Source organism: Lentzea sp. NPDC058436 (genome assembly GCF_042721515.1).
Lineage (GTDB): Bacteria > Actinomycetota > Actinomycetes > Mycobacteriales > Pseudonocardiaceae > Lentzea.
In genome coordinates, this window is record NZ_JBHXLF010000001.1 from 534,235 (window position 1) to 649,577 (window position 115,343).

A 115,343-nucleotide genomic window follows, 5' to 3' on the forward strand; every position below is an offset into this window, starting at 1 on the left:
GTTTTGTGGCGTGGGTTTTTTTTGTGGGGGGGGTTGGGGGCGGGGGTGGCGGGGGGGCATTGGGGGGGGGCGCCCGTGGGCGCTCGGGCGGGCCCCCCCCGCGCTGTTCGTGCTGCCGCGTGAACGCGATCCCGCCGGGTCGCCCAGATCACATCGCGTAACCCTCCAGGACCCCCATCGGGTGAGACCCGGATCGCTCCCCGTAAAGATCCCGTCAAGGAACCCACCACGGGTGTCAAGGTGCTGTCAGAGCGCGCTGACCAGCAGGTTTCCGTGATGCACGCTGTCGCCCGTAAGGGTCACATCGTGTCGTCGGAAGGGAGCGCGTCATGGCCGACCTGGCCTACGCGTTGCTGCTGATCGTGAGCTTCCTCGTGCTGGGGCTCACCGTGCGCGGACTGGAGAAGCTGTGAGCGGCACCGGTCTGATCGCGAACGTCGTCGCGGGCGTCCTCGCCCTGGCGTTGATCGTCTACCTGTTCATCGCACTCGTCCGGCCGGAGAAGTTCTGATGTCACCCCTCGTGGCCGGCCTTCTGCAGGTCGGCATCCTCGTCGCGGCCCTGGCGGTCGTGTACCGGCCTCTCGGCGACTACATGGCGCGCGTCTTCCGCGTCCGGGAAGCCGAGAAGCAGAAGCACTCGAAGGTCGAGCTGGCGATCTACCGCTTCGCCCGCATCGACCCCGACGCCGAGCAGAAGTGGAGCACCTACGCGTACGGCGTGCTGGGCTTCTCGTTCGTCGGCATCGTGTTCCTCTACGTGATCCAGCGGATCCAGAGCGTCTTACCGTTCGGCTTCGACCGCGGCAACGTGCCGGAGGGCATGTCGTTCAACACGGCGATCAGCTTCGTGACCAACACGAACTGGCAGTCGTACGTGCCGGAAGCCGTCATGGGCCACACGGTCCAGATGATCGGCCTGTCCGTGCAGAACTTCGTGTCGGCCGCGGTGGGCCTGTCCGTCGCCGTCGCATTGATCCGCGGATTCGTGCGGCACCAGACGGACCGGCTCGGCAACTTCTGGGTCGACCTCACCCGCGGCACGCTCCGGATCCTGCTGCCGCTGGCGTTCGTCTTCGCGATCGTGCTGATCGCACTGGGTGTCACGATGAGCCTCAAGTCCGGTGTGGACGTGGACGGCCAGACCGTCGCGAACGCGCCCGTCGCATCGCAGGAGGCCATCAAGGAGCTCGGCACCAACGGTGGTGGCGTGCTGAACGCGAACTCGGCGCACCCGTTCGAGAACCCGAACGAGTGGTCGAACCTCGTCGAGATCTTCCTGCTGCTGGTGATCCCCGTGGCGCTGACCCGCACGTTCGGCCGGATGGTCGGCCAGACGAAGCAGGGTTACGTGCTGCTGGGCGTCATGGGCACCATCTGGACGGCGATGCTCGCGGTCATCTGGGGTGCGGAGGCGAGCGGCCTGAGGCCGTTGGAGGGCAAGGAACTCCGGTTCGGCGTCGCCGGCAGCGCCCTGTTCGCGAACTCGACGACCGGTACGTCGACCGGCGCGGTCAACTCGTGGCACGACAGCTTCACCGGTCTCGGTGGCGGCGGCACGTTGCTGAACATGCTGTTCGGCGAGATGACGCCGGGCGGGGTCGGCACGGGGCTGTACAGCATCCTGGTGATGGCGATCATCGCGATGTTCCTGGCAGGCCTGATGGTCGGCCGCACGCCCGAGTACCTGGGCAAGAAGCTCGGCCGCAGGGAGGTCACGGCGGCGGCGGTGTCGATTCTCGCCATGCCGACCGTGGTGCTGATCGGCGCGGGCATCGCCGCGATCCTGCCGAGCACGCAAGGGGTTCTGAACAACCCCGGCGAGCACGGGCTGTCGGAGATCCTCTACGCCTACGCGTCGGCGTCGAACAACAACGGCAGCGCGTTCGGCGGCATCACGGTCACCAGCGACTGGTTCCAGTCCTCGCTCGGCCTGTGCATGCTGTTCGGCCGGTTCGTCCCGATCATCGCGGTGCTCGCGCTCGCCGGATCCCTTGCGGCGCAGAAGAAGGTGCCGGTCACGGCGGGCACGCTGCCCACCACCGGCCCGCTGTTCGCCACCCTGCTCGGGGCCAGCATCGTGCTGGTCGCCGCGCTGACGTTCGTTCCCGCCCTTGCACTCGGTCCCATCGCGGAGGCACTGCTGTGACCAGCACTCTTCAGCGGACTCCGGAAGAGCTCCGCGACCGGCACGCCGAGAACCCCGGCCACCAGGTCGGTGCCGGCGTCTTCGACCCCAAGCAGCTGCTCAAGTCGTTCCCGGACGCGCTGCGCAAGTTCGACCCGCGCCACCAGCTGCGCAACCCGGTCATGTTCGTCGTCTGGGTCGGCTCGCTGCTGGTCACGTTCTTCGCGGTCGTCGAGCCCAGCGTCTTCAGCATCGCGGTCACGCTGTGGCTGTGGTTCACGGTCCTGTTCGCGAACCTCGCCGAGGCCGTCGCGGAAGGTCGCGGCAAGGCTCAGGCCGAGTCGTTGCGCAGGACCAAGAAGGACGCCGTCGCGCGGCTCGTGAACGGTGACGTCGTCGCCGGAACCGAGCTCAAGATCGGTGACCTGGTCGTGGTCGAGGCCGGCGAGGTGATCCCCGGCGACGGCGACGTGGTCGAGGGCATCGCGACCGTCGACGAGTCGGCGATCACAGGGGAGTCCGCGCCGGTCATCCGCGAGTCCGGCGGTGACCGTTGCGCGGTCACGGGTGGCACGACCGTGTTGTCGGACCGGATCGTCGTGCGGATCACGACCAAGCCCGGCGAGTCCTTCGTGGACCGGATGATCGCCCTGGTCGAAGGCGCGGAACGGCAGAAGACGCCGAACGAGATCGCGCTGACGATCCTGCTGTCCACGCTGACGATCATCTTCCTGCTCGCGGTCGTGGCGCTGCAGCCGTTCGCGATCTACTCCGGCGGCGAGCAGTCGGTGATCGTGCTGACCGCGCTGCTGGTCTGCCTGATCCCGACGACGATCGGCGCGCTGCTGTCCGCCATCGGCATCGCGGGCATGGACCGGCTGGTGCAGCGCAACGTGCTGGCGACGTCGGGCAAGGCCGTGGAGGCGGCCGGCGACATCGACACGTTGCTGCTGGACAAGACCGGCACGATCACCTGGGGCAACCGGCGCGCGACGGAGTTCATCCCCGTCGGACCGACGTCCGAGGAGGAACTGGTCGCGGCCGCACGGCTGGCGAGCCTCGCCGACGACACCCCGGAAGGCCGCAGCATCCTCGAACTGGCGGGCGGTGAACCCGCCACCGACCACGAGAAGACCGGCGAGTTCGTGCCGTTCACGGCGCAGACCCGCATGTCCGGCATCGACCTCGGCGACCGCAGCATCCGCAAGGGAGCCGCGTCCGCGTTCGAGCTGACCGACACCGCCCGCGAGATCGTGGACGAGATCAGCGCCGACGGCGGCACGCCGCTCGTCGTGGCCGAGAACGACGTGGTGCTGGGCATCATCCGGCTCTCGGACGTCGTGAAGCCCGGCATGAAGGAACGGTTCGCCGAGCTGCGCGCCATGGGCATCCGGACGGTCATGGTCACGGGCGACAACCCGTTGACCGCCAGGGCCATCGCGGGCGAGGCCGGCGTGGACGACTTCCTGGCCGAGGCCAAGCCCGAGGACAAGATGGCCCTCATCCGCAAGGAGCAGGAGGGCGGGCGACTCGTCGCGATGACCGGTGACGGCACGAACGACGCGCCCGCGCTGGCCCAGGCGGACGTCGGCGTCGCGATGAACACGGGCACGTCGGCCGCGAAGGAGGCCGGCAACATGGTCGACCTCGACTCGGACCCGACCAAGCTCATCGAGATCGTGGAGATCGGCAAGCAGCTGCTGATCACGCGCGGTGCGCTGACGACGTTCTCCGTGGCGAACGACCTGGCGAAGTACTTCGCGATCCTGCCGGCCATGTTCGCGGCGATCTACCCGGCGCTGGACAAGCTCAACGTCATGCGCCTGGCCACGCCGCAGTCCGCGATCCTGTCCGCGGTGATCTTCAACGCCCTGGTGATCGTGGCGCTGATCCCGCTGGCGCTCAAGGGAGTCCGGTACCGGCCGTCCAGCGCCAGCGCGCTGCTGCGGCGCAACCTGCTGATCTACGGCCTCGGCGGTGTGGTCACACCGTTCGCCGGGATCTGGCTGATCGACCTGCTCGTGCGACTCATCCCCGGGATCGGCTGAACCAATGGACAACTTCTTCAAACAGGCGTGGGCAGGGCTCCGCATCCTGCTGGCGCTGACCGTGATCCTCGGCGTGGCCTACCCGGCCGTGGTGTGGGGCGTCTCCCGCGTCCCCGGCCTGCACGCCAACGCCGAGGCCACCGACACGACCCTGGTCGCGGTGGCACGAGAGGGCGACAAGTACTTCGTGCCGCGCCCGTCCGCCGCGACGCTGCCCGCGTCCGGTGGCTCGAACAAGAGCGAGATCAACGAGGACTACACCAAGGTCGTCGACGAACGCCGCACGGAGATCGCGCAGCGCGAAGGCGTGCCGGAGGACCAGGTGCCGCAGGACGCGGTCACCGCATCTGCCTCGGGCCTGGACCCGCACATCAGCCCGGCCTACGCGGAGATCCAGATCCCGCGCGTGGCCAAGGCTTCCGGTCTGCCGGTGGAGAAGGTGAAGGAACTGGTGGCCGCCGCGACCGAAGGCACGTTCACCACGACCGTCAACGTGACGGCGCTCAACCGTGCCCTCGACGCCGCCTGAGCGTCGCCGCGGCGAGCTGAGGATCTACCTCGGTGCCGCTCCCGGTGTCGGCAAGACCTTCGCCATGCTCGGCGAGGCTCACCGGCGCCGGGAGCGCGGCACCGACGTGGTCGTGGGCCTCGTCGAGACGCACGGCAGGGAGAAGACGCGGAACCTGCTGGACGGACTGGAGATCGTGCCGCGCAGGGAGTCCCGGCACCGCGGCGTCGACTTCTCCGAGATGGACGTCGACGCCCTGCTCGCTCGTGCGCCCGAGGTCGCGGTCGTGGACGAGCTGGCGCACACCAACGTGCCCGGCTCGCGCAACGCCAAGCGCTGGCAGGACGTCGAGGAACTGCTCGACGCGGGCATCGACGTCCTGTCCACGGTCAACGTCCAGCACCTGGAGTCGCTCAACGACGTCGTCCAGCGCATCACCGGTGTCCAGCAACGCGAAACGGTGCCGGACGAGGTGGTGCGCAGGGCAGACCAGCTCGAACTGGTCGACATCACGCCTGAGGCTCTGCGGCGCAGGCTCGCGCACGGCAACGTCTACGCCGCGCACAAGATCGATGCCGCGCTGGGCAACTACTTCCGGGTCGGCAACCTGACGGCGTTGCGGGAACTGGCGTTGCTGTGGGTGGCCGACCAGGTCGACGTCGCCCTGCAGCGCTACCGGAGCGAACAGCGGATCACCGACACGTGGGAGACGCGCGAACGAGTCGTCGTGTCGGTGACCGGCGGGCCGGAGAGCGAGACGCTCATCCGCCGCGCCAGGCGGATCGCGTTGCGGGCCGGCGCCGAACTGCTCGTGGTGCACGTGATGCGCGGTGACGGGCTCACCGGCGCGACGCCCGAGCTGATCGCGAAGTGCCGCAGGATCGCCGAGGACCTCGGAGCGACGTTCCACCAGGTCGTCGGGGACGACGTGCCGACGGCGCTGCTGGAGTTCGCACGGGGGGTCAACGCCACCCAGCTCGTGCTGGGCACCTCGCGCAGGTCGCGGCTCGCGCGGGCGTTCGACGAGGGCATCGGCGCCTCGGTCGTGCAGGAGTCCGGCGCGATCGACGTCCACATGGTCACGCACGACGAGTCGCACCGCGGCCTGCGCTGGAAGATCGGCCGCAACGCGCTGAGCCCCTCGCGGCAGGCCGCGGGCTGGGCGGCGTCGGTGCTGCTGCCGGGGCTGACCACCGTGCTGGGCCTGTTCTGGCGCGACGACGTCACCTACTCCACCGAGCTGTCCGGGTTCCTGCTCGCCACCTGCGCGGTCGCGTTGGTCGGTGGACTGGGACCGGCGCTGGTCAGCGCGTTCCTGGGCGCCGGACTGCTCAACTACTTCTTCACCGAGCCCTACTACAGCCTCGCGGTCAACTCGCCCGAGAACGTGATCACGCTGGTGGCCATGGTGATCGTGGCGACGATCGTCGCCCTCGTGGTCGACCGGGCGGCACGGCTGGGGGAGCAGGGTGCTCGCGCCCGCACGGAGGCGGCGTTGCTCGCCTCGTACTCCCGCACGGTGCTCACCAGCCCGTACCCGCTGGCACGGCTGCTGGAGAAGATCAGGGAGAACTTCGGCCTGGAGTCGGTGGCCCTGCTGGAGAAGCGGGGCGCGGACTGGGAACGCGTCGCGTGCGTCGGCGCGCGCCCGTGCGACGACCCGGACGAGGCCGACGCCGACATCGCCGTCACCTCCGACATCCACCTGGCCTTGAGGGGCAGAACCCTGCCCGCGAGCGACCAGCGCGTGCTGGAGGCGGCCGCAGGCCAGGCCCTGATGGCGTTGCGGCAGCAGCGCATGGCGGAGGAGACCAGGGACGCCCAGCGCAAGGTCGAGACGACCGAGCTGCGCACCGCCCTGCTCTCGGGCGTCGGGCACGACCTGCGGACCCCGCTGACGTCGATCAAGGCCGCGATCGGCAGCCTGCGCGACCGCGACCTGAGACTGTCCGAGGAGGACACTTCCGAGCTCATGGAGACCGTGGAGGAGTCCGCCGACCGCCTCAACGGACTGGTGGACAACCTGCTCGACTCCTCACGCCTCGCCACCGGTTCCGTCGCGCCGATCATGCGCCCGGTCGGCTACTACGAGGTCGTCGCCAGAGCGTTGTCCGCTGTGGACGAACGGCGCGCGGTTACGGTCGACGTGGACGAGGACCTGCCTCCCGTGGACGCGGACATCGGCCTGCTCGAACGGGTCGTGGCCAACGTCATCGACAACGCGCTGCGCCACGGCCGGATGTCGCCGCGCCGCAGCGTCGACGTGGACGGCGACGGCCGGATCACCCAGGACGAACCGGAGGTCGCCATCCGCGCCAGCACCCACGGCGAGCACGTGGAGCTGCGGGTCGTCGACCACGGCCCCGGCCTGCACAAGAAGGCGCTCGCCGGTGTCTTCACCCCGTTCCAGCGCCTCGGCGACCGCGACGCCACGCCCGGCGTCGGCCTGGGGCTGAGCGTGGCCAAGGGGTTCACCGGCGCGATGGGCGGCGAGATCACCGCCGAGGACACCCCTGGCGGCGGGCTGACGGTCGTCATCTCGTTGCCGGTGCACAAGGAGAACAGCCGATGACCTCAGTGCTGGTGGTCGACGACGAACCGCAGATCGTCCGGGCGCTCAGGATCAACCTCAGCGCCCGCGGCTACGACGTCATGACCGCGTACGACGGCAGGACCGCGCTGAGCATCGCGGTCGAGGGCAAACCCGACGTGGTCGTGCTCGACCTCGGCCTGCCCGACATCGACGGCGTGGACGTGATCGCGGGCCTGCGCGGCTGGTCCACGACGCCGATCATCGTGCTGTCCGCGCGCGGCGACTCCACCGCCAAGGTCGAGGCGCTCGACGCGGGAGCCGACGACTACGTCACCAAACCGTTCGGCATGGACGAGCTCCTGGCCCGGCTGCGCGCCGCCGTGCGCAGGAAGGCCACCGCCGTGCACGCCCCGGACGAACCGGTCGTGCGGACGTCGACCTTCACCGTGGACTTCACGGTCAAACGCGTGCACCGCGGCGACCGGGAGGTGCACCTGACGCCGACCGAGTGGGGAATCCTGGAGATCCTCGCCCGCAACCCGGACCGGCTGGTGTCGCAGAAGCAGCTCCTGCAGGAGGTGTGGGGTCCCAAGCACCTCAACGAGACCCAGTACCTGCGGGTGTACATGGCGCAGTTGCGGCGGAAACTGGAGAAGAACCCCTCACAACCCAGGCACCTGATCACCGAACCCGGGATGGGCTACCGCTTCCAGCCCTGAGCCGACCGGTGGGCAACTGCGCCGTGCGGACGGACGCGGTGCGGTTACCGTGCCGATCATGTCCGGGGGAAACGAGCGGTATGTCGTGGTCGGGTGTCAGCGGCGTGGAGGCTTCACGGGCGACGTCGCCTGCGGGAGTCCGGAGATCAGGTCCTCCAGCCGCGCGACCTTCGCGGCGCGGTGGCCGGTCCGCGCCAGGTCCAGGGCGCGCAGCCACGTCCGGCGCGCCTCGTCGGCCTCACCGAGGTCGAGCAGGACCTCGCCGAGCGCGCGCAACGACTCCGCCTCGTGGCCGCGGTCGCCGAGCCCGTTCCACACGGCGGCGCTCGCGCGGTAGTGCTCGGCGGCGTCCGCGGGCCGGTCGGTGTGCCGGTAGATGAACGCGAGGTCCTCCAGGGTCGAGGCCTCGGCGGCGCTCTGGTGGCGCAGTCCGCGGCACATCTCCAACGCGCGCAGGCACAGCGGGAGCGCCTCGGCGAAGCGGCCGAGGCGGGCGGTGTGCCAGCCGACCGCGTTCAACGCCTCGGCCTCGCGGGCGGTGAACCCCGACGCCCGGAAGAGCTCCAGGGCCTTGGTCGCGTGCTCCAGGGCGCGTTCGTGGTCGCCCAGCTCCGCCCACGCCACCGTGATCGAACGGTGGGTGTGCGCGCGTTCGTCGAGGTCGTCACCCTGCTCGACGATCGCCAGCGCCGCGTGGAGGTGGTCGAACGCCTCGGGCAGGCGCAGTCGCGCGCACGCGTCGCCGAGCAGGCGGTGCGCCTTGCCCAGCAGCAGCGGGTCGCCGAGCCGTCGCGCTGCCGCGAGTCCGCGTTGCCACGTCCGGCGCTGGCCGTCCATCCGGTCGGCGCGGTAGTGGTAGGTGTTCAGCACCCACGCCAGCTGCCAGACGCGGGCGTGCCAGCCCTGCCGTTCGGCAGCCCGCTGCGCGTGCACCAGCGCGGTGTGTTCGGCGTCGAACCAGGTCAGCGCGTCGGCCCCGGTCAGCGGGCGGACGCCGGGCGCGGGCGGATCCAGGTCGATCGGCGGGATGTGCGGGGCGAGTGACGTCGCCAGGGGCAACGCCGTGTGCAGGTAGAAGTCGACCAACCGGCTCAGCGCGTCACGGCGTGCCTGCTCGGGGATGAGCTCCAACGCCCGTTCGCGCGCGTAGAGCCGCACGAGGTCGTGCATCCGGTACCGGCCTCCGGCGGAGCGTCCCACCAGGCTCGCGGTCTCCAGCTCGGCCAGCCGCCGCCGGGCGGGCACCGGGCCGAGGGCCTCCACCGCCGGCGCGCCGAGGTCCGCGGCGGGGGCGAGCGCCAGCAGGCCCGCCAGCTCGGCGGCCTCAGGGCTCAGCGCGTCGAACGACCAGGACAGCACGGCCCGCAGGCTGATCCCCGCCTCGTCGGTGTCGAGGGCGTCCAACCGCGCCGAGTGGTCGCGCAGCTCGTCGGCGATCCACCCCAGCGGTACGTCGGGGCGCACACTGGCGCGGGCGGCGGTGATCGCCAGGGCCAGCGGCAGTCCGGCGCAGTGCTCGACCACCGCGGTCACCGCGTCCGGCTCGGCGGCCACGCGGGCCTCGCCCAGCCGGGCGGTGAGCAGGGCGCGAGCCTCGTCGCCGGACAGCACGCCGAGGGGCAGCGAGACGGCCGCGTGCGTCGCGACCAGCGCGGTCAGCGCCCGGCGGCTGGTCACCACCACGGCGCAGGACGAGCCGCCCGGCAGCAACGGCACCACCTGGTCCGAGTCGGCCGCGTTGTCGAGCACCAGCAGCAACCGCCGGTCCGCGGTGACGCTGCGGTAGAGCGCGGACCGCTCCTGCTCGCCCGCGGGGATCGCGTCGGCGCCGACACCCAGCGCGGTCAGGAACGCGTGCTGGACGTCCGCGGGCAGCACCGGGTTCGCGTCGGGGCCGAAACCGCGGAGGTCCACGTGGAGCTGGCCGTCGGGGAACCGGCCGGTCTGCTCGTGGGCCCAGCGCAGCACCAGCGCGGTCTTCCCGGTGCCGCCGAGCGCCCACACCACGACGGGCACCTCACGCGACGCCGCGTCCAGCAGCGCCAGTTCCGGTGCGCGGCCGGTGAACCCGGCGGGAGCGGCGGGCAGCTGGCGGGGCACCGGCCGGTCCGCCGGGGGAGTGCCGCCGGCCGCGACCAGCAGTTCCTCCTCCTCAGCCGGTGCCAGCCCGAGCGCCCGCGCCAGCTGTCTGATCGAGCTGACCTGGGGGTTGGTGCGCCTGCCCGTCTCGACGCCGCGGATCGTGCTGACCGAGATCCCCGACCGCGCGGCGAGCGACTCCTGGGTCAGCCCGGCGCGCCTGCGGTGGTGGCGGACCAAGGCGGCGAACTGATCTGCCACAGAGCCAACCTAGCCGCCCGACCGGTCACAGAAGAACGGTTCGTGACCTGGTCGGGGTGATCACCCCGACCTCAGGATGGGGATGTCCGTCTGGGGAAGGGGAATCTGTCATGAAGGACTTCACCGCTGAGCTCGAGCAGGTCTTCGGCGTCGTGCCGAGCGCGGAGACCGGGCTGATGGTCGACACGTTCGACGGTGCCGACGTGGACGGCAACGCGGCCGTCGGCTGGAGCACCACCACCGGGCGTCCCGCCGTCGGGTGGAGCACCATCACCGGGCGTCCGGCGGTCGGGTGGAGCACCACGACCGGGCGTCCTGCCGTCGCCTGGACCAGCTGTCGCGTCGCGGCGACCGGCACCTGCCGCGTCGCTGTCCCGGCGTGACGTCGCACCACATCGGGTTCAAGCGGCACCTGCGTGCCGAGGTGGTACCGGGCGACGCGGTGTACGTGTTCTCCGAGGAGGACACCACCGCGTTGCGCGGCCCCCACGTCGAAGCTCTCGCCCCGCTGCTGGACGGCAGCCGGGACCTCGCCGCCGTGCGTCGTGACTTCGACGCGGCACCCGAACACGCCGCCGGTCTGCTGTCCGCGCTCGCGCGCGGTGGCCTCGTCGGACTGCGCACGTCCGGCTCGCCGTACTGGGACGCGCTGGGCGTCGACCCCGCGGGCACACCCGACGTCGACGTGATCACCCTCGGCGTCGACGCCGAGCTGCCCCCGATCACCGAGGGCGACGGCGCGCTGACCGTGGTGCTGGTGTCCGACGTCCTGGCCGACGGACTGTCCGAAGTGGACGCGAAGCTGCGTGCGGCAGACCGCCCGTGGCTGCTGGCCAAGCCGGTCGGCGCCAAGGTGTCCATCGGCCCGTTCTTCACGCCGGGCTCCGGTCCCTGCTACCACTGCCTCGCCCACCGGCTGTGGGCGAACCGGGCCGCCGAGGCCCACGTGCGCGACGCCCTGGGCCTGCCGGGTGCGGTTCCCCGCGCACAGGTCGGCTTTGAGCCGCTGCGGGCGATCGCGCTGAACCTGGTTGCCCTGGAGGCGGCCAAGTGGGTCGCCGGGCACCGGTACGACGGTCAGCGGGCCCTGTGGACGTTCGACAGCCGCGACCTCACGGGCCGCAGGCACTCCGTCTCCGCTCGCCCGCAGTGCCGGTCGTGCGGCGACCCCTCCCTGATGAGGGAACGGGCCTGGCGGCCGGTGGAGCTGGTCTCGCGCCCGAAGGCACACACCACGGGCGGAGGACACCGCTCCGCGTCGCCCGAGGAGGTGCTGTCGGCCTACCGCCACCTGGTCAGCCCCGTGACCGGGGTGGTGAAGGACCTCGTTCGCGACGACCGCGGCCCCGCGTTCTTCAACGCCTTCCGCTCCGGCCCCAACCTCGCCGTCGGCAACCGCGGCGCGGCCGACCTGCGCGCGGCCCTGCGCTCGCACAACGGCGGCAAGGGCGTCACCCCGCTGGACGCCGAGGTCGGCGCGCTGTGCGAGGCGCTCGAACGGCACAGCGGATACGCCGACGGCGACGAGGCGCGCGTGCGCGGCAGCTACCGCTCGCTCGGCACCCAGGCGATCCACCCGGACACCGTGCTGCTGTTCGACGCGCGCCAGTACGACGACCGCGACGCCTGGAACGCCGCCCACGCGGACTTCCAGCACGTCTGCGCGCCGTTCGACGACGACGTGGAGATGGACTGGACCCCGGTGTGGTCTCTGACCCGCAACGAGCACCGCCTGCTGCCCACGGGCCTGCTCTACTTCAGCGGCCACGTGGACGAGCGGCTCATGGCCGACTCGAACGGCAACGCGGCCGGCTCGTCGCTCGAAGACGCCGTCCTGCAGGGGATGCTGGAGCTCGTCGAACGCGACGCCGCCGCACTGTGGTGGTACAACAGGACTTCGCAGCCGCCGGTGGAACTGGCCGGCGACCCGTGGATCGACTCGCTGCGGGCCGTGCACGCGGGCCTCGGCCGCGAGGTGTGGGCGCTCGACCTGACCTCCGACATGGGCGTGCCGGTCGTGGTGGCGTTGTCCCGCAAGGTCTCCGGCGACCGCGACGACATCATGATGGGCTTCGGCGCGCACCTCGACCCGGCGCTGGCACTGCGCCGCGCGCTGACCGAGATGAACCAGATGATGCCCGACGTGCTGGCGGACGGAGGCGGGGACGACCCCGACTTCCGGCGCTGGCTCACCACCGCCACCGTGGCGAACCAGCCCTACCTGCTGCCGTCCGGTGCGCCGGTGGACCACCCGAGCACCGCGTCCGGCGACCTGCTGTCCGACGTGCTGGCCGTGCGGGCGCGGGTGGAGGAGGCGGGGCTGGAGGTGTTCGTGCTCGACCAGACCCGGCCGGACATCGGACTGCCCGTCGTGAAGGTGGTCGTGCCCGGCCTGCGCGGGTTCTGGTCCCGGTTCGCGCCGGGACGGTTGTTCGACGTGCCGGTGCGGCTCGGCAGGCTCGCCACCCCGACCCCGTACGAGGAGCTGAACCCGTTGCCGCTCTTCATGTGACGTCAGCTGATCAGCAGGGCGCCCGTTCGTCGGCACCGACCAGCAGGTCGGCGACCGGGCGTCGTGGCGTGGCGGGAACGGGTGTGCTGAAACCCAGGCGCAGCACGGTCTGCGGCACGAGCATGCCGCCGAGCGCGCGGCGCAGGTGCTCGCGGACGCGGCGCACCTCGATGGGCTGGGACAGGAACGACGCCGACAGGCCGTGCGTGGTCGCGGTGAGCAGGACGCGCTGCATCGCCTGGCCCGCCTGCACGTCGCCGAGCGGACCGTCGTAGTACGAGCAGAGCACCACGACGAGCGGGTCGGACTCGTAGTCCTTGCCCGGCAGGCGTTCGGGGCCCTGGAAGTCGCGGAACACCCACTCGTCCTGCGTCTCCGGACGCACACCCGCCGACGCGGGCGGGACTCCGTCGGCGGCGCCGGGCCGGTGTCCCGTGAGGGCCGCGAGCTCGGCCTGCACCGCCGCGTCGCCGAGCTGGATCTCGTGCGCCTGCTGGACGAACTTCTTGAGCCGCGCCCGCTCTTCCGGCGTCGTCACGACGTGCAGCCACGAGCGTTCCAGTTCGGCCGCGCGGACGAGCGCGTGCCGCTGGCGTGGGTCGACGGCCGCGTCGAGGAACGGACGGCGGTTCGTGCGCCTGCGCGGCACCGCGTCGAGCAGGGCCCGGTGCTCGGCGTCGATCCGCACGGCGCCTCCCCGCCGCACCACGGCGAGAGCACCGGGCGCGTCGTGGCCGGGCAGCACCGACACCAGTGGCCGCACACCCATGCTCTGCAGGGCGATCCGCAGGTTGAACAGGGCCGCGCCGCAGGACAGCCGCAGTTCGCGGTCCTCGGGGTCGGTCGCGGCCAGCCTGCGCGTCTCGTCGGGGTGCAGCTCGATCCGGTCGTGCCTCACCAGGAACCGCCAGGGCTGCGTGTTGTGCACCGAGGGTGCGAGCGAAGCGGTCGTGAGCGCTCTCTCGACCTGTTCGGGTTCCAGTCCCAGAGCCGCCGTCACCTCGGCCATTGCTGCTCACCCCATCGTCCTGCCCGTTGGAAGGTGTTGTCCCACCACTGTCCGCGCACCCGCGCACCGGTCCCACGGACCAAGGTCCCGACCTGACCGGGACCGCTTGGCGGCGCCCAGGCCGCGTGGAAGGCTTCATCCGTGGTGGAACCCGACGAGGGACCGTCCCGCAGCCTGCTCGCCGGCCTGCGGCTCGACGACCTGCTCGACGAGATGCGCGACCGCCTCGCGGAGATCGGTTCGACGCGGGACAAGATGCAGAGCCTGCTCGACGCCGTGCTCGCGGTCGGCGCCGGCCTGGAGCTGGACTCCACCCTGCAGCGCATCGTGCAGGCCGCGGTGGAGCTCGTGGGTGCCCGGTACGGAGCGCTGGGCGTGCTCGGCTCCCGGCACAACCTCTCGCGGTTCGTCTACGTCGGCATCGACCCCGAGACGCGTGCGCACATGGGCCACCTGCCCGAGGGCAAGGGCCTGCTCGGCCTGCTGATCAAGGACCCGCGGGCGATCCGCCTGCACGACCTGTCCGGCCACGCCGCGTCCGTCGGCTTTCCCCCGAACCACCCGCCGATGCACAGCTTCCTCGGCGTTCCGGTGCGGGTGCGCGACGAGGTGTTCGGCAACCTCTACATGACGGAGAAGAAGGGCGGCGGCGACTTCACCGCCGACGACGAGGTCGTGCTGGAGGCCCTCGCGGCCGCGGCGGGCGTGGCCGTGGAGAACGCCCGGCTGTTCGAACGGTCGCGGATGCGCGAGCGGTGGCTCGAAGCGACCGCGGAGATCAACGCGCAGCTCCTCACCGGAGCGACGGGGGAGGACGCGCTGCGGCTGATCGCCCAGCGCGCGGTCGAACTGGCCTCCGCCTCGTGGGCCGTCGTGCTGCTGCGGGACGGAGACCGGCTTCGCACGGCCGCGCGGGCGGGAACCGGCGCCGTGCCGGACGAGTTCACCGCGGACGCGCCCGTCCTCGCCCAGGTGCTGGAGACCGCCGCGCCGGCGCTGATCGAGCGGGTGGACGGGCAGTTGGGCGACCTGTCGGCGTTGATGGAGCGCGTGGACGGGCAGCAGGGCGACGTGCCGGCGCTGGTCGAGCGCGTGGACGGGCAATTGGGCGACCCGCCAGCCCCGGTCGAGCGGGTGGACAGGCAGCAGAGCGACCTGGCGCCCTCGACCGAGCGCGTGGACGGGCAGCAGGGTGACCTGCCCGCCCTGACCGGTGCCGCGGCCGTGTTGCCCCTGCGTGCCGGTGCCACCGTCACCGGCGTCCTGCTCGCGGTGCGGGACGAGGACGCACCGGCGTTCGGCGCGGATCTGATGCCGCTGCTGGCGTCGTTCGCCGACCAGGCCGTGGTCGCGATCGAGTTCGCCGAGAACCAGAAGGCCCGGCGGCTGGTCGACGTCCTGGAGGACCGCGACCGCATCGCCAGGGACCTGCACGACCACGTGATCCAGCGTCTGTTCGCGACGGGCATGAGCCTGCAGGGCTCGCTGACCTGGGTGACGCACCCGGAGGCCCGCAGGCGGGTCGCGAAGGCGGTCGGCCAGCTCGACCAGACCGTGCTGGAGATCCGCACCTCGATCTTCGACCTGCAGGCGGACGCGGGCGACACCGGGCTGCGGCGCAGGCTGCTCGACGTCGTCGCGGAGGCCACCGAGGGCGCGGAGGTGAGTCCCGCGATCCGGATGTCGGGCACCATCGACAGCCTGGTGCCCGACCGCATCGGCGACCACGCCGAGGCCGTGGTCCGCGAGACGGTCTGCAACGCGCTGCGCCACGCGCGGGCGACGGAGCTGACGCTCACCGTCGAGGCGGGCGACGCGCTGATCATCACGATGGTCGACAACGGCGTCGGCATGCCGCCCGAGGTCGCCAGGAGTGGTCTGCGCAACCTCGAACAGCGCGCCGCCGCGCTGAACGGCGCGCTCACCGTCGCGGGCGAGCCGGGCGGAGGCACGCGGGTGACGTGGCGCGTTCCGCTGGACTGAGCGTTCTCAGCCGGTCTCGTTGTCGTGCAACGGCCTGCGCAGCTGCGAGGACAGCACGGCGGCCTGCGTGCGGCGTTCGAGACCGAGCTTGGCGAGCAGGTGCGAGACGTAGTTCTTGACCGTCTTCTCGGCGAGGAACATCCTGTCGGCGATCTGCTTGTTCGTCAGACCGTCACCGATGTGGTCGAAGACGGTGCGCTCCTGCTCGGTGAGCGCCCGCACCGGGTCGCCCTGCTCGCGTTCCCTGCGGATGCGGTTGAGCAGCGCCGCCGTCGAACGTGCGTCCAAAAGGGACTGTCCTGCCGCGACGGTCCGCACGGCGGTGGTCAGGTCGGTGCCGAGGATGCGCTTGAGGACGAACCCGGACGCTCCGGCCATGATGGCGTCGAACAGCGCCTCGTCGTCGGTGAACGACGTGAGCATCAGGACGTTCAACGCGGGCAACCGGGAGCGCAGCTCGCGGCACAGCTCGATGCCGTTGCCGTCGGGCAGCCGCACGTCGAGCACCGCCACGTCGGGGTTCGCCGCGGGGACCATCGTGAGCGCCTCGGTCACCGAGGAGGCCTCGCCGACGACCTCCAGTTCGGGAGAGGCGCTGAGCAACTCCCTGATCCCGACGCGGACGACCTCGTGGTCGTCCACCAGGAAGACTCGCGACACCACCGCGACCACCTCTTCTCGCTCGTTCCGCGATCACGATCTCCCAGCCGGCCGGGCCGCTACAGGGACCAAAGACCCTGTCCGGGGCAACGGGAGTCCTCCTCTCCGGACCCGGTCGTGGTGAGCGCCGGGGACGAAGGTCCCGGACGGCCAGGGACCCCGGGCACTCACCGGCCACCACGGCGGCCGGAAGGCTGAAGCGCATGAGCGAGAACGAATCCCGGCCCGTCGTGGTCGGCGTGGACGGATCAGCCGCCGCGCAGGCGGCACTGCGGTGGGCCGTGGACGACGCGAGGCGCAGGGGGTGCCCGGTCGACGTCATCTCGGCGTGGCACCTGGACTACGGCGCGATGATCGGGCCGGTGCCCGCCGAGGTGCTGCTGGCGATGTCACCGCAGGCCGTCGAGGAGACCGCGCGCAGGGGACTGGACGCCGCGGTGGCGGAGTTCGAGGGGGTCGAGATCCGCCGGGTCCTGGTCGAGGGCGACCCACGGGAGGTGCTCGCGAAGGCGTCGGCGGACGCGGAGCTGCTCGTGGTCGGCAGCCGCGGGCACAGCGTGCTCGTCGAGGCGATCCTCGGCTCGGTCAGCTCGTACTGCGTGCACCACGCCTCGTGCCCGGTCGTCGTGGTCCGCGCTCCGAAGATCGAGAACTGAGGGAGGAAGCCATGGGCCGCGAACCGGTCGTGGTGGGCGTCGACGGGACGCCCGCGTCGGAACGGGCACTGCGATGGGCGCTGGACGAGGCGTTCGTGCGCGACTGCCCGCTGCACGTAGTGCACGCGTGGACCTTCGAAGCACTCACCGGCTGGAGCGAGACCACCGAGCAGCGCGTGCGTTCCGCGTCGGAGACCCTGATCGAGAAGGCGATCCGGAACGCGTCGCGGCAGCGCACCGAGCTGCCGGAGATCGTGCGCAGGAGCCTGCGCGGCCACGCGGCGGACGTGCTGGAGCGCGCCTCGGAGGGCGCCGCGATGGTGGTCGTCGCCTCGCGCACGGACCACCGGATCCGGCAGATCGTCCTGGGCTCGACGAGCATGCACGTGGTGCGGCACGCGCACGCGCCGATCGTCGTCATCCCGATGAACGACCGTTCACTGGCGGAGACCACGCGATGAACGCCGGCGACGCCCTGGTCCGTCCATTCGTGACGGTGGCGCCCGGTGACTTCGCCCGGCACGCGGCCGGTCTCATGGACGACTTCGGCCTGTCCGTGGTGCCGGTGGCCGACCAGCACGTGTTCCTGGGCGTGGTCACGAGGGAGGACGCGCTGGGGGGCGGGGACGGCGTGCCGTTTCCCCTTGTGCGGCAGGTGATGTCGCAGCCGGTGCTGGTGGCGGCGCGCGACACGCCCGCGGACGCGTTGTTCGACGCGATGAGCCGTCACGAGGTTCTGACCGTGCCCGTGCTCGACGAGGGGCAGGTCGTCGGCGTGGTCACCAGACTGTCCCTTCTCAGGGCGATCACGCGGAACGACGACCTGACCGCCGGTTCCGCCGTCCACGACTGACCCGCGCCGCTCAGGTGGCAGCCCCGGCCTGCGGTCTTCATGCTGGACACGGCGGCGTGCGTCGCCGCGGAACCGGAGCAGTGGCGCCGACGCCACAGAAGGGCAGCTGATGGCGAAGCTGGGACGACAGGCGTACGAGGAGGAACTGCTGCGGCTGCAGACAGAACTGGTCAAGCTGCAGGAGTGGGTGAAGGCCACCGGTGCCCGGCTCGTGGTGGCGTTCGAAGGCCGTGACGCGGCGGGCAAGGGCTCGGCGATCAAGCGGATCACCGAACACCTCAACCCCCGCGTCGCCCGCATCGTCGCCCTGCCCGCGCCCAGCGAACGCGAACGCACGCAGTGGTACTTCCAGCGCTACGTGGCACATCTGCCCGCGGCGGGCGAGATCGTGCTGCTGGACCGGAGCTGGTACAACCGCGCCGGCGTCGAACGCGTGATGGGCTACTGCACTCCGGAGGAGCACCGGCTGTTCCTGCGGCAGTGCCCGCAGTTCGAACGCATGCTCGTGGAGGACGGTGTGCTGCTGCGCAAGTACTGGTTCTCGGTGAGCGACTCCGAGCAGGAACGCCGGTTCCGCAAACGGCTCGACGACCCGCTCAAGCGCTGGAAGCTGTCCCCGATGGACCTGGAGTCGCTGACGCGCTGGGAGGACTACTCGCGCGCCAAGGACGAGATGATGGTGCACACGGACGTGGCCGAGTCACCGTGGAACGTGGTCGAGGGCGACGACAAGCGCCGGGCGCGGATCAACATGATCGCCCACCTGCTCAGCACGATCGACTACCACGAGGTGACCGCGCCGGGGATCGAGCTGCCGGTCCGGCCGCCGTCGAGCGGCTACCAGCGCACGGACCGCGCCCTGCAACGGGAAGTGCCGGACCACGCCGCCAAGCTCGTCTGAACGCGTGGGAGGGCGCCGCTTTCCACGGCGCCCTCCCACAGGTTCTCACCGCAGCCAGGGATTCGCCTTCACCACGGGCAGGCCGTTCCACCACCGCGCCACGCTCCAGACCGGAGGCGTGGCCGCGAGCGCGACCAGCACCAGGGCGTAGACGACGTGGTAGTCGATGAGAGGGTTGGTCGACATCGTCGCCTCGCCGCCCGAGGTGTGCAGAGCCGGCGGCCACTCGGCGGCCCACATGAGCGCCATCATCACCGCGCCTCCGGTGGCCGCGATCCGCAGGCCGGCCCCGAGCACCAGCGCCACGCCGATCGCGAACAACCCGGTCATGAAGAGCGCGTCGGCCCACCAGGTTCCGGCGATCGCGCGGAACACCGACTGGAACGGCCCGACGTCGACCCCGCTGAGAAAGCCCTTCGTGGGCGATCCTCCCGAGAACCACGCGTTCCCCGGCCGCGTGGCGTAGCCGAGGCCGAACGCCTTGTCGGCGAACGCCCACAGGAACACCGACCCGATCGCGACGCGCAGCACCGCGAGGGTGACCGGACCCGTTCCCGTCCGGGTGCCGTCAGGAGCATGAACAGCGAACATCGTTACCTCCCAAGGAATTCTGCCAGGTCGAGTCTCGCTGGGAACGCCGTCCTCGTACGCGGCCCTTGGTCCCGACCTGCTCGGGCCGTAACGCTGTGAGAAAGTCGCCCATGAGGAACTTCAACCACTCCGACGACCTCCGTGGTGCCGCGTTCGTCGACGTGAGCGTCCGAGGTGCGAGGTTCACGCGGTCGGACCTGTCGGGTGTCGTGATGCGGGCGGTGGACGTCTCGGGCGCGGACATCGACGCGCCGTGGCTGCTCGACGGCGAGAGCGTGCTGCTGGTCAACGGTGTGGACGTGGCGCCGTTGGTCGAGGCCGAGCTCAACCGGCGGTTTCCCGGCAGGGAGGAGCGGCGCGCGGAGGACCCGGACGGGTTGCGCGCGGCGTGGGGCAAGGTCGAGGCGGCCTGGGCCGCGGCCCTCGACCGCGTCGAGGCGATGCCCGCGGGCACGACGGACGTCTCCGTGGACGGCGAGTGGTCCTTCGCGCAGACGGTCCGTCACCTGGTCATGGCCACGGACACCTGGCTGCGCAAGGCGGTCCTGGGCGAGGAGGAGCCCTACCACCCGCTGGGGCTGCCGAACGCGGAGTACGAGACCGACGGGTACGACATGGCGGTCTTCGTGTCGACGACTCCGTCCTACGCGGACGTCCTCGAAGTCCGGTCCGGACGGATGGCGATGGTCCGCGACTTCCTCGCCGGGGTGACCGCCGACGACCTGCGCGTGACGCGCGCGAACCCGTGGGGTCCCGAGCACCCGGAGTCGACCCTGTCGTGCCTGCACACGATCTTCGAGGAGGAGTGGGAACACCTGCGCTACGCCTGCCGCGACCTCGACGCTCTCGGCCTTCGAACAGAACCGGACGCGAGCGAACAGACCCTCGGCGGCCGTGACTCCGGGTGATCGCCCGGTCACGCTGAACGCCACCAGGACGTTCGCGGATCCGGTGGCGCCGCGTTGGATTTTGTTCGAATGCATTTTTTTGTTGAGCCGTTGATCCGTGCCGTACGTATGCCCGTTCATGCGCCGCATGAACGAGGAGGACGAATGACGCACCGCGTGACGGACAGACGGAAGTTCCGCCTGATCGCTTCGCTGTCGGCGGTGGCCGTGGTCGCAGCGGGTACCGCAACTGTGGCGCTCGCCGCCAAGAACGGCGAGCCGGCACCGCTCACCGCGTTCGTGCCCATTGAGCAGGTGAGCAAGAACGTCGTCGAGCCCAAGGTCGGCAAGAACGGCGCCGCAGGCGTGTTCAGAGTCGAGTGCGGCACGAACGAGAACGGCAAGTTCAGTGCCGACAACCCGGTCGCCCAGCCGGGTCTCAAGCACGGTGCGCAGCACGTCCACGACTTCGTGGGCAACCTGTCGATCAGCGCGGAGTCGACCGACGAGAGCCTGGTCGACTCGGAGACCACCTGCCGCAACGGCGACCGCTCGTCGTACTTCTGGCCCGTGGTGCGGATCAACACCAAGGCCAACCCGCAGGACGTCGGCTCGAACCCCGACAAGATCAAGGAGAACGGCCCCGGCGAGGTCGCGTGCCCCGGCGTCGCCGAGCGCCTGCCCGCCGTTCCGCAGCGGATGCGCGACGAGATCATCAGGAACCTCCAGCAGCTCGCCCAGCAGCTGAGGGAAGCCAACGACCGCGTGGCGCGCGCCCAGAACCCCGCGGACCCGAACTTCGTCAACAACTCCGTGCTCGGCCCGTTGCGCGCCAAGCGCGCCGAAACCCTTGAGCGCATGGCGAACGCACTCAGCCGTTCCGCGCGCAAGCCGAACCTGCGCTCGCTCGCCGACTGCGACCTGCGCTGGGGCCACGGCGGCAACGGCGGCGGCAGCGGCCACGGCCACTCGAAGCCGCGCAAGTTCGCCCCGGACGGTGTTCTCCAGCAGGCCGAGCAGAACGGCGCCGAGCAGGACGCCGCCACGCCGACGACCAAGTGCCCGTCCGTGCGCGAGGCCCTGCCGGGTGTGCCGGACCAGGCCCTGGACGAGGTGGACAACAACCTCGACCAGCTCGACAAGCAGATCGCCGAGGCCAACCAGCGCCTGGTCACCAGCAAGGGACAGGGTGGCGCGAACTTCATCGACAACGCGATCCTCGGTCCGCTGAAGGACAAGCGCGCCGCGACCCTCGACCGGATCGCCATCGCGATCGGCCGCAACGGCGAGAAGCCGCAGGGGCTGGAGCGCCTCGCGAAGTGCGGTCTGAACGAGGGTGAAGAGGGCGGCAACGCCGGCAACGGCGAGAACAACAACGGCAACGGCAACAACAACGGGGGCAACAACAACGGTGGTACCACCACCAACCCCGCTCCGACCACCACCACGGTCGCGCCGGCGCCGCCCCTGGCCGCTCCCACCGGCAAGAACCTGGAGCTCGTCGGCAACAACGGCAAGATCGTCCGGCCGGCCGAGGTGAAGATCGAGTACCGCGGCAACGCGGCCAGCAAGGTCACGGGCATGCCGAAGTTCCTGAAGATGGTCGTCGGTGACGCCAAGCCGACCAGCCGCGGCCCTGCCAACGCCCGTGCGACCTGGACGTGCAGCGGCTTCGAGGACCGGCTGTCCGACAAGTACGTGGTCTGCCCGAACGGCAGCAAGGTCATGCGCGTGCACGACTTCGCGGGTTGCTGGGACGGTCAGAACGCCGACAGCGCCAACCACCGCGACCACGTCCGGTTCGCCGACAAGCAGTCCGGCGCGTGCCCGCAGGGCTTCAAGGCGATCCCGCAGCTGCGGATCAGCATCTCGTACAACATCGCCCGCGACGTCCAGCAGAAGGGCCAGTACCAGCTCGACGCGTTCCCGGAGGAGAACCACAACCCGTTCTCCGACCACAACGACTTCGCCAACGTCAACTCCGACCAGACGATGGCCAAGATCGTGAAGTGCGTGAACGACGGCCGCAAGTGCAGGGAGTAGCCGTCGCCTGAACCACCACGGGTGGGGCGTTTCCGGGCTCGACGTCCGGAAGCGCCCCACCCGTTTCACGTCGGGACGAGACGAAGAGATCTTCATCTCGTCCGGAAGCGCCCCACCCTGACCTAGATGAAGAGATCTTCATCTAGGTCTCATGCGGGACGGCGCGGGGTGGTAGAGGATCAGCCGCATGCTGCCGTCCGCCCGCGCCGGCACGGTCCTCGTGGCCGTGCTCAGCGTGGCGTGCGCGCTCGCGGCCGTGTTGCTGGTGCTCACGGTGGTGCGGCCGGTGCCGCCCGAGGTGCGCGCGCCTGAAGTGCAGATAGGCCGGTCGGTTCCGCCGGCCACGTCCTCCTCCGTGGTGCCCACCACCACTCCCGGATCCGTGCTGCCTCCACCGCCGCCGGTCGATGACGACGACGACGGCGAGGACGACTGACGTGCCGGCCCGCGTGAAGATCATGTGCTGGCTCCTCGGCCTGATGACGCTCGTGCTCACGACCGTCGTGTTCGTGGTGTGGCGTTTCCTGCTCGTGGACGTCGACGACCGCGTCAACCGGGCTCTGGAGCAGGAGACCGGCGAGTTCAGCACCTACGCCGAGACGCACACGGGTGAGGCCGCCGCCGTTGCCGAGGCCCACCTGCGCCTGCAGTACCCCGACGCGCACGAACTCCACATCGCCGTGTTGCCCGGTCGTGTGCTGGTTCAGCGCGCGGAGGCGACCTACGCGTTGGACAAGGACCGCGCCGCGCTCGGTGCGATCACGTCGTCGGCGGCGCCGTGGGGTGTCGTGTCCACACCGGCCGGTCCGTTCCGCTGGGCGAAGGTGCACACGACGGCGCCCGCGGAGATGTCGTTCGTCACCGGCTACTTCGAGGACGGCGTGCACGCCCCGGTGCACTCGACGGTGCGCGTGCTGGTGCTGGTATCGCTGGCCGGGTTGCTGATCGCCGCGTTGATCGCCTGGTTCGTGGCCGGCGTGATCCTCGCGCCGGTCAGGATGGTGCGCCAGGCCGCCGCCGAGATCACCGAGGACGACCTCACCCGCCGGATTCCCGTCTCCGGCAACGACGACGTGGCCGCGCTCGCCCAGCAGTTCAACTCGATGCTGGACCGGCTCGACCGCTCGTTCCGCCTGCAGCGCCAGTTCCTCGACGACGCCTCCCACGAGCTCCGCACGCCGATCACCATCGTGCGCGGCCACCTGGAGCTGCTCGGCGACTCGCCGGAGGAACGCGCCGAGGTGGTGCGGCTGTGCACCGACGAGCTCGACCGCATGGCCCGCCTCGTCGAGGACCTCCTGCTGCTGGTCAAGGCCGAGCGGCCGGACTTCCTGCGTCCCGTCGTCGTGAGCCTGCCGGAGCTGACCAGTGACATCGACGCGAAGCTCCGCGCGCTCGGCGACCGCCGCTGGGTGCTGGAGTCGATCGCGGAAGGAGAGGCAGTGCTGGACCCGCAACGCGTGACCCAGGCCGTGGTGCAACTGGCGTCGAACGCCGTGCGCCACACCACCTCCGGCGCGACCATCCGGTTCGGGTCCTCTGTGGACGACGCGGTGTCGTTGTGGGTGGCGGACTCCGGGCCGGGCGTGAGCGACGAGTCGATGCTCTTCTCCCGGTCGACCGGCCTCGGGCTGCCGATCGTGAAGGCCATCGCCGAGGCGCACGGAGGCGCGGTGCGGGTGAGCTCGGTGGCGGGCGAGGGAGCGACGTTCGTGGTGGAGGTGCCCCGATGACCGGCCGCATCCTGATCGTGGAGGACGAGGCGCGCATCGCCTCGTTCGTGGAGAAGGGCCTGCGCGCCAACGGTTTCACCACGTCGGTCGTGGCGTCCGGTGCGGACGCGCTGTCGTGGGCGGCCTCGTTCGACCTGGTGGTGCTCGACCTCGGGCTGCCGGACCTCGACGGGTTCTCGGTCCTGCGGTCGCTGCGCGAGCAGGGCGTGGCGACACCGGTGATCATCCTGACCGCCCGCGACTCCGTGCACGACACCGTGGCCGGCCTGTCCGGTGGTGCAGACGACTACATGACCAAACCGTTCCGCTTCGAGGAACTGCTGGCCCGCGTGCGACTCCGGCTGCGGCCGCCCGGCGTGCCCGAGTCCACCGTGCTGACGGCCGGGTCGCTGTCGCTGGACCTGCGGACCCGGCAGGCGGTGCTGCCGTCCGGTTCGGTGGACCTGACCGCGCGCGAGTTCGCGTTGCTGGAGCTGTTCCTGCGGCATCCGGGACAGGTGCTGGTGCGGGAGCAGATCCTGTCGCACGTGTGGGGCTACGACTTCGATCCCGGGTCCAACGTGGTCGACGTGTACGTGAGGTCGTTGCGGCGCAAGATCGGCGTCGACCGCGTGGAAACGGTGCGCGGCATGGGATATCGCCTCGTGTAGATGAAGGCTCCTTCATCCGGGCCTCACGTGTGGATCAGCCTGCCCGCGCAGGATCGTCCTCGTGATCCTGACGATGGTGGTCTTCGCGGTGGCGGTGGTGCTCTGGACGTGCACGCCGCTGGACGACACGTTCGTCGCCCTCGCGGCCGTGGTGACGTTGTTGCTGTTCGGCGTGCTGCCGGCCTCGGCCGCGGCGGTGCTGGGCGGGTCGACGACGTGGCTGCTGATCGCGGCCTTCGTGCTGGCGCACGGGGTCTCGGCCTCGGGTCTGCCCGCACGGCTCGCGACGTCGCTGGTGGGCAGGGCGCGGTCGGTGCGCGGCCTTCTGCACCTGACCGCGTTCGCTCTGCTGCTCACGGCCTTCTTCGTGCCGTCGACCTCGGGCAGGGCGGCGTTGGCGCTGCCGGTCCACCGGGAACTGCGGGTGGGACGGCGGGTGTCACGGGCGCTCGGCGTGCTGTTCCCGTCGGTGATTCTGCTGACGGCGGTGGCGACGCTGGTGGGCGCCGGAGCGCACCTGATCACCAGCGCGTTGCTGGCGGAGGCGACGGGGGAGGGGATCGGGTTCGGGCAGTGGCTGCTGCTGGGACTGCCGCTCGCGGTCGTCAGCGCCCACGTGACGGCCGAGGTGGTGCTGTGGCTGTTCACGTCACGGGCGGACCGGTCCCGTCCGCTCGTGGTGGACCCGCCCACGGTGGAGTTCGCGGTGCCGCCGCGCGTCAGGCGGACGGGGCTCAGCAGGCCTGAGATCACGTCCCTCGTCATCCTCGGGACCGTCTCGGCCGCCTGGCTCACCGAGCCGCTGCACCACGTCGCGCCCGAGGTCGTCGCGCTCGCCGGCGCCGTCGCCATCACGGTCCCGCGCGTCGGCACCACCACGCTCAAGGCGGCGCTCGCCGAGATCCCGTGGTCGTTGCTCCTGTTCATGGCCGCCACCACGATGCTCGGCACGGCACTGATCCGTTCCGGCGCCGCCACGACCATCGCCGGCCTGGTCAGCCCGGACCGCCTGCTCCTCACCGTGATCGCGGTGAGCCTCCTCGCGCACCTCGTGATCCAGTCCCGGTCGGCGCGCTCCTCTGTCCTGGTCCCGATCGTCATCCCGCTCGCCGCGGCCGCAGGGATGAACCCCGCCGCACTGGCGTTCGCCTCCACCGCGGCCGCCGGCTTCTGCCACACCTTCACGTCGTCCGCGAAACCCGTGGCGCTCTTCGCCCACGCCTACCGGCCTCGCGACCTGATCAAGCTCTCGGTCGTCCTGGCACCGATCACCGGCGCGCTCGTGCTCGCGTGCGCCGTCCTCCTCTGGCCGCACCTCGGCCTCCCACTGAAATGAGGTCACCGATGCGTTTCCTGGTCGCTCCCAGCGGTTTCAAGGAGTCGCTCGACGCGTGCGCCGTCGCCGACGCGATCGCGCGCGGCATCTACCGCGTGGTTCCCGGCGCGGTGGTGGACAAGACGCCGCTCGTGGACGGTGGCGAGGGTTCGGCCGCCGCGCTCGCCGAAGCCACGAACGGCACGCTCGTGCCCACGCGCGTCACCGGTCCGGTCGGCGAGGAGGTCCTGTCCCACTTCGCGCTGCTCGGCGGCCCCGGTCCCCGCACGGCGGTGGTCGAGATGGCCGCGGCGGCGGGCCTGAGGCTCGTTCCCCGGTGGCACCGCGATCCGGCGACGACCACCACGTACGGCGTCGGCGAGCTCATCCGCGCCGCGCTCGACCTGGGTGTCGACCGGGTGCAGGTCGGGTGCGGCGACTCCGGCACGTCGGACGGCGGCGCCGGCGCGTTGCAGGCCCTGGGCGCCCGCATCACCGACGCGCGGGGTCGCGAGATCGGGCGCGGGGGAGCGGCGCTGGCCGGCGCCACGTCCCTCGACCTGTCCGAAGTGGACCCGAGGCTGGACAAGGTCGAGATCACGGTGGCCTGCAACCAGCACAACGTCCTTTGTGGAGACCGGGGCGTGGCCAGGGTGTTCGGCCCGCAGAAGGGCGCTACCCCCGCCCAGGTCGAACTGCTCAGCGACGCCCTCGGCACGTGGGCGGACCTGCTCGGCCCCGGCGTGCGCACGATGCCGGGCGGCGGCGCGTCGGGTGGTCTCGGCGCCGGTCTGCACGCGCTGGGCGCCACACTGCTGCCGCGCTTCGACGTCGTCCTGGAGCACTCCGACCTCGACGCCCGGCTGCCGCACGCCGACCTGGTGATCACCGCGGAGGGCGCGATCGACGGCCAGACACCGCACGGCAAGGTGCCCGCGGAGGTGGCGCGCCGCGCCAAGAAGCACGGCAAACCCGTCATCGCGCTCGCCGGCACGATCGGGGAGAACGCGCGCGTCAACCACGACGCCGGCATCGACGCCTATGCCAGCATCATCGCCGCGCCGGTCAGCCTGGACACCGCGATGGCCACGACCGCCGAACTCCTCACCGACGCCACGGAACGCACATTGCGGCTGCTGCTGGTCGGAGCCGCCCTCACGTGACGTGCCCTGGAATCCCGACTAATGCGGTGATATCGCTCCGGCCAATCAAGACGCTAATTTATTTTCCGTCATTCGCATGTTGACGAGTGTCTTAACAGAGAAGTGGTCGACAAATTTTATTATCGTCTGGACGCTTCTCTTCGAATCGAGCACTCTGTCTTTCCGTATCCAGGCGAGCCGCCCCGCCTTCCGCTACGGAACATTCGAGGAGAATTGATGAGCGGTCGTACTGCCGCCCTCGCACTGGCCTCCGTCGCAGCTCTGGTGGCCGGGCTCGCCGTGACCGCGCCGGTCGCGCACGCCGCGCCCGAGCCCGGTCGACTGGCCGCGGACCTGGGCGCCCGGCTCGGAGCGGCGAGCGCCGGATCCTATGTGGACGAACGCGGGCAGCTCGTCGTCACGGTGACCGACGCCGCCGCGGCGAAGGCCGTGACCGAGGCGGGTGCCCGTGCCGAGGTCGTCGAGCACAGCGCCGCGACGCTCGGCGCCAGCGCCGAGGTGCTGGACCGCACGGCGCGGATCCCCGGGACGTCCTGGGGGATCGACCCGGCCACCAACCAGGTCGTCGTGTCCGCCGACGCGACCGTGACCGGTTCCGCGCTCGCCCGGCTGAGGTCCGTCGTCGCGGGACTCGGCGACACCGCGAGACTGGAGCAGGTCGGTGGCTCGTTCAGCACCACCATCGTGGGCGGTGACGCCATTCTCGGCGGTGGCGTGCGCTGCTCGCTCGGCTTCAACGTGAAGACCCCCGGCACCAGCACCGCGTACCTGCTGACCGCCGGCCACTGCGGCAACGCCACGTCCACCTGGAGCACCTCCGGCGGCCAGGTCATCGCGTCCCGGGTGGGGACCAGCTTCCCCGGCAACGACTACGCCCTGTTCCGCTACACCAGCGACATCAACCGGCCGGGCTCGGTCAACCTCTACAACGGCACCCACCGCGGCATCGACAACGCGGGCGACGCCGTCGTCGGGCAGACCGTCGGCCGCAGCGGCAGCACCACCGGGTTCCACCGCGGCAAGGTCACCGGACTCAACGTCACGGTGAACTACGTCGACGGCACGACCGTCACCGGCATGATCGCGACGACGGTCTGCGTCGAGGGCGGGGACAGCGGTGGCCCGCTGTTCGCCAACAACACCGCGCTCGGCCTGACCTCGGGCGGCAGCGGCAACTGCACCAGCGGCGGGCGGTCGTTCTACCAGCCGGTCACGGAAGCCCTGAGGGCCTACGGGGTCGCCGTCTACTGAGCACCACGCCGGGCCGGTCTCGTGAGCCCGGCCCGGCAACCAGTCCACAAAGGAACTTTCTCGGCGCCGAGGAGCACTCCCATGACCCTGAACCGTCGTCGACTGCTGCTCGGCAGCGCGGCCGTGCTGGCGGCAACGGCGGGCACGGCCGCCCCCGCCGCCGCGGCGCCCGCCGGGTTCCCCGACTACCGGTACCGCAGGCTCGCCCTGGTCAAGAGCAAGCTGCGCTACAACCCCACCAACGAGCTGATCTTCCCCACCATCCGCGGCACGAAGGACCGGATCCCTGGCGCGCGTGCCGCGTACTACCTCTACTACGCGCCGCACGACGCACCGGGCGGCATCTGCCTGGCGTACGCGAACACCCTCGACGAGGAGTTCACCGAGTACCCGGGAAACCCGATCATCACCCGGAGTTGGCCCGGTGAGTACACCGTCTCGCACGTGTCCTCGCCGCACGCGATGTGGAACGACGACGTCAAGCGCATGTACCTGTACTTCCACGGCGAGAACACGGTGACCAGGCTGGCCAGCTCCGCCGACGGCATCAACTTCAGCTACGAGAAGGAGGTCCTGTCGACGCGCCTGCTGCCCGCGGGCACCACCGAGACCTCCTACGCCAGGGTGTTCCGGCACGACCTGCCGTCGCGGGGCGCCCGGTACGTGATGGTGTTCATGATCAACAACCAGTCGAACCGCCGCGACATCGGCTGGGGCTGGTCGGCGAACGCCCGCGACTGGACGTTCTCGCAGACCCCGCTCGTCCGGCACCAGGACGTCGGCGCGGTCAACGTCGGAGGGCCACACCTGCTGTTCCGCAACAACAGCGTGTACGTGGTGTACAACACCGACATCGGCAGCGGCGGCAACATCCTCATCACCGAGGTGGGACGCGACTTCTCACTGCGCAGGCACCTCGGCGTGTTCCACGACTCGGTGTCCGGGGCGCCGGACAACGGCAGGGCGGCCGCGCCGTCGTTCGGCACGTACCAGGGCAGGGAGTACATGATCTACGAGGCGGGCGACCGGCTGTCGGGCAACATCGCCATCGCCCAGGCGATCTGACGTCCGGTGTGCCGCGGTCGGTGCGACCGCGGCACACCGGCTCGGCGTTCCTGATCCGCCGAAGGTGAACGAGAAGTGCTTGGTAACACGAAAGAGTGAACAAGACCGGCGGTCGCTTGTGGACGGAGAAGTGTTCGCGCTGGTCACGGCCGGATCTTGGATCTTTGGTAACAGGTTGGTGAACGGACCCATCTGCTCGTCGAGGGGCGGCGAATCACGAGCAGCAACCTCCCCGTTCACCTCTTGGAGATGTCCCGTCATGAACAAGACCGTCCGCAACACCGTCCTGGCCCTCGGCGCCGCCTCACTCGCCCTGTTCGGCGCGGCGTGCGGCTCGGGCGACATGGCCAGCAGTGGCAGCTCCAGCTCGGCCGCCGCGCCCACCACGACCGCGTCGTCGTCGGCCGCGATGGCGGACCCGGCCAAGGACCTCGTCGGCCCCGGTTGTGCCGACTACGCCAAGCAGGTCCCGTCCGGCGCCGGTTCCGTCAGCGGCATGGCCGCCGACCCGGTCGCCGTGGCCGCGTCCAACAACCCGCTGCTCACGACGCTGGTCAGCGCGGTGTCCGGCAAGCTGAACCCGAAGGTGAACCTGGTCTCGACGCTCAACGGCGCCGAGTTCACGGTGTTCGCGCCGGTCGACTCGGCGTTCGCGAAGATCGACGCCGCGACGATCGAGACGCTCAAGACCGACGACGCGCTGCTGACCGAGATCCTGACCTACCACGTCGTCCCCGGCCAGATCACGCCCGACAAGATCGTCGGCGACCAGAAGACCGTGCAGACCGGCACGGTGAAGGTGTCCGGCACCAAGGACGCGCTGAAGGTCAACGACGCCAACGTGATCTGCGGCGGCGTGCACACCGCCAACGCGACCGTCTACCTCATCGACTCGGTGCTGATGCCCTCCTGACATCTCCGGGGCGGCAGTACCGCGACTCCGGGAACCGCACTGTGTTGCGGTTCCCGGAGTTTTGCCGTTCACCGGCAAGCTTCAGCGCCGGGGGAACGTCGAGGCCAGCGCGATCGTCCCGGCGGCGTCGCGCACGACGAACCCGGACGCGTCGGCGCGCAGCACCGAACTGTTCAGGTTGCAGTGCAGGACGGTCGTGCCGGTGCCGATGAACGAGCCGGCGGACACCTCGCCACCGTCGGGACCGGTCACCGCCACCTGGTACGTCTGCCCCGGCGCGAACCCGCTGCCGTCGAGCTTGATCTCGACTCCCCACGTGTGTGGGACGATCGCGGCCTCGGCGCTCACCCCGGCAGCCTGTTGCACGAGCGCGACCGGTTCGAGCGGCGCGGTGGGGCGCAGGTACCACCAGCCCGCCGCCGCGATGGCCACGGCGGCAGCGGCGGAGAGCAGCACGACGGAGCGCGTCCGCCGTCCACTTCGGACACCCACACGCCGCACGACCAGTTCCTCCAGGTGTGCGGGCACGGTGACGTCGTCGGCGTCCACACCGGCCAGAGCGCGCGCCACCGGGGTGAGTTCGTCGACCGTGCGCCGGCACTCCGCGCACTCGCCGAGGTGCTCCCGCACCGCCGCGAGCTCGGAGCCGGTGAGGTGGTTCAGGACGTAGGGGCCGAGCAGCTCGGTTCGCCGCTCGTGCACGGAGTCGTTCACGGCCGCACCCCCATCTCCTCCATCGCCAGCCTCAGCGCCTTCAGGCCGAAGAAAACGCGGCTGCGCAGCGTCACCTGCGAGACGCCCACCTCGGCCGCGACGTCCCGGTAGGACCGGCCGCGCAGGTAAGTCTCCACCAGGGCCACGCGGTGGTCGTCGCTGATCCTCAGCAGCGCCTGCTGCACCAGTCGTTGGTCGAGCACCGCGTCGGCGAAGTCGGAGACGCTCTCGGAGTGTTCCGCCGCCACGGCGTCGAGTCTCCGGTCGTGCCGGGCGCGTGCGCGGGCCTCGTCGATGACGACGTTGCGAGCGATGGCGAACAGCCAGACGCGCAGGCTCGCGAGGTCGGGATCGAACCGTCCGGCCGACCGCCACGCTCTCAGGAACACCTCCTGCACGGCCTCCTCGGCCGCCTGGCCGTCGCCGAGTTGCCGGAGCGCGAAGCGGTAGATCTCCGGGCCGTGCGCGGCGTAGACGTCCCGGAGGTCCAGGTCCGCCCGCCTGCCGATGATCGCCATGAGCTCCCCGTCGCCGCTCCTCAGAACGAGTTCGGCACCGGGGAGGCACCGGATGGGTCGGATTTGTTCCGTTCGCCCTTCAACACGGGGCGTGGACGCGTCGTACACACCTGCGTTCCGCGTTCACAGCCCTGGGAGAAACCATGCGCATCGCTCGCACGACCGCCATCGCCGCAGCGGCGGCACTGATCGCCGGCGTGCTCGGCGCGGCACCCGCCGCGGCGACCGGCGACCGGCTCCGCGTCCACCTGCTCACGGACGACGGCGTGCTCAGCACCCGGACCTGGTCGTCCCCGCTGTCCGCCCAGCACCGCGTCCGCGTGACCGGCCTGAAGGCGCACGACCGGCTGGCGGGCATCGACGTGCGTCCCGCCACCGGAGTCCTCTACGCGATCGGACGCTCCGGCCAGCTCTACACCCTCGACGCCCGCACCGGCCGCGCCACCGCCGTCGGGACCCCGATCGCACTGAACGGCACGGCGGTCGGGTTCGACTTCAACCCCACCGTGGACCGGATCCGCCTCGTCACCTCGAACGGCCAGAACCTGCGCCTGGTCCCCGACACGGGCGCGCTCGCCGCGACGGACGGCGCACTCGCCTACGCGCCGGGCGACCGCGCGGCCGGCTCCACGCCGAAGGTGTCCGCCGCCGGCTACACGAACAGCGTCGCCGGCGCCACGTCCACCACGCTGTACGACCTCGACAGCACCAAGGACGCGCTCGTCACCCAGGGCACCGCCGCCGGCGTCACCCCGGTCGTCTCGCCGAACACCGGCCAGCTCTTCACCGTCGGCAAGCTCGGTGTCGAGGTCGACAGGACCAACGGGTTCGACATCGCGACCGTCGACGGCCGCCACCACGCCCTCGCCGCCGTGCGTCCGGCGCTGTCGCTGCTGGGCGGCTCGCTGCTGGTGAAGATCAACCTGGAGACCGGCCGCGCCACGGTCGTCGGACTCGCGGGCGGCGAGGTCGTCGGCGTGGCGTTCGCGAAGTAGCCGGCTGGTGCCGGGGTTCCTCCGTCAGCGGCCGTCGAAGGCCTGACGGAGGAACCTCAGCACGGCGAAGCGCGCGGTCTGGGCGGAGATCGAGCCCCAGACGAGGTCGAAGCAGTGGTCGGCCTGCCTGAGCGCGACGAGCGTCGGGAACTCCGGCGCCACCGCGTACGGCGTGATCGTCTCCAGCGGCACCCACTGGTCGCGTGCCCCGGTGACCACGCAGACGTGCGCGGGCGCGGATTCCACGTGAGCGATGGGCGAGCTCCACTCCCAGCGCGCCGGCACGTCCTGTGGTGCGCCGCCGAGGAAGTCCACCAGCGGGGACACCTCCCGGTCGACCGGCGTGACGCGGCGGCGGCGCAGGGAGTCGTAGAGCGACAGCAGGTCGACCGGCCCGTACACCGACACGACAGCTCGCGGCGACGGTGGCTCACCGAGGCTCGCCGCGAGCAACGCCAGGTGCCCGCCCGCGGACGAGCCGAACAACGCGATCCGGGCAGGGTCGACGCCGAGCACGCCCGCGTGCGCCTCGACCCAGCGCACCGCGTCGATCACGTCGAACGGAGCGACGTCCCACCGCGCCGGTGGAGCCAGCCGGTAGCTGACGCAGACGGCGCGATAACCGTTGTCCGCCAGCCAGTTCGCGTAGGCGCGCAGCTGCCGCCAGTTCCCGCCGGCCCACCCTCCGCCGTGCACGAGCACGACCGCGGGTCCGGTCTCCGCGCGGTCGGCGGGATGCCAGACGCCGAGCGGAAGAGCGGCGCCGTCCCGTGCGATCACCTCGTGGGTCTCCGGCGCACGCGCGCGGAGGAACCCCGTCAGGTCGAAGAACGCGGCGAACGGGGAGGGACGGGCACCCATCGCCAGGGCCTGCCCCCACTGCGCTCCGGCCACGCAGACCTGCGCCCCGCAGACGACCGCCGCGAGCACCGCGAAGACCGGGTCTCCGTCGACCGCGGCCACCACCGCGAGTGCGATCGCGACGAGTGCCAGAGGCGGTGCGAGGCTCAGCGTCAGGGCCCGCACCACCCAGAACGCCGGTGCGGGGGAGGGCAGCAGCGCCACCGCCGTGAGCACCCCGATCAGGACGATGACGGTCTGGTACAAGCTGGTCGGCCTCTCGGGTGGGCTTCAGCGCCGAGCCGTGCTGCCCTGCGGCGTGGACATCGACGATTCGGCGGCGTGCGCCCGGCGGATTGGTGCGAACACCGGACGCCGTCCGGGTTCAGCCGGTGCCGTGCACGGGAACACAGCGTGTAACGCCGCACGGACCGTGCATCGATAGCCGATCGAACCGTTCCAGGGGGTCGCGTCGAACGTCCGGTGGAACCAGGGGCCTGCACTGCTCCGATCGTGTCGCAGCGCGGTCTTCGGTTGTGCGGCCCGAACGAGTTGGTGTGAGGTGTCGGGGTGACGGAGTCGGAGGGCGCACCGGACGCGGTCGAGCCTGCCCGGTTCGAGGCGTCCTTCGAGGCCTGCCCGACCGCTGCGGTGATCACCGATCCGGCGGGGGTGGTGATCACCGCGAACCCGGCGTTCGAAGCCCTCGCCGGGCAGGGGACCGGTTCCGTCGTCGGCACGCGCCTGCACGACGTGGCGGCGACGGACGCGAGCCGGCGGGTGCTGGACGACGTGCTGACGAGACTGCACGGCAGGCCCGGGAAGATCGTGCACGAGGAAGCGGAGATCGCTCCCGCCGACGCGACGGGCAGACCCGTGCGGCTGTCGGCGATCGCGCTGCCCGAAGCCGGGAAGCGGTTGTTCTACTTCGAGGACCTCCAGGAGCTGTGGCAGCTCCAGCGGGCGTTCCACCACCAGACGCTGCACGACCCGCTGACCGGGCTGCCGAACGACGCCTACTTCCGGTCGAACCTCGAAACCGCGGTCGCCACCGCGGGCGACGGAGAGCAGATCGCCCTGCTGTTCCTGGACGTCGACGGGTTCGGCGTGATCAACGACGGTCTCGGCACGGACGTGGCGGACCAGGTGCTGCGCGCGGTCGCCGGCACGTTGCGCGGGGTCTTCGGCGAGGAGGCGTTCATCGCGCGGTTGTTCCGCGACGAGTTCGCGGTGGCACTGCGCGGAGAGCTCACCCGGCAGGGCGTGGTGGAACTGGCCGAGGACATGGTCGAGCAGCTGGCGCAACCCGTCTACCACGGCACGACCGGCGTCGGTGTCAGTGCCAGCGTGGGCATCGTGGTGGCCGACGTGCAGGGCGCCGAGCACCGCGCGCTGACCAGGGCCGCCGAGGTCGCGTTGCACAGGGCAAAGGAGCTGGGCAAGGCGCAGTGGGTGCTGTTCGACCGGGAGGCCGACCGCGAGGCGCGGGACCGCTACCGGCTGGCCGCGTCCGTCGCGGGCGCGATCGAGACCGGTGAGATCGGCGTGGTCTACCAGCCGCACGTCGTCCTGCCGGACGCGCCCGTCGTGACGTCGCTGAACGCCGGTCTGTGCTGGCGGCACCCGGATCTGGGGCTGCTGCGCGCTTCCGAGGTGTACGCGCTCGCGGAACTGACAGGGATGACCGTGCCGCTGGGCAGGTACCTGCTGGCGGAGGCGCTGGAGACCGCCGCGGACTGGCGTGCCCGGTTCGGTGACGGGGCGCCGATGGTGTGCCTGACCCTGCCGCAGCGCATGGCGATCGACGCCGACCTCGTCGGCATCGTCCGCGCGGAGCTCGACCGCCACGGCCTGGAGGCGCGGCGGCTGATGCTGTGCGCCGACAGCTCGTCGGTGCTGGACGCCCGCGGTGACCTCGCGGAGTCGATCGGTGTGCTGGCCAGGCTCGGCGTGGTCTTCGTGATGGACGCGGCGGGACTGCACGACCTGGAACTGTTCTCCGCGCTGGAACTCCCGGTGCCCGCAGTGATGCTGAGGGGCCCGATCGTCGCCGCCGTCGGAGTGGAGGATCCGCCCGGGTGGTCGCGCAGCCAGGTCAGGAACCTCGTCGAGCGGGCGGAGGAACTGGGCGTCAAGGTCGGCGCGCACGGCGTGCTCTCCCAGTCCCACGCGGAACTGCTGCACTCGCTCGGCGTCGTGGTCGCGTCCGGTCCCTACCTGCCCGAGTACGCGACCAGGGACGAGGCGGAGGTCTGGGCGGGACGCGTCTTCCCGATGGGCTGAGCGGCGGGTGCGGAACCGCCACCGCCGGCCGTTGCGGGAAAAGGAGTTTTATGGCCTGCAGACGAGGTCGCTAGCGTCGAATTCATGGACTGGGGATTTCGCACGGCCGAGGATCTGACGGCCGCCATGAGTGCCGGTGAAGTGACGTCGGTGGAGCTGGTCGAGGAGGCGATCGCCCGCGTCGAGCGCGACGACGAGGCGATCAACGCGATCTGCGTGCCGGACTTCGACCGCGCGCGGGCCGCCGCAGTTGCTGCCGACCGGGCACGTGCCCGCGGCGAGGACCGGCCGTTGCTCGGTATTCCGGTCACGGTCAAGGAGTCCTACGACATGGCAGGGCTGCCCACGACGTGGGGCATGCCGGAGCACCGCGACCACGTGCCGGCCGAGGACGCGGTGCAGGTGGCACGGCTCAAGGCCGCGGGCGCGGTCGTGCTGGGCAAGACCAACGTGCCGCTGGGGTTGCAGGACATCCAGACCTTCAACGAGATCCACGGCACGACCAACAACCCGTGGGACCACGAACGCACGTCCGGCGGATCCTCCGGCGGGTCGGCGGCGGCGCTGGCGGCGGGATTCGGTGCCCTGTCGATCGGTTCCGACCTCGCGGGTTCGCTGCGCACGCCAGCGCATTTCTGCGGTGTCTACGCGCACAAGCCGACCGTGGGACTGGTGGCGACCCGCGGCATGGTCGTGCCGACCGCCCCGGCGTGGCCGGTGGACCTCGACCTGGCCGTCGCCGGTCCGATGGCGCGCTCCGCCCGTGATCTCGCGCTCCTGCTCGACGTGATGGCGGGACCGGACCCGTTGACGCACGGCAAGGCCTACAACCTGATGCTGCCGCCCGCACGCCACGGCCGGCTCGGTGACTTCCGGGTCCTGGTCGTCGACGAGCACCCGCTCATCCCGACGGGATCCGCGGTGCGGACGGGCGTGCGGCGCGTGGCCGACGCCCTCGCCGACGGCGGCGCCCGCGTCGAACGGCACAGTCCGCTGCTGCCCGACCTGGCCGAGGCCGCGACGCTCTACACGCGCTTGCTGTTCTCGGGGTCCGTCGCGCGCTTTCCCGTTGAGGCGTACGAAGAGCTGAAGGTTCTCGCGGCCGGCCTGAGCGCGGACGACAGGAGCCTCGACGCGGCACGGCTGCGCGGCATGGTGCTCAGCCACCGCGACTGGCTCGTGGCGAACGACCTCCGCGAGCTCCACCGCCACGGCTGGCGGCGGCTCTTCGCCGAGTTCGACGCCGTGGTGTGCCCCATCACGCCGACGCCCGCGTTCCCGCACGACCACAACCCGGATCCGTTGGCGCGCAGGGTGGACATCGACGGCGTGCGACACCCGTACTTCGACCAGCTCGTCTGGGCCGGCGTGGCGACCATGCCCGGCCTGCCCGCCACCGCCGTGCCGACCGGCCTGTCGCCGGAGGGCCTGCCGGTGGGAGTCCAGCTCGTCGGGCCGATGTTCGAGGACCGCACCCCGTTGCGGCTGGCCGAACTGCTCGAACAGGAGATCGGCGGCTTCCGGCGCCGCTAGCGCAGCAGGCGGCGCAGCACCTGTTCGAGTTCGGCGTGGTCAGGCCTTCCAGGCGACACCAGGGCCTGGTGGAGCAACCCGTTGAACATCACGGTGAGAGCCCGTGCGGTCAAGGCGTCCACTTTGGACTCGAATACTGCGGTGAGCATGTCGTCCCACGACGTGCTGGCGGCCCGCAACGCCGGCCGTCGCAGGGCGCCGCCGTACAGCTCGTAGGCGAGCACGCTGGTCTGCCGGTGCTCGCCTGCCAGCAGGACGACGAAGCCCGCGAGCTCGGTGCTCAGATCGGCGTCGTGCGGTAGCGAGCGCGCCCAGTCGCGCAGGCGGGCGACGTTGCGTTCGGCGACGGTGTGGATGGCGGCGTCGAGCAGCTCGTCCAGGCTCAGGAAGTGGTACGTGGTGGAGCCGAGCGGTACGTCGGCGCGCGCGGCGGCGGTCCGGTGGGTCAGGGCCGCGAGGCCGGACTCGGAGATCACCTCGACCGCGGCCTCGATGATCCGCTCCCGGCGGTGGGGGTCGTGCCGCCGTGCCATCCATCGCTCCTCAGCGTCTGGGCGAGCCTCCAGGACACGCCTTAGCGCCTCGGCGAGCCTCCGCGCAAGAGGCGTTCTCGCGGAAGACCACGATACGGAACGGTCCTCACCGGCGATGTGTACGGATGTACGTTCACCGGCGTGCTGAAGATCCAGGCGTCACGCTGGCTGCTGGTGCGGCTGAGCGCCATCGCTGTGCTGTTCCTGGTGTGGCAGCTCGTCGCGCTGGCCCAGATCTGGCCCGCCGCCGTGCTGCCCAGTCCTGGTCAGGTGTGGCAACAACTTCTGTCCACATCGGACGTGGCGAACGGCCAGGGCGGCTACGCGGGCTCGACGCTGGCCGAACGGCTGGGCGTCAGCCTGCGAAGGGTCGGTTACGGATGCTTCTACGGCGTGCTGCTGGGCCTCGTGCTCGGCCTGGCGATGGGGCTGATCCCGGTCGTCCGCGCCGTGACCGAGCCCGCCGTGGCGTTCCTGCGCGCCCTTCCGCCGCTGGCCTACCTGAGTCTGCTGGTGATCTGGTTCGGCATCGACGAGGAACCCAAGGTCTACCTGCTGATGATCGCCGCGTTCCCGCCGGTGGCGGTGGCTGCCGCTGCCGCCGTGAGCGGGGTCAACCGGCAGTACGTCGAAGCCGCGCAGGCGTTGGGCGCCAACGCGTTCGACGTCATCCGCGCAGTCATTCTGCCCGCGTCGGGACCGGAGATCCTCACCGGCGTCCGGCTCGCCGTCGGCATCGCCTACAGCTCCGTCGTGGCGGCGGAGACGGTGAACGGCGCCGACGGGATCGGCGGCATGGTGCTCAACGCCCAGCGCTTCAACCAGACCGCGGTGGTCATCCTCGGTCTCTTCGTCATCGGCATCACCGGCCTGGTCATCGACTCGCTGATCGTGGCCGCCCAACGCACGTTGTCCCCGTGGCGCGGACGCGCCTGAGACCTGAGGAGTCCTCGTGCCGATCTCACGAAGGAACATGCTCGCCCTGCTCGCTTCCGCCCCGGTACTGGCCTCGTGCGGCGTGGGCGGCTCGTCGCCCGCCGAGGGCAAGAACGTGCGGGTGGCGTTCCAGAACTTCGCCGACAGCACGTTGCTGGTGAAGGACCAGAAGACACTGGAGAAGGCGTTACCCGACCACAAGATCACCTGGACCGCGTTCGACTCCGGCGCCAGCATCAACACCGCGTTCCTCGGCGGTGCGATCGACCTCGCGGTGATCGGCAGCAGCCCCGCCGCCGCCGGTCTGTGCCCGCCGCTGAACATCCCCTACCAGGTGATCGAGCTGCTGAACGTCATCGGTGACAGCGAGGCGCTGGTGGTGCGCAAGGCCACCGGGATCACGAAGATCTCGGAGCTGGCCGGCCGCAAGATCGCCGCGCCGTTCAGCTCGACCGCGCACTTCAGCCTGCTCGCCGCGCTGGAGCTGAACGGGGTGGACGCCGGGTCGGTCACGCTGGTGGACCTCGAACCGCAGAACATCCAGGCCGCCTGGCAGCGCGGCGACATCGACGGCGCCTACGTCTGGACGCCGGTGCTGAGCGTGTTGCAGCAGGACGGCGTGACGCTCACCGACAGCGCGAAACTGGCGGCCGCCGGCAAGCCGACGCTCACGTTCACCGTGGCGCGCAAGGAGTTCATCGACTCGAACCCCGACGTGGTCGACAAGTGGCTGGCCGCGACGAACGACGCGATCAAGCTGATCAAGACCGACCCGGCGACGGTCGCGGCGGCGGTCAGCAGGCAGATCGGCATCGGGGAGCCGGACGCCCTGGCGCAGCTCAAGCAGAACATCTACCTGGACCACGAGGAGCAGCGCGGTCCGGACTACTTCGGCACCGTGCAGGCGCCGGGACAGCTGGCGAACCGCCTGCTCGCCACGGCGGAGTTCCTGCGCGCGCAGAAGAAGGTCGAACAGGTGCCGGACCTGACGGCGCTGCGGGCCGCGTTGCGGGTGCCGGGAGCCGGGAATGCCTGACGTCGGCGCACGTCCCACCGTCGAGCTGCGTGGGGTCGATCACGCCTACCCCACGAAGGCCGGTCCCGTACCGGCGCTAGGTCCATTGGACCTGACGGTGGAACCGGGGGAGTTCCTGGTCGTCGTCGGCCCGTCGGGGTCGGGCAAGAGCACGTTGCTGCGCCTGCTCGCCGGGTTCGAGCGTCCGTCCACAGGGGACGTGACGCTGCTCGGCCAGCCGCCTGTGCCCGGCCGTGACGTCGGTGTGGTGTTCCAGCAGCCCAGGCTGTTCCCGTGGAGCACGGTCGGCGGCAACATCGGCACCGCGCTGAAGTGGGCGAAGGTGCCGAAGTCGGAACGACCGGCGCGGTCGGCGGAACTGCTCTCGCTGGTCGGCCTCGACGCCCTCGGCCCACGACGCACGTGGGAGATCTCCGGCGGACAGCAACAACGCGTCGCCATCGCCCGCGCGCTCGCCGCACGACCCCGGTTGCTGCTGATGGACGAGCCGTTCGCCGCGCTCGACGCCCTGACGAGGGAACGGCTGCAGGAGGACGTGCGCTCGCTCGCCGACGGAGACAGGTCGGTCGTCTTCGTGACGCACAGCGTCGACGAGGCGGTCTTCCTGGGCAGCCGTGTCATCGTGCTCACCGACCGGCCGGGCACGATCGCCCTGAGCCTGCCGATCGACCTGCCCCGCAGGGGAGTCCCCGCCGACGAACTGCGCGGCTCGCCGAGATTCGCGGCGTTGCGCGGTGAAGTGGGCGCCGCCGTCCGGGCGACGCTGTCCTCCCGACCCGACCAGCTCGTGGAGAAGTCATGACGCTCTCGTTCGAACCTCTGACGATCGCCATCGGCGCGCAGGTGTCCGGAGTGGACCTCGCAGAGGAGCTCACCCCCGAGGTGGTGGCCGCGATCCGGCAGAACCTGCTGGACCGCAAGGTGCTCGTGTTCCGCGGCCAGCGGCTGAACCCGACCGCGCACCGGACGTTCGCGGCGGCGCTCGGCGAACTGACGCCGGCCCACCCGGTGGTGCCCGGACTCGACGACGACCACCCCGAGATCTACGTGATCGACGCCGGTGACGGTGGCAAGGCCCCGGAATGGCACACCGACGTCACGTTCACGCGCACGCCCCCGCTGGGTTCCGTCCTGCGCGCGGTGGACCTGCCGCCGACCGGCGGTGACACCTGCTGGACCGACCTGGAGGCCGCCTACCTCTGGTTGTCACCGCCGCTGCGCGAGCTGGCCGACAAGCTGGAGGCCGTCCACGACGGACGCAAGGACTTCGAGGAGCTGCTGCACGTCCGGCAGTCCGGCGAGGGAAACCTCTGGGAGGGCGAGAGGGTCCGGTCGCTCGACCCCGTCACGCACCCGGTCGTCCGCGTGCACCCGGAAACGGGCCGCCGCAGCCTCTTCGTGAACCCCGGCTTCACCACGCACGTCAAGGACGTGTCGGAGACCGAGAGCCGCGCGCTGCTCGACCTGTTCTTCGCCGCCGTCGGCCGCCAGGAGTACAGCGTCCGCCACCGCTGGGCGCCCGGTGACGTCGTGGTGTGGGACAACCGCAGCACCGCCCACCTCGCCGTCGACGACTACGGCGACCAGCACCGCGTGATGCACCGGATCACCCTTCGCGGCGACCAGCCGGTGGGTCCGCGGCTGACCTGACATACCTGAATCGCCCCCTTCCCATTCGGCTTTTCTATTGCGGATAAACGGTTCCGTTATGCCACAACAGGTTCAGGACTCGACGAACAGGAGTGGTCCGTCGCCAGGCGCTTTCCTTGACGCACAACGAATTCGCGGTATCTGACGCGCGGCACGCGGCACTTGGATGCTGAGAGGCTCGGGGAGCGCCTCTCGAACTTCCCATCCAAGAAGGGAAAACGCGTGCGCTCGAAACGAATTCCGATCTCCGTCGTCATCGCGGCGATGGCCGTCGCTCTCGCCGCCGGCCCTGCCCAGGGCGACGGCAAGCCCGACACGCCGCAGAAGCAGGGTGACCAGCGTCCGGTCGCGGCCGACCTGGCCGCGGGCAAAGCCGCTCTGGCCGTGAGCCCTGCGGTCAGCCAGGCCTCGGCCACGATCCAGTCGCGCATCATGCGCCACGTCCAGACCCAGGGAACCAAGTACACGTTCGGCGCGTACGCCGACGCGCTCACCGGCAAGGTCGTCGTCGAGACCGACGCGCCTTCCGACGTGGTGAACTCCCTGGTGGGCGAGAACGCCGGTGTGGTCGAGGTCCGCAAGCAGACCGTCACCGACGACTTCAGCCGCCGCGACGACGCACCCGCCTACTGGGGTGGCGCCGGCATCACGTTCGCCGCACCGAACGGCCACTGCTCGGCCGGCTACACCGTGCAGAACTCGGCGGGCACCCGGTTCATGGTCACCGCCGGCCACTGCTTCGCCAACGGCGCGACGGCCGTCACCGAACTCGGCGGCCGCGTCGTCGGCACGGCCAGCGGCAACGGCCTGCCCGGCGAGGACATGGTGCTGCTCGGCGGCCAGTCCTACAGCCCGTTCATCTACGTCGGCGGCGTCGACAGCACCACCGGCCACCACGTCGCGTCGGCGGCCAACCCGATCGTCGGCTTCAACAACTACTGCCACAGCGGGCGGACGACCGGTGAGCACTGCGGTCACACCGTCAGCAGCATCACCGGCACGGTGTGCACCTCCAGCGGGTGCAAGTCGCCGGTCGTCGTCTACAGCGGCGGAACCCTGCCCCAGGGCGGCGACTCCGGCGCACCGTTCTACGCGCTCAGCGTGAGCGGCAACGACAAGCACATCCGCGGACACCACATCGCCTCCGGCGGCACCACCAGGTACGCCGAGATGTGGAGCCGCGTCCAGGCCAGGTTCGGCGTGTCCATCGTGACCTGAGCCCATCCTGAAGTTCGTTGAGCCGCACCACGTCCTCGCCGGCTCAGCTCACTTCGAGAGGCCACGGGCCCCCGGTCACGACGACCGGGGGCCCGTCGTCGCGGTTGACCACGATCGCGGCGAACACCTCGTACTTCCCTTGTGGCAAAGGTCCACCGCCCGAGCACTGACGGACGGTTCCTCTTGCCGTGAACACCTGGCTCACACCGCTTCGGAGATTGACCGCCTGGCCCAGCGAGTCCTTGGGCAGCGGTACGGCCACGACCTCACCGGCTTTCGCCACGTACACGTCCGCCTCCGGGGTGGCCACGCCCGCGATCTCGGCGCCCGTGCTGGTGACGGTCACCGCGCCGGCGAACGTCCCGTCGCCGTCCCTGGTGGCTCGCGGCGGGAACTCACCGGTCATGGACAGACCGTCGATTCGGCTGGACAGGGCGTCGATCCGGTCTCCGCACGCGGGAACCTGTTCCACCTTGTCGCCTCCCGCTGTCGAGGACTGGGTCGTCGCCGTCCGGTCGCCTGGGGCCGCGCAGGCCGTCGCGAGGGCGAAGGCCAGTGCGAGTGCCGTGGTGTTCCTGAACAACCGTGTCATGTGCGCTCACTCCCCGGAACGCGTTCGTCTGCCACCGGGTGGACGTTACGCGGACCGCTCGCGGTTGCACGCACATCTTCGTTGTGTGGCAACGAAACCGGTGTCTGGTCCTCCGGACACGCCGTGAACTCCGGAGGACCAGACGCCACGCCTCCTACCTCAGACGATGTCGACCAGGCAGTACGGGCTGCCGTTGACCCGGCTGCAGTGGACCTTGTTGAGGTCCGAGATCCGGAACCAGACGTTGCCGGGCACCCAGCCGTAGTTCGACACGTAGTACCTGGACACGTTCTCGACCTTGAACCCGTCGGTGTCGAACCAGAAACCGCGCAGGTCGCTGTCGCTCTGCCCCGACGGCAGCCAGTACTCGGTGCAGGTGAGCGAGCCCGAGTTCTGGGTGTTGCAGAAGTGCGAGCCGCCCACGCCGAACTTCGCGATCTTCACCGGCCACGAGGACGGCAGGTTGTTCGTGACGTCGCCCCCGTAGCCGACGGCCTGCGCGGGCTGGGTGCCCACGAGCGACAGCCCGAGCACGCTCGCTGCCACGAGCAGTGTGGACCCGGCACGTCTGAACAGTTTGCGATTCAACATGTTCATCTTCTCCCCAAGGTGAACGTGGTGGATGTGACAGTTCCGTGTCTAACAGCCGGCGGACGCGCTGGTGGCCGCGCCGGCGGCCGGACAAACAAAACCGAACAAAGCACCTCCGGTGTGACGATCACGCGCCGGACGCCGATATCACGAGTGGGTCCTTCGGCCGGCTGAGCCGCGGAAGGTGGGGGAATGGGGAGGCGTGAGCGTCCGCTCGATCCGGAGGCGGACGCGCTGCAACGGTTCGCGTTCGAGCTCCGGCAGTTGAGGTCCGCCGCGGGGCGGCCCGGCTACCGCGAGCTGTCCAGGCGCGCGCACTACTCGACGACGACACTGGCCGAGGCGGCGGGCGGGCAGGCGCTGCCCTCGTTCGAGGTCACGATGGCGTACGTCCAGGCGTGCGGTGGCGACCGGCGGGAGTGGGAGAGTCGCTGGCGGGCGTTGGCCGCGGAGCTGACGCCCGACCGTCCGAAACTGGACCAGGACGCGTCGCCCTATCTCGGGCTGGCCGCGTTCCAACCAGAGGACGCCGATCGGTACTTCGGCCGCGAGAACCTCGTCGAGCACCTCGCCGGACAGGTGTCCGCGACTCCGGTCGTCGCGGTCTTCGGTGCCTCGGGCAGCGGCAAGTCGTCGATGCTCCGCGCGGGTCTCGTGCCGGCGATCCGGACGCACCCGGCGTTCGCGGCGCTCCCGTGGTCGCACGTCCTGCTGACTCCCTCGGACCGGCCGTTGCGCGAACTCGCTCGTGCCGTCGGCGGGGAGCTGGACCCCACCGAACCCGGCTGGCTCCACCGCGCACTTCGCCACGCCCACCCGCGGGGCCGGGTCCTGCTGGTCGTCGACCAGTTCGAGGAGTTGTTCACCCTGCGCCCGGACGAGGGGGAGCGGACCGGGTTCGTCAACGCCCTTCTCGACGCCGCGCAGGGGCCCGGCCGGGTGGCGCACGTCGTGCTCGGCGTCCGCGCCGACTTCTACGGGCACTGCGCGACCCACTCCGGCCTGCTGGAGGTCCTCCGGGACGGTGGCCAGGTGCTCGTCGGGCCGATGGCCGGGGACGAACTGCGGTCCGCGATCACCCGTCCCGCGTCGATGGCCGGGCTGACCGTCGAGCGGGAGCTCGTCGCGACCATGATCGCCGACATCGCCGGTGAACCCGGCGGGCTTCCGCTGTTGTCGCACGCGCTGCTGGAGACCTGGCGGCACAGGCGGAACAACACCATGACGCTGGCCGGCTACCACGTGTGCGGTGGCGTGCACGGGGCTCTCGCCCAGACCGCCGACCGCGTCCACACCGGGTTCGGCGCCGCGGAACAGGAGGTGGCGCAACGGATCTTCCTGCGGCTGACCGCGCTCGGCGACGGCACGGAGGACACCCGGCGCCGCGCGCCGCACGGCGAGCTGGCCACGGTCGGTGCGCCGGACGTCGTCCGCCGGGTGCTGGACGAGCTCGCGGCGGCCCGGCTCGTCGTCATCGGCACGGACAGCGTCGAGGTCGCCCACGAGGCGCTGATCCGGGCGTGGCCCCGGCTCCGGCAGTGGCTCACCGAGGACCGCGACACCGTGCTGCTGCACCGCAGGATCACCGACGCGACCCAGCTCTGGCAGGCCTCGGGACGTGACCCGGAGCTGCTGTACCGGGGCTCCCAGCTCGACCAGGTGGGCCGTGTGCGCGCTCTCAACGCAGGCGAACGCGAGTTCGTCGAGGCCGCGATCCGGTTGCGGGACAGGCAGGTCCGGTCGCGGCAGCGGCGCGTCCTGCGCGTCAGGGCCGTCACCGCCGCGGTCGTCGTGCTGCTGGCCGTGGCGACCGGAATCACGCTCTCGCAACGCAACGACGCACGTGAGCAGCACCGGGCGGCGGTCGCGCGCCAGCTCGTCGCCGAGGCCACCGCGCTGCGGGAGACCGATCCGCTGCGCGCCGCCCAGCTCAGCCTCATCGCGTGGCGGATCGCGCCGGACGTCCCGGCCACCCGCGACAGCCTGCTCAGCACACAGGCGCATCCGCTGCCCTCCCGGCTGCTCGGGCACACCGGCGAGATCCGCGACGTGGCGTACAGCCAGGACGGCCGCCTGCTCGCCACCGCCGCGGGGGACTCGACCGTGCGCCTGTGGGACGTCGCGACCCGCAGGCCGATCGGGGAACCGCTGACCGGGCACACGGCGATCGTGAACGGACTGGCGTTCAGCCCCGACGGGACCACCCTGGCGACCGCGTCCGCCGACCGGACCGTGCGGCTGTGGGACGTCGCGCGACGGGCACCGGCCGGCGCTCCCCTGACCGGCCACACGAACACCGTCACCAGCATCGCGTTCAGCCCCGGCGGCCTGCTCGTCACCGGGGGTGCCGACGGAACCCTGCGGCTGTGGGACGCCACCCGGCGAACGCCGGTGGGCGAGCCGATGACCGGGCACGCCGGGCCGATCACGGCGGTCGCGCTGAGCCCGGACGGCACCACCGCCGCCACCGCGAGCAACGACAAAACGGTGCGGCTGTGGGACATCGCGACCCGCAAGCCCGCGGGCGACCCGTTGACCGGCCACACCAGCGTGACCAACGGTGTCGCGTTCAGCCCCGACGGCCGGGTTCTCGCGTCGACCAGCGGCGACAAGACCGTGCGGATGTGGAACGTGCCGGCCAGGACCTCCATCGGCACGCCGCTGACCGGCCACACCAACGTCACCTACGGCGTCGCGTTCAGCCCGGACGGCCGCACGCTGGCCACCAGCGGCTGGGACAAGACGGTGCGGATCTGGGACACCGCCACCGGACGCCAGCAGGGCACCGCGCTCACCGGCTCCACGAGCAGCGTCTTCAACATCGCGTTCACACCGGACGGATCCGCGCTCGCGGGAGGCGACTCCGACGGCACGACACTGGTGTGGTCGCTGCGGGGTGCCCTCGTGCCCGCCCACACCGACGCCGTCTACGCCGTCGCCACGAGCCCCGGCGGCAGGATCGTCGGCACCGGCGCCGACGACCGGAGGGTGCGGTTGTGGGAGACCGGCACGCACCGCCCACTCGCCGCTTCGCCCACCGGGCACACGGCAGAGGTCCGCGCGATGGCGTTCAGCCCGAAGGGCAGAGTCCTGGCGACGGCCGGGTGGGACGGCACGCTGCGGCTGTGGGACGCCGAGACGGGGGAGCAACGGGGCGCACCGCTCACCGGGCACGTCGACTGGGTCCGCGGTCTGGCGTTCAGCCCCGACGGTCGCCTGGTGGCCACCGCGGGCATGGACATGACCGTCCGCCTGTGGGACGTGACCGCGCACGCACCGGCGGGCCCGCCGCTCACCGGCCACACGAACTCCGTGACAGGCATAGCCTTCAGCCCCGACGGCGGCACCCTCGCCACCGCCGCGAACGACAGGACGGTCCGCCTGTGGGACGTGGCGACCCGGGCTCCGATCGGGGAACCGCTGGCGGACCACACCAGCGTCGTGCGCGACGTCGTGTTCAGCCCCGACGGCGCGTTGCTGGCCAGTGCGGGCGACGACAAGACCGTGCGCCTGTGGGACGTCGCGAGCCGCAAGCCGGTCGCCACCCTGCACGGGCACACGGGCGAGGTCCTCAAGCTGGCGTTCTCGCCGGACGGCCGCGAGCTGGCCAGCACCTCCCTGGACAGGACGGTCCGGTTGTGGGACACGACGACCCGCTCGACGACGGCGGTCCTCAGCGCGGGCACGGGCCTCGCGGGCATCGCCCACACCCGCGACGGCCTCGTGACGGGCGGGGTCACCGGGAACGTGCTGCTGTGGACCACCGACGTGGTGAAGGTGGCCTCGGACGTGTGCACGGCCATCGGCCCCGGCCTGAGCGACGACGAGTGGCGCAGGCTCGTGCCGACGTGGCCGAAGATGGTGGTGTGCGGGGAGAACTGATCCCGCGAGTTCTTTCGCATCGCGGAGGCCGGCTCGGGAACGTCGTCCCGGGTCTGCCGCTGCGGCCGGTGTGCCTGCTCTCGCCGTTGCTCAGCGATGGCGGTGTGCCGCGGTCTGCGGGATCGAGCGAGTCATCGCGGCGCTCTGCCGAGGCCCCGGCGAGCGGGTTTCGCGGCCGGGCGGTCGTTTCCCGGCGTCTCGCCGATCTGCCCGTACGCGGCGAGCCATCCCGTGGCGCGGTGGTCCCCGCGGCGGGTGAACACCGCGGCGCCTGAGGCCGCACCCGCGTCCGGATCGTCGTCGTCAATCGGACAGCTGATCTCCGTGGAGGCCTTAGTGATCGTCACGGGTGTGTGCGTCCGGCCCGTCCAGGCGATCGCGGCCGCACCCGCTATGCCGGTGATCGTGGCGCCGTCGCTCCTCGCCGTCAGCACGGCCGACGTCGTCCGCTCGCGGAGCAGCGCGGTGTAGGCGGCCTGGTCCAGTTCGCAGTTCGCCGGCGGGCGGCCCGCCGGCCAGTCCGGGGCCCGCACACCGCGGCCGATCGCCGAGCGCCACATGCCGGGCACCAGTTCCTTCGCGTGTGCGCGTGTCGCCATCTGCTCGCACATCCAGAGCAGCCTGCCGGACCCGCGGCCGGGGGAGCAGCCGCGCCAGCGCACCCGGCGGTCCAGGTCGGCGGAGACGATCGCCACCCACGGGTGCACGGTGCCGAGATGTCCTTGTGCCGCAAGCCAGGCGAGGTAGCGGGGTGACTGCTCCAGCACCGGGTACAGCGTGCCCATCGGGATGCCGGCGACCGCGCGGTGGTCGTGTCCGCCGGCGAACAGCTGCGGCGAACGCGCCACGAGCAGCAGCGTCGCCCAGGCCAGGTCGCCGCGCTGGACGGTGCCCGACGCTCCGAGTCCTTGCACAGCAGTGGTGTCGGTGAGCTGGGAGCTGTGGCCGCGTGCCCGGATCGCGGTGGCCACAGCCGGCCGGTTGGCCTCGGCGACGGGCGCGTCGAGCAGTTCGGGAACGGTGACGCTGAGAACGCACGTCAGCGCTTCCTCGGCCATGTCGGCGTCGTCGGGGAGCGGGAGCATGCCGAACACCTGCCGCAGCCGCGCGCCGACGTACGCCGACACCATGAGCTGGGCGGTGAGCCTGCCGAGTTCGGTGGCCACCAGCCTCCCGTCGCGGTCGTGCCGGGTGAGGTAGTCCTTCTCCACCAGGAACTCCACGGCGTCCAGCACCGGTTCCACGTCCTCGTCGCCCTGCGCGAACGCGAGCGTCTGCCGCCACCACGCCTCCGCTTCGAGCACCGTAGTGATGCGGCCCTGGAGCACCTCGGCGAGCACGTGGTCGGCGAGGCTGTCGTAGATCTGCGAGTGCACGGAGTAGCCCGCGATCAGCCGCTGCTGCCAGCCCGCGCGTTCGGTCTCGTCGGTGACCAGGTAGGCCCAGCCCTCGGTCTCGCCCGCTCCGACCCGTCCCGCGCGGCCGAACATCTGCATGACCGTCGCGGTGTCCATCGGGTCGGTGCCGATCTTCGTGTCGCGGACGATCACGGCACGCGCGGGCAGGTTGACGCCCGCGGCCACGGTGGTCGTCGCGACCAGCACGTCGGCCGCCCTGGTGCGGAAAGCGTGCTCCGCCGCCCTCTTGCCCTCCCAGTCCGCGTAGTGCAGCCGCACGCCGACCTCCGCGCAGACGGTTTCGAGCTTGTCGAAGTCGGTCGGCCCGACGAGGTGCACGGGCGCGCCGCGGTCCGCGGCGATCGCCAGCGCCGTCGACCGCACCTTCGGCTTGGACCCGCAGAACACCAGCACGCTGCCGTTGGTCGAGGTGTGCCGCCCGACGAGGTCGGCGACGACCTGCTCGCGCATGCGGTTCGCCTCGGCGTGCCGGGAGGCGGCGGGCAGCATCGGCAGCTGCCACGTCAGGCGGGACGGCCGCCAGGTGGTGGCGACCAGTTCGCCTTCCAACCACTGCGCGACCTCCGGCGCGTTGGACACGGTGGCGGACAACCCGACGATCCGCACCGGCGAGTCGGCGCCGCGCACCCGTGCGAGCAACGCCTCCAGCAACGCGCCACGGCCGGGGCTGCCGAGCAGGTGGATCTCGTCGACGACCATGCAGCCGACCTCGGCCAGTGCGGTCTGCAACGACGACGCCCGGCAGATCGCCTCGAACTTCTCCGTGGTCGCGACCCAAAGGTCGGCCTCGCGGACCCGTTCCACGTCCACCGCGTACTCACCGGACAACCGCTCGACGCGCAAACCCTGTGCACGCCACGTTTCCAGCTCGCGATCGAGTTCGTCGGTCAAAGTGCGTTGCGGCACCAGCCAAGCGGCCTTGCGCCCCTCTTCGAGGATGCTCTTCAACGCCGCGAGCATGCCGATCACGGTCTTGCCGGCACCGGTCGGCGCCGTGACGACCACGTGCTCGTCACCGTCCACGATGGACGGACAGGCCTGGGCCTGGGCGGGGTTGAGCGTCGGGAAGGGCAGGAACCGCAACCAGTCGCGCGGTACGAGGTCCTCCGCCGGAACCGGCCGGGGTGCCGACGTCGGGTCGAGTGGCTCGTGCAGGTCCCAGAGCAGCGTGAACGCGTCCAGCGCCGCTCGCGCGTACTCGCCGCTCAGCGGTTTGACCGGTTCCGCGACGAGGCCCGCCACCGCGGACAGGGACGGCGTGACGCGCAGCCCTGTCAGCGCGCCCGCGACCGGGTCGACCGAGGTGATCCACTCCTCTTCGAGCCAGTGGGGCACTGTGCGGAAGGCGATGCCCTGTTCGCCCAACCGATCGCGCAGGGGCTTGAAGTCGGGACCGTCGGGGAGGACGACGCGGATGTCGGTGCCGTCGGGCAGGGGTGGCGGCTCGAACTGCGGGTCGACCGTCTTGCACCAGAAGAGCAAGCGGTGTTCGGCGATCGTTTCGGCGGTGGACGGCGGGGCCGGGATCTGGGCGCTGCCGCGCTCTTCGGTCGCGCCGGCGTCGGCGAGGATGCGGCGGATCTTGGCGGCGGTGACCGTGGTCGAGGTCCGTCGTGCCGGTGGAGGGGCGGGTGCGGCGGGGGTTTCGGGCTCTGTGGCGGGGGAGTGTGGCTCTACATCAGGGATCCGGGGCTGCAGATCAGGGATCTGCGGCTCTGCAGCGGGGATTCGCGGCTCACCGGAGGGGTTTCGTGGCCCTGTACCGGGGTTCCGTGGCTGTGTGGCGGGGCTTTGTGGCCCTGCAGCAGGGTTCCGTGGCTCTGCGGCGGGGATTCCCGGCCCTGCGGCAGGAATCTGTGGCTCTGGGGCAGGGAATCGCGGCTCTGCGCCAGGAGTCCGCGGCTCTGCGGCGGGCAGTTCCGGCGCCCCCGCCTGGGGTGCGTGAGGCGCGGGCGGCGCGGCCGGGCGAGGACGCGCGACCTCCGGCCGCACCCGCTGCTCCGCCGCCAGCCGGTTCAGCCGCTGGTCGTCCTGCAGGCGCCGCGCCACCGCCTCCGGCCGCAACTCGCCGAGCACCGCGCGCTGCGAGAGCTGGAGGTCGCTGAGCTTGAACGAGGCGGGGCACGCCGGGCACACCACGGCCGCCTGGAGGCGGGGTTTGCCCAGGTTGCCCGAGACCCGGTAGAGGCCGTGCACCTGCCCGGCGCACGTCGGGCAGCGCCGGTCGATCGTGTGCGGCGACAGCTGCCAGCCGGGCTCCGCGTACCGGGGGATCGCGGGCGCCGGCTCGACGCCCCACAGGCGGCGGGCGACGCCCGCGACCGTGGTGTCGGTCGCGGCTCCGTTATCAGGGTCAGTCATGCACCAGTACCTGTACCGAGTTGGAGGGGACGACGATACGCCGCTACGCGTGGCCGAGGTCGCACCGCTGAGCCGCTTCCTGCAGGGCGCGCAACGCGGCCCTGCACGCGGGACGGTTCGTGCTGCTGTTGCGCCACAACGCGAACACCCTGCGCCGGGGTGCCGGCAGCAGCGGTGCGAACCGGACGCCCTGCGGTGTGGGGCCGCGGCCCAGCCGGGGGATGATCGCGGCGCCGAGTCCCGCCGCCACCAGTGCGAGCTGGGTGGAGTGCTCCGACGCGGTGTGCACGACCCGGCGTTCGATCCCGCCGCGGCGCAGGGTGCTCACGAGCCAGCCGTGGCAGATCTCGTCGCTGGGCCAGCCCACCCAGTCCTCGTCGCGCAGGTCGTCCAGGGTGACCGAGGCCTGGTCGGCGAGCGGATGCCCCGTGGGTAACGCCACGTCTAGGACGTCCTCCAGCACCGGGGTGGACGAGAGCCCGTCCGGCACGGCGAGCGGCTCCTCCTGCCAGTCCTGCACCACCGCGATGTCGACGTCGGCGTGGCGCAGCCGGGTGATCGACTCGGTGGGTTCCAGCTCCACGAGCCGCGCGGACAGGGCCGGGTGCCGCTGCCGCAGCGCGTGCAGCATCGGCGGCAGGAGGCCGCGGGCGGCCGTGGCGAACGCGGCCACCGTGAGCGTTCCCGACACGGCGCCGCGGTGGTCGGCGAGGTCGGTCTCGACCAGCTCGACCTGCTGGAGCAGCCTGCCCGCGTGCTCGGCGAGAAGGTCGCCGACGTCGGTGAGCCGGACGCCGCGGCCCTGCCGTTCCAGCAGGCGCTGACCGATCTCCCGTTCGAGCCTGGACAGCTGCTGCGACACGGCCGAGGTGGTCACGTGCAACGCCTCGGCGGCGCCGCGGACAGATCCCGTCGTGGACACCGCGTGCAGCGTCCGCAGGCGTTCCAGGTTCAACACGTAAGCGATGCTACGCGATCAGGCCAAGAATGTTTCGATTGTCTTAGTGGCCAGGGCTCGGCAGTGTTGGCGCCGAACGAATCCGGCACTCGCAAGGAGAACCTCGTGCGTTCCCACACCCTCGTCCTCGGTGGCGACCTCCTGGTCCACCGCCTGGGTTTCGGCGCCATGCGGATGCCCGCCGACGACCCCACCGCTGCGCACGCGCTGGCCCGCCGCGCGGTCGACCTCGGCGTCACCTTCATCGACACGGCCGACTCCTACGACCTCGGCCGCAACGAGGAACTGCTGGCCGAGGCCCTCCACCCGTACCCCGACGGCGTCGTGATCGCCACCAAAGCCGGTCAGTGCCACCCCGGCGACGACTGGATCCCGCTCGGCCGCCCCGAGTACCTGCGCCAGCAGGCTGAGCTGAGCCTGCGGCGGCTGCGGGTCGAGCGCATCGACCTGTTCCAGCTGCACCGGATCGACCCCACCGTCCCGCTGGCGGACCAGATCGGCGCGCTGCGGCGGTTGCAGGACGAGGGCAAGGTGCGGCACGTCGGCCTGTCCGAGGTCTCCGTCGCGCAGATCGTCGAGGCGGAGCGGATCACGCCGGTCGTGAGCGTGCAGAACCGGTACAACCTCGACGACCGGCGCTCGGAGGACGTGCTCGGGCACTGCGAACGGCACGGCATCGCGTTCCTGCCCTGGCTGCCGATCGCGCCCAGCGTGCGGGCGGGCTCGCCGGTAGCCGAGGTGGCCCACCGGCTGGGCGTCAGCCCGGCGCAGGTCGCGCTGGCCTGGTTACTGCGCCGGTCGGAGGTCATGCTGCCGATCCCGGGCACGTCCTCCCCGCGTCACCTGGAGGAGAACGTCGGCGCGACCGGCGTCGACCTGTCCGACGAGGACTACGCGCTCCTCGACCTATGACCCGAACTCCAGCCAGCGCCCTTCGGACACCACCTCGACGGATCCGTCCTCGACCCTGATGGCGGTCTGCTCGTCGATGGCGTACGCGGGAACGCCTAGCCCAGCGGCCCACTTCTCCGCGTGGGCCTGGGTGTTCTCCGGGAAGAGGTCCAGGTGCGGGAAGATCGAGAAGCCGACGACGCCGAGGGTGCGGTCGTCCGGCGCGGACGGCCACGAGACGAAGTCCTGGCCGATCCGGGGCGTCAGCACCATGCTCCCGGCACTGACGCCGACCCAGACCTTCCCGGGCAGGGAGGGCAGCAGGTCGGCGAGCCCGGACTCCCGCATCCAATGGCACAGGTAGGTCGCGTCGCCGCCGTCGACCAGGAGCACGTCGGCCTCCTCGACCCAGGGAACCCACCGCTGCGCGCCGATGCTGGGCAGGGCGGTGAGTTCGAGGACCCCGAGCGAGGCCCAGCCCAGGCCGGAGAAGTTCCGCCACCGGGACTCGGCGGCGACGAACCCCCGCACCGACGCCGGGCCGCACTGCGAGTGACCCCAGAGGGCGGTCGGGACGCAGAGCGCGTGGCACTCGGAGATGGGTTTGCCGAGGAGGTCCACGAGCGCCGAGCGGATGCTCGGGTTCGTGACGCCGCCCGAGGTGAGCAAGAACTTCACTGCCGTCCTCCAGAACGTCCGGGTGGTGAACGTGTGTGCAGACCACGCACCGGCCCGGAACTCATCGCGACCCCGGCACCTCGTCCAGATAGGCCTGTGCCTGCAGCGTGAACAGCTCGGCGTACCCGGCCTCGGCCGCCATCAGCTCCTCGTGCGTGCCGTACTCGGCGACCTTCCCGCGCTCCAGCAACAGGATCCGCTCCGCCTGCCGCACGGTCGAGAACCGGTGCGAGATGTAGAGCGTCGTGCGGCCCTCCGACAGCTCCCGCAGCCGCGAGAACAGGTCGTGCTCGGCCCTCGCGTCCAGCGCGGACGTCGGCTCGTCGAGCACCAGGATCGGTGCCTCCCGCTGGAACGCCCTGGCCAGCGCGATCTTCTGCCACTCGCCGCCGGACAGGCTCACGCCCTGGTCGAACCAGCGGCCGAGCGGGCTGTCGTACCCGCGGGGGAGTCGCTCGATCCGTTCGTCCGCTCCGGCGCGGCGGGCCGAGTCCTCGATGTGCGGCCGGTCTTCGAGTCGCGTCAGGTCGCCCAGGCCGATGTTCTCCGCGGCCGTGCCCTGGTACGTCACGTAGTCCTGGAACATCGCGCTGATCCGCGTGCGCAGGTCGACGGGGTCGTACTCCCGGATGTCGACGCCGTCGAGCAGGATGCGGCCCGCCGTCGGGTCGTAGAGCCGGCACAGCAGCTTGAACAACGTCGACTTGCCCGCGCCGTTGCGGCCCACCACCGCCACCGTCTCGCCGGGACGGATCTCGAAGCTGACGTCGTCCAGCGCGGGTTCCTCGGCGCCGGGGTAGCTGAAGGTCACCGAGTCGAACCGGATGTGACCATCCACTGTGGACGGAATGGGTCGCGGCGACGGCGGTGCCGTGATCTCCGGTTTCGTGTCCAGGAACCGGTACAGCGTGTCGAGGTAGAGGTTGTTCTCGTACATCCCCGAGAACGCCGTGAACAACCCGGAGACCGAGGCCTGCACGGACGCCGCCGCGGCCGTGTACAGCGCCAGGTCGCCCAGCGTGAGCCGACCGCCGACCGCCTCCAGCGCGATGTACAACGTGATCGCCGACCCCGCGAGCGTGCTCAGCAGCCCCCAGGACGTCGAGCTGACGTTGCGGTTGATCGTCAGCTTCCGCGACCGCTCGTAGGAGACGGTGCCGAGCCGGCGGAACCGGTCGACGAAGTACGGGCCGAGCCCGAACAGCTTCGTCTCCTTGGCGTAGGTGTCCGTCGTGACCAGCGACGACAGGTAGTCCATCCGCCGCTTGATCGGCGACATCATGAACGTCAGCCAGAACGCGCGCGAGCCGTACTTCGACTGCGAGATGAACGCCGGGATCGGCGCCACCAGCGCGACCAGTGCCAGCAGCGGGCTGATCGAGACCAGCAGCGCGATCATGCTGACGAACGTGATCATCGTCCGCAGGAGCCCCAGCGCGGAGTTCATCATCGCGAGCGGCCGAGTCGGCGCTTCCTGCGCGGCCTGGCGCAGCATGTCGTACGACGTCGAGCCCTCGAAGTAGGCGAGGTGCAGGTCGCTGGCGTGCGCCATCACCCGGTGGCGGATGGTCAGCGTCATGCGTTCCTGCAGCAGGGACTGCGCGATGGACGTCAGCGCGCTGCTGACCGCCGTCGCGGCGAGCACACCGAACTGGAGCAACGCGACGTTCAGGATGTCCGCTGTGGTGCCGCGCTGCTGGATCGCCGCGACGACGGAGTCGAGCAGCAGCTTCGCGATGTACGCGGTCGCGGTCGGCAGAAGTCCCGACAGGACCGTGATCAGCGCCAGGACGACGGTCAGGACCGGACTGGCCTGCCACGTCAGCTTCGCGACCTTCGGCAGGCCGCGGACGGTGCCCGCCACCGAGGTCCGCACGCGCTTCAGCCGGGAGCGCAGGTCCTTCGGTCCGTCGTCCGGCTTCGCCTCGGGGATGTCGACCGGTCCGGTGAGACCGCTCTCCGCCACCGTGGAGGCCTGCCGCCGGCGGCCGCGCCGCCCCAGCATGAACTCGATGCCGCCTCCACCGCCCGGGATCATCCGGCCTCCACGGCGCCGTGCAGGAAGAAGTCGACCACCTGGCGCGTGGTGGGCGCGTCGTCCGACGGCATCCGGCGGCCGCCGAACAAGAGGGTCAGGAAGAGGGTCGCGAGCTGCTCGGCCGGCAGTCTCAGCTGGTCCTGCTCCGGCGTGAACAGCTCGACCATCGCCTCGCGGATGGCGGCCATCGACTCGCGGCGCCCGCCCTTCCAGGGGCCCTTGCCCCGCTGGCCGGGCTCGCGGTGCCGGTTCCTGCCGGAGGCGTGCAGCGCGCTCATCAGCGCGCCCATGCGTTCGAGGTGCGCGCCGAGCGCTTCGGCCGCCTCGACGAGCCGGTCCTCCAGTGGCTGGTCGAGCGGGATCTCGGCGATCGCGTCGAGCACGTGGTCGGGCTTGAGCGCCTCGGCCGTGCAGGCGTCGAAGAGCTCGTCCTTGTCCTTGAACGCGCGGAAGACGGTGCCCTCACCGATGCCGGCCGCGCGGGCGATCTGGCTGCTCGTGACGGTGGCGCCGTGCTCGATCAGGAGCGGCAGCACCGCGTGCACGATCATGGCGCGCCGGTCCTCGGCGCTCATGCCCGGCGCTCGTCGCCGGGTCTCGGGTGCTGGTGTCATGTCTCCACTATGCGGAGTGAGTGCTCACTCCGTCAAATGGGTTCGGGCTCCTGTGGGTTGATCAACCCATGTTGCCGCCCCGGTGGGTTGGATATTTTCGGACGGCTGAGGCGCGGCGACCGGGGGAGGCTGCCCACTGTCCCGCCGCGGTCATCGGCGCCGAAACCACGTCGAGGGGACGACTGGATGACGAGCAAGATCGCACGACTCGCGGCCGCGGGACTGGCCGCACTCGGTCTGATGGCAGTGGTGCCGTCCACCGCCGGTGCTGTGGAAAGCGGTGTCCTGGCCACCTACAACGGCAACACCATCGACCTCGCCCAGGGCTGGGAGGGCGCCACGGTCTGCGCGCAGACCGATGGTGGCGTCCACTGCTACGACGACGACGCCGCGTACCGCACCGCGACGAACCTGCCCGCCTCCCAGGACGGTGGCCTCGGGACGGCGAGCGTGGACGACTGCCCGCCGCTCTGGAAGTGCCTCTGGGACAACCGGAACTACTCGGGGCGCAGGCTGCAGTGGAGGGATCCGGGGGACTTCGGTCTCGCCCAGTACGGGTTCCGCAACAGGGCGAACAGCGCGGCCAACCGCAAGGTCCAGGGTGGCTTCCACCTGTGGGACGTGGACCCGGTCTGGGACAAGGTGATCCACGTGCCCGGCTCCTCGGGCATCCCGGACCTCGGCGCGTATCCCAGCGGCAACTGGAACAACAAGGTGGACGCCGTCGTCGTGCGCTAGTTCGGCGGACCACGACGGGGCCGTCTCCGGTACGACTTCCGGAGACGGCCCCGTCTTCGTCGTACCGAGGGCTTCTGCTGGAAGCGCTTCCACTCCTAACGTCCACCCGGCGGGTGGTTCGGGTCGTGATCACGGGAGTGCTCATTGGACGGCGTGACGAAGGAAGGGCTCCAGACCGCACGCACGTCGGCGCTGCGGCTGACGGTGGCGTCGCCGCTGTACCGGGGTGCCGCGGTGGCGCTGTTCCTGTCCGGGCTGGGGTTCTCGGCCGCCGCGCCCCAGATCGCGTCGTTCCTGGTGAACGACCTGGGTGGCTCGCTGACCGCGGCGGGCCTGTTCTACCTGACCAACCTCGCCGCGCCGGTCGCCGGTTACCTGGTGGGAGCGCGGTCGGACCGCACCGGCCGCCGGCTGGGGTTGTTCCGGGTCTGCGCACTCGCCGGGTTCGCCGGGTGGGCGGGCATCGCGTACTCGACGCAGCTGTGGATGCCGTACGTCCTGAGCGCCGTCGTGCTCGGGTTCGCCGGTGCGGCCACGTCCCAGCTGTTCGCCGCCGTCCACGACGAGATGCGGGCGCACCCGAGTCCGGGTGACGACGCGGTCGTGGCGCTGGTGCGGATGGCGCTGACCGCCGGGTGGGTGGTCGGTCCGGTGGCGGGGTCGTTCCTGGCCGCCCACACGTCGCTGCGCACCATGCTCCTGGCCACGGCGATCTGCACGCTCGCCCAGGTCGTCCCGTTGTGGACGCTGCGCACCCCGCCCGTCGTGCCTGCGGTGGAACAGGTCTCGCGCGGTCCGGGGGTGCGGGCGATGGGGCCTCTGCTCGTCTTCACCGGCCTGTACGTCCTGGTCTACGCGGGAGAGTCGATCAAGTACGCGTACCTGCCGATCTACATGGACGTCCAGCTCGGTCTCCCCGAAGGACTTCGCGGCGCGATCATCGGCATCCAGCCGCTGGTCGAGCTCGTGCTGATGCCGCTGGCCGTGGTCGTGGCGCGCCGGACGGGGATGGTGCGGCTGATGGTGCTCGGCGCCGGGTTCGGGTTCGCCGCCAACCTGTGCTTCGCCCTGAGCGGTTCCGCCGCCGGCCTGTTCGCGGGGCAGGTCCTCATGGGCGGCGTGTGGGGCGTCTTCGCCGCGCTCGGGATCATCGTGGCGCAGCGGCTGCTCCCGGACGGTGTGGCCACCGCCTCGGCGTTGTTCCTGAGCTCGACCGCGCTGAGCTCCGCGCTGGGCGGGGTGGCAGGGGGAGTCGGGGCCGCCGTGGTCGGGCTGCCGCTCGTCTTCCTCGTCCCGGCCGTGCTGGCGTTCGCGGCGGCCATCGGACTCGCGTTCGTGGAACGCACCGCGGGCCGCGGGTTGTGAAGGTTTTTCGGAAACGGCCTGCCGCGAACAGTTGGTCGCACACGCCGAATCCCGCGAAAGTCGCGATAGGACCATGACACAATCAGTGCGTCGACTGCGGTGAGTGCGCGGTCTGACGGTCCTGTACCCGAACGGCGGCTGTACGGTGACCTATTTTCGGCAGATAGTGCATTCTTTGTTGTGCTGGACAGCCGAGTTACCTCGAATCCCTGGGGGCATCAGGCGTGGCGGGTTCGCACCGTTCCAGTGCGAGGGAAACGGGGCTGGTGGACGAGTCGGTGAGCCACGCGTCCCGTGATCCTTTGCGCACGGTTCGATTGCTCACCAATGTTTTCGCGTGGCTGGGCGGCGCCGCGCTGGCCGGCAACCTCCTGTTCGCCGGTGACGGGGTCGCTCGTATTCCGCTGGCCGTGTTGCTCTTGCTCGTATTGGGTTCGTGGTGGTTGTTGCCGCGTCACGACGGCTGGGTGGTCGCGGTCGTGGAAGGCGTTGTCACCGCCGGTGCGGCAGTGGTTCTTCCTGCCGCACAGCCGGTTCTCGCCTTTTTGTTCGGCACGACGACAAGGCGCGCGTTGCACGGCGGTCCCGGCCGGTATCCGGTGAAGTCGCTCGTGAGCCTGTGCGGGTACGTGGGAGGGCTGTGGGTGTCGTTGTCCCAGCTCGACCGGATCGATCCGGACGTGGTGATGGCCGGGGTCATGCCGTTGCTGGGCCTGGTGATCGGGACGTTCGCCCTGCACGAGACCGTCCGCGCGGTCAGGGCGCAGCAGGCCGCCCGCCGGACCGTGGGGGCACTGCTCCAGGCGACCCCGGTCGGGCTCGCCCTCCTGGACGAGAGCGGAACTCCCCGGCTGCACAACCTCCGCGCCCGTGAGATGTTCGGCTGGGACGACGACAACGTCGAGGCGAGCACGGTGCTGTGCCCGCACGGCGTGGGCATCACCCGGTGCCGCGACGGCTGCGCGTCCGCCGACGCGGTCGAGGTGGAGCCGCACGACGGTCTGGTGCTCGCCGTGCACACCGGGCCGGTCGAGCAGGAGACGGGTCCCGATCACACCGTGGTCGCCGCCGTGGACGTGAGCAGGCGCCGGCTGTGGGAAGAAGCGTTGCGCGACAAGGCCGAGCGCGACGAGCTGACCGGGCTGGCCAGCCGCGCGCACTTCCTGCACCTCGTGCAGGAGGCGATGGTCTCCCACGCCGTCGTCGGGCTCCTGATCGTCGACCTGGACAGGTTCAAGGACGTCAACGACGCCGACGGTCACGAGGTGGGGGACCGGTACCTCCAGGCCGCGGCGGCCCGCGTGGGGTCGGCCCTGCTCGGCACCACCGTCGCGGGACGTCTCGGCGGTGACGAGTTCGCCGTCGTGGCACCCGGTTTCGACGTGCGCGACACTGTGCGGCTGGCGAAGTCCGTGCTGCAGAAGCTGAACGGCGGCCCGGAGCCGTTCGGCGCGAGCGTCGGCGTCGCGGTGTCCCAGTCCGGTCAGGGCGCGGCCGACCTGCTCAGGGACGCCGACACCGCGATGTACGTCGCGAAGCGCGAAGGCGGCAACCGGGTCCGGCTCTTCCAGCAGGAGATGGGGGACCAGGCGCTCGCCCGGCAGCGGGACAAGGCCGACCTGCGCACCGGGATCGAGGACGGCCAGCTGGTGGTGCACTACCAGCCGATCGTCGACCTCGCGACGGGCGTGGTGACCAGCGCCGAGGCGTTGGTGCGGTGGCAGCGTCCCGGCGTCGGACTGCTGGGCCCGGACGCGTTCATCGGCCTCGCCGAGGAGACCGGCCTCATAGTGCCGCTCGGTGAGAAGGTGCTGGAGGCCGCGTGCGCCCAGGCCGTCCTGTGGCACGCCGAGGGACGCACGTCGGGCGTGACGGTGAACGTCTCCACCCGCGAACTGTCGACCCCCGGCTTCCTGACGCGGCTGGACCGGGTGATCGGCACGACGGGCATCGAACCGGCGCGGCTGACCATCGAGGTGACCGAGAGCGTGTGGGCCGACGAGCCGGCGATGCGCAGCCTGGTCGCCGTGCGGGACGCGGGGATCCGCGTGGCCCTGGACGACTTCGGCACCGGCTACTCCTCGCTGAGCTACCTGCAGCGCTACCCGTTCGACGTCGTGAAGATCGACAGTTCGTTCACCAGGGCCCTCGGCGAGAACGGCCGTACCGAGGGCGTGATCCGGTGCATCATCGCCCTGGCCGACGTGCTCGGCGCGAGGACGGTCGCCGAGGGGGTCGAGACGCCGGACCAGGCGGACTGGCTCCGCGACGCAGGGTGCTCGTACGCGCAGGGCTACCTGTTCGGCAAGCCGGCCGACGCCGCCGGCTGGGACGAGCGGTCGTCGGCCGGGTCGCCGCGCCGCTGACGACCGCGGTCGTCAGAACAGTCCACCGGCTGCCCCGAGCGTCTGCCCGGTGACCCACGCCCCGGCCGGAGAGACCAGGAACCCGACGACCTCCGCGATGTCCTCGGGTTCGCCGACGCGGCCCAGCGGGGTCTGCGCGGCGATCAGACCGGGATCGACCATCAGCATGTCGGTCCTGGTCGGACCGGGCAGCACGCTGTTGACCGTCCCTCGTGTTCGTCCTCCACAGCCGGTCGAAGTCCACATCGGACATCTCGGCGATGGGAGCGTGCTCGGCGGAGGCGTGTTGCCGACGAAGACATCGAGCCGTCTGAAGTGTTCTTCCTTTGCGGTGAAGAGCTTCTGCAGCCCTCCGGTTCCGCGCCCTCCGGTTCCGCGACGTCCGCCTGCACCGCGACAGCCTTTCGTCCTGCTGCTTCGAAGTCGTCTGCGGCGGGTTTCTCCTGTCAGAGAGCGGACTTCAGCTGCTCGCGGTGCTCGACCAGCCAGTCCTCCAGCGCGCGCAGCCGCGGGTTGAGCGCCCTGACGGCGTCGAGATCCCTGTTGCCGACGAAGTTCTCGGCCGCCTCGGTGAAGAACTGGAACATGTTCCCCAGCTCCTCGGCCTCCGGGAATCCCGCGCCGCGCAGCTCGGCGTGGGTCAGCGGCCGGTAGACGACCGGCTCGCCGAGCACCTTGGCGAAGAGGCCGGCCATCTGCTCGCCGGTGGCGTGGGCGCCCGCCAGGCCCACCGTGCGCCCGACGAACCGCGCTCCGGCGCGGAAGATCCCGTAGGCGGTGCGGCCGATGTCCTCGGCGGCGACGAGCGCCATCGTGCTGTCTCCCATGGGGATGGTCAGCGTGGCGAGGCCGTCCGCGTCGCGTCGCGGGCTCAGTCCGGCGTAGATGAACATCTCGTAGAAGAACGACGTTTCCAGGAACGTCGTCGGCACCCCTTGCGCGGTGAACGACGCGTTCGCCTCGTTCTTGGCGTCGAGGTGCGGCACCTTGTACCCGTCGCCGATGGTCGGAGCGTCGCTGCCGAGGAACTCGAAGTGCGGCCGGGTGTCCTCCAGCGTCGACCACACGACGTGTTTGACACCGGCGGCCTTGGCGGCGCGTGCCGCGTTCGCCGCTTGCTCCCGTTCCATCCGCGCACGGCTGCGCAGCGCCGCCTGTTCCTCGGTCAGCTCCTCCCGGAAGTTGGTGACGACGAACGCGCCGTGGGCACCCTCGAACGCGGCACGCAGGCTCGCCTCGTCGTCGAGATCCGCCTGGACGACCTCGGCGCCGCGCTCAGCGAACTGCTTCGCCCGCACCGAACCGGGGTCGCGGGTCAGCGCCCGCACCGCGTACGGCCCGTTCCAGTCGTCGAGGATCGCGCGCACCAGTCCGCCGCCCTGGGAACCGGTCGCCCCCACCACCGCGATGACCTTCTTGTCGTTCACGAACAATCCCTCCGATTTGCGGGTGCCCAATGGGCGATGACCAGCGGTTGGCAGGGCAGAAGCTCGAATCGAGCTCTAGCGTCAATGGCGTCGTGTGCGAAATGGACGCCGACTGCTTTTTCGTTTCCCCGAACCGATGTCAACTATCCTGGGACCGGTTCCGAACAAGGTCAACAAGGCACATTCGTGTGCCCGGTTTCATGGAGGTGACCGTGAGCGCCCCTCACAGCCCCGCCGGCCCAGAGGCGTGCGACGTGCGCGAGGCGCTGGACCTCGTGACCGACAAGTGGTCCCTCTACATCGTGTCCAACCTCAGCGCGGGCCCGCGCCGGTTCAACGAGCTCAGGCGCGCCGTCAACGGCATCACGCAGCGCATGCTCACGCTCAGCCTTCGGAACCTCGAACGTGACGGCATCGTCGCCCGCACCGTGCACGAGGTCATGCCACCGCGGGTCAGCTACCGGCTCACGCCGCTGGGCGCCGGTCTGCTGGAGGCGGCGGCGCCTCTCATCGCGTGGAGTGCCGGCCACGTCTCGGACATCACGGCTGCGCGCGCGAGGTACGACGTCGGCTGAGCGAAACCGCTGCGCGGGTGGGAGAACCTTTGCGGGTGGGGGAACCGCTCCCTCCCACGCCGGCCGGAACGTCCATACCGTCGGCCCCATGACCAGCCCAGCCCCCATCGCGGATCCCGCGCGCACACCCCTCACCGGCACGGTCGCCCTCGTCACCGGAGCCAGCAGCGGAATCGGTGAGGCCACCGCGCTCGCCCTCGCCGCTCTCGGTGCGCAGGTGGCCGTCGTGGCCCGCCGGGCCGACCGTCTCGACGCACTGGCCGGGAAGATCGAAGACGCTGGTGGCCGCGCTCTGGCCGTGGGAGCCGACATCACGGACGAGGAGCAGGCGCGTGCCGCCGTCGCCCGCACCGTCGAGACGTTCGGCCGCCTCGACACCGTGGTCGCCAACGCGGGCCTCATGATCCTCGGCCCGATCGCGGGCGCTGACACGGCCGACTGGCGTCGCATGGTCGATCTCAACGTCCTCGGGCTCATGTACACCACCCACGCGGCCGCTCCGCACCTGCTCGCGGCGGCCGCCGACGGCTCTCGGAGAGTCGCGGACCTCGTCCTGGTGAGCAGCACCGCGGGCCGCGTGGTGCGCGGCGGCGGTGGGGTCTACAACGCGAGCAAGTACGCGGTGACCGCGTTCGGTGAGGCCTTCCGCAAGGAGGTCACGCGGCGCCACCTCCGCGTGTCCCTCGTGGAGCCCGGCGCGGTGGCGACCGAGCTGCCGCTTCAGAACACCGCCGGCGTCCAGGAACGGATGCGGGAGCGCTACTCCGCGATGGAGCTCCTGCGAGCCGAGGACGTGGCGGACACCATCGCGTTCATCGTCACGAGGCCGCGGCACGTCGCCGTGAACGAGGTCCTGGTCCGGCCGACGGACCAACAGGACTGACCGCCGGGAGGGGTGTAATGCCAGTGTCTCCCTCACTCGCGCGCCGACGACTTCACTGGTGTTCATGAACAACAACACCAAGACCGTCCTCGTCACCGGCGCCTCCAGCGGGCTCGGCCGGGCCACGGCGGAGCACTTCCACGCGCAGGGCTGGAACGTCGTCGCGACCATGCGCACTCCCGAGGGCGACCACGGACTCACCCCGTCCGACCGGATGCTCGTCACCCGGCTCGACGTGCAGGACACCGGCTCGATCAGGTCTGCCGTCGCCGCCAGCATCCAGCGGTTCGGTCGCATCGACGTGCTCGTCAACAACGCGGGCTACGGCGCGTACGGTCCGCTGGAGGCGATGTCGCCGGAAGAGGTCCGGCGCCAGTTCGACGTCAACGTGCTGGGGTTGATCGCCACGACGCAGGCCGTCCTGCCGCACTTCCGGGCGAACCGGTCCGGGTGCGTGGTGAACGTGTCGTCGATCGGCGGCCGGATCGCGTTTCCGCTCGGATCGCTGTACCACGCCACGAAGTTCGCGGTCGAAGGGTTCTCCGAGGCGTTGCGGTACGAGCTCGCCGAGATCGGTGTCGCGGTCAAGGTCGTCGAGCCGGGTGGCATGAAGACCGACTTCGGCGGCCGGTCGCTGGCCGTCGTCAACGACGAGGGGCTCGGCGAGTACCAGCCGCTGTTCCGGAAGGTCCTCGACGTGCTGGGTCCGCTGGTGGCCGCGGGATCGGCTCCCGAACTCGCTGCGGAGGTCGTCTACACGGCGGCGACCGACGGCACCTCACGACTGCGCTACGAGGCCGGTCCGGACGCCGTGCAGTTCCTCGAAGCGCGCCGCTCGTCGGACGACGCCACGTTCTTCGCGGGCGTCGAGGCGCAGTTCAGCCCTGACCGGTAGCCGGGATGCGCGAGCCGAGCAACCGCAGGGAGTCGTGCGCCGGCGACCCAGGTTCGGCGGTGTAGGCCAGCAGCGTCAGGCCGGGGTCGGTGGGCAGGCTCATCGCCTCGAACGACAGCTGCAGGTCGCCGACCAGCGGGTGGTGCAGGTCCTTCACCCCGGTGCGGTGGAACCGGACGTCGTGCACCGCCCACCGGGTGCGGAACTCGTCACTACGCGCCGACAGCTCGGCGACGAGGTCGTCGAGCCCGGTGTCGTCCGGGTTGTCGCCGGCGGAGGCGCGCAGGATCGCGACGGTCTCGTCGGCCGTCGCCTCCCAGAACGGGTAGAAGCGCCTGCTGCGGGGGTCGAGGAAGGTGTACCGGGCGAGGTTGGCCTCGTGCTCCGGATCGCTCAGCAGGTCGGAGTACAGCGCGCGGCCGAGCGGGTTGGCCGCCACGACGTCCAGACGGCCGTTCAGGATTCCGGCCGCGGCATCGGTCATCGAGTCCAGGATGCGCCGCAGGGCCGGACGCACGGTCCGCACCGCCGGCCGGTCGCGTTCGCTCGACGACCGGTTCGCCGCGCGGGCGAAGTTCCGCAGGTGCGCGCGCTCGGCGTCGTCGAGCCGCAGAGCGCGGGCCAGTGCGTCCAGCACGCTGTCCGACACGCCTCGGAGATTGCCGCGTTCCAGGCGCTTGTAGTACTCGACGCTCATCCCCGCCAGCGTCGCGACCTCCTCGCGCCGCAGGCCCGGCACGCGGCGGTGGCCCGCGTGCAGCAGGCCCACGTCGTCCGGGGTCGTCCTGGCACGACGGGAGGTGAGGAAGTCGCGCACCTCGGCCGCGAGATCGCCGGTCATGGCTCCGAGACTAGGGCCTGGGCAGTTCAGCGCGCCGACATGCGGACCGCGAGCTGGGTGCGCGACCGCACGCCCAGCTTGCGGTAGGCCCTGCCCAGGTGCGTCTCCACGGTCTTCTCCGTGACGAACAGGTTCTCGGCGATCTGCCGGTTGGTCAGCGCGTCCGCGGCCAGTTCCGCCACCCGCAGCTCCGACGGGGTCAGCGCGGCCACGCCCGTCACCTTGATCCGCGGCGGCCGGCCACCGCCCACGGCCAGGCCCGCCCGCAGGCGTTCGGCCAGCGCGTCGGCTCCGCACTCCAGCGCGATCTCGGCCGCCTCCCTCGTCACCACGCGTGCCTCGGCCCGGTCGCCGCCGTGCTGCCGCGCCTCGCCCAGGTCGGCCAGTGCCTCGGCCAGTTCCAGGCGTGCCGGGGCGCCTCGCAGCAGGCGCACGACCTCCGCCAGCGTTCCCACGTCACCGCCGGCGTTCGCCCGCAGTGCCGTCGCCACGTGGCGAGGCACGCCGAACGCCCGTGCCAGCCGCAGCTGCTCCGCGACCAGGACCGCCGCCTCCTCACGCCGTCCCGCACGGCGGTGAGCCGCCGCCGCGTGCAGTCGCCACTGCACGTCCCACAGTCCGGTGACGCCCCACCGCGCGTACAAAGTGCCGCACGCCAACGCATCGGCGAGCAGGGCCTCGTCGTCGCCCTGTGCCGCGTGCAGGCGCATTCGCGACTCCAACAGCCAGGTGTGCAGCGACGCCTGGGGCATCGCGCCGTTCGCGAGCACCCCGTCGTCGAGCACCGCGCGTGCCTCGTCCAGCCGGCCGCGCTCGACGAGCAGGTGCACGCGGGCGGCGTCGAGCGCGGGCAGTGCGACGTTCGGCCTCGGCACCGCCCGCGTGCCCAGCTCCACGTGCTCGTCGGCGGCCGTGAGGTTCCCGCGCAGCAACGAGATCCGCGCCAGGTAGCCGTGCACGATGCCCACCGCGAACAGCTGCCCGCGCTCCACCGCGTTGCGCAACGCCCGTTGGCCGCGCTGCTCGGCCTCGACGAGCCTGTCCGCCACGAGCAACGTGTTCATCGCGGACCAGAGCGCCGACCGCTCCGGCGTGAGGCGGTTGCCGTCGAGCGCGGTCCTGGCCAGTGCGACAGCGTTGTCACCGCGTCCACCGGTGAAGACCTCCTCCACCGAGAGGTGTGCTGTCAGCACGGGATCGGCGGCGTCGGCGGTCGCACGGAACGCCGTCAGCCGCGCGACGAGCTCGTCGCGCGCGGAGAGGTCCGCGCGCGCCACGCCGAGCAGCTCCGACACCAGATCCCTGACGAGCTGGGCGGGCGCGTCGTGCGGCAGCACCCGTGCGGCCTGCAGCAGCAGCGTCAGCGCCGCCGGGACCTCACCGCACGCGTTGCGGAACCGCGCCAGGCTGTAGGCGCAGCGCGCGCTCTGCACCGGCGAGTCCGCCAGCGCCAGCGCCTCCCGCAGGTGGACGTCCGCCTCGGCGACGGCGAGCCGGTGCACCTCGCAGTTGCCCAGGAGCCTGCTGACTTCCGAGCGCAGCAGCGTTTCCGGCGGTTCCTGCCTCGCACGGGCCAGGTACGTCCCCGCGTCCTGGGGTGATCCGCGCTGCCAGGCCTGAGCGGCGGCGGCCACGAGCACCTTGACGCGGTCCCGGCGTTCGGCGGGCACCGTCCGCAGCACGTGCGAGGCGACCCGCGCCACCGGAGCCCCCGAGGCGGCCAGCACGCGGGCCGCGCGGTCGTGCCCGGCACCGCGGTCCGCCAGCGGGACCAGCGAGTGGACGACGTCCCTCAGCACCACGTGCGCGAACGCCGGCGGGTCCGCGGTGCCGAAGAAACCGTGGCGCACCAGGCGTTCCGCACCGACCGCGGCGGCGGTGACGTCCACTCCCGCCTGCTCGGCGACCAGTGCCAGCGCCGTGTCGTCACCCAGCACCGCGACGGCGTGCGCGACCCGCCGCACCTCCTCCGGCTGCCTGCGCAGCCGCGCCTCGACGTGCCCCCTGACCGCGTCGGGTCCGGCGGAGGCCACCACCGACGCGGCATCTCCCGCGCCCTCGTCCTCGGCCAGCACCCGCACCAGTTCCCTGACGAACAGCGGATTTCCCGCCGTGGTCACGTGGCACGCCGCGTAGAACTCGTCGTCGGCGCCGCTCACCGTCCCCCTGACCAGCCGCGCCACGCCGGACGCGCTGAGGCTGCGCAACCGCAGGTGCGCGCAGTCCTCGGCGGCGAGGACGTCGTCGAGCAACCCGCCGTCGTCGTGCTCGCCGCCGCGGGTCGCGACCACCAGCAGCACGGGGACGGAATCCAGCCGCCGCGCGAGAAAACCCAGGAACCGCATGGAGGACGGGTCGGCCCACTGCGCGTCGTCGACGACCAGCACCAGCGGCCCGCGCTCGGTCAGCGACACCAGGAGCCAGTACAACCCGTTGAAGAGGCTGAACAACGAGCCCGTCTCGCCCTCGCCGAGGTCGAAGATCGGCTCGACGGCCGCGACGGCTCCCGTGAACAACGCCCGGCGCTGTTCCACGTCACCGGGCAACGTGGTCTCGAACAGCTGGCGCACCAGGCCGAACGCGAAGTCCCGCTCCAACTCGGCGCCACGGGACGACAACACGACCACCCCGGCGTCCACCGCCACGGCACGGGTCCGCCGCAGCAACGCCGTCTTGCCCATCCCCGCACCGGCATCGACGACGACCACACCGCCCCGCCCGCGGGTCACGGCCTCGACGGCGGCGCGCAACACGGCTGTCTCGGCGTCCCGCTCGACCAGGTGGGGCAACGACTCGGCGCCAGCGGGACTCGAACGCATGAACGAGTTCTAGCGCACGGGGGAGAAAGTTCGGGGGGTGGGGTAGGGATTTCCCGAATGTCCCGGGGGAGCCGCGTTCCTACGCTCGGTCATGCCGACGTCCACCGCACGAAACCGGTCGGGCGGTCGGCGATCCGACGAAATCCGATCTCTCTACGGGGGAGAACCATGTCCAAGTCCGTTTCGTTCCACCAGATCAGCCGGTCGGCCTTCGAGGCCGTCCAGCACCGCCTGCTGACCGACCTGGCAGGCGAGCGCGTCGGCGACTCGAAGGACGAGCTGCTCTGCTTCGGCGTGCGGGGCTCGCTGCGCTACGACGAGCGGTCCGAGTCGGCCGTGCTCGACATCACCGGCATGCCGTCCGTCCTCGACCGCGCCACCGTCGTGAGCTGGCTGCAGGGCGCGTTCGCCGACGGTGACGCCGACGGCATCTACTACGACACGTTGCGGGTCAGCCTGGAGAACAACGCCTCGCTCGCGGTCAACGTGTCCGACGTGCCGAACCTGACGCACGGCAAGTACCAGACCTACCCGATCTCGGTGCCCGCGAACCAGGACGGTGAGCTCTTCAAGGCCAGCAGCCGCGACGCCGCCGCCGTCGGGCCCGAGGGCTCGGTGACCTACGAACTGCCCGACGGCACCACCCTGAACATCAGCTTCGACCTGGAGTACTACGTCGGCTCCACGTCGACCTTCACCGCCGCGCTCGGCGGCGGCCCGGCGAGCAACTACGGACTGCGGCTCACCGACACCTGGGACACGTCCCCCGGCCCGAAGAAGGACTGGACCGTCCAGCTCTACCTGGACCCGAACCCCGGCGCCACGTTCGTGCAGGCGAGCCACTAGCCGTAAGGGAAGAGGGGAGCGGGACCGTGACCACAGGGGATGCCGGCCGCCGGCAGACGTGGCCGTCGGACGACTGCAACGGGATCACGCTGATCGACCCGGTGAGCGTCAGCGTGCAGGGCACCATCGTGCTGTTCGCCAGGGAGGCGGGCCGACCGGCCGACTTCCTCTACTACAACGTCCGGCCGGTCGACGCCGAACCGGGCGTCACGAGCCAGTGGGCCGGCTGGCGGGCGCTCGCGATGGCCGAGCCGGTGTCGGGCGCGGACGCTCAGCCCCTGCTGCGGCTGGGCGGCGGCTCGCTGGTCACGGTCACGCCGGAGGTAACTCTCCTGTCGCCCGCCGACGCGCCCTTCCGCGTGGTGGCCGACGACCGGTACCTGGTGTGCTTCCGGCAGTCCGCGTCGGGCTCGCTGTACGTGGACCGGTTCGTGCTGGTCCAGGCGCCGCTCGACCAGGAGGAGGCGCGGGCGGGCGACAGCACCGTCCTGGTGCTCGAACGCGCCTGGGAGACGCGGTACCGGCGCAGCGAGAACCGGGACGTGCCCGCCGGTTCCGGGGACGCGCTCGGCGCGACGAACATGACCGGCGAGCCGTTCCTGGAGCCCACGGTCGAACTGCCGGTCACCGGCGTGGCGGACGGCCGGTTCGACGTCGCGCTGGCGCCCACCGGCACGAGCGGCATGCGCTGGCACCTCGCCGTGGTGGACGACCGCGAGGTGACGTGCCTGTCGTACCCGCAGGACAGCACCGGCCGGGTCGACGTGTCACCGTGGACGGCCGAGTCGTTCACGCTGGTGCCCGCGGCCGCCTTGCCGCGCAAGGCGATCGGTGACCTGAGCCCGTTCGCCGGAGTCAGCCTCTCCTGCTACGAGCAGCAGGAGACGACGAGGATGCCGGACGGCACGGCCGGCTCGGTGCGCCGGGGAGTGCGGCTGGCCCTCGCGGTCCCGGTGCGCGGCACGACGACCGGGCTGCCGTCCGCCCTCGCGGTCTACGACTTCCCGGTGCTGCAGGGCGGCACCGTCCCGCCGCTGCCGTCCGACACCCCGCTGGTGCTGATCGACGGCACGGTCAAGGACGGCAAGTTCGTGCCGGGACGGGTGACCGACGGGTACCCGATCCCCGAACAGGCCGTGCACACCGTCGACGCGGCACCGGTGACGGCCGTGCTGCTGGGCCAGCCGCGGCCGTCCGCGACCCCGGCCCTGCTCAACGGTGCCGACGGCCTGCTGCACTGCTACTTCGCCGGGCCCGCCGACAACGCCGGACTCGGCTCGTTCCTGGTGGCGCAGATGGATCCCGCCGTCACGCGGGCGACGGCCGTGCTGCCCTGGCACACGGCGAGCGGGCGCAAGGGCGAGGTCCAGTTCGTCGCACGCCAGCCCGGCTCCACGCTCAACGGCCTCACCGTGCGGGTCGGTGACACCCCGGACCAGCCCGACCTGTGCACGATCCGCGTCGACTACGGGCCCGCCGCCGGACTCCCCACCGAGACGTGGTCCGGCGTGCCGCGCGACCTGACGACGATGTCCGCGATCCTCGGCGGCGGTTCGTCCGGCGACCCCGGCGATCCGGCCGTCCAGTCCGGCGCCGCCCCGTTCTACGACCTGACCGGCACGCTGGCCCAGGCACGCCTGCGCACCGTCCACGGTGAGTCGGACGCGCTGCTGACGCTCGTCTCGCACCGCCCGGACGTGCCGCTGACCGGCGTTCGTGTGTCCGGAGTGGACGATCCGGAGCGGGTGACGCTCGCGGTGACCTACGCGCTGCCCGGCGGCACCGAGGTCGTGCAGACGTGGCCGGAGGTCCCGGCTCGCGTGGGCGAGGCGGCGGTCGTGCTCGACGGCGACGCGAGCCCGACGACGTACCTCTACAGGGGCGGGTCCGGCGACAACCCGATCTACGCGCTCGCGACCGACATGGGCAGCGTTCTGCTGTTCGCCAGGTCCGCCGAGCCGGTCACGCTCACCGTCACCGCGCCGAGCCACGGCGTGAACGGGCGGTGCGACCTGGTCGTGGAGACCTCGTCGGGGGTGACCACCCTGGCGGACGTGAGCCGTGAGCAGAGCGCCGTCGTGGCGGCACTGCTCGGATCCCCTGAGGTCAGCGCCCTGTTCGCGCACGTCTCGGCCGATCCGTGTCCCGGCTCCGTGTCCGACCAGGTCTGCGCCGCTCCCGTGGACCTGCGCGCCGGTTCGGTGCTGTTCGACGTGGCCAGGCCGCTGCCGGACGGCGGCATGCTCGCCACCGGTGCCGTCGCGGCGGCGGTGCTGCAGGGCAGGGTGCTCGACCGCGGCACGGACACCGGACGGGCACTGCTCGGCGTGACGGTCGGCGCGATCACCGTCCCGCTGCTCGGTGAGGAAGCGTTGCTGGACAACGCGACCAGCACGCTGTCCACTGTGGGCGGCAACGGCCGCTGGCTCGCCGCGAAGGTGCCCAGCGCGTTGTCCCTCAACGGCAAGAACGCGATGAGCGTCATCGACCCCGGCCCGCAACTCGCCCCGGCACAGGGCACCACCGTCGAGGCGTGGGCGGCTCCTGCCGACGGCACCGCGGCCTGCGTGATCTCCTACAACCACGGCGAGGCAACGGATCTCGGCGGGATCGTGCCGTCGTACTACCTAGGCACCGTGAGCATGCCGACCCTGCGGTTCAGCGCGTTCACGCCGGGCGGGCCGTACGCCGGCTCGTACGTGCTCGTCCCCGCGCAGACGTTCTTCGCGCCGGCGGTGAACCAGGGCTTCACGTGGGAGGCGTGGATCCGGCCGGACGACAGGCCCGGCCCGGACGCCAAGCGGTTCGGCTGCGTGCTCCAGGTCCAGGACACCGACAACCGGGCGATCAGCCAGTGCGAGCTGTTCCTCGACGACAGCCGGCGGCTGACCTTCGGCTACCGCAGCGAGGCCCAGCGCCAGCAGACCCTGACCGCGCCGAACCCGTTGCCGGGCCAGCAGTGGGCGCACGTCGCGGTGACGGGCACGCAGCTCGACACGGACCGGAACACCGCGCACTACCGGCTGACCCTGTACGTCGACGGCGTCGCGGTCGCGACCGCCGACAACGCGCCGCTGTACGCGGGACCGACGCGCGCGCCGATCCTCTGCCTGGGTGCCAACGACCTCGAGAACGTGACGCTGTTCGGCTGCCTCTCCGAGGTGCGCTACTGGTCGGAGGCGCGCACCGCCCCGGAACTGCGGCGCACCATGGACACGTCGCTCACCGGCGACGAGACGAACCTCGTCGGCTACTGGCCGTTGAACGAGGACCCGGCCACGAAGAAGTTCGCGAACCACGCGGTCCGGACCGGCGCGTTGCTCGACGGCACCCTCGCCGGGTCGATCGCCGGCCAGCCGGTGTCGTCGTTCGACGCGGGCGAGTTCGTGAACCTCGTGGCCGGCGTCGGTGGCGCGGATCCGTTGCTGGCACGGGGTTTCATGCGCGGCGACCGCTGGCACCACCTGGCCGTGACGTACCAGGCGGCCGGTGGTCTGCGGCTGAACCCGGACGGGCTGACCGGCGCCACGCCGGACTTCGGCGCGTGCGACCCGGAGGGGATCGACTTCGACCGGCAGGCCACGGTGGAGGCGTGGATCCAGACCACGACGGCGGGCGCGCTGGACCAGACGATTCTGGCCAGGTGGGGAACCCAGCCGTCCGACCAGGCGTTCCAGCTCGGCGTGTCCCACGCCGACGGCACCGCGTACTGCGCCCTGACGCTCGACGACACCGCGACCGGCAAGCTCGCGGTCCTGCGCGCCGGGCATCCGGCACGGGTGAACGACGGCCTGCCGCACCACGTCGCCGCCGTCTACCAGGTCACGCAGCTGACCGACGTGAACGCCGTCGTGTGTTCGCTCGTGGTCTACGTGGACGGTCAACCCGGTCAGCCGCAGACGCTGCAGTTCCTGTCGTCCGAAGTCGTGACCACGGTGTCCTCCGGCCAGCCGCTGACGCTCGGCATCAGCGCGCTGCCGACCACGCCCGGCCGGCAGGTCGCCCTGGAGAGCCAGACGCCGTTCCAGGGTCTGCTCACCGGAGTCCGGTTCTCGTCGGTGGCCTACACCGCTGCGCAGGTCGCGGCCGCGATGGCCGCCGGACCGGGCTACGACGACGCCGGGGGCGTCGTGTCGGAGTGGTGGTTCGGCGAGCAGAGCGGCACGTCGGCGGCGGACTCCGTGTCCGACAACGACTTCGAGCTCAGCGACAGCGACATGTGGGCGACCTTCGCGTCGATCTCGCGGTACGCGTTCTACTGCGACGGCGTGCGGATCGGTCTCGTGTCCCCGGCTCCGGCGGGGTCGGTCGTCGGCTACCGCGGCGCTCCGCAGTGCACGCTCGGCGCCTACCTCGGCGACTCCGGTGTCGTCCAGGGGTTCGGCGGCGAACTGGCCGAGGTCCGGGTGTGGGCCGCGGCCAGGACCGCCGAGCAGGTCCAGGACACGATGTACCGGCCGCTGACCGGGTCCGAGCCGGGCCTGTCCGCCTACTGGCCGCTCGACGGCGACTACACCGACCGGACGGGCCAGGGCGCCACCGGACGTCCGGTGGGGGAGACGCCGAAGCCCGCGTTCGTGCCGTCCGGAGCACCGGTGGCCAACGAGGGCCCGCAGATCCGCAACGTGTACGGCGGGCCGGTGACGACGTTCCAGCAACCGGCGTCCGCCCGTCCCGCCGTGGTCGAGTACGCCGACAGCGACGTGCACGCCGACGGCACCCCGGCCGCGGTGATGCGCCGCGCGTACTTCACGTGCGCCCCGGCGCTCGCCGCGTACACCGGCTACGGCCTGGGCGAGATGGTCCTCACCCACCTCGGGCAGGTCCAGACCAAGCCGACGCTGATCGGGTTCATCGAGGGCGCGCCGCCGGTGCCCAGCGAGAACCTGACGAAACCGACGTACACCAGCAACTCCTACTTCGACGCCTCGTCCGTGCAGCTGGTGCAGACCGACACCACCGCGTTCTCCTTCACCAGCTCGGACTACCGCACCAGGGTGACGATGAACCTGGACGCCAAGGTCGGCGTCAAGGTCGAGTGGTCGGAGTACCTGCTGTTCACCATCAGCGGCGCCGAGTGGTCGATGGCGGACGGCAAGCTCAAGCTGCAGGCGCACGAGAAGACGTCGCTGAGCCTCGCGGCGCAGCACGACGAGGGCTACGTGTCGAGCTGGATCCGCACGGTCACCGACACGCTGGGGCTGCGCGGTTCCTGGGAACCGGCGGACGCCCCGCTGAACCGGGACGTCGGCCGGCGCTACCGGCCGCACAACACCGGCTACGCCCTGGTGGAGTCCCTGACCGCCGACCTGTACGCGATGCGGCTGAGGTCCACCGGCGCGATGGTGGGCAAGCTCGTGGTCCCCGACCTGGACATCCCGCCGGACCGCAACGTGCTGCTGTTCCGCATCCGGCCGGACTACGTCAAGAACGGCACCCTGGACGGCAAGGTGGGGATGGTCGACGACCCCGACCACCCCGGCGCCGACACGCAGCGCGGCAGCTACTTCAAGCCGCGCGAGGCGTACCGGCTGGCCGACCGGATCGAGAAGTCCGAGCAGAACCTGCGGGCGTACTCCGCCCAGCTCGACGAACGGTCCCTGGGCCAGGACGGGCCGGGATCCCCCGACCTGTCCGAACAGGCCTCGGAGCAGTTCTACGACTTCGAGACCGGCGTGGCCACCAGGGGCATCGCGAACAGGTACGTGTGGACCGCTGGCGGAGGACTGCACACCGAGACCGAGAGCTTCTCGTCGGTGCACGAGAACTCGTACTCGGGGCTGTACTCCCTGAGCCACAGCACGGGCCTGGCGGCCGAGACCGAGTTCACCGGCATGGCGGTGGGCCCGATCGGCGGTGTCGACCTGCTGTTCGGCGGGGACGTCAAGATCTCGGTGGGCAAGAAGCAGAGCGACACCCGCGCGGTCGCGTTGAACGTGACCAACGCGACCGACCCGATGCTGCAGGCGTACGACCCGAAGACCGGCGCCTACAGCAGCGAACCGGCGCCCGGCAAGGTCGACGCGTACCGGTTCATGTCGTTCTACCTGCCGCCGTCGGCCGACAACGGCACGGCGTTCCAGTCCGATGTGGTCGATCAGCAGTGGCTGCGGTTCAGCAGCGACCCCAACGCGATCGCCCTGCGCAACCTGACGCCCCAGGCGAACGGCGTGTGGCGGGTGCTGCACCGGGTCACCTACGTCAGCAGGGTGCCACCGACGTTCGACACGAACCCGGCGCAGACCGTGGCGCCGGTGCAGGAGCTCGCGATCGACGTGGAGGACAACGCGTTCCTGATCGGGCTCGTCGAGCAGGCGCTGGGCAAGGCGGTGCCGACCGCCGCCAACGTCGGTGCCGCGGTCGGCGCGGTGCTGGCGCCCGCCGACGGGTCGCCGTCGGTCCTGGGTGAGCTGGTGCCGTGGTGGGCGGCGTTCCTGAAGCGGGTGCGGGGTGAGCAGCCCGATCCGGCCGATGTGGAGGCGCTGGACGAGCTGCTCGCCGCGGCGATGCGGTACTTCCAGGCCGGGTACGCGGGCGGCGCGCTGCCGGTGCGCTGAGGATCGGCGGAACCGTGGTGCCGGTACTGCCTGTTCGCTGACGATCGAACGAACCCGTGGTTCCGCACTGACAGTCCACTGAGGACCCACCGAAACCCGGTGCCCGCACTTGACCGTGCGGGCACCGGGTTTCGTCGTGCTCAGCTCAGACGCAGGCGTAGAACCGCGTCAGGCTGTCCTTCGGGAACCACTCGTTGACCGCGCAGTGGTAGACCCTGCCCGTGGACTCCTCGTGGATCGAGACGTACTCGGAGTACCAGGCGTCGGACTCCCGGCCGCCCTTGCCCAGGCTGATGTAGCCGATGGTGCCGAAGGACGGGTGCCGGTGCGGGCCGGACGTCCACGTCTCGCCCGTGCGGAAGTCCCTGTCGAACTGCATCGGGGCGGACTGGCCCTCGGTGCCGAACATCGTCACCCTGACCGCGTCCTCGGTGTCCGCGTTCGGCAGGTTGCCGGTGCGGAACGTGAGGTAGTAGGTGCTGATGCCGTCGGCCGCCGAGGCGGGGACGACCGCCGAGAGCGCGCCCAGGACGGCCAGTGCCGCGGAGAGCAGCACGGTGCGGATCTTCATCTTCCTTCTTCCTGTCGACGTGAACCGTGACGCCGGAACTCTGGCGGGAGGCGGTGGTCGTTCAGCAGTCGTTTGGAGGCCAACCGGTTGTGAGGTCTCGCGGTACCGAGTCGTCGCTGGGCCGATCGGAGCCGGGAGTTCTACCTGTATCCGAACGAATTGCGGTTAAGGGTTTTCTGTTTTCTTCGGGGTGACATACGGTCGCTGACGGGTGTTCCTGGTATGTCCTGATTGTCCCGATGCATGGAACCCATAGGGTTTCCCTATTGCCTGCCTGTATCGGGTGATGTCCGCAGGGCTCAGGTAAGGGGGACCAGCTCGCGAGGGTGTCGGGCGGTTCGAGGTGGAGCAAAACGGCCGAGGCTTTTCGCAATTAGAAATTGTGAAGAGTCGTACCGAGTTGTGTCCGAAAAAGAGCACGAAAAGGGGAGGGCTTCTCGTGACAAATCCGTTCGACAACCCTGACGGCAGTTTCTTCGTCGTGGTGAACGACGAGGGGCAGCATTCGCTGTGGCCCGAGTTCGCCGACGTGCCGGCCGGCTGGACGGTCGTGCACGGTGCCGCCGACCGGGCCTCGTGCCTGGAGTACGTCACCGCGAACTGGACGGACATGCGGCCGCGCAGCCTCGTCGCGTACCTGGCCGGGCAGCGGGACGAGACCAGATGACCGCGCACGTCGAACGACAGCGGGCCCGGCTCGACGCGATGTCGCCCGCCAAGCGGGCGTTGTTCGAGAGGCGCCTGGCCGGCGGGCGTGCGCCTGCAGGTGACGTGCCGGTGGCGGTGGCGCGGACCTCGGCGCTGCCGGTGTCGTCGGCGCAGCGGCGCCTGTGGTTCATGGACCAGCTCAGCCCCGGCAGCGCCGTGTACAACATGCCCGTCGCGTTGCGCCTGACCGGACCGCTGCGGCTCGACGTGCTGAACCGGTCGGTGCGCGCGCTCTTCCTGCGCCACGAGTCGCTGCGCACGGTGTTCGCCGCACCCGACGGCGCGCCCGTGCAGCGGATCCTGCCGGACGCCGACGTCGACCTGACCGTCATGCCGGTCGAGCGGCTCGACGAGGCGCTGGCGGCCGAGACGACGCGCCCGTTCTCGCTGGAGCACGGGCCGCTCGCCCGCGCCGCGCTGTTCGGCCGCGGCCCGCAGGACCACGTCCTGGCGCTCACCATCCACCACAGCGTGTGCGACGGCTGGTCGTTGAGCATCCTCATCGACGAACTGGCCGAGCTGTATCGCGCGGGGGTCGAGGGCCGTGAGCCCGGACTCGCGCCGCTCGCGCTCCAGTACGCCGACTTCGCCGCGTGGGAGGCCCGTCGCACCGATGGCCCCGAGGGCCTGGAGTACTGGCGCCGGGCGCTCGACGGCGCGCTGCCGGTGCACGAACTGCCTCTGGACCGGGCCCGGCCCGCCGCGCAGAGCTTCCGGGGCGCGCTGCACCGGTTCACGCTGCCGCCGTGGATCTGGGGCGCTGTGCGGGAACTGGCCGCGCAGGAGCGCACGACGCCGTTCGTCGTGCTGCTCGCCGGGTTCGCCGCGCTGCTCGAACGCCATGCGGCACAAGGGGAGGTGTCGGTCGCGACGCCGGTGGCCAACCGGATGCGGGCCGAGTTCGAGTCCGTCGTCGGCTTCTTCGCCAACTCGATCGCGCTGCGCGTCGACACCTCCGGTGCGCCGGCGTTCCGCGAGCTGATCGTCCGCACCCGTGCCGTGGCGCAGGACGGTCTCGCGCACGCCGCCGTTCCGTTCGACCGCGTGGTCGAGGCGGTCGACCCGGTGCGCAGCCTGCGTCACGCCCCCGTCGCGCAGGTGAGCTTCGCGCTCGTGGAGGACCGGGCGTGGCGGGCAGAGGCCGGCGGGCTGGTGGCCACGACGGTCGACCACCACACCGCCACCGCCGTGTACGACCTCACGCTGGAGCTCTGGCCGGACGCCGGCGGACTGCGCGGCTCGTTCGAGTACGCGACGGACCTGTTCGACGAGGCGACCATCGCGCGGATGGCCACGCACCTCGTCACGTTGCTGACGAGCCTCGTGAGCGCGCCCGACGCCTCGATCGGCACCGCGAACCTGTTGTCCGACGAAGAACTGCGCTCGTCGGTCGTCGAGTGGAACCGCACGGACACACCATTGGCCGACGTGCACGCGCACGAGTTGTTCCAGCAGCAGGCACTCCGCACGCCCGACGCGGTCGCGTTGGTCGCGGGAGAGCACACGGTGAGCTTCGCCGAACTCGACCGCCGGGCCGACGCGCTGGCGAGGAGGGTGTGCCGTGCCGGAGTGGGCGTGGAGGAACGGGTCGGCCTGTTCCTCGGGCGCGGCGTCGACCTGGTGGTCGCGGTGCTGGCGACGTTGAAGGCGGGCGGTGCCTACGTTCCGCTCGCGGTGAGCGATCCGGCAGACCGCGTCGGGTTCATGCTCGCGGACGCGGACGTGCGGGCCGTGATCACCAGCCGGGCACTCGCGGCGTCGCTGCCGGAGAGCAGCGCGCACGTGATCATCGCGGAGGACGACGGCGACACGACCGGACCGGTGGAGTTCGACCGGCCGCACCCGGACGGCGCGTGCTACGTGATCTACACGTCCGGCTCGACCGGGCGGCCCAAGGGCGTCACCGTCACGCACCGGGGCCTGGCCAACTACCTGACCTGGTGCCTCGACGCCTACCGCGTCGCGGACGGCGGGGGAGCGCCGCTGGTGTCGCCGCTGCGGTTCGACCTGTCGGTGACCACGCTGTTCTGCCCGCTGCTCGCGGGACGGCCGGTGGTTCTGGTGCCCGAAGGCGACGAGCTCGACGTGCTCGCCGGCGGTGTCAGCCAGTTCGGCCTGGTCAAGCTCACTCCGGCCCATTTGTTAGCTCTGGACCGGATGCTGCCCGCCGGCACGACGGAGGCGGACGGCTGCCTGGTCGTCGGAGGAGAGGCACTGCACGGCGGCACGGTCGCGGCGTGGCGCTCGCGCGTGCCCGGCCTGCGGATCGTCAACGAGTACGGCCCGACCGAGACGGTGGTCGGCTGCTGCGTCCACGAGGTCGGGCCGGACACCGACCTGTCGGGCACGGTGCCGATCGGCCGTCCCATCGCGAACACGCGGCTGTACGTGCTCGACGCGCACCTGATGCCGGTGGTGCGCGGCGCGGTCGGTGAGCTCTACGTCGGCGGAGCCGGGGTGGCGCGCGGGTACTGGAACCGGCCGGACCTGACCGCCGCGCGCTTCGTGGCGGACCCGTTCGGCCCTGCGGGCGGGCGGCTCTACCGGACCGGTGACCTGGTCCGCCGCGACGCCCGCGGTGAGCTGGAGTGCCTGGGCCGCACGGACTCCCAGGTGAAGGTGCGGGGCTACCGGGTCGAGCTGGAGGAGGTCGAGTCGGCGCTGACCCGGCTTCCGGACGTGCGCGAGGCCGTGGTGGTGCTGCGCGACGACCGGCTCACCGCCTACGTCACTCCTGCCTCGTGCTCGGCCACGCGGTTGCGCGGCGCCGTGCGGCGGGAACTGCCGGACCACATGGTCCCGGACGTCTTCGTATCCCTCGACGCACTGCCGCTGGCCTCGAACGGCAAGGTGGACCGGCGGGCGCTGCCCGTGCCCGCCGAGCCCGACACCGGCTCGTCGGCGCCCGCGACCCCGCTGGAGCACGTCGTCGCCGGCGTGTGGGCCGAGGTGCTGGGGCTGGCGTCGGTCGGCCGCGACGCGAACTTCCTGCGGCTGGGCGGGCATTCGCTGCTCGCCACCCAGGCCGTCGCCCGGCTGCGCGACGTGCTCGCGACGGACCTGCCGCTGCGGGTGTTCTTCGAGGCGACCTCGGTGGCCGACCTCGCGCAGCGGATCGAGGCGTTGCGCGGCAAGGCTTCGCGCCCCGCGATCGTGCCCACGCAACGCCCTGAGGAGGTGCCGCTGTCGTACGCCCAGGGACGGCTCTACTTCCTGAGCAGGCTCGCCGACGACAGCACGTTCTACAACGTGCCGGTGGCGCTGCGCATCGACGGCCCGCTGGACCGCGCGGCCTTCCGCGCCGCGTTCGCCGCGCTGTGGGAGCGCCACGAAGGCCTCCGCACGTGCTTCCCGGTGCGCGACGGCTCGCCCGTGCAGGAGATCCTTGCCGCGCAGGACGTTCCGTTCGAGGAGTTCGACGGTGCACGGGTACCGCTCGACGAGCTCGTCGCCGAGGAGGCGCACACGCCGTTCGACCTGGCGCGCGGGCCGTTGACGCGGGGCAGGCTCGTCCGGCTCGGCGACTCCTCCCACGCCCTGCTGCTCACCCTGCACCACACCGTCTCCGACGGGTGGTCCATGTCCACCGTGCTCACCGACCTGTTCACGCTGTACGACGCGTTCGCGGCGGGCGATCCGTCACCGCTGCCGCCGCTGGAGCTGTCCTATGTGGACTACACGCTGTGGCAGCGGTCGTGGCTCGACGGCGCCGAACTGGAGGCGCAGCTCGGCTACTGGCGGGAGCGGCTGGCCGGGGTGCCGGCGCTGGAACTGCCCGCCGACCGGCCCCGGCCCGCCGTGCAGACGTACCGCGGCGCCCGCGCCGACCTGGCCTGGTCGCCCGAGCTGTCCTCGGCGATCGCCGCGCTGGCACGGCGTGAAGGCGTGTCCCTGTTCATGGTGCTGCTGGCGGGACTCGACGTCCTGCTCGCCCGGTCGAGCGGCCAGCACGACATCACGGTCGGCACGCCGATCGCCAACCGCACGACGACCGAACTGGAAGGCATCGTCGGCTTCTTCGCCAACACGCTCGCCCTGCGCGTCGATCTGTCCGGCGACCCCACGTTCACCGAGGTGCTGCGACGGGTGCGCGAGGCGGCGATCGGCGCGTACGAACACCAGGACGCCCCGTTCCAGATGGTGGTCGACGCGGTCGCGCCTGCCCGCAGCCTCAGTCACTCGCCGCTGTTCCAGGTGCTCTTCGCGTTGCAGAACCAGCCGGGCGACCTGCTGCCGTCCTCGGGCGGGCTGACCGTCACCGAGTTCGACGGCGAGCGGAACACGGCGCGGTTCGACCTGACCCTGCAGATGTGGGAGACCGGCGCGGGCCTGGCCGGCTACGCCGACTACAGCACCGACCTGTTCGACGCGGACACCGTCACGGCGCTGCTGGCACGGCTGGAGGCGCTCTTCGCCTCGCTGGTGGACGATCCCTCGCAGCGGGTGTCCGGAATGGACATCACCACGCCCGGCGAACGTGCCCGCGTCAACGCGCTGTGCCACGGTGCGCCGGTCGTGTCGTCCCCGGACGCGTTCGTCGACCGGTTCGCCGCGCAGGCAGCGCTGCGGCCGGACGCGCCCGCGGTGACCTGTGGTGAGGTCACGCTCACCTACGCGGAGTTGCACGCACGGTCCGCCTCGCTCGCCAGGGTGCTCGCGGCGCGGGGTGCGGGGCCGGAGGTTCTCGTGGCCGTGTACCTCGAACGCGGCGTTGATCTGGTGGTCGCCGTGCTGGCGGTGTTGCGGGCAGGGGCGGCCTACGTGCCGCTCGATCCCGCTTACCCGGCCGAACGGACCACGGCGATCGTGGCGAGCGCACGGCCCGCGCTGCTGATCACCTCGCGGTCGCTGGAGGACTCGGCACCGCGCGAGGCCGGTGAGCGGTTGGTGATAGACGCGGACTCTGTTGTCCCACGAAGAGAGTTCGGAGTCGCTCGAACGGAACCCATTGCCGCGCAAGCGGACCACCCCGCGTACGTCATCTACACCTCCGGCACCAAGGGCGTGCCGAAGGGCGTCGTCGTCACGCACGGAGGCCTGGCCGCCTACGTGAACGCGTTGCCGGCGGCCCTGGACCTGCCCGAAGCGCCGGTCTTCCTGCACACGGCGTCGTTCGCCTTCTCGTCCTCGGTGCGGCAGTTCGCGGTCCCGCTGGCGACCGGCGGCCACGTCGTCATCGCCGGGCACGACCAGTTGGCCGACCCGGACGTGCTGCTCGCCCACGCCGCCGGGCACGGCGTGACCGTGCTCGACCTGGTGCCGTCCTACCTGCGGGTGGTGGCCCCGGCGCTGGCGCGATCGACGGGGTGGCGGCCGCACACCGTGCTCACCGCGAGCGAACCGCTGCTCTACGACCTGCCGGAGGCGATCAGGGCCGAGGCAGAACCACCTGCGCTGGTCAACATGTACGGCCAGACCGAGACCACCGGCATCGTGGCCACGACACCGGTGCCGCACGGACGCGAGGGGCGGGGCGCGGTCGTGCCGCTCGGGCGTCCGATCCCGGGTCTGCGGGTGGCCGTGCTCGGCGAGGACCTGCGGCCGGCACCTGCCGGGCACTCGGGCGAGATCGTCGTGGGTGGTCCCGGGCTCGCCCGCGGCTACCTCGGCGACCCCGCGCTCACGGCGGAGCGGTTCGTCGCGGATCCGCTGGGGCCGCCGGGAAGCAGGCTCTACCGCACCGGGGACCGCGGGCGGTACCTGCGCACCGGAGTGGTGGAGTTCCTCGGTCGCATCGGTGACCAGGTCAAGATCCGAGGGCACCGGGTCGAGCCGCAGGAGGTCGCGTCGGTCCTCGCCCGGCTCGACGGCGTCGGCGAGTGCGCCGTGCTCTGCGTCGAGGACGGCGCCGACGAACGGAGGCTGGTCGGGTACGTGGTCGCGACCACGCCGGTCACCGCACTGCGTTCGGCGCTGCGGGAACGCCTGCCCGACTACCTGGTTCCGGCGCTGGTGCCGGTGGACCGGCTGCCGCGCCTGCCGAACGGCAAGCTCGACCGCGCGGCCCTGCGGGAGGTCGAGGTGCGGGAGACCGCCGCGGCCGACGCACCCCTGAGCGGTCCGGTGCAGGAGACCCTCGCCGCCATCTGGCGCGACGTGCTGCGGCTGGAGTCCGTGGGCGGCCAGGACGACTTCTTCGCGCTCGGCGGCGACTCGCTGCACACCATCAGGGTGGTGGACCAGGCGCGCAGGGCGGGGATCTCGATCACGCCCGCACAGTTCATCGCCAACCCGACGGTGGCGGGCCTGGCGTCGGTCGCGACCGGGTTCGTGACGCCCGAGGTCCACGAGCCCGACCACGGCCCGATCCCGCTGGTGCCGTCGCACCGCGCCTTCCTGGAACGGAACTTCACCGACAAGCACCTCTACACGCACGTGTTCGAGTTCGAGACGACCCGGTCGCTCGACGCGGACCTGCTGGAGCGCGCGGTGGCCGCCGTGCTGGCGCACCACGACGCGTTGCGGTTCTGCTTCCCGCGGGAGGACGGCCGGTACCGGCTGCGGGTCGCTGACCGCTTCGAGACGCCACTGTCCGTTGTGGACCTCGAAGCACTGGATCCCGGACGGCAGGACGCCGAGATCGGCGACCTGGAGAACGCGCTGCACGACCGGCTCGACTACGAAGCCGGGCCGCTGCTGCACTTCGCGCTGGTCCGCCTCGGGACGCGTCCGGACCGCCTCGTGGCGATCGTGCACCACCAGTTGATGGACAACAGCTCGTGGGACGTCCTCACCACCGATCTCCAGACCGCCTACACAGCGCTCGCGGAAGGCCGTGAACCCAGGCTCGAACCGCCGCGCGCCACGTTCGCGCAGTGGGCGCGCCGGTTGGAACGCCTCGCGCGTTCCGAAGAGCTGGACGCGGACCTCGCGTACTGGAGCGACCTCGCCGCCCGGCCGATCTCGCGGTTGCCGCTCGACCACGAGCACGGCGTCAACTGCCTGTCGTCGCGCAGGGACGTGGTGGTGACGATCGACGCGGCGACCACCGCGACGTTGCGCCGGGTGCTGCCGCGCGAGTACGGGCTCAGCCTCAACGACACGTTGCTCGCGGGTCTGCTGCAGGGCAACGGCCGGTGGTCCGGTCAGCGCTCGGTGCTCGTCGACCTGGTCGCGCGCGGCCGGGAGCTGGGCTCCGACCTCGACCTGTCCGGTGCGATCGGCCGTTTCTCGGTGACCTCGCCGAGGTTGCTGACGCTGCCGGGCACGACCGACCCGGCCACCGTGCTGCGCGCGGTGGCGGACCAGCTCGCCGCCGTGCCGAGGGGCGGTCTGGGCTACGGCCTGCTGCGGTACCTGCGGGAGGAGCCGTCGCTCGCGCCGCTGGGCACGTCGGACGTCCTGCTCAGCAACTGGGGCGAGTACGCGCCGGGACCGGACGACTCGCCGTTGCTCGGACCACCGCTGGACGAGACGGCACCGGCACCGCCGATCGCCCAGATGTACCGGCTCGTCGTCAACGCGCGCGTCGAGGACGGCGCGCTGAGCCTGATCTTCCGCTACAGCCGCAACCTCCACGACCGCACGAGCATCGAGCGCTTTGCCGGCCTGGTGGCGGACGCGCTGCGCGAGTTCGCGACGAACGGGACGGGGTCATGACCACCAGCCGCGAACGCCGGGCGGGACTGCTCTCCCGGCTCTTCATCCAGTGGCCCTCGGCCCTCGTCGACATCGGCACGACACGACCGGTCGAGCTGTCCGACAGCCTGGAACCACCGCCGTACGACCACCTCGACCGCGTCAAGCCCGCGTTCGAGAAGGCTTACGCGGCAAGGCGAACGGGCGCGGACGGGCTGCGCCGGGCGCTCTACGACACCTACCGCGCGCGGTTCTGGGGCGCGGCGGTGATCTTCCTGGTGTACCAGGTGTGCGCGACCGCCGGACCGCTGCTCATCCAGGCGCTCATCGCCTGGTTCGAAGGCGCCGGGCGGGGAGCGGTGGCGCAGGGCCTGCTGATCGCCGCAGGCCTCGGCGCGTTCCACGTCGTGGAGTCGTTGGCGCACAAGCACCAGTGGTCGGAGGCGTGGAAGTCGGCGCAGTCGATCACGGCGCTGCTGCGGACCCAGGTGCTCGGCAAGTACCTGCGCATGGACCGCGGTGCCCGGCTCGCGCACCCCTCCGGTGAGGTGATCACGCTCGTCTCCTCGGACGCGGTGCGGGTGGGGCAGACGTCGTTCTTCCACATGGCGTGGTCCGTGCCGCTCGGGATCGCCGGGTCGGCCACGATCCTGTGCGTGCTGCTCGGCTGGGCAGGGGCGGTGGGGATCGTGGTGCTGGTCGCCGGTCTCGCGTTGTCGGCCGTCGCGAACAACCGCCTCTACGCCCTCGTGCCAAAGATTCGCGAGGCCAACGGCGTGCGGATCGGGCTGGTGAGCGACCTGCTCGCCGCGATGCGCACGTTGCGCTCGCACGGGTGGGAGCAGGCCGCCGAACAGGCCGTGACGCGCGAACGGTCGGTGCTCAACACGCTGCTCGTGGGACGGCAGAAGCGGCTGGCGACGCTGTACCTGGTCAACGCGGCGGCACCGGTGCTGATGGTCACCACGACGCTGGTCACCTACGCGGCACTGGGCAACCCGCTGCGTGCGGCGGACGTGTTCGCGGCGATCGCAGTGCTCACGGTGCTGCGCGCCCAACTGCCCGAACTGGTCCGCTACCTCGACATGCGCAACGAGTGGCGGGTCGCGCTGGGCAAGGTGACGACGTTCCTGGAGGCACCGGACGCGACCGCCGCCGAACCGTCGTCCGCCGCACCGGGCACGGTCGTCGTCTCGGGGGCCTCGTTCGCATGGCCCGGCGCGGAATCGCCTTGCCTTGACGGGATCGACCTGCGGATCGAGCCCGGTGAGCTGGTGTGCGTGCTCGGCGCGGTCGGCAGCGGCAAGTCCGCCTTTCTCGGTGCGCTCGCCGGTTCGATGCGGACGACCGGCGGCTCGGCGAGCGTCTCCGGCAGCGTCGTGCACCTGCCGCAGCGGCCGTGGATCATGCAGGCGACGATCGAGTCGAACATCCGCTGCTTCGCGCAGGAGGACCCGGCGCGGTACGCGGAAGTGCTGCGCGCCACCGCACTCGACGCCGACCTGACCGCCATGCCCGCCCGGGACGCGACGCTGATCGGGGACAGGGGAGCGACCCTGTCCGGCGGACAACGCCAGCGGGTGGCGCTCGCCCGTGCCGCGTACGAGGACGCCGACGTCTACCTCGTCGACGACCCGGCCAGCGCGGTGGACGACGCCGTCGCGGGCACGATCCTGGACCGGCTGCTGCGCGGGGTGCTGGCCGGACGGACCGTCGTGGTCGCGACCCACCGCCTCGACTACGCCCGCCGCGCGGACAGGGTCGTCGTGCTGGACGAGGGCAGGGTCGTCGCCTCCGGCGCGTTCGACGAGGTGGCCGTGCCGGCGCTCCTGCCGGCGAGCGAGGTGGTGGCACAGCAGGACATCGGGCCGGTCGAGGTCGTCGAACCCGCCGAGCCCGTGCGCACCGGAACGATCGCGGCCAGGACCTATCGCGGCTACCTGCGCGTGCTCACGCCCGGCTGGTCGTTCGCCGTGCTCGTCGCGCTCGCGTTGCTGGGGGAGGGCGTGCTGAGCGCCGCCTCCGTCTGGCTCGGCTGGTGGACCGACCGGCCCGGCGGCGACACCGCGCTGTACGCGGCGGTCTTCGCGGGCATCGGGCTCCTGGCGCTGGTCCTCGACCGCGCGCTGTTCACCTTCGGGTTCTCCCGGGGTGTGAGGGCGGGCATGACACTGCACTCCTCGATGACCGCCCGAGTGCTGCGCGCGCCGATGTCGTTCTTCGACCGCACCCCGTCCGGCCGCGTGCTCACCCGGTTCTCGTCGGACATCGAGACCATCGACCTCGAACTGCCCGAGTTCACAATGGACACCCTTAAGGTCGTCGTCGGCTTCGTGCTGCCGTCGTTCGCGCTGGCCGTGATGAACCCGCTGACGCTGCTGTTCTCGATCCCCGTGGTCGTCGTCTACCTGCGGTGGCAGAAGCGCACCCGGTCGAGCACGGTCGAGGCCTCCCGGCTGTCCAAGCAGGCCCGCGAACCCGTGCTCTCCCTGCTGACCGAGGCGGTCGACGGCGTCACGTCGATCGAGGGACGCCCGGCCAGGACGGCGGGCTACGAAAGGGAGTTCCTCGCCAGGGTCCGGACCGCGCACCACGTGGACTACACGGTCAACTCGCTGTCGCGGCACTTCAACCTGCGGCTCGACCTGCTCGGCGCCCTGGTCCTGGTCGGGTTCGCCGGGATGCTCGTGGTGGAGACCGGTCTCGGCGCCGGGCTCGCGGGCGCCGGCATCACGTTCGCCTACGCGCTGATCGGCACGCTCGCGACGAGCCTGATCACGATCAGGATGATGGACCTCGCGCTGGCGAGCTTCGAACGCGTCGACGACTACACACGGCTCGACGTCGAACCCAGCGGCGGCGCTCCCGCACCGGACGGCTGGCCGCGCACCGGGGACGTCCGGTTCGAAGAGGTCACGCTGCGGTACGCGCCGGGCAGGCCACCCGCGCTGGACGACGTCTCGTTCCACGCTCCCGCAGGCGAGAAGGTCGGCATCGTCGGCCGCACCGGCAGCGGCAAGTCCACGACCTTCGCGGCGCTCATGCGGTTCGTGGAGTGCTCGGCCGGCCGGATCCTGGTCGACGGCGTGGACATCGCGTCGCTGCGGCTGCGCGACCTGAGGGCGGCGATCGCGGTCGTCCCGCAGGACCCGGTGCTGCTGCCGGGCACGCTGCGGGACAACCTGGACCCGTTCCGCGACCACGACGACGCAGCCACGCTTTCGGCGCTGGAGAAGGTCGGCCTGAAGCTGCCAGGACTGGACCACCCTGCCGCCGACGCGCACCTGTCCGCGGGCGAACGCCAGCTGTTCTGCCTCGCCCGCGCCCTGTTGCACCGCACCAGGATCGTGCTCATCGACGAGGCGACGTCGAACCTCGACGCGGAGACCGACGCCCGCGTCCAGCGCGTGCTCGACGCCGAACTGGCCGGCGCCACCGTGCTCTGCATCGCTCACCGCCGCGACACCCTGCTCGGCGCCGACCGCGTCGTCACGCTCGACGCGGGCCGGGTCGCGAGCGTCGTGACGCCCGAACGCACGCTGACGGCGCGAGGAGCCCGACATGGCTGAAGCACAGCTCGTACTCGACCGGAACCTGACGCGGCTGCTCGACGACGTTTCGGCGGCACACGGGGTGGAGAGGGAAGTGCCGCTGCGGGTGGCGTACGGACTGCTGGTGGGCCGCAACGCCGGGGAGGCGGAAGAGGACACGACGTTCGCGGCGCTGCTGGGGCGGGAAGTGCCGGCAGGGCCGGAGATGACCTGGGAGCAGCAGGCGTCCGGGGAGCTCCTCGGAGTCCTGCACCACGCGGACGGACACCTGGCGGAGCACTACCTCACCCTGCTGGAGGCCGCGCTCACCACACCCGGTGCCCGCGTCCGTTCGCTGGCCCACACCACCGCCGCGGAGCGGGATCTCCTGGCCGGCTGGGGCACCGACGACACGTCCGGCCGGCCGGAGAACCTGGTCGCCGCGTTCCGCGCCCAGGCACTGTCCACACCGGACGCGGTGGCGCTCACGTTCCACGACGGCACCTTCACCTACGCCGAACTGCGCGCGAGGTCCGAACGTCTGGCCCGAGCACTCGTCGAACGCGGCATCACGCCGGAGAGCGTGGTCGGGCTCGCGGCGGACCGGTCGGCCGCGCTGGTGGTCGCCATGCTCGCGGTCGCCACGGCGGGTGCTGCGTACCTCCCGCTCGACCCGGCCTACCCGGACGCCCGGCTCGCCTTCATGGTCGCCGACAGCAGGGCGGTGCTCGTGCTCGCCTACACCGAACCGGGCTGGGCCGAAGTACCGGTCCTGCCGCTCGACCTCACAGCGGACACGTTGGCAACTTTGCCTGTGGTGCATGGAGATCAGCGCGCGTGCGTGCTCTACACCTCGGGTTCCACCGGACGGCCGAAAGGCGTCGAGACCACCCATCGCGGGATAGTGCGGCTGGTGTGCGACGCCGCGTACTTCGACGTCGGGCCGGACGACGTCGTGGCGCACGCGGCCAGCGTCTCGTTCGACGCCGCCTCGCTGGAGGTCTGGGGCGCGCTGCTCAACGGCGCCCGGCTGACCGGCGTCCGCAAGGACGAGGTGCTCGCACCGGACCTGCTCGCCCGGCGGATCCGGGACGACCGCGTCACCGCGATGTTCCTGACCACCTCGGTGTTCCACCTGTGCGCCGACACCGCGCCCGCGATGTTCGCGCCGCTGCGGGTGCTGTTCTTCGGTGGTGAGGCGGCCGACGGGCGCCGGGTCGCGTCGGTGCGGGCGGCCGCGCCGGGCACGCGGCTGGTGAACGGGTACGGGCCGACCGAGTGCACCACGTTCGCCAGCACGTTTGACGGGGTGGACGCCGCTGCGGTCGTTCCTCTCGGCAGGCCCATCGCGGCGACGAGCCTGCGCGTGCTCGACCGGTACGGCCGGGTGACCGGCGTGGGCGTGCCCGGTGAGCTGCACATCGGCGGTGCCGGCCTGGCGCGCGGGTACACCGGGCGGCCGGACCTCACCGCCGAGCGGTTCGTGGCCGGTCCGTCCGGCGAACGCCTCTACCGGACCGGCGACGTCGTGCGCTGGCGGCCGGACGGCGTGCTGGAGTACCTGGGCAGGGCGGACGACCAGGTCAAGATCCGCGGCGTCCGGATCGAGCCGGACGAGATCGCGAGCGTGCTCGGCACGTGCCCCGAGGTGCGGGCGGCCGTGGTCGGCGTGCGGGGAGACGGGCTGGTCGCTCACGTCGTCCCGGCCGGTCGCGTCGACCCGCGCGAGCTCAGGGCGTTCCTCGCCGAGCGGCTTCCGGAGGCGATGGTGCCCGCCTGGTACGTCACCGTCCCCGCGATACCGCTGACACCGAACGGCAAGGCCGACCGCCGCGCGTTGCCGGAACCGACGCACGCGCACTCGGCGCACGCCACTTCGCACGTTCCGCCCAGCGGTGCCGCCGAGCAGGCCATCGCCGAGATCTGGGCGGAACTGCTGGACGTTCCCGTCGTGTCCGCGCACGACGACTTCCTTGCGCTGGGCGGGCATTCGCTGCTCGCGACGAGGGTCGTCTCCCGCGTCGAGGCGCGGCTCGGCACGCGGCTGAGCGTGGCGGACGTGTTCGAGGCCAGGACGGTCGCGGCGCTGGCGGCGCGGGCCGGCCGAACACCCGGCGCGCCGATCACCGCGGCGGGCGACGGCCCGCACCTGCTGTCGTTCGCCCAGCGGCGGCTGTGGTTCCTCGACCGGCTGGCCCCGGGCAACCCGCACTACAACGTGCCGTTGGTGCTCTCCATCGACGGACCGCTGGACGTGCCCGCACTGCGGCGCAGCGTGCATGCGTTGGTGCGCAGGCATTCCGCTCTGCGCACGAGCGTGGTCGTGGTGGACGGTGAGCCGCACCAGGTGATCGCGACGGACATCGCCCTCCCGATGGACGTGGAGGAGGTGCCGGATCCGGACGCCGCGGCGCGCGCGGAAGCGTTGCGGCCGTTCGACCTCGGTGCCGGGCCGCTCGTCAGGGTCCGCCTGCTCCGGCTCGGCCCGTTCCGGCACCGGCTGCTGCTGACGACGCACCACGCCGTGTCCGACGGCTGGTCGGTCGGCGTGCTGGTCGGGGACATCGGCGTGCTGTACGCGGCCGAGGTGTCCGGTGTGGAGGCCGAACTGCCGCCGCTGCCCACCGAGTACGCCGACTACGCGTCCTGGCAGCGCAAGGTGCTGCACGACGGCGCGCAGCTGGCGTACTGGACCGCCCGCCTCGCCGGTGCGCCCGTGCTGGACCTGCCGACCGACCGGCCACGTCCCGCCGTGTCTCGTCACGCGGGGGACTCGGTGCCGCTGCACCTGTCCGCGGACCTCGCCCGGCGGCTGGCCGAGACCGGCCGCGCGCAGGGCGTGACCCCGTTCATGATCCTCATGGCCGCCTTCCAACTCGTCATGGGCCGCTACGGCGGTGTCCGGGACGTCAGCGTCGGCACGCCCGTGTCCGGCAGGACGAGGCCCGAGGTCGAAGGCCTGGTGGGGTTCTTCGTGAACACGGTCGTCGTGCGCTCGCGCTGGGACGACGAACCGGCGTTCGCCGAGTTCCTCCAGCGGGTGCGGGCGGAGGTCCTGGGCGCCCACGAGCACCAGGACGTGCCGTTCGACCAGGTCGTGGAGGCACTGCGGCCGCCGCGCGACACCAGCCGCACGCCGTTGTTCGGCGTGATGCTGGCGATGCAGAACGTGCTGGCGGGCACCTCCGCGCTGCCCGGTCTGTCCGTGGAGGTCCGCGAGGCGCCGACCGAGGTCGCGAAGTTCGACCTCACGGTGGTGTGGGAGGAGTCGTCGTTCGACGGCGGCGAGCTGCGCGGCTACGCCGAGTACGACGTGGACCTGTTCGACCGCGAGACGGTCGCCCGGATGATGACGCACTACCTGACATTGCTGGAGTCGGCTCTCACGACACCGACCATGCGGGTGTCGCACCTCGCGATGGTGACCGAGCAGAACGAGGAACCCTGCGCACCTGCCACGTCCAAAGACCTGTGCGCGCTGTTCGGAGCCGCCGCCACGAGGTGGGCGGACCGGACCGCGATCGTCCACAACGGACGTTTTCTCAGCTATGCCGAGCTGGACACCCGTTCTCGCCGGGTTTCCGCGTACCTGCGTGCTCACGGCATGCGTCCGGGCGACGCGGTCGTCGTACGGATGGAACGGTCGCTGGACTGGCCGGTCGCGCTGCTCGGCATCCTCCGGACAGGGGCTTCCTACGTTCCGGTGGACGTCGGTGTGCCACGCGAGCGGTTCGAGCACGTCCTGCGCGACTCGGGAGCCCGCCTCGTGCTGACGGACATCGAGGAGGCACTCGGGTACCCGGACGACGTCAGACCGGCCGACGTGCCGCCGGAAGCAGTGGCCTACGTGCTCTACACCTCGGGAACAACGGGGTTGCCCAAGGGCGTCTGCGTCAGCCACGGCAACCTCGCGCACACGCTGGAGGCCGTCGCGGACCGGTACGGCCTCGTCCAGGACGACCGGGTGCTGCAGTTCGCCTCGCTCACGTTCGACGTGGCCGCCGAGGAGCTGTTCGCCACGCTCCTGCGCGGCGCGACCGTCGTCCTTCTCCCACCAGGACCCGTGCCGGGCATCGGTGAGCTGACCGCACTGGCGAGGAGCGAGCGGCTCACGGTGCTGAACCTGCCCGCGTCCTACTGGCACGAGTGGGTGGCGGTGCTCGCCGCGCACCCACCGGCCGCGTGCCCGGACCTGCGGCTGGTGGTCGTCGGCAGCGAACGGGTCGACGGCGGCAGGCTGACGCGGTGGCGGGCCGCCACGAACGTCCGGTGGCTCAACGCCTACGGCCCCACCGAGGCGACCATCACCGCGACGGTCCACGAGCCGGTGGAGGCGACCGGAGGCACCGTCCCCATCGGACTCCCGCTGCCCGGCGTGCGCGCCTACGTCCTCGACCCGGCCCTGCGTCCGGTGCCGCGGGGCGTTCCCGGTGACCTCTACCTGGCGGGTCCTGGTGTGGCACACGGGTACCTCGGTGATCCGGCGCGCACGGCCGGTTCGTTCGTCCCCGATCCGCGGGGTGCGACCGGCGACCGCATGTACGCGACGCGGGACCGCGCCCGTCGTGCGGCGGGGGGCGTGCTGGAGTTCCTCGGGCGCGAGGACGACCAGGTGAAGCTGCGCGGGTTCCGGATCGAGCTGGGGGAGGTCGAGGCCGCGCTGGCGTCCTGTCCCGGTGTGCACGAGGCCGCCGTGGTCCTGCGCGAGGAAGCCCTGGTCGGGTACCTGACGGGCGACGCGGGGGAAGCGGACCTGCGGGCCCACCTCGCCGACCGGTTGCCCGCCTACATGGTGCCGGGCGCGTTCGTCCGGCTCGACCGGCTGCCCCGCGGTGAACGGGGCAAGGTCGACCGGCAGGCGCTGCCCGCTCCCGAACGGGCTCTTGGGAACACCGGCGTGCCGTCGGGTGAGCTGGAGAGCGCGGTCGCGGCGATCTGGTGCGAGGTGCTGGCGCGTGACGAGGTCGGCGCCCAGGACAACTTCTTCGAGCTGGGCGGCCATTCGCTGCTGGTCGTGCGCGTGCAGGCCCGGCTAAGCGAGCTGCTGGACCGGACCGTGCCCGTGGTGGACCTGTTCCGGTTCCCCACGGTGCGCGCGCTGGCAAGGCATCTCGCGGACGACACGACAGCGGCCGGGGGCGGCGGCAGGAGCCGGGCCGAGGCGCGCAAGGTAGTCAGAGCACGAAGACGAGCGGTGTGAATCCGATGACGGGGGGAGACCTGATGAACGAGGGCGCGATCGCCGTGATCGGCATGGCGGTCCGGGTGCCGGGAGCGCGTGACCTGGCGGGCTTCTGGCGCAACCTGCGTGACGGCGTGGAGTCGATCACCAGGTTCACCGGTGAGGAGTTGATGGGGGAGGGGGTGCCGGCGGAGGAGGTCGCGCACCCGGAGTACGTGCCCGCGCTGGGCGCGCTCGACGACCTGAAGGGCTTCGACGCGCGGCTGTTCGGGTTCGCGCCGAGGGAGGCGCAGCTGCTGGACCCGCAGCACCGGCTGTTCCTGGAGTGCGCGTGGGAGGCCCTGGAACACGCGGGCTGTCCGAGCGGGACGACGGGCGTCTACGGCGGCGTCGGGGCGAACACGTACTTCCTGAACAACCTGTTGCCGCACCAGGACCTCGTCGCGAGGGTCGGCGCGTTCCAGACGTCGCTGGGCAACGACAAGGACTTCGTGCCCACGCGCGTGTCCTACCTGCTGAACCTGCGCGGTCCGAGCGTGAGCGTGCAGACCGGGTGCTCGACCTCGCTGGTGGCCGTGCACCTGGCCGCCCAGGCGTTGCTGAACGGCGAGTGCGACGTGGCGCTCGCGGGCGGCGCGACGGTGCTGCCGTGGCGGCGGGGCTACCGGTTCGAGCCGGGCGGCGTGCTGTCCCCCGACGGGCACTGCCGCGCGTTCGACGAACGTGCCGCCGGAACCGTCCCCGCCAGCGGTGCCGGTGTCGTCGTGCTCAAGCGCCTCGACTCGGCCCTCGCCGACGGCGACCGCATCCACGCCGTGCTGCGGGGTTCGGCGATCAACAACGACGGCGCGCGCAAGGTCGGCTTCACCGCGCCGAGCGTCGACGGTCAGGCCGACGTGATCACCGAGGCGCTCGGCATCGCCGAGGTCGACCCGTCGACCGTGTCCTATGTGGAGGCACACGGCACGGGTACACCGCTGGGCGACCCGATCGAGGTCGCCGCGCTCAGAGCCGCGTTCGGCACCGCCGGATGCGCCCTCGGTTCGGTGAAGACGAACGTGGGGCACCTCGACACCGCGGCCGGTGTGGTCGGCATGATCAAGACGGTGCTCGCGCTGCGGGCCCGCGCACTGCCGCCGTCACTGCACTTCACCCGGCCGAACCCGAGGCTCGGCCTCGACGACGGGCTCTTCCACGTCAACGCGGCGCTCACGCCGTGGCACGGCGACGTGCTCCGCGCGGGCGTCAGCTCGTTCGGCATCGGCGGCACCAACGCTCACGTGGTCCTCGAACAGGCACCTGCTCGGGCCGGGACCACGACCGGAAGGCGGCGCGCGCACGTGCTGCCGCTCTCCGCCGCGACCCCCACCGCCCTGGACGCCGCCGGAAAGGCGCTCGCGGAACACCTGCGCGGCAACGAGGAGCGGCTCGACGAGGTCGCGTACACGTTGCAGCGCGGGCGGTTCACCCTGCCGCACCGGACGTTCGCGCTGGGCGGCACCACAGTCGAGGCGGCGGCCGCACTGGACGGGCTCACACCGGTGACCCACGAGACCTCGACCGACCGTGACGTCGTGTTCGCCTTCCCCGGCCACGGTTCGCAGCGCGCCGGCATGGGCCAGGCGCTCTACGAACGCGAACCGGTGTTCCGCGCGGCGGTCGACCACGCGGCGGACCTGCTCGTCCCGCGGCTCGGCGCGGACATCCGCACGATGCTCTTCACCGAGCCGGACCCGGCCCGGATCAACGACATCCGGTACGCCCAGCCCTGCCTGTTCGTGATCGAGCACGCGCTGGCCAGGCTGTGGATGTCGCTCGGCGTGCGCCCGGCGGCCATGGTCGGGCACAGCCTCGGCGAGTTCGTCGCGGCCTGCCTGTCCGGGGTGATGACGCTGGAGGACGCGCTGGAGTTTGTCGTGGCGCGCGGCGAGCTCATGCACGCCTCACCCGAGGGTGCGATGGTCGCGGTGCCGTTGCCGGAGAACGAGATCACGCCGTTGCTGGGCCCGGACCTCGCCATCGCGGCGATCAACGCCCCGCACCTGTGCATGGTGTCCGGTCCGCCCGCCGCGGTGGCGGAGCTGGAAGAACTCCTTGCGGCACAGGAAGTCGAGACCAAGCGGATCGTCGCCGAGCACCCCTACCACTCGCCGCTGATGGACGACGCCGCCAAGGCGTTCGAGGAACTGGTCGCGCGGGTGCGGCTGGCACCCCCGCGGATCCCGTTCGCGTCCGGCGTGACCGGTCGCTGGATCACCGACGAGGAGGCCACCAGCCCGCGCTACTGGGCACGGCACATGCGGTCCACCGTGCGGTTCGCCGACAGCCTGCGCACGGTGAGCAGGCCGGACGCGGTCGTGCTGGAAGTCGGTCCGTGCGCGGTGCTGACCGGCCTCGCTAGCGGTGCCTCAGTCGCGTCGATGCCATCGGCAGGCAAGAAGGGCGATGCCGAGACGGACCTGCTGACCGCCGCCGGCGAACTGTGGTGTCGGGGTGTGAGCATCGACTGGGAGGCTCTGCACGGCGAGACGCCGCCACTGCGCACGGAGCTGCCCACCTACCCGTTCGAGCGCGTGGAGTGCTGGATCGACCCGCCGAGCGGTACCGCACCGGTGAGCACGTCAGGGCTGTCCGTGCTGGGGTTCCGCCGCGTCGGCCCCGCGATACCGGGTGATGCGGGACCCGTTCTCGTGGTCAGGACGACGGACCTCGCGACGGACCGACCGTTCGCCGACCAGCTGATCGCACGGGAGGACGACCGGACCAGGATCGTCGCCGTCGTCTCCGGCGCGCTGGACGTCACGGGCGAGGAGCAGCTCGAACCGGCGCTGGCGGACCTCGTCGCGTGGGCGCGGGAACGGCCGGACCGGCGCAAGCTGGTGGACGTGGCCGGCACGCCCGACCTGAGGGCGGAGATCGCCGACCGGTCGGAACCCGTGGTCGCCCTGCACGGCAGGCATCGGTTCGTGCCCTCGCTCGAACCGTTGCGCGAGAACCCCGGCAGGCACGACGGCGAGCACTACCTGGTCACCGGTGACGAGAGGCTCGCCGCCGCGTTCGAACGGGCGCTGACCGAGGCCGGTGCCACCGTCTCGCCGCACGGCCCGACCGCGCTGATCGTGCTCGACGGCGACACCGGTCACCTCGTCCAACCGCCATTGGCACGCGCCGTGGAGGTGCACGTCGTCGGTGCGGGTGCCCGCATCGAGGCCGAGGTCGCGCTGATCGCGCGCGTGTCGGACGTGCCGTGGACGACCTACCGGTGGCCCGACGCCACCGCCATCGGGCGGAGGGCCGCGTCGGCCGTCGGCACGGCACCCGGCACCTGCCACGTCCTCGTCGACTGGCGTGACGACGAGGAGCCCGCAGCCGAAACCGCGCCGGACCACGCGGACGAGACCGAACGCGTGGTGGCGGGGATCTTCGCCGACCTGCTCGGCGTGACCGACGTCGGGCCGGCCGCGAGCTTCTTCGAGCTGGGCGGGCATTCGCTGCTCGCCGCGCGGTTCGTCGCCGAGGTGCGCAAGGCCTGCGGTGTCGCGCTGTCGCTGCGGACGTTCCTCGACGACCCGACGGTCAGGGGCCTCGCGGCGGCCGTGCGCGGTGCCGGTGGTGACGTGCCGTTGCCGGTGGTGGTCCCGGACCTGGCCGGCGCGGGCGAGCCGTTCCCGATGACGGAGTTGCAGCAGGCGTACTGGATCGGCCGGACCGGCGTGTTCGAGCTGGGCGGCGTCGGCATGCACGGCTACGAGGAGTTCCACCTCCCCGACCTGGACGTCCCGCGGTTGCAGCAGGCGTTCCGCAAGCTCGTCCGCAGGCACGGAATGCTCCGCGTGATCGTGCTGCCGCAGGGCGAACAGCAGATCCTCGGCGACGTCCCGGACTACGTGATCGACACGCAGGACGCGCGCGGGTTGCCGGAGCACGAGGCTCTCGCCGCGGTGGAGCGCACGCGTGCCGCCATGTCCCACCAGGTCTTCGACCCGTCGAGGTGGCCGCTGTTCGACCTGCGCGCCACGACCACCGACAGCGGGACCCGGCTGCACTTCAGCATCGACGGCCTGATCACCGACGCGTGGGCGTTCCGGATCATCATGCGGGAGCTGCGGTACCTGTACGACAACCCGGCCGCGGAACTGCCGGCGCTCGCACTGTCGTTCCGCGACTACATGCTGGCCGAACGGGCGCTGGAGGAGACCGACGCCTACCGGCGCGCGGCGAAGTACTGGCTCGACCGGGTGCCCGACCTGGCGCTCGCCCCGGACCTGCCGCTGGCGTGCGACCCGCGTTCCATTGCGGTGCAACGGTTCTCCAGGGTGGCCGGAGTCCTGCCCGCACCCGAGTGGGCCAGGATCAGGGCCAGGGCGGGGGACAGGGGCATCACCCCGGCGGCACTGCTGGCCACCGTCTACGGCGAGGTGCTGGCCACCTGGTCGAAGAACCGGCGCTTCACGCTCAACCTGCCGATGGCCAACCGGCTTCCGTTGCACCCCGAGGTGGACGCGATCGTCGGTGACTTCACGTCGGTCACGCTGCTGGAGGTCGACGCGGACAGCCGCGTTCCGTTCGAGGCACGTGCCCGCGCCGTGCGGGACCAGCTGCTGACCGACATCGACCACCGCGTGTTCAGCGGCGTGAAGGTGTTGCGGGAGATGAAGAAGGCCCGCGGCGACTCGACGGCCGTCATGCCGGTGATCTTCACGAGCCTCCTGCTCGACGACGGCGACTACAACCAGTTCGGCGAGACGGTCCACAGCATCTCGCAGACCCCGCAGGTCTGGCTGGACACGCAGGTCTACGAGACCGGCGGCGCGCTCAACCTCGACATGGACTCCGTCGACGGGCTGTTCCCGGACGGGATGGTCGCCGCGATGCACGCCGCCGCGATGCGGTTGCTGCACTGGCTCGCGGACGAGACCTCCTGGGACAGCGCGGTTCCGTCGCTGGTGCCAGCCGAGGACCTGGCGTCGCGCGAGACCTACAACCAGACCGCCGGCCCGCTGCCGTCAGGTCTGCTGCACGAGCCGTTCTTCGCCATCGCCGCTCGCGCACCCGAACGGCCCGCGGTGATCACGCCGGGCCGCACCCTGACCTACGGCGAACTGGACGCGCGTGCCCGCGGCATCGCGGCCAGGCTGGACGTGCGGCCGAACGAGCTGGTCGCGGTGGTCATGGAGAAGGGCTGGGAGCAGTGCGCCGCCGTGCTCGGCGTCCTCGCCGCCGGGGGCGCGTACCTGCCGATCGACCCGGACCTGCCCGACGAGCGCGTCCGGTTCCTGCTCGACCACGGCGAGGTCCGGTCGGTGCTCACCCAGGCCCGGTGCGACAGGCCGTTCGGCTCGCGCACCGTGCTCGTGGTGGACGCGCTGCCGGCCGAGGCGGGCGAGATCGCTCCGATCGCCACCACACCGGACGACCTCGCGTACGTGATCTTCACGTCCGGCTCGACCGGTCTGCCCAAGGGCGTGATGATCAGCCACCGGGGCGCGCTCAACACCGTCGACGACGTCAACGAGCGGTTCGGCGTCGGCGGGGACGACCGCGTGCTCGCGCTGTCCTCGCTGAGCTTCGACCTGTCCGTCTACGACGTCTTCGGCCCGCTCGCGGTGGGAGGCGCGGTCGTCGTCCCCGACCCCGCCGCGCACCGCGACCCGGCGGCCTGGCTCGACCTCATGACGTCGGCCCGCGTCACGGTCTGGAACTCCGTGCCCGCGTTGATGGAGCTGCTCGTCGAGCACCTCGACGCCCCCTCGGACACGGCACTGCGGCTGGTCATGATGAGCGGCGACTGGATCCCGGTCACCCTGCCCGGCCGCATCCGCGAGCTGCTCGGCGTCCCCGACGTGATCAGCCTCGGCGGCGCGACCGAGGCGTCGATCTGGTCGATCCTGCACCCGATCGGCGAGGTGCCCCCGGACTGGACGAGCGTCCCGTACGGCCGTCCGATGCGGAACCAGACCTTCCACGTCCTCGACGACGCGCTGCGCCCGCGTCCGACGTGGGTACCGGGCCAGCTCTACATCGGCGGCGTCGGTCTCGCCGACGGCTACCTGCGCGACGAGGCCAAGACCGCCGCGAGCTTCCTCGTCCACCCGGACACCGGCGAACGCCTCTACCGCACCGGGGACCTCGGGCGGTTCCTGCCCGGCGGGGAGATCGAGTTCCTCGGCCGTGAGGACTTCCAGGTGAAGGTCCAGGGCCACCGGATCGAGCTGGGCGAGATCGAGGCGGCGTTGCTGCAACATCCCGGCGTGCGCGCCGCGGTCGTCGTGGTGCAGGGAGAACAACGCGGTGCCAAGCGGCTGGTCGCGTTCGTCCTGCCCCAGCACGAGATGCCCGACCTCACCTCGTACCTGGGCACGAAACTGCCGCGGTACATGGTGCCGAACGTGTTCCTGGAGATCGCGGAACTGCCGCTCACCGCGAACGGCAAGGTGAACCGCCGCGCGCTGGTGGTGCCCGACGACCCGGCCACCGGCACGTCGCACCACGAGGCGCCGCGCACCCCGGTCGAGGAGGCCGTGGCCGAGGTCTGGAGGAGCATGCTGGACGTCGAGCGCGTCGGCGTGCACGACGACTTCTTCCTGCTCGGCGGTGACTCCCTGATGGCCATGCGCGCGGTCGTGCACCTGCGCAGGGCACTCGGTGTCGAGGTGCCGATCCAGTCGTTGTTCGACCACCCGAGGCTGGAGGACGCGGCGTTCGCGATCGAGGAGCGGATGCTCGCCGAGATCGAGGACATGACCGACGAGGAGGCGGAGTCGTTGCTGGAAGCACGGGGGTGACGAGGGCCGGCGGGCTGTACCGCCGCCGGCCTTCCGGCTGTCCTGCCTGCCGTACGCGGGCGATGTCGAGGTGTGTCCGCCGCAGACCTCGGGGTCTACCGTGACCGGATGCGTGCGCCCAGGAGACGATCGATCGTGGTGGCGAAGCTGGAGGCCGACCGCGGTGGGAGCGCGCAGGCGGCCATCCTCGCCGAGCTGCGCCGGTGCCTGCTGGACGGCGTCCCGCCCGGCAGCGCCATCCCGCTCGACGAGGTGGCGGCGGTGTTCGGGGTGAGCCGGATCCCGGTGCGGGAGGCGCTCAAGACGCTGATCGGCGAAGGTCTCGTCGAGCACCGGCCGAACTTCGGCTACACCGTCGCCAAGCTGACGCCGGAGGAGCTGCACGAGCTGTACGTGGTGCGGGGCGTGCTCGAAGCCGCCGCGCTGGGGGCTGCGGTCTCACGCGCGCGGCCGGAGCACGACGACCAGGCCCGCGACGCGCACGCCGCGCTGGCCGGGGCACTGGCGGCCGGTGACGTGCGGGCGTACCACCGGGAGAGCCGCCGGTTCCACCTCGCCTTGGTCCGGCCGAGCGGGATGAACCGGCTGCTGGACATGTTCGAGTCCGCCTGGAACCTCACTGAACCGTTGCAGCCCATGGCACACGTGCGCGACGCGGAGCGGGTGGCGTTGCACGCCGACCACGAGGGCATGCTCGCGGCGTTCGTGGCACGGGACGCGGCGGCGCTGGTGGAGGCCGCCAGGACGCACCACGACCGGCTGCGCTCGTCGCTGGCGGCCGTGCCGAGGGACACCGGCCTGTTCGCGGACGGGGAAGATATACGTTTCCCGTAGCAACCGGGAAACAACTCCTTCCTACGGTGGCGTCACCCCACCAGGCAGGAGTGCGGCGATGACAGCGACAGCGACGAACGCGGAAAGCAAGCTCGCCTACGACCCGAGGCTGACCAACGCCGATCTGGCACCGTTGGAGAAGCAGACCTGGGGTTCCTACAACATCTTCGCGTTCTGGATGTCGGACGTGCACAGCGTCGGCGGGTACGTCACCGCGGGCAGCCTCTTCCTGCTGGGCCTGAGCGGCTGGCAGGTGCTGGTGGCGCTGCTGGCGGGCATCGGCATCGTGTACTTCTTCTGCAACCTCGTCGCGAAGCCGAGCCAGCAGACCGGCGTGCCGTACCCGGTGATCTGCCGCAGCGTCTTCGGCGTGCTCGGGGCGAACGTGCCGGCGGTGATCCGCGGGCTGATCGCGGTGGCCTGGTACGGCATCCAGACCTACCTCGCGTCGGCGGCGCTGGACGTGGTGCTGCTCAAGCTGTTCCCGTCGTTGCTGCCGTACGCGGACGTGCAGCAGCACGGGTTCCTGGGACTGTCGGCGCTGGGCTGGGCGTCGTTCACCGCGCTGTGGTTCTTGCAGGCGGCCGTGTTCTGGACGGGCATGGAGACGATCAGGCGGTTCATCGACTTCTGCGGTCCCGCCGTGTACGTGGTGATGTTCCTGCTCGCCGGCTACCTGATCGCCCGCGCCGGCTGGGGCGCGATCGACTTCAACCTCGGCGACGTGAAGCACACCGGCTGGGCGTCGCTGCCGGTGATGTTCGGGGCCATCGCACTGGTCGTGTCGTACTTCTCCGGCCCGATGCTGAACTTCGGCGACTTCTCCCGCTACGGCAAGTCGTTCGCGGCGGTCAAGCGCGGCAACCTGCTCGGCCTGCCGGTCAACTTCCTCGTGTTCGCCGTGCTGGTCGTCGTCACCGCCTCGCTGACGGTGCCGGTGTTCGGCGAGCTGCTCACCGATCCCGTCGCGACGGTCGCGCGGATCGACAGCACGTTCGCGATCGTGCTGGGAGCCTTGACGTTCAGCATCGCCACGATCGGCATCAACATCGTCGCGAACTTCATCTCGCCCGCGTTCGACTTCTCCAACGTCAACCCGCAGCGGATCAGCTGGCGCGCGGGCGGCATGATCGCGGCCGTGGGTTCGGTGCTGATCACGCCGTGGAACCTCTACCACAACCCGGCCGTCATCCACTACACGCTGGAGACGCTGGGCGCGTTCATCGGGCCGTTGTTCGGGGTTCTGATCGCCGGCCACTACGTGGTGGCGCGGCAGCAGGTCGACGTCGACGACCTGTTCACCATGTCGCCCACCGGGAAGTACTGGTACCGCAAGGGGTACAACCCCAAGGCGATCATCGCGACCGTCGCGTCCTCGCTCATCGCGATGGTGCCGGTCCTGGTGCCCGCACTCGCGGGAGTCGCCCCGTACAGCTGGTTCGTCGGCATGGCGCTCGGCTTCGTCCTGTTCTCCCTGCTGTCGCGGGGAGACCGGTGAAGATCCAGGTCGTCAACCCGAACACCAGCGCGGCCATGACCGAGGCGATCGGCCGCGCGGCCGCCGCGATCGCCGGACCCGACGTCGAGGTGCTGGCCACCTGCCCGTCGATGGGACCGGCGTCGATCGAGAGCCACTACGACGAGGCGCTCAGCGTGCCGGGGCTGCTCGCCGAGATCGCGGCCACCCCGGCGGACGGTCACGTGATCGCCTGCTTCGGCGACCCCGGCCTGGAGGCCGCCCGCGAGCTCGCGGACGGCCCCGTGGTCGGCATCGCCGAGGCGGCCATGCGCACCGCGGCGTTCCTCGGCAGGGGTTTCAGCGTCGTCACCACGCTCGACCGCACCCGCGGCCGGGCGTGGGACCTCGCCCACCGGTACGGCGTGGCGGGGTTCTGCCGCGGCGTGTGGGCCTGCGACGTGCCGGTGCTGGAGGTGGAGACCGCGGTCGAGGCCGTGGTCGCCGCGTGCCGGACGGCGGTGGCGGCGGACCGCTCGGACGTGGTCGTGCTCGGGTGCGCCGGCATGACCGCACAGCGCGCCGAGATCGAGCACCGGGTCGGCGTCCCCGTCGTGGACGGCGTCCAGGCGGCGGTGCTGCAGGTGGAGTCGTTGGTGCGCATGGGTTTGCGGACGAGCGCGGCGGGAGAGTTCGCCGCGCCGCCACCGAAGCCCTACTCCGGCCTGCTCGAACAGTTCACGACGGCCTGAGCACGCGGTACCGCAGGTGGTCGACGGCGGGGGAGCGCGGCGTCTCGACGCGCTCCAGCCGGATCGCGGAACCGAGCGCGGCGAACAGCGGCGTGCCCCCGCCGAGCAGCAGCGGCACCACGTGCACGTAGATCTCGTCGACCAGTCCGAGCGGCAGCGCCTGCTGCATCACCGTGGCGCCGTGCAGGCCGACCCACCTGTCCCCAGCGGCTTCCCGGGCCTGCACGATCGCCCGCGCGACGCCGTCGGTGACGAACGTGTAGCCGGGATGGTCCTCGGCGGGCGCGGTGTGGGTGACCACGAAACTCCGCACGCCGGGAAGCGGGCCGCCGGGACCCCACTCGTGCACGGTCTTGTCGAACGACGTGCGGCCCATCACCACCGCGCCGCAGTGCGCGATCGCGTCCTCCAGGTACTGACGGTCCGCGTCGATCGGATCCTTGAACATCCAGTCGTGCAGGCTTGCCGCGCCGTCGCCGAACGGGTTCTCGCGCCCGGCGTTCGGCCCGGTGACGTAGCCGTCGAGCGAGATCGACATGTCGCAGATGACCAGTCCCATGATCCGCGTCCCTTCGGGGTTCCTCGTGCTCTCACCCCTGCGTCGAACGAGCCCGGCCCGTTTCGACGCCGACCGCCTAAGCTGGCGATCATGACCAAGCACCGGTGGACCGCAGACGACCTCCCCGACCTGACCGGTCGCACCGTCGTGGTGACCGGTGCGGCCAGCGGCGTGGGCCGCGGCACGGCGACGGCCTTCGCGGCGGCAGGAGCGCGCACGGTGCTCGCCGTGCGCAACGTGGCCGCCGGTGAACGGGCGGCGGCCGCCATGTCCGGCACCACCGAGGTCCGCGAACTGGACCTGGCGAACCTGGCGTCGGTGCGCGCGTTCGCCGACGGCTGGGAGGGCCCGATCGACGTCCTGGTGAACAACGCCGGCGTGGCGATGACGCCGCACGGTCACACGGCGGACGGGTTCGAGCTGCAGTTCGGCACCAACCACCTCGGCCACTTCGCGCTGACCAACCTGCTGCTGCCCTCGATCACCGACCGCGTCGTGACCGTGGCCTCGGGCGCGCACAAGGCGGGCAGGCTGGATCTCGACGACCTCGACTTCACCCGCACCGGCTACACTGCGGTGAGGGGCTACGGCCGGTCCAAGCTGGCGAACCTGCTGTTCACCCTGGAACTCGAACGGCGCTGCCGCGAGGCCGGGTCGCCCGTGCGCGCGCTGTCCTCGCATCCCGGCTACACGGCGAGCAACCTGGGCACCCCCGGCCGCAACCGCCAGCTGGTCAAGCTCGTGCACCTCGCTGGGCGATACCTGGCGCAGACCGAGGCGCAGGGCGCGGCGCCGTCGTTGTACGCGGCGACCCAGGACCTGCCGGGCGCCAGCTACGTCGGCCCCGACGGACGGTTCGAGCTGCACGGCGGCCCCGCCCTGGTCGGACGGTCGGCGGCGGCCAGCGATCCCGTGCTGGCGCGGCGGCTGTGGGAGGCGTCGGAGCGGTTGACCGGCGTGAGCTTCCCGCTGACGGCGACGCCCTGAGTTCGTCGGCTGTGCAAGGCGTGGTCGACCGAAGGCGTTGCGGCGGCTACATGTCTTCTGCGCCCTGACGGCTCAAGGCCCCGAGATGGTGCCGCGCCACGGGCCCTCCAGCGGCATCTCGGACGGGTCGGTCCAGGCAGGGGACGCACTGTGAGCGTCGTCCCGCAGGTCGCCGCTGTAGCGGCGGTACTGGTTCACCTGATGGTGCGGATGTGGCGGGCGTCCGGCAGGAGGTCTCACCGGCTGTGGTTGACGTGCGGGGTGATCCCAGTGCTGCGAGCGCGGCGGACCGGGCACGAACTGGTCGGGCGCACGCTGAGGGCCGGCGTGGCGTGGTTCGGGGAGCCGTGCGGCGTTGTGGTGGCCGGCGGCGGGCCGGTCGGGCTCCTGTTGCCGCGGAGGTCTGGACGGGGGTCTGAGATAGCGGCGCAGTTGCTGGGTCGGCTTCTCGACCAGGCGCCACGAGAACAGACCGAACAGGTAGGACGTCGGCACCGCCACGGCCATCAGCAGCCACGGGTCGTTCACTCCGGCCAGCACGTACAACTGCTGCACCGGCATGCCCCAGATGTACATGCCGTAGCTGCCGTAGACCCACTCGTCGTACCCGGCGAGCCGGCGCGGCCAGTGGTGCGCCCAGGTGACCGCGCCGTAGCCCGCGGCCAGCGGCAGCACGAAGCGCGCGGCGGGTTCCAGCGGCGGCGTGAAGTTGGTGAGCAGGTACAGCGCGCACAGGCCGTAGGCGATTGACGGGCGGAACCTGATGCGGTCCCGGTAGGCGAAGAAGATCATGCCCAGCACGAAGGGCACCATGTAGGCGACCAGCGGAGCCAGCGGCAGGCTGAGCAGACCGCCGAAGTTCCCGTTGTGCCCGACGCGGGCCTGCCCGAAGCCGTCCAGCACGACGAACACCGCCAGCACCGGGAACAGCGTCGCGCGGCCCTTGCTCAGCGCGCCGACGAGGCCGGCGGCCAGCACGATCAGGTAGCCGGTGGTCTCCATCGGCAACGTCCAGATGGAACCGTTGACCGACCAGGGGTACGGGTTGTCGGCGAACACGCCGGGAAGCTTGTGCTGCAACGTGTACAGGCCCGCGTTGTTGATGACGTAGCCCCAGGTCTCGTAGCTGCGCCAGTACTCGCTCTGGCTCAGCACCGTCACGAGCGGGCCGATCACGAACGCGCTGATCATCACGACCACGAGCAGCGGAGGCCAGATCCTCAGCGCTCGCTTGAGCAGGTAGCGCCACCACGAGGCGTCGCGGTACCAGCTGTCGGTGATCTGGTAGCCGCTCATGGCGAAGAAGGCCATGAGCGCGAAGTAGCCCGGCGAGAGGTTCCAGCTCTCCGGGAACATGCCGATCTCGGCCGGGTGGAGCAGCGGGAAGCTGTGCTCGATGACGACCAGTGCCGCCCCGATCAGACGCAGCCAGGCGAAACCCGTCTCGATCTTCGCAAAGCGCTTCCCCTCGCCGTGCGGGCCTTCTGCCCGCGTCGACCCCTCGCCCACGGAAACCTGCCCGACCCGTGTCATAGGCCTAGCAGACTATCGCGAACGCCAAACGGTTCAGCTCCGGTTCGGCCTTTCGTTTGAACCGACTGTTGTGTCAAGGCCGGGGATGGCCATGCCGGGCGGCGTCACTGGTACGAGACCATCGACGGTTTCGGTTCGTGCGCCATGGTCTGCTCCGGCGTGAGCATCGGCTTGTCCTCGTCGTAGAAGTTCTTCCAGCCCAGCGGCAGCCCATCCGGCCGAGCCCCCACGACGGAGTCCCACGTGGACACCTTCTGGCCCGTCGTGCCCTGCCCGTCCATGTGGATCAGCAGCTGCACCTCGTCGTGGCCGGTGTCGAGCGACTGCTCGTCGCGGATCATCGACAGCTGGAACTGGTGCACCACGAGCAGCTTCTGCGGCAGGGACCTCGCGGCGGTCAGGTCCGCGAGCCACGCCGTGACCTCGTTGATCTCCGACGCGTCGACACCGCCGATCTGGTGCAGCGGAACCTGATCCGGTCCGAGCTTCCACTCCGGGTCGACGGCGAGTCCGACGTGGGGTTTCGCGAGGAGTGACTCGTACCGCTTCGCCTGGTCCAGCAGGCGGGCCCTGCCCGGTTGCAGGTCCAGGATCACGTAGAGGCCTTCCTGCTCGGCCTTGTCCACCCACGGGCGCAACGTCTCGGCGTCGGCCTCGCCCGAGTAGTCGCCGTCGGGGCCGGGGGAGCCCTGGGCGACGGTGGCGATGATCTCCAGGGCCGGCACGACGGGGACGTCGCTGAGCGGGTCGTAGCCGGCGGCCAGCTCCTTGACGCGGGTCGTGGTGCTGTCGAGGTCCTGTTCGCCGAGTGCGCCGAGCGCGGGGCCGTCCGGGTGGCCGTAGAGGCAGACCAGCAGCCTGCCGGGGAAGAGGACCTGGCCGCCGCCGGGCAGTTCGCCGCGCACCTCGGTGTCGACGCGCCTGCGCAGGCGGTCGGCGGGGCCGAAGTCCTCGCCCAGTGCCACGAGCGGGGAGGGCTCCGCGCGCAACGCGTCGAGCGCGGCCCGGTCGTTCCTCGGGTCGGTGCCGTGCACCGTGACGACCCGCGCGCCGGCCGCCCGCGCCGTGGCGAGGGCCGCGGTGTCGTCACGACCGGTGTCGGCGAGCACCGTCACGCCCGCGGGGTGGGCGGGCTCCACGTTCGGCAGTTCGGTGGGCAGTTGCGCATCTGCCGGCGCATCGATCCCCACCACCCTTGCCGGTCCTGCCCACGCCTCGACCTCACGCCGCGCGTCGGCGCTGACGGCGAGCACCGCCTGAGGTGACAGCCGCTCCACCTCGTCGCGCACGGCCGCGATGCCCTGCTCCGGCGCGTGCGAGGCCGGGATCTGGAGCACAGGCACCCCCAGTCGCTCCGCCAGCCCGCCCGCATCGGCGCGGTCCGCCTCCGCGGTCACCACCACGACGGGAGCGCTGCGGAAGAGAGCGGAGCTCATGGCGATCGCCGATTCCGCACCGGGCCGGGCGTTCAGCACAGTGGTCTTCTCGGACGGGGCGGTCACGTCGGCCGCCGCCCCGTGGGAGTTGGGACCGGCGGTGCACCCGCTCACCAGAACGGACACCACCACGGCGAGGTACCACCGCTTCGTCGTCACCATCCGACCACGCACCCTCGCGCACGGGAAACGGGGCTCCGTCTCAGTGGCCGGGGGATATCCGGTGGGGAGCCGGATCCTCGCCGGCCGCACCGCGATCACCCGAAAGAGGCTACGCGGAGTGCCAGGTCACGGCATCGGCCGCGTCCGTCCGCGTGGTGCGGAAACTGTTCACCGGGTGTGTCGTGTCGGGGTAGCCGAACGACACCCCGACGACCACCCGCCGCGTGTCCGGGAGCCCGAAGTGGTCGCGCAGGAAGCCCGAGTACCCCGCGAGCGCCGCCTGTGGCGCCGTGGCGACACCGAGGCTCTGCGCGGCGAGCAGGAACGAGCCGAGGTAGAGGCCGCAGTCGACGGCGCCGTAGACGCCGAGGTCGGCCTCGGTGGTGATGATCGCGACGTGCGGCGCGTCGAACAGCTCGAAGTTGCGCAGCATCTGCCGTGCGGCGCCCTGGTGGTCGCCGCGTTCGATGCCGACGCTGGTGTAGAGCTGCTTGCCGCACTCCCGGCGGCGCTCCTGGTAGACGCCCGCGTACCGGGTGGGGAACGGGAAGTCCGGCTCTCCGGGGTTGTCCCGCAGGTGCGCCAGCAACCGGGTCCGCAGCCGCTCGGTGCCCTCGCCTTCGGTGACGATGACCTGCCACGGCTGGGTGTTGCACCAGGACGGCGTGCGCTGGGCAAGGGCGAGCACCTGCTCGATGGTGTCCCTCGGCACCGGCTCCGGCAGGAACTGGCGGCAGGTCCACCTCTCGGCGAACAGGCCGCGCAGTGCCTCGTGCGGTTCTCGGGACGTGTCGGCCACCGTGCTCACTGGACCTCCAGGGCAGTCTCTTTTCGAGACTGAAGTTAGCACGGCGCAGTCTCGAAAAGAGACTGTCTTGGGTAGGGTCGTGGTCATGCGGTACGAGGAGCTCGCGGATCTGCCCTGCTCGATCACCCGCCCGCTGGTGCTGCTGGGGGACCGGTGGACGTTGCTGATCCTCAAGGAGGCGTTCGCGGGCGTGCGGAGGTTCAACGCGTTCCAGGGCAACCTGGGCATCCCGCGCAGCCGCCTGCAGGACCGGCTCGCCCGGCTGGTCGAGCACGGCATCCTGGTGCGGCAGGAGGCCGAGCACGGGGAGTACCGGCTGAGCCGCAAGGGGCACGACCTCTACCCGATCCTGATGGCCGTCAAGGACTGGGGCGACACCTACATGGCACCGGACGGCCCACCGGTGCACTACCGCCACCGCGAGTGCAGCGGCGAGGCACGGGTCACGCTGGCGTGCGACTGCTGCGGAGAAACCATGACCGCGCACGACGTCCTGCCCGAAGCCGGCCCCGGCCTCGTCGCGCACGTCGACCGGAGGTAGTCACACGGACCGGCGAACTTGCGCGGCTTCGCGGGTGTCCTGCGTTCTCGGCCGGTGAACGCACTCGTACCGTCCGAGACGTGAGCGGTGACGACCGGGACGTCGAAGAGACTCCGGACCTGGGGATCGAGATGCTGCCCGTCGCGATGGCGGGCCTGCGTGCCGAACTGGGCGAGGCCCGCGGCCTGGCGCGAGAGCTGGCCGGGCTGACGCCGGAGCAGGCTGACGGTTCGTGGTGCCGCCAGCTGGAGGACGAGTACCGCGACGTCGGTGCCGGACACGCGGCGATGGTGCGGCAACTCGAGCGGTGGCGGCTTGATCACCCGGACGCTCCGGGACTGGACGAGCTCACCGGGCTGGTCGCCGACGTGGAACCCGTCCGCCGGGAACTGTTCGACCAGCTGGAGCGGCTGCGTTGCGAACGGAGCCCGCCTCCTGTCAGGCCGGCGGGAAGATGAGCGGACTCGCCCGCACCGACACCGTCGAGATTCGCACTCTTCACTCAAAAGTAGAAGGCGTCCCCGCGATTTCGGCATTCGTCCTGATCTGCAGACAACAATGCGCTAAACCTCAAAAACCAGACCTCACCCGAAGGTGTGGTTTGGTGCTGCCGCGTCACGCTTTCGCCTGGTAGGCGATTTGGTGCGTTCTGCTCGTTTGGATACGTTCCTGTCGGTTCTGCGAGCGGCACTTCGCCGACGCGTTCCATTCTGAAAGATTCGAATCAAGGAGATTTTTGTGCTGAAGAAGGCTGGGGCGGCCGTCGCCATCGCGGGCGCTTTCCTCGGGTTCGGTTCCACGGCGATGGCCGACGTTCCGGAGCTCGACCTCTCCCACCAGGTGGGCGGCGCCAACCTGAACGACTCCGAGGTCCTCAGCGACGTCAACGCCTGCTTCATCGACGTCAACGTCATCGCGGTGCCCGCCCTGTCCGGCAACGACAGCGGCCTGTGCGCCAACCCCGACGACAAGTGACGTGAGACGGCGCCCGCCGCGGTGGCGCGTCGTGCTCGTCCGGGGGAGCGGAGCTTCTGGCAGGGTGTCGGCTCCGCTCCTCCGCGTCGTCAGGCGCTCGACGGAGTGGCCGGTGCCGGGCCCGGTTCCTGGAACAGGTCCGCCCAGGCCGACCGGTCGAGGTCACCCGGCCGGTGCCGGGCGTCCGACTCGTGCGTCTCGGGATGGCTGAAGAGGTCGTTCGCCGAGCGTGAGGTCATGGGACTCTTTCTGTTGACTGACTAGGAAGATCGCTCTCGGAGCCTGGTTCTCAGGCAGCGTTGCGCAGGGGAGCTCCTGCGTCGTGCAAGTGGCGCAGCACCTCGGCGTAGGAGCGGCGCAGCGTCGTCTTGCTGTACGGGATTCCGTTGCGCGAGCAGAAGTTCTCGACGACGGGTTGCGCGCGGCGCAGGTTCGGGCGGGGCATGTGCGGGTAGAGGTGGTGCTCGATCTGGTGGTTCAGGCCGCCGAGCAGCGCGTCCACCCAGCGGCCGCCGGTGACGTTGCGCGACGTCAGCACCTGCTTGTGGAGGTGGTCGAGGCGCTGGTCGCCGGTGATGATCGGCATTCCCTTGTGGTTGGGCGCGAACGAGCAACCGAGGTAGACCCCCATCAGCCCCTGGTGAACGGCGATGAACACGACCGCCTTCGCGGGTGACAGCACGATGAACGCGGCCGCCAGGTAGGTGGCCAGCGGGAGCACCTGGAGTGCGGCCTCGCGCCACGGGTTGCGCAGTTCGTTGCGGCACAGGGCGACCATGCCGGAGATCCGGAGCACGGCCGCCTCGGCGAGCAGCAGCGGGAAGAACAGGAACGCCTGCCGCTTGGTGATCCAGGCGTTCAGGCCCCGCTTGTGCACGGCCTGCGCGCGGCTGAACGCGAGGGCGTGGATCTCGATGTCCGGGTCGTGGTCCTCGTGGTTGGGGTTGGCGTGGTGGCGGTTGTGCTTCGCGACCCACCACTGGTAGCTGATCCCGGTGAGGCTCCCGTGCAGGTGCCCGACCACGTCGTTCGTGCGGTGGCTCCGGAAGATCTGCCGATGTCCCGCGTCGTGCCCGATGAACGCCAGCTGCGTCGACGCCATCGCCAGGGCGACCGCCGTGACCACCTGCCACCACGAGTCGCCCAGCACGATGAACGCCACCGCGATCGCACCGAGCATCAGCGCGTTCACCGTCATCCGCACCAGGTAATAGCCACGCCGCCGGTTCAGCAGTCCTGCTGCCTTGAGCTCCCTGGTCAGCCGGGCGAAGTCGCTGCCCCGCGGGCTGTCGGCCTGTTCGGTGAGGGCGTCGGGTGCTGCGGACATGCGTGTGCTCCGGACAATGGGAGAGCTCTCGGGGGATGTTCCCCGGGAGGACGTGCGGTTCTTGCCGTGTACCCGGCCGCGGCGCGCTCAACCCCGTCGGGGCTTGCTGTGCCGTTGATACCCCCACCGTACGCTCAACGAAATATTCCAGGGCGTTTCGGTGGACGGGGACTCCAGGCGTGTAGTGTCGGTTCCGCCGGTAACTTTCCGCACGTGGGCGGTCAAGCTCATGTCGTGCCCGGCGAACCAGAATCGGTCGTTCCGGCCGGAGACGGGAGTTCCGGCATGACGTCGGCTCCGCACCTCTCGCACGCCGCGCACCGCCAGAAACCGCTCCGGGTCAGGAGATCCACTGTGGACCTCGCCGTTCGGCGACGCGAGGGACCCCACGGCGCGGAGCGCGTTCGTTGACCTCGCACCGCAACCACGGCCGCGAGGCACAGCCGGCGCGGGCACCCCGAATGCTCCGCGTCGGCTGTGCGTTCACCTACCGCTCGGCGGTGCCCACACCGGCCATGTTCCTGGTGCGCCCCGACCGGCGCGGCGACGTGCTGGTGAGCGACGAGCGCCTGTTCGTGGAACCCGAGACCGCAGTGCGCCACTACTTCGACCTGCACGGCAACTGGTTCGCCCGCCTGACGCTGCCGACCGGACTGTCCACTGTGCACTACAGCGCGAGGGCGGTCGTGCCCGATCGCGTCGACGAGGCCGACGAGGACGCGCAGGAGACGGCGCCGGGCGATCTGCCCAGCGAGGTGCTGGTGTACACGTTGCCGAGCCGCTACTGCCTGTCCGACGTGCTCGGGGACGAGGCCTGGTCGAGGTTCGGCGCGGTGACGCCCGGCTGGCACCGGGTGCGGGAGATCTGCCGGCACGTCCACGAGTCATTGAGCTTCGGCTACGGCGCCTCCACCTCGTTGTCCACCGCCGCGGACGTCAACGCCGCGGGCGTCGGTGTCTGCCGCGACTTCGCGCACCTGGCGATCTCCTTCTGCCGCGCGCTCAACATCCCCGCCCGCTACGTCTTCGGCTACCTGCCGGAGATCGACGTGCCGCACGACGGCGCGCCGATGGACTTCGCGGCGTGGATGGAGGTCTGGCTCGGCGACCGGTGGTGGACGTTCGACCCGCGCAACAACGTGCCCCGCAAGGGACGCGTGGTGATCGGACGCGGCCGTGACGCCGCCGACGTCGCCATGGTCACCACGTTCGGCGGTCCGGTCCTGGAGTCGATGGTCGTGCACGCCGAGGAAGACCTCGTGCTCGTGCAGCGGTGATCTTGACCGTCACCGTTCGCCGTCCAGCAACAGAGTGAGTGCCACAGCGGCCAGTTGCACCGCGCCGACGATCTCGTCGGGTGTCAGCGCGTCTCCGGTGTCGCGGTGGATCTCGAAGGAACCGATCGGCTCGGCGCCGAGCGCCAGGGGAAACGCGAACACCCCCTCGACCCCGGTCGTGATCGCCGCGGCCGAGAAGAGCGGCCAGCGCACCGAGATCGCGTGATCTACGAGGTTCGGCACGAACACGGGCCAGTTCTGCCGGGCCGCCTCGAACGCCGGTCCCTCGCCGAGCGCGGACTGCAGCTCCGCGATCTCCTCGCCGCAGAACCCGGCACTCGCGAACGGCTGGATCGGCCCTCCGGCGGCCCGCAGGTAGATCGCCGTCCCCACCGCGTTCGTCCCCACCCCGCAAGCGATGCAGACGTGCCGGACCGCGGCCTGCAGCCGGCCGCGGTCGGTGGCGATGTCGAGCGGTGAGGCGGCCGTGATCTCAAGCATGGCGGGCAGCACTCCAGACCGGTTCGGTGAAGTGGTGCCGCCGGCGACCGGGGCGGCGTGGCAGGAACTCGCCCGGCTGAGGCGGGCGCCTGGTCGACCTTACCGCTGTGCGCGCCCGAGATCCGCCGCCGTTCGGGCAAAGCCTTCGAACCGCGGACCTCGCCAGGTCACTCCACTGTGGACTGAGCGCGTCAGTGGTTGTACATGGTCTCCAACGCCGCACGGCGGGTGGTGACGTCGACGGGATCGTCGCCGAAGACGATCAGGTGCAGTGTGGTCAGCTTGACCGGGTGGTCGGTGCGGCGGGTGTCGTGGCCACCGGTGACGAGGAGCCCGCCGCGCCGCAGGGCGGGCCGCAGCGCGGCCAGCAGTGCTGCGATGGGTGCGGTGGTGGTGAGTTTCGTCGACTCCGACGGGCGGTCGAGGGCGTCGTGGCGGACGGTGTGCAGTGCTAGCAGCGGCACGGAGCCGCTGGTGATGCGGAAGTTCAGGTCGAGCATGACGAGTCTGCCGTCGTGCGTCTGGGCGCAGTCGAGGCTGCACATGCCGCGGTAGCCCACGTCTGCGGCGCGCTGGGCGATCGCCAGGCATTCGGTGAGCAGGTCGGCGGGGAGGGGCACGACGAGCCCGAAGCGGCCGCCGGCGTAGACGCCGTCCGCGTCGACGCGCTGGTCGGTGACGGCGAGCAGGCGGGCCTGCCCGTCGGCGGCGACGTAGAGCTGGACGCCCCAGTTGCGGTGGATGCTCAGGTACTCCTCGACGACGACCTCGGTGAGGACGTCGGTGAACGCGGGCAGGGTCACCAGGTCCCCTGCCCGGTGCAGGTAGACGTCGAGGCTGGCGCCGTGAGCGGCGTTGGTGGCAGCCTTGAGGACCCAGGACTTCTCGGAGGGGGTGGCGTCGGCGAGTTCGCCGGTGGCGACGACCTGGCGGCGGGCCTGGAAGCGCGGATCGACGAAGGTGCTGATGCTGGCCTTGTTGTTGAGGTAGCCGACGAGTTCGGCGCTCTTCACGGAACGTTCGTCCGGTCCGGCCGGCTGCGGGTACTCCATGGACAGGCGCAGGCCTTCGCTGAGGGCTTCGCCGACGCGGAGGAAGAACTCGGCTTCGGTGCGGAACTCGCGCGCGTCGGTGCCCACGGGCAGGCCGCCGTCGCGGAGGGTCGCGATCAGGTTGGGCTCGGTGCCGCCCGCACTGCTGATGACGGGCGTGCCGGCGGCGACGGCGAGGGGGCGGGCGGACAGGACGTCGCGGGTGTTGCGGTGCCTGCTCGACGGCACCGCCGGTTCCTGGGCCGGCCGCGCGCAGACGGCGACGTCGGGGCCGTAGATGTCGGTGAGGGTGCGAGGAGCGGCCGTGGCCGGCGTGAGTGCCGAAGCGGTGATGGGAGATCTCCCTCGTGGGGATGGTTCTGGAGCCCGGTGGGGGCGTGGAGTCGAGAGAACTTTCCGCGAGCGGGGAAACGCGCCTGGACGAGGCGGCGTCCGCTCGGGGATGAAGACGCGCCTTCCGAGATGGCGCGGGCGTTCACTGTCTCACGTTTCGCGGCGCACTGGGGCGAAGAACTGTCCCGCGTGGACGGGGGGCAAGCGTTACTCCGCGAGTCCGTCCCGCACCCGTGCCCGGTAGCGCAGCGGCGACTCCCCGGCCTCCCGCTTGAACGCGGTGCTGAACGCGCTGTCCGACGAGTAACCCAGCTCGGCCGCCAGGTCCCCGACGCGGACGTCCCCGTCCCGCAGAGCGCGCCGGGCCAGTTGCATCCGCCAGCGGTGGAGGTAGGTCAACGGCGG

The 115,343-nt window shown here is 71.2% G+C and carries 83 protein-coding genes (1 of these 83 running past the window's edge); 54 read left to right on the forward strand and 29 right to left on the reverse strand.

From position 1 onward, the window contains the following. Nucleotides 1-409 precede the first annotated feature (409 nt). The 6 genes from kdpF to ACFWN2_RS02330 are packed head-to-tail and all read left to right on the forward strand — an operon-like array spanning nt 410 to nt 7,935. Nucleotides 410-511 (forward strand): K(+)-transporting ATPase subunit F, encoded by a 102-nt coding sequence (kdpF, locus tag ACFWN2_RS02305; protein ID WP_382424330.1) that lies wholly within the window; start codon nt 410-412, stop codon nt 509-511. Next, a complete protein-coding gene (gene kdpA, locus ACFWN2_RS02310; RefSeq protein ID WP_382424332.1) occupies nt 511-2,148 on the forward strand; it encodes a potassium-transporting ATPase subunit KdpA in 1,638 nt (545 codons plus the stop codon). Before kdpF ends, kdpA begins: the two co-directional genes overlap by 1 nt. Further along, nucleotides 2,145-4,175, forward strand: coding sequence for a potassium-transporting ATPase subunit KdpB (kdpB, locus tag ACFWN2_RS02315; RefSeq protein ID WP_382424333.1), 2,031 nt, complete (start codon nt 2,145-2,147; stop codon nt 4,173-4,175). The genes kdpA and kdpB overlap by 4 nt, the downstream gene beginning before the upstream one ends. A gap of 4 nt (nt 4,176-4,179) precedes the next feature. Further along, nucleotides 4,180-4,704: a potassium-transporting ATPase subunit C gene (locus tag ACFWN2_RS02320; RefSeq protein WP_382424335.1), complete on the forward strand. Its 525-nt coding sequence runs from the start codon at nt 4,180-4,182 to the stop codon at nt 4,702-4,704. Then, the gene (locus ACFWN2_RS02325; RefSeq protein ID WP_382424337.1) at nt 4,685-7,255 is read left to right on the forward strand and encodes a DUF4118 domain-containing protein; all 2,571 of its coding nucleotides are present in this window, start codon (nt 4,685-4,687) and stop codon (nt 7,253-7,255) included. The genes ACFWN2_RS02320 and ACFWN2_RS02325 overlap by 20 nt, the downstream gene beginning before the upstream one ends. Then, the gene (locus ACFWN2_RS02330) at nt 7,252-7,935 is read left to right on the forward strand and encodes a response regulator (RefSeq protein WP_382424339.1); all 684 of its coding nucleotides are present in this window, start codon (nt 7,252-7,254) and stop codon (nt 7,933-7,935) included. The genes ACFWN2_RS02325 and ACFWN2_RS02330 overlap by 4 nt, the downstream gene beginning before the upstream one ends. Before the next feature lie 96 nt (nt 7,936-8,031). Here the strand turns inward: ACFWN2_RS02330 and ACFWN2_RS02335 are convergent, their stop codons facing one another. Then, entirely contained in the window at nt 8,032-10,275 is a 2,244-nt protein-coding gene (locus ACFWN2_RS02335; protein WP_382424341.1) for an ATP-binding protein, read from the reverse strand. A gap of 110 nt (nt 10,276-10,385) precedes the next feature. Here ACFWN2_RS02335 and ACFWN2_RS02340 point away from each other — a divergent pair, with 110 nt between their 5' ends. Together ACFWN2_RS02340 and ACFWN2_RS02345 are read left to right on the forward strand one after the other, a co-directional pair. Then, a complete protein-coding gene (locus tag ACFWN2_RS02340) occupies nt 10,386-10,658 on the forward strand; it encodes a hypothetical protein (protein ID WP_382424342.1) in 273 nt (90 codons plus the stop codon). Then, nucleotides 10,655-12,787 (forward strand): TOMM precursor leader peptide-binding protein, encoded by a 2,133-nt coding sequence (locus ACFWN2_RS02345; RefSeq protein WP_382424343.1) that lies wholly within the window; start codon nt 10,655-10,657, stop codon nt 12,785-12,787. The genes ACFWN2_RS02340 and ACFWN2_RS02345 overlap by 4 nt, the downstream gene beginning before the upstream one ends. 10 nt (nt 12,788-12,797) lie before the next feature. Here the strand turns inward: ACFWN2_RS02345 and ACFWN2_RS02350 are convergent, their stop codons facing one another. After that, entirely contained in the window at nt 12,798-13,796 is a 999-nt protein-coding gene (locus ACFWN2_RS02350; protein WP_382424345.1) for an Acg family FMN-binding oxidoreductase, read from the reverse strand. Nucleotides 13,797-13,937: 141 nt separating this feature from the next. Between ACFWN2_RS02350 and ACFWN2_RS02355 the strand changes: the two genes are divergently transcribed. After that, nucleotides 13,938-15,779: a GAF domain-containing protein gene (locus tag ACFWN2_RS02355; RefSeq protein ID WP_382424347.1), complete on the forward strand. Its 1,842-nt coding sequence runs from the start codon at nt 13,938-13,940 to the stop codon at nt 15,777-15,779. Nucleotides 15,780-15,785: 6 nt separating this feature from the next. Here the strand turns inward: ACFWN2_RS02355 and ACFWN2_RS02360 are convergent, their stop codons facing one another. Further along, nucleotides 15,786-16,442: a response regulator gene (locus ACFWN2_RS02360; protein ID WP_382424348.1), complete on the reverse strand. Its 657-nt coding sequence runs from the start codon at nt 16,440-16,442 to the stop codon at nt 15,786-15,788. Nucleotides 16,443-16,642: 200 nt separating this feature from the next. On the opposite strand from ACFWN2_RS02360, the gene ACFWN2_RS02365 reads away from it, so the two are divergent. The 4 genes from ACFWN2_RS02365 to ppk2 all read left to right on the forward strand — a co-directional run bounded on the left by ACFWN2_RS02365 (nt 16,643) and on the right by ppk2 (nt 18,849). Beyond that, on the forward strand, nt 16,643-17,095 hold the full coding sequence (locus ACFWN2_RS02365) for a universal stress protein (RefSeq protein ID WP_382424350.1): 453 nt from the start codon (nt 16,643-16,645) through the stop codon (nt 17,093-17,095). An 11-nt stretch (nt 17,096-17,106) separates the two neighbouring features. Next, nucleotides 17,107-17,556: a universal stress protein gene (locus tag ACFWN2_RS02370; protein WP_382424351.1), complete on the forward strand. Its 450-nt coding sequence runs from the start codon at nt 17,107-17,109 to the stop codon at nt 17,554-17,556. After that, nucleotides 17,553-17,948, forward strand: coding sequence for an HPP family protein (locus tag ACFWN2_RS02375; RefSeq protein ID WP_382424353.1), 396 nt, complete (start codon nt 17,553-17,555; stop codon nt 17,946-17,948). Before ACFWN2_RS02370 ends, ACFWN2_RS02375 begins: the two co-directional genes overlap by 4 nt. A gap of 109 nt (nt 17,949-18,057) precedes the next feature. Beyond that, nucleotides 18,058-18,849: a polyphosphate kinase 2 gene (ppk2, locus tag ACFWN2_RS02380; RefSeq protein ID WP_382424355.1), complete on the forward strand. Its 792-nt coding sequence runs from the start codon at nt 18,058-18,060 to the stop codon at nt 18,847-18,849. 45 nt (nt 18,850-18,894) lie between these two features. Here ppk2 and ACFWN2_RS02385 read toward each other — a convergent pair whose 3' ends face one another. Then, nucleotides 18,895-19,440: a hypothetical protein gene (locus ACFWN2_RS02385; RefSeq protein ID WP_382424357.1), complete on the reverse strand. Its 546-nt coding sequence runs from the start codon at nt 19,438-19,440 to the stop codon at nt 18,895-18,897. A 110-nt stretch (nt 19,441-19,550) separates the two neighbouring features. Between ACFWN2_RS02385 and ACFWN2_RS02390 the strand changes: the two genes are divergently transcribed. The 10 genes from ACFWN2_RS02390 (at nt 19,551) to ACFWN2_RS02435 (ending at nt 30,460) form a co-directional block, all read left to right on the forward strand. Further along, nucleotides 19,551-20,348: a DinB family protein gene (locus ACFWN2_RS02390; RefSeq protein WP_382424359.1), complete on the forward strand. Its 798-nt coding sequence runs from the start codon at nt 19,551-19,553 to the stop codon at nt 20,346-20,348. A 144-nt stretch (nt 20,349-20,492) separates the two neighbouring features. After that, nucleotides 20,493-22,370 (forward strand): DUF1996 domain-containing protein, encoded by a 1,878-nt coding sequence (locus ACFWN2_RS02395; RefSeq protein ID WP_382424361.1) that lies wholly within the window; start codon nt 20,493-20,495, stop codon nt 22,368-22,370. A 187-nt stretch (nt 22,371-22,557) separates the two neighbouring features. Then, a complete protein-coding gene (locus ACFWN2_RS02400) occupies nt 22,558-22,806 on the forward strand; it encodes a hypothetical protein (protein ID WP_382424362.1) in 249 nt (82 codons plus the stop codon). A 1-nt stretch (nt 22,807) separates the two neighbouring features. Then, nucleotides 22,808-24,103: a sensor histidine kinase gene (locus ACFWN2_RS02405; RefSeq protein ID WP_382424364.1), complete on the forward strand. Its 1,296-nt coding sequence runs from the start codon at nt 22,808-22,810 to the stop codon at nt 24,101-24,103. Then, nucleotides 24,100-24,753, forward strand: a complete 654-nt coding sequence (locus ACFWN2_RS02410; protein WP_382424365.1) for a response regulator transcription factor — start codon at nt 24,100-24,102, stop codon at nt 24,751-24,753. The genes ACFWN2_RS02405 and ACFWN2_RS02410 overlap by 4 nt, the downstream gene beginning before the upstream one ends. 61 nt (nt 24,754-24,814) lie before the next feature. After that, nucleotides 24,815-26,089, forward strand: coding sequence for an SLC13 family permease (locus ACFWN2_RS02415; RefSeq protein WP_382424367.1), 1,275 nt, complete (start codon nt 24,815-24,817; stop codon nt 26,087-26,089). Between the two features lie 8 nt (nt 26,090-26,097). Then, entirely contained in the window at nt 26,098-27,231 is a 1,134-nt protein-coding gene (locus tag ACFWN2_RS02420) for a glycerate kinase (protein ID WP_382424369.1), read from the forward strand. 216 nt (nt 27,232-27,447) lie between these two features. Further along, a complete protein-coding gene (locus tag ACFWN2_RS02425; protein ID WP_382424371.1) occupies nt 27,448-28,482 on the forward strand; it encodes a S1 family peptidase in 1,035 nt (344 codons plus the stop codon). Between the two features lie 81 nt (nt 28,483-28,563). Then, a complete protein-coding gene (locus ACFWN2_RS02430; protein ID WP_382424373.1) occupies nt 28,564-29,547 on the forward strand; it encodes a hypothetical protein in 984 nt (327 codons plus the stop codon). Nucleotides 29,548-29,806: 259 nt separating this feature from the next. Continuing rightward, on the forward strand, nt 29,807-30,460 hold the full coding sequence (locus ACFWN2_RS02435; RefSeq protein ID WP_382424375.1) for a fasciclin domain-containing protein: 654 nt from the start codon (nt 29,807-29,809) through the stop codon (nt 30,458-30,460). A gap of 81 nt (nt 30,461-30,541) precedes the next feature. Here ACFWN2_RS02435 and ACFWN2_RS02440 read toward each other — a convergent pair whose 3' ends face one another. Together ACFWN2_RS02440 and ACFWN2_RS02445 are read right to left on the reverse strand one after the other, a co-directional pair. Next, complete coding sequence (locus ACFWN2_RS02440; RefSeq protein WP_382424376.1) at nt 30,542-31,174, reverse strand: anti-sigma factor family protein; 633 nt, start codon at nt 31,172-31,174, stop codon at nt 30,542-30,544. Then, a complete protein-coding gene (locus tag ACFWN2_RS02445) occupies nt 31,171-31,692 on the reverse strand; it encodes a sigma-70 family RNA polymerase sigma factor (RefSeq protein ID WP_382424378.1) in 522 nt (173 codons plus the stop codon). The genes ACFWN2_RS02440 and ACFWN2_RS02445 overlap by 4 nt, the downstream gene beginning before the upstream one ends. Nucleotides 31,693-31,835: 143 nt before the next feature. Here ACFWN2_RS02445 and ACFWN2_RS02450 point away from each other — a divergent pair, with 143 nt between their 5' ends. Next, nucleotides 31,836-32,687, forward strand: coding sequence for a DUF4394 domain-containing protein (locus tag ACFWN2_RS02450; RefSeq protein WP_382424380.1), 852 nt, complete (start codon nt 31,836-31,838; stop codon nt 32,685-32,687). A gap of 24 nt (nt 32,688-32,711) precedes the next feature. On the opposite strand, the gene ACFWN2_RS02455 is transcribed toward ACFWN2_RS02450, so the two are convergent. Next, complete coding sequence (locus ACFWN2_RS02455) at nt 32,712-33,794, reverse strand: alpha/beta hydrolase fold domain-containing protein (protein WP_382424381.1); 1,083 nt, start codon at nt 33,792-33,794, stop codon at nt 32,712-32,714. Nucleotides 33,795-34,097: 303 nt separating this feature from the next. Between ACFWN2_RS02455 and ACFWN2_RS02460 the strand changes: the two genes are divergently transcribed. Together ACFWN2_RS02460 and ACFWN2_RS02465 are read left to right on the forward strand one after the other, a co-directional pair. Beyond that, on the forward strand, nt 34,098-35,810 hold the full coding sequence (locus ACFWN2_RS02460; protein WP_382424383.1) for a diguanylate cyclase domain-containing protein: 1,713 nt from the start codon (nt 34,098-34,100) through the stop codon (nt 35,808-35,810). Between the two features lie 84 nt (nt 35,811-35,894). Continuing rightward, on the forward strand, nt 35,895-37,343 hold the full coding sequence (locus ACFWN2_RS02465; RefSeq protein ID WP_382424385.1) for an amidase: 1,449 nt from the start codon (nt 35,895-35,897) through the stop codon (nt 37,341-37,343). On the opposite strand, the gene ACFWN2_RS02470 is transcribed toward ACFWN2_RS02465, so the two are convergent. Further along, entirely contained in the window at nt 37,340-37,876 is a 537-nt protein-coding gene (locus tag ACFWN2_RS02470; protein WP_382424387.1) for a TetR/AcrR family transcriptional regulator, read from the reverse strand. The genes ACFWN2_RS02465 and ACFWN2_RS02470 overlap by 4 nt on opposite strands. Nucleotides 37,877-38,017: 141 nt before the next feature. Between ACFWN2_RS02470 and ACFWN2_RS02475 the strand changes: the two genes are divergently transcribed. The 5 genes from ACFWN2_RS02475 to ACFWN2_RS02495 all read left to right on the forward strand — a co-directional run bounded on the left by ACFWN2_RS02475 (nt 38,018) and on the right by ACFWN2_RS02495 (nt 42,716). Beyond that, nucleotides 38,018-38,812 carry an ABC transporter permease gene (locus ACFWN2_RS02475; protein ID WP_382424388.1) on the forward strand — a complete coding sequence of 265 codons (795 nt, stop codon included), beginning with the start codon at nt 38,018-38,020 and terminating at the stop codon, nt 38,810-38,812. Nucleotides 38,813-38,828: 16 nt separating this feature from the next. Then, entirely contained in the window at nt 38,829-39,848 is a 1,020-nt protein-coding gene (locus ACFWN2_RS02480) for a glycine betaine ABC transporter substrate-binding protein (RefSeq protein WP_382424390.1), read from the forward strand. Continuing rightward, complete coding sequence (locus ACFWN2_RS02485) at nt 39,841-40,650, forward strand: ABC transporter ATP-binding protein (RefSeq protein ID WP_382424392.1); 810 nt, start codon at nt 39,841-39,843, stop codon at nt 40,648-40,650. Before ACFWN2_RS02480 ends, ACFWN2_RS02485 begins: the two co-directional genes overlap by 8 nt. Further along, a complete protein-coding gene (locus ACFWN2_RS02490) occupies nt 40,647-41,498 on the forward strand; it encodes a TauD/TfdA dioxygenase family protein (protein WP_382424394.1) in 852 nt (283 codons plus the stop codon). Before ACFWN2_RS02485 ends, ACFWN2_RS02490 begins: the two co-directional genes overlap by 4 nt. Before the next feature lie 222 nt (nt 41,499-41,720). Further along, nucleotides 41,721-42,716: a hypothetical protein gene (locus tag ACFWN2_RS02495; RefSeq protein ID WP_382424396.1), complete on the forward strand. Its 996-nt coding sequence runs from the start codon at nt 41,721-41,723 to the stop codon at nt 42,714-42,716. Nucleotides 42,717-42,759: 43 nt separating this feature from the next. Here the strand turns inward: ACFWN2_RS02495 and ACFWN2_RS02500 are convergent, their stop codons facing one another. Both ACFWN2_RS02500 and ACFWN2_RS02505 read right to left on the reverse strand, forming a co-directional pair. Then, nucleotides 42,760-43,308 carry a hypothetical protein gene (locus ACFWN2_RS02500; protein ID WP_382424398.1) on the reverse strand — a complete coding sequence of 183 codons (549 nt, stop codon included), beginning with the start codon at nt 43,306-43,308 and terminating at the stop codon, nt 42,760-42,762. A 159-nt stretch (nt 43,309-43,467) separates the two neighbouring features. Beyond that, nucleotides 43,468-43,899 (reverse strand): hypothetical protein, encoded by a 432-nt coding sequence (locus tag ACFWN2_RS02505; protein WP_382424399.1) that lies wholly within the window; start codon nt 43,897-43,899, stop codon nt 43,468-43,470. Between the two features lie 192 nt (nt 43,900-44,091). Between ACFWN2_RS02505 and ACFWN2_RS02510 the strand changes: the two genes are divergently transcribed. Continuing rightward, on the forward strand, nt 44,092-47,781 hold the full coding sequence (locus tag ACFWN2_RS02510) for a hypothetical protein (RefSeq protein ID WP_382424401.1): 3,690 nt from the start codon (nt 44,092-44,094) through the stop codon (nt 47,779-47,781). A 131-nt stretch (nt 47,782-47,912) separates the two neighbouring features. On the opposite strand, the gene ACFWN2_RS02515 is transcribed toward ACFWN2_RS02510, so the two are convergent. Continuing rightward, a complete protein-coding gene (locus ACFWN2_RS02515; RefSeq protein ID WP_382424403.1) occupies nt 47,913-51,560 on the reverse strand; it encodes a DEAD/DEAH box helicase in 3,648 nt (1,215 codons plus the stop codon). 43 nt (nt 51,561-51,603) lie between these two features. Then, a complete protein-coding gene (locus ACFWN2_RS02520; RefSeq protein ID WP_382424405.1) occupies nt 51,604-52,518 on the reverse strand; it encodes a LysR family transcriptional regulator in 915 nt (304 codons plus the stop codon). Between the two features lie 105 nt (nt 52,519-52,623). Between ACFWN2_RS02520 and ACFWN2_RS02525 the strand changes: the two genes are divergently transcribed. Further along, the gene (locus ACFWN2_RS02525) at nt 52,624-53,430 is read left to right on the forward strand and encodes an aldo/keto reductase (RefSeq protein ID WP_382424406.1); all 807 of its coding nucleotides are present in this window, start codon (nt 52,624-52,626) and stop codon (nt 53,428-53,430) included. Here the strand turns inward: ACFWN2_RS02525 and ACFWN2_RS02530 are convergent. The 3 genes from ACFWN2_RS02530 to ACFWN2_RS02540 all read right to left on the reverse strand — a co-directional run bounded on the left by ACFWN2_RS02530 (nt 53,425) and on the right by ACFWN2_RS02540 (nt 56,700). Further along, entirely contained in the window at nt 53,425-54,087 is a 663-nt protein-coding gene (locus ACFWN2_RS02530) for a Type 1 glutamine amidotransferase-like domain-containing protein (protein WP_382424408.1), read from the reverse strand. The genes ACFWN2_RS02525 and ACFWN2_RS02530 overlap by 6 nt on opposite strands. A gap of 61 nt (nt 54,088-54,148) precedes the next feature. Next, the gene (locus ACFWN2_RS02535) at nt 54,149-56,101 is read right to left on the reverse strand and encodes an ABC transporter ATP-binding protein (protein ID WP_382425574.1); all 1,953 of its coding nucleotides are present in this window, start codon (nt 56,099-56,101) and stop codon (nt 54,149-54,151) included. Between the two features lie 20 nt (nt 56,102-56,121). After that, complete coding sequence (locus ACFWN2_RS02540) at nt 56,122-56,700, reverse strand: TetR/AcrR family transcriptional regulator (protein ID WP_382425576.1); 579 nt, start codon at nt 56,698-56,700, stop codon at nt 56,122-56,124. Nucleotides 56,701-56,925: 225 nt separating this feature from the next. On the opposite strand from ACFWN2_RS02540, the gene ACFWN2_RS02545 reads away from it, so the two are divergent. The 3 genes from ACFWN2_RS02545 (at nt 56,926) to ACFWN2_RS02555 (ending at nt 61,208) form a co-directional block, all read left to right on the forward strand. After that, nucleotides 56,926-57,477, forward strand: a complete 552-nt coding sequence (locus tag ACFWN2_RS02545; RefSeq protein WP_382424410.1) for a peptidase inhibitor family I36 protein — start codon at nt 56,926-56,928, stop codon at nt 57,475-57,477. Nucleotides 57,478-57,630: 153 nt separating this feature from the next. After that, a complete protein-coding gene (locus tag ACFWN2_RS02550; protein ID WP_382424412.1) occupies nt 57,631-58,842 on the forward strand; it encodes an MFS transporter in 1,212 nt (403 codons plus the stop codon). A gap of 266 nt (nt 58,843-59,108) precedes the next feature. Next, complete coding sequence (locus ACFWN2_RS02555) at nt 59,109-61,208, forward strand: putative bifunctional diguanylate cyclase/phosphodiesterase (RefSeq protein ID WP_382424414.1); 2,100 nt, start codon at nt 59,109-59,111, stop codon at nt 61,206-61,208. 12 nt (nt 61,209-61,220) lie between these two features. Here the strand turns inward: ACFWN2_RS02555 and ACFWN2_RS02560 are convergent, their stop codons facing one another. Both ACFWN2_RS02560 and ACFWN2_RS02565 read right to left on the reverse strand, forming a co-directional pair. Continuing rightward, entirely contained in the window at nt 61,221-61,403 is a 183-nt protein-coding gene (locus tag ACFWN2_RS02560) for an SDR family oxidoreductase (RefSeq protein ID WP_382424415.1), read from the reverse strand. Between the two features lie 251 nt (nt 61,404-61,654). After that, on the reverse strand, nt 61,655-62,635 hold the full coding sequence (locus ACFWN2_RS02565) for an NmrA/HSCARG family protein (RefSeq protein WP_382424417.1): 981 nt from the start codon (nt 62,633-62,635) through the stop codon (nt 61,655-61,657). Nucleotides 62,636-62,847: 212 nt separating this feature from the next. Here ACFWN2_RS02565 and ACFWN2_RS02570 point away from each other — a divergent pair, with 212 nt between their 5' ends. The 3 genes from ACFWN2_RS02570 to ACFWN2_RS02580 all read left to right on the forward strand — a co-directional run bounded on the left by ACFWN2_RS02570 (nt 62,848) and on the right by ACFWN2_RS02580 (nt 64,988). Further along, nucleotides 62,848-63,210, forward strand: coding sequence for a winged helix-turn-helix transcriptional regulator (locus ACFWN2_RS02570; protein ID WP_382424419.1), 363 nt, complete (start codon nt 62,848-62,850; stop codon nt 63,208-63,210). A gap of 88 nt (nt 63,211-63,298) precedes the next feature. After that, nucleotides 63,299-64,093: an SDR family NAD(P)-dependent oxidoreductase gene (locus ACFWN2_RS02575; protein WP_382424420.1), complete on the forward strand. Its 795-nt coding sequence runs from the start codon at nt 63,299-63,301 to the stop codon at nt 64,091-64,093. Nucleotides 64,094-64,157: 64 nt separating this feature from the next. Further along, entirely contained in the window at nt 64,158-64,988 is an 831-nt protein-coding gene (locus ACFWN2_RS02580) for an SDR family oxidoreductase (RefSeq protein WP_382424422.1), read from the forward strand. Here the strand turns inward: ACFWN2_RS02580 and ACFWN2_RS02585 are convergent. Together ACFWN2_RS02585 and ACFWN2_RS02590 are read right to left on the reverse strand one after the other, a co-directional pair. Then, a complete protein-coding gene (locus tag ACFWN2_RS02585) occupies nt 64,972-65,829 on the reverse strand; it encodes a helix-turn-helix transcriptional regulator (RefSeq protein ID WP_382424424.1) in 858 nt (285 codons plus the stop codon). The genes ACFWN2_RS02580 and ACFWN2_RS02585 overlap by 17 nt on opposite strands. Nucleotides 65,830-65,855: 26 nt before the next feature. After that, nucleotides 65,856-68,648, reverse strand: a complete 2,793-nt coding sequence (locus ACFWN2_RS02590; protein WP_382424426.1) for an ATP-binding protein — start codon at nt 68,646-68,648, stop codon at nt 65,856-65,858. Nucleotides 68,649-68,816: 168 nt separating this feature from the next. Between ACFWN2_RS02590 and ACFWN2_RS02595 the strand changes: the two genes are divergently transcribed. Together ACFWN2_RS02595 and ACFWN2_RS02600 are read left to right on the forward strand one after the other, a co-directional pair. Then, nucleotides 68,817-69,494 carry a hypothetical protein gene (locus ACFWN2_RS02595; protein ID WP_382424428.1) on the forward strand — a complete coding sequence of 226 codons (678 nt, stop codon included), beginning with the start codon at nt 68,817-68,819 and terminating at the stop codon, nt 69,492-69,494. 26 nt (nt 69,495-69,520) lie between these two features. After that, nucleotides 69,521-76,051 (forward strand): LamG domain-containing protein, encoded by a 6,531-nt coding sequence (locus tag ACFWN2_RS02600; RefSeq protein WP_382424430.1) that lies wholly within the window; start codon nt 69,521-69,523, stop codon nt 76,049-76,051. A 145-nt stretch (nt 76,052-76,196) separates the two neighbouring features. Here ACFWN2_RS02600 and ACFWN2_RS02605 read toward each other — a convergent pair whose 3' ends face one another. Next, nucleotides 76,197-76,622 carry a PLAT/LH2 domain-containing protein gene (locus ACFWN2_RS02605; protein WP_382424431.1) on the reverse strand — a complete coding sequence of 142 codons (426 nt, stop codon included), beginning with the start codon at nt 76,620-76,622 and terminating at the stop codon, nt 76,197-76,199. 439 nt (nt 76,623-77,061) lie between these two features. Between ACFWN2_RS02605 and ACFWN2_RS02610 the strand changes: the two genes are divergently transcribed. The 8 genes from ACFWN2_RS02610 (at nt 77,062) to ACFWN2_RS02645 (ending at nt 103,447) form a co-directional block, all read left to right on the forward strand. Continuing rightward, a complete protein-coding gene (locus tag ACFWN2_RS02610) occupies nt 77,062-77,289 on the forward strand; it encodes an MbtH family protein (RefSeq protein WP_382424433.1) in 228 nt (75 codons plus the stop codon). Next, nucleotides 77,286-84,929, forward strand: coding sequence for an amino acid adenylation domain-containing protein (locus ACFWN2_RS02615; RefSeq protein ID WP_382424435.1), 7,644 nt, complete (start codon nt 77,286-77,288; stop codon nt 84,927-84,929). Before ACFWN2_RS02610 ends, ACFWN2_RS02615 begins: the two co-directional genes overlap by 4 nt. After that, nucleotides 84,926-88,477, forward strand: a complete 3,552-nt coding sequence (locus ACFWN2_RS02620) for an ATP-binding cassette domain-containing protein (protein WP_382424437.1) — start codon at nt 84,926-84,928, stop codon at nt 88,475-88,477. The genes ACFWN2_RS02615 and ACFWN2_RS02620 overlap by 4 nt, the downstream gene beginning before the upstream one ends. After that, nucleotides 88,470-93,638, forward strand: coding sequence for an amino acid adenylation domain-containing protein (locus tag ACFWN2_RS02625; RefSeq protein WP_382424438.1), 5,169 nt, complete (start codon nt 88,470-88,472; stop codon nt 93,636-93,638). Before ACFWN2_RS02620 ends, ACFWN2_RS02625 begins: the two co-directional genes overlap by 8 nt. A 23-nt stretch (nt 93,639-93,661) precedes the next feature. Then, nucleotides 93,662-100,405: an amino acid adenylation domain-containing protein gene (locus tag ACFWN2_RS02630; protein WP_382424440.1), complete on the forward strand. Its 6,744-nt coding sequence runs from the start codon at nt 93,662-93,664 to the stop codon at nt 100,403-100,405. Nucleotides 100,406-100,513: 108 nt separating this feature from the next. Then, on the forward strand, nt 100,514-101,239 hold the full coding sequence (locus tag ACFWN2_RS02635; protein ID WP_382424442.1) for a GntR family transcriptional regulator: 726 nt from the start codon (nt 100,514-100,516) through the stop codon (nt 101,237-101,239). 58 nt (nt 101,240-101,297) lie between these two features. Further along, the gene (locus ACFWN2_RS02640; RefSeq protein WP_382424444.1) at nt 101,298-102,737 is read left to right on the forward strand and encodes an NCS1 family nucleobase:cation symporter-1; all 1,440 of its coding nucleotides are present in this window, start codon (nt 101,298-101,300) and stop codon (nt 102,735-102,737) included. Then, entirely contained in the window at nt 102,734-103,447 is a 714-nt protein-coding gene (locus ACFWN2_RS02645; protein WP_382424446.1) for an aspartate/glutamate racemase family protein, read from the forward strand. Before ACFWN2_RS02640 ends, ACFWN2_RS02645 begins: the two co-directional genes overlap by 4 nt. Here the strand turns inward: ACFWN2_RS02645 and ACFWN2_RS02650 are convergent. Beyond that, entirely contained in the window at nt 103,434-104,006 is a 573-nt protein-coding gene (locus ACFWN2_RS02650) for a dihydrofolate reductase family protein (RefSeq protein ID WP_382424447.1), read from the reverse strand. The genes ACFWN2_RS02645 and ACFWN2_RS02650 overlap by 14 nt on opposite strands. Nucleotides 104,007-104,096: 90 nt before the next feature. Between ACFWN2_RS02650 and ACFWN2_RS02655 the strand changes: the two genes are divergently transcribed. Then, nucleotides 104,097-104,993 (forward strand): oxidoreductase, encoded by an 897-nt coding sequence (locus ACFWN2_RS02655; RefSeq protein ID WP_382424448.1) that lies wholly within the window; start codon nt 104,097-104,099, stop codon nt 104,991-104,993. Nucleotides 104,994-105,065: 72 nt separating this feature from the next. Here ACFWN2_RS02655 and ACFWN2_RS02660 read toward each other — a convergent pair whose 3' ends face one another. The 3 genes from ACFWN2_RS02660 to ACFWN2_RS02670 form a co-directional block, all read right to left on the reverse strand. Continuing rightward, complete coding sequence (locus ACFWN2_RS02660) at nt 105,066-106,526, reverse strand: acyltransferase family protein (RefSeq protein ID WP_382424449.1); 1,461 nt, start codon at nt 106,524-106,526, stop codon at nt 105,066-105,068. 104 nt (nt 106,527-106,630) lie between these two features. Beyond that, nucleotides 106,631-108,124, reverse strand: coding sequence for a hypothetical protein (locus ACFWN2_RS02665; protein ID WP_382424451.1), 1,494 nt, complete (start codon nt 108,122-108,124; stop codon nt 106,631-106,633). Nucleotides 108,125-108,233: 109 nt separating this feature from the next. Further along, complete coding sequence (locus ACFWN2_RS02670) at nt 108,234-108,932, reverse strand: nitroreductase (protein ID WP_382424453.1); 699 nt, start codon at nt 108,930-108,932, stop codon at nt 108,234-108,236. An 85-nt stretch (nt 108,933-109,017) separates the two neighbouring features. Here ACFWN2_RS02670 and ACFWN2_RS02675 point away from each other — a divergent pair, with 85 nt between their 5' ends. The 3 genes from ACFWN2_RS02675 to ACFWN2_RS02685 all read left to right on the forward strand — a co-directional run bounded on the left by ACFWN2_RS02675 (nt 109,018) and on the right by ACFWN2_RS02685 (nt 110,448). After that, nucleotides 109,018-109,473, forward strand: coding sequence for a winged helix-turn-helix transcriptional regulator (locus tag ACFWN2_RS02675; RefSeq protein WP_382424455.1), 456 nt, complete (start codon nt 109,018-109,020; stop codon nt 109,471-109,473). An 80-nt stretch (nt 109,474-109,553) separates the two neighbouring features. Then, nucleotides 109,554-109,931 carry a hypothetical protein gene (locus tag ACFWN2_RS02680; protein WP_382424457.1) on the forward strand — a complete coding sequence of 126 codons (378 nt, stop codon included), beginning with the start codon at nt 109,554-109,556 and terminating at the stop codon, nt 109,929-109,931. Nucleotides 109,932-110,211: 280 nt separating this feature from the next. Next, the gene (locus ACFWN2_RS02685; protein ID WP_382424459.1) at nt 110,212-110,448 is read left to right on the forward strand and encodes a hypothetical protein; all 237 of its coding nucleotides are present in this window, start codon (nt 110,212-110,214) and stop codon (nt 110,446-110,448) included. A gap of 89 nt (nt 110,449-110,537) precedes the next feature. Here ACFWN2_RS02685 and ACFWN2_RS02690 read toward each other — a convergent pair whose 3' ends face one another. Both ACFWN2_RS02690 and ACFWN2_RS02695 read right to left on the reverse strand, forming a co-directional pair. After that, nucleotides 110,538-110,687: a hypothetical protein gene (locus ACFWN2_RS02690; protein ID WP_382424460.1), complete on the reverse strand. Its 150-nt coding sequence runs from the start codon at nt 110,685-110,687 to the stop codon at nt 110,538-110,540. A gap of 50 nt (nt 110,688-110,737) precedes the next feature. Beyond that, nucleotides 110,738-111,775 carry a fatty acid desaturase family protein gene (locus ACFWN2_RS02695; RefSeq protein ID WP_382424462.1) on the reverse strand — a complete coding sequence of 346 codons (1,038 nt, stop codon included), beginning with the start codon at nt 111,773-111,775 and terminating at the stop codon, nt 110,738-110,740. 407 nt (nt 111,776-112,182) lie between these two features. On the opposite strand from ACFWN2_RS02695, the gene ACFWN2_RS02700 reads away from it, so the two are divergent. Then, entirely contained in the window at nt 112,183-113,052 is an 870-nt protein-coding gene (locus ACFWN2_RS02700) for a transglutaminase family protein (protein ID WP_382424463.1), read from the forward strand. A 9-nt stretch (nt 113,053-113,061) separates the two neighbouring features. Here the strand turns inward: ACFWN2_RS02700 and ACFWN2_RS02705 are convergent, their stop codons facing one another. The 3 genes from ACFWN2_RS02705 to ACFWN2_RS02715 form a co-directional block, all read right to left on the reverse strand. After that, nucleotides 113,062-113,553, reverse strand: a complete 492-nt coding sequence (locus tag ACFWN2_RS02705) for a GAF domain-containing protein (RefSeq protein WP_382424465.1) — start codon at nt 113,551-113,553, stop codon at nt 113,062-113,064. Nucleotides 113,554-113,744: 191 nt separating this feature from the next. Then, complete coding sequence (locus tag ACFWN2_RS02710) at nt 113,745-114,833, reverse strand: hypothetical protein (protein WP_382424467.1); 1,089 nt, start codon at nt 114,831-114,833, stop codon at nt 113,745-113,747. 312 nt (nt 114,834-115,145) lie between these two features. Next, nucleotides 115,146-115,343 carry the 3' end of an AraC family transcriptional regulator gene (locus ACFWN2_RS02715; protein WP_382424469.1) on the reverse strand. The gene runs 729 nt beyond the window's last position, so only the last 198 of its 927 coding nucleotides appear in the window; its start codon lies beyond the right edge, outside the window; its stop codon occupies nt 115,146-115,148.

Excerpts from the sequence above, each read along its gene's own strand:
- ACFWN2_RS02585 (WP_382424424.1), bottom strand. The coding sequence starts at position 65,829 with ATGACCGGCGATCTCGCGGCCGAGGTGCGCGACTTCCTCACCTCCCGT.
- ACFWN2_RS02430 (WP_382424373.1), top strand. The coding sequence starts at position 28,564 with ATGACCCTGAACCGTCGTCGACTGCTGCTCGGCAGCGCGGCCGTGCTG.
- ACFWN2_RS02410 (WP_382424365.1), top strand. The coding sequence starts at position 24,100 with ATGACCGGCCGCATCCTGATCGTGGAGGACGAGGCGCGCATCGCCTCG.
- ACFWN2_RS02470 (WP_382424387.1), bottom strand. The coding sequence starts at position 37,876 with ATGGCACGGCGGCACGACCCCCACCGCCGGGAGCGGATCATCGAGGCC.
- ppk2 (WP_382424355.1), top strand. The coding sequence starts at position 18,058 with ATGGCGAAGCTGGGACGACAGGCGTACGAGGAGGAACTGCTGCGGCTG.
- ACFWN2_RS02630 (WP_382424440.1), top strand. The coding sequence starts at position 93,662 with ATGAACGAGGGCGCGATCGCCGTGATCGGCATGGCGGTCCGGGTGCCG.
- ACFWN2_RS02450 (WP_382424380.1), top strand. The coding sequence starts at position 31,836 with ATGCGCATCGCTCGCACGACCGCCATCGCCGCAGCGGCGGCACTGATC.
- ACFWN2_RS02350 (WP_382424345.1), bottom strand. The coding sequence starts at position 13,796 with ATGGCCGAGGTGACGGCGGCTCTGGGACTGGAACCCGAACAGGTCGAG.
- ACFWN2_RS02425 (WP_382424371.1), top strand. The coding sequence starts at position 27,448 with ATGAGCGGTCGTACTGCCGCCCTCGCACTGGCCTCCGTCGCAGCTCTG.
- ACFWN2_RS02400 (WP_382424362.1), top strand. The coding sequence starts at position 22,558 with ATGCTGCCGTCCGCCCGCGCCGGCACGGTCCTCGTGGCCGTGCTCAGC.
- ACFWN2_RS02655 (WP_382424448.1), top strand. The coding sequence starts at position 104,097 with ATGACCAAGCACCGGTGGACCGCAGACGACCTCCCCGACCTGACCGGT.
- ACFWN2_RS02590 (WP_382424426.1), bottom strand. The coding sequence starts at position 68,648 with ATGCGTTCGAGTCCCGCTGGCGCCGAGTCGTTGCCCCACCTGGTCGAG.
- ACFWN2_RS02540 (WP_382425576.1), bottom strand. The coding sequence starts at position 56,700 with ATGAGCGCCGAGGACCGGCGCGCCATGATCGTGCACGCGGTGCTGCCG.
- ACFWN2_RS02625 (WP_382424438.1), top strand. The coding sequence starts at position 88,470 with ATGGCTGAAGCACAGCTCGTACTCGACCGGAACCTGACGCGGCTGCTC.
- ACFWN2_RS02490 (WP_382424394.1), top strand. The coding sequence starts at position 40,647 with ATGACGCTCTCGTTCGAACCTCTGACGATCGCCATCGGCGCGCAGGTG.
- ACFWN2_RS02420 (WP_382424369.1), top strand. The coding sequence starts at position 26,098 with ATGCGTTTCCTGGTCGCTCCCAGCGGTTTCAAGGAGTCGCTCGACGCG.
- ACFWN2_RS02660 (WP_382424449.1), bottom strand. The coding sequence starts at position 106,526 with ATGACACGGGTCGGGCAGGTTTCCGTGGGCGAGGGGTCGACGCGGGCA.
- ACFWN2_RS02705 (WP_382424465.1), bottom strand. The coding sequence starts at position 113,553 with ATGCTTGAGATCACGGCCGCCTCACCGCTCGACATCGCCACCGACCGC.
- ACFWN2_RS02515 (WP_382424403.1), bottom strand. The coding sequence starts at position 51,560 with ATGACTGACCCTGATAACGGAGCCGCGACCGACACCACGGTCGCGGGC.
- ACFWN2_RS02695 (WP_382424462.1), bottom strand. The coding sequence starts at position 111,775 with ATGTCCGCAGCACCCGACGCCCTCACCGAACAGGCCGACAGCCCGCGG.
- ACFWN2_RS02595 (WP_382424428.1), top strand. The coding sequence starts at position 68,817 with ATGTCCAAGTCCGTTTCGTTCCACCAGATCAGCCGGTCGGCCTTCGAG.
- ACFWN2_RS02365 (WP_382424350.1), top strand. The coding sequence starts at position 16,643 with ATGAGCGAGAACGAATCCCGGCCCGTCGTGGTCGGCGTGGACGGATCA.
- ACFWN2_RS02675 (WP_382424455.1), top strand. The coding sequence starts at position 109,018 with ATGCGGTACGAGGAGCTCGCGGATCTGCCCTGCTCGATCACCCGCCCG.
- ACFWN2_RS02510 (WP_382424401.1), top strand. The coding sequence starts at position 44,092 with ATGGGGAGGCGTGAGCGTCCGCTCGATCCGGAGGCGGACGCGCTGCAA.
- ACFWN2_RS02620 (WP_382424437.1), top strand. The coding sequence starts at position 84,926 with ATGACCACCAGCCGCGAACGCCGGGCGGGACTGCTCTCCCGGCTCTTC.
- ACFWN2_RS02340 (WP_382424342.1), top strand. The coding sequence starts at position 10,386 with ATGAAGGACTTCACCGCTGAGCTCGAGCAGGTCTTCGGCGTCGTGCCG.
- ACFWN2_RS02465 (WP_382424385.1), top strand. The coding sequence starts at position 35,895 with ATGGACTGGGGATTTCGCACGGCCGAGGATCTGACGGCCGCCATGAGT.
- ACFWN2_RS02385 (WP_382424357.1), bottom strand. The coding sequence starts at position 19,440 with ATGTTCGCTGTTCATGCTCCTGACGGCACCCGGACGGGAACGGGTCCG.
- ACFWN2_RS02330 (WP_382424339.1), top strand. The coding sequence starts at position 7,252 with ATGACCTCAGTGCTGGTGGTCGACGACGAACCGCAGATCGTCCGGGCG.
- ACFWN2_RS02320 (WP_382424335.1), top strand. The coding sequence starts at position 4,180 with ATGGACAACTTCTTCAAACAGGCGTGGGCAGGGCTCCGCATCCTGCTG.
- ACFWN2_RS02580 (WP_382424422.1), top strand. The coding sequence starts at position 64,158 with ATGAACAACAACACCAAGACCGTCCTCGTCACCGGCGCCTCCAGCGGG.
- ACFWN2_RS02500 (WP_382424398.1), bottom strand. The coding sequence starts at position 43,308 with ATGACACGGTTGTTCAGGAACACCACGGCACTCGCACTGGCCTTCGCC.
- ACFWN2_RS02435 (WP_382424375.1), top strand. The coding sequence starts at position 29,807 with ATGAACAAGACCGTCCGCAACACCGTCCTGGCCCTCGGCGCCGCCTCA.
- ACFWN2_RS02640 (WP_382424444.1), top strand. The coding sequence starts at position 101,298 with ATGACAGCGACAGCGACGAACGCGGAAAGCAAGCTCGCCTACGACCCG.
- kdpA (WP_382424332.1), top strand. The coding sequence starts at position 511 with ATGTCACCCCTCGTGGCCGGCCTTCTGCAGGTCGGCATCCTCGTCGCG.
- ACFWN2_RS02635 (WP_382424442.1), top strand. The coding sequence starts at position 100,514 with ATGCGTGCGCCCAGGAGACGATCGATCGTGGTGGCGAAGCTGGAGGCC.
- ACFWN2_RS02395 (WP_382424361.1), top strand. The coding sequence starts at position 20,493 with ATGACGCACCGCGTGACGGACAGACGGAAGTTCCGCCTGATCGCTTCG.
- ACFWN2_RS02545 (WP_382424410.1), top strand. The coding sequence starts at position 56,926 with ATGACGAGCAAGATCGCACGACTCGCGGCCGCGGGACTGGCCGCACTC.
- ACFWN2_RS02650 (WP_382424447.1), bottom strand. The coding sequence starts at position 104,006 with ATGGGACTGGTCATCTGCGACATGTCGATCTCGCTCGACGGCTACGTC.
- ACFWN2_RS02390 (WP_382424359.1), top strand. The coding sequence starts at position 19,551 with ATGAGGAACTTCAACCACTCCGACGACCTCCGTGGTGCCGCGTTCGTC.
- ACFWN2_RS02370 (WP_382424351.1), top strand. The coding sequence starts at position 17,107 with ATGGGCCGCGAACCGGTCGTGGTGGGCGTCGACGGGACGCCCGCGTCG.
- ACFWN2_RS02690 (WP_382424460.1), bottom strand. The coding sequence starts at position 110,687 with ATGACCTCACGCTCGGCGAACGACCTCTTCAGCCATCCCGAGACGCAC.
- ACFWN2_RS02445 (WP_382424378.1), bottom strand. The coding sequence starts at position 31,692 with ATGGCGATCATCGGCAGGCGGGCGGACCTGGACCTCCGGGACGTCTAC.
- ACFWN2_RS02375 (WP_382424353.1), top strand. The coding sequence starts at position 17,553 with ATGAACGCCGGCGACGCCCTGGTCCGTCCATTCGTGACGGTGGCGCCC.
- ACFWN2_RS02505 (WP_382424399.1), bottom strand. The coding sequence starts at position 43,899 with ATGTTGAATCGCAAACTGTTCAGACGTGCCGGGTCCACACTGCTCGTG.
- ACFWN2_RS02485 (WP_382424392.1), top strand. The coding sequence starts at position 39,841 with ATGCCTGACGTCGGCGCACGTCCCACCGTCGAGCTGCGTGGGGTCGAT.
- ACFWN2_RS02605 (WP_382424431.1), bottom strand. The coding sequence starts at position 76,622 with ATGAAGATCCGCACCGTGCTGCTCTCCGCGGCACTGGCCGTCCTGGGC.
- ACFWN2_RS02665 (WP_382424451.1), bottom strand. The coding sequence starts at position 108,124 with ATGGTGACGACGAAGCGGTGGTACCTCGCCGTGGTGGTGTCCGTTCTG.
- ACFWN2_RS02575 (WP_382424420.1), top strand. The coding sequence starts at position 63,299 with ATGACCAGCCCAGCCCCCATCGCGGATCCCGCGCGCACACCCCTCACC.
- ACFWN2_RS02615 (WP_382424435.1), top strand. The coding sequence starts at position 77,286 with ATGACCGCGCACGTCGAACGACAGCGGGCCCGGCTCGACGCGATGTCG.